Origin of the sequence: Roseovarius sp. THAF9, assembly GCF_009363715.1 — a bacterium.
Taxonomy (GTDB): Bacteria; Pseudomonadota; Alphaproteobacteria; order Rhodobacterales; family Rhodobacteraceae; genus Roseovarius.
In genome coordinates, this window is record NZ_CP045404.1 from 505,206 (window position 1) to 617,285 (window position 112,080).

Sequence of the window (112,080 nt, forward strand, 5' to 3'; positions counted from 1 at the left end):
CGAAGGTGGGGTAATGGGAAAGGGACGCCTCGGCCTGCGTGGCCAGCGCGGTGACGCCACCACCGTTGCCGCCGCCGCCGGTGGTTTGCGTTGGGGCATATCCGCCGGACTGGGACGCGGGGGCGCCGTGGGTTTCGCCGCCGTTGCCGCCGCTTGGCGGTGTGGGCGCGGGGCCGTTTGGTGGGCCGGAGGGAGGATTGTCGCGCAGGCGGCGCACGAGGTCCTCGGGCGCGGGCAGGTCGGCCACATGGGTCAGGCGGATGATCGCCATCTCAGCGGCCATCATGGAGTTTGGGGCGGCGGCGACCTCTTCGAGCGCCTTAAGCAGCATCTGCCACATGCGGGTCAGCACGCGCATCGGCAGGGCCTCGGCCATCTGGCCGCCCCGGGTGCGCTCGTCGGGGCCGATGGTGGGGTCCTCGGCGGCCTCGGGCGTGATCTTGACCACGCTGACCCAGTGAGTGACTTCGGCAAGATCGCGCAGCACCGCCATGGGGTCGGCGCCTTCGGCATATTGCGACGACAGCTCGGTCAGAGCGCCGGCCGCGTCGCCCTTCATGACGAGATCGAAGAGGTCCATGACGCGGCCCCGGTCGGCGAGGCCCAGCATGGCGCGGACCTGTTCGGCGGTGGTCTCGCCCGCGCCGTGGGAGATGGCCTGATCCAGAAGGGATGTGGCGTCGCGCGCCGAGCCTTCGGCGGCGCGGGTGATAAGCGCCAGCGCGTCCTCGGCGATCTGGGCGTTCTCGTTGCCAGCGATGCGGCGCAGGAGGTCAAGCATCACCTCGGGTTCGATCCGGCGCAAGTCGAAGCGCTGGCAGCGCGAGAGGACCGTCACGGGAACCTTGCGGATCTCGGTGGTGGCGAAGATGAACTTCACATGCGCGGGGGGTTCTTCGAGCGTCTTCAGAAGCGCGTTGAACGCGCCCGTGGAGAGCATGTGAACCTCGTCGATGATGTAGACCTTGTAGCGGGCCGATGCGGCGCGGTAGTGCACGCTTTCGATGATTTCGCGGATGTTGCCGACGCCGGTGTTCGAGGCCGCGTCCATTTCCAGCACGTCGACATGTCGGCCTTCCATGATGGCCTTGCAATGCTCGCACTCGCCGCACGGGTCGGTGGTGGGTCCGCCCTCGCCATCCGGGCCGATGCAGTTCATGCCCTTGGCGATGATCCGGGCGGTGGTCGTCTTCCCCGTGCCGCGGATGCCGGTCATGATGAAGGCCTGCGCGATGCGGTCGGCCTCGAACGCGTTCTTGAGCGTCCGCACCATCGCGTCTTGCCCGACGAGATCGGCAAAGGTCTCGGGGCGGTATTTCCGGGCCAGAACCTGGTAGCCGGTGTCTTGGGTCTCGCTCATGCCACGCCTTTTGGGATTCGGATTTCGGGGCAGAGTAGAGGCGTGGCGCGTCGGGGTCCAGCAGGGGGTGCGGCGATCAGAGGCTCCAGAGGATGGCGCCGGTGGCGAGGGTCGCGATCGTCATCAGGCTGGCCAGCAGGGTGAAGTTTCGGGTGGGCATGGGCGCGGCATCGTAGGTTTCCATGCTGCTGATGGTCTTGCGGGCCTGGTGGCGGGCGGCCCAGAACACGACGATGGCGATGACGAGGAAGACCGATGCCACGGCCTTGGCGGCCCATGTGGGCTCGAACGCGCCGAAGACGGCCTTGAGGCCGATGGCGACGCCGACCGCGCCCAGGCCCGTGCCCATCCAGCTGTTGAAGGTGCGTTCGTTGGCCAGGATCGTGCGGTCCGACGCCCAGTCGGTGCGGTTCTCGGCCCACCTGGTTTTCTTGTCCTGCTCGCCGTGGTCGGCGTCGTCCTGTGGCATTCCCGGCTCCTTGCGAAATTTTCGTTCATATTCAGTATATCCGAAAGAACGAAAACCGGGCTATGTTGGTTGCGGTTCATCGTCCTTGGGGGGACATCATGCGGTTGAGAGGGTTTCGGCGTAGCCGGAATATCGAGGATCGGCGCCGGTCCGGTGGGGGTGGCTTCAAGCTGGGCGGTGTGGGGCTGCTGATCGTACTGGCGATCGGGTATTTCGCGGGCATCGACGTGACGCCTCTGTTGCAGGGCGGGGGCGGTGTGCAGACGGCCCCGCGCGAGATCAGCGCCGAAGACGAGCAGGCGGCGGAATTCACCTCGCGCGTGCTGGCCACGACAGAAGAGGTTTGGGAGCAGGTGTTCGCACGGCAGCTGGGCGAGGACTACGCCCCGCCAGTGCTGGTGCTGTATTCCGGGGTCACGCAAAGCCCGTGCGGCGGAGCGTCCGGCGCAACGGGGCCATTTTATTGTCCGGCGGATCGCAAGGCGTATCTGGATACCGAATTCTTCGGCACGCTGTCGCGGAAGTTGGGGGCGAAGGGGGATTTTGCGGCGGCCTACGTGATCGCCCACGAGGTGGCGCATCACGTGCAAAACCAGCTGGGGATCCTGCCGCAGGTCAATCGCGCCCGGCAGCAAGCAAGCCAGGCGGAGGCCAACCGGCTGACCGTGCGGCTGGAATTGCAGGCCGATTGCCTGTCGGGGGTGTGGGCGCGGTCAGTCGAAGGTCTGCTGGAGCCCGGGGACCTGGAAGAAGCGCTGAATGCGGCGCGGCGGATCGGTGATGACCATTTGCAGAAACGCGCAGGTCGGGTGCCGCAGCCGCATACCTTCACGCATGGCACCTCGGAGCAGCGGTCGCGATGGTTCGCCACAGGCTACGAGAGTGGTGATGTACGATCCTGCGACACGTTTGCGGCGGATCGTCTCTGAGGCGCGAACGTCATGTCGCAGTTTGTCATATACGCGCTGCCGGTGGCCGAGGGGATCCTCGGCATAGCGCCGATGCCCGGACGTGGGGGACACTGGGAGGAGGATCTGCAGCATCTGGCGGACTGGAAGCCGGCGCTCGTGCTATCGACGACCACGGCGTCGGAACAGGTCAGCCACGGCCTGACGGATATGGGGGCCGAGATCCAGGACAAGGGCACCAGGTGGATCCACCTGCCGGTGGAGGACATGGGCGTGCCCGCGCCGGAGCGGATCGAGGAGTGGCACATCGCCAGCAAGACCGCACTGGCGGCGTTGCAGGGCGGAGGGCGTGTGTTGATCCACTGTTTCGGAGGCTGCGGGCGATCCGGCATGGCGGCGCTGCGCTTGATGGTCGAGGCGGGCGAGGACGCAGATGCCGCGCTGGAGCGTTTGCGCGCGGTGCGGCCCTGTGCGGTGGAGACCGATGCGCAGTTGAAGTGGGCGCGCGCGGGTTGAGGCGAGGGCAAATTTTTTGCGGAAAAATTTGGGGCGGAAAATATGGAATTTTCCGGGACAGAATTTTTGAAAAATTCTGTTGCTAGTTAATGTATGTGCGTATCTTGGAATTTTCTGGTGAGGCCTTACGGGGATGCGCTGCACTCCCTTTCGGCCGGTGCAAACCGGACTGCGTCCGGTTTACTTGGGTGAGAGGCTGGACAACGACCCAAGCGGGGCTCGTTACGGCTGCTTCCTTCCGGACCTGACCGGGTTGGCGAGGCGCCTGCCCGCGCCAACCTCTCGGTCCCTTATCTAAGGTCTTTGACGGGGATTCGCAAGGTCTGCCAGCCGTGCAAGGGGGATCGCCAGGCGCAGGAATCCTGTCGCGTCCACACCGAGATCGTGTGCGCTCAGGGTCGCGAGGTCATCCGGGTGATTGCGCACGCCGGGGCCGGTTTCCAGCAGAACGGTCGCATCTTTCGGGCCGTCGAGGTGCCAGCCGCCGGCGGCGGACAAGTTGCCGTCGGTGCCGGTGTCGGTATCACGCAGGAATGCGGTGAGGTGATCGCGGACGGTTCGCGCGCTTTGATGCACCACGGCCTCGGGTGCGGCGCCGGGATAGGGGCCGCCACCGAAGGCGCGGAAATTGTTGGTGGCGACGCAAAAGAGCGCATCGTCCGACAGTGGTTCCCCGTCGTGCGAAAGGTCGCGGATGCGCTGCGCGCCGGAATTGAGCAACTGTCCCTGCGGGTCATAGCGCGGCGGTTGCGACAGGTCGATGCGATAGCTCAGACCCGAGATCGTGTCGAACGCATGGCTCGCGAAGGCGGGGTTCCAGAGCGGTTGCGGCGTGGTCCCAAGGCCCGGCAGGATCTGGTGAAAGCAGGACGCGGCGCGTTCCAGCCAGTCGACCACCTGCGCGCCGGTCAGCCGCAGCCCGATCAGGGTGTTGGGAAACGGGTAGAGCTCGTCCATGTGCCCCTGCGTCAGCGGACCGGCGGGAATGTCGATGAAATCGCCGGATCCGCCGTGGCCGCCGGACTTGAAGCAAGGTGTCGCGGCCAGAACCGGCAGACCCGCGTCCTCGGTGCCCTCGAGCGCGGCGGAAAGCGCGGCTGTCTTGGCGTCGAGCACTGGGCGGAGCGCGTTGCAGGGCCGGACCCGCGCGAAATAGCTGTGGATGGGATGCGCCGTGTGACCGACCGGTTGGGAGGTGACGTGCAGTGTCGCCATGTGGGCCGGGCGCATGACCATGGACAGATCCGGGTCGGCGGCGGCCGGGGCGGTGCCGTCGGGCGGCGCCACGGGGCGTGCGCGACAGTGGAAATCCTGCACGAACCATGTCGCGGTCGCCGCATCCTGTGCAAGGCAGAGGTCCAGCACGCCCAGATGCGAGCCGCGAAAGCCCGCCATGACCGCCGGAACACCGGCGAGGGTGCCGGCGTGGTGATCGACGCCCGGCACGGGAGGACCGGGCGCGGTGGCTTCGGGAAAGACCTGGTGACTGTGTCCGGTCAGAAGCGCGTCGATCCCCGGCACCGTCGCCAATGCGAGGGCCGCGTGCTCGAGGGCCGGGTCGGCGCTGTCGGGCATGGACGCGGCGGGGCCGATCCCTGTATGGGCCAGCACGATGACGATGTCGGCGCCAGCCTCGCGCAGGCGGGGCACCTCGGTCGCCGCGGTCTCGACGATCCCGCGTGTGGTGACGCGGCCCGCTAGGTGCTGATGGTCCCATGTGGTGATCTGCGGCGGCAGCAGGCCAAGCACGCCGATGTGCAGCCTGTGCGCTTTGCCGCGGTTGTCGCGCAGGACCGTCGGCAGGATTACGGAGGGCGGATGCAGGGGCGTTTCTGTGGTTCCGGCGTGCAGGGCGTTGGCGCAGAGCACGGGGAAGGTGGCCTCGGACAGGGCGCGGTTCAGCCAGTCGAGGCCGAAGTTGAATTCGTGATTGCCAAGGGCGGCGGCGTCGTAGCGCAGTCGGTTCATCGCCGCGATCACCGGATGCGGGCCGGACCAGCCGCTGCCCGGACCGGTGCCGATATCGCTGAGCGCGGAGCCCTGCAGGAAATCACCATTGTCGAAGAGCAGGCTGTTGGCGGCCTCGGCGCGGGCGCGGGCGATCAGCGTCGCCGTGCGGGCCAGACCATAGCCCGGTACTTCGGCATCGCGGTGATAGTCATAGGGCGCGAGATGAGCGTGGACATCGGTGGTTTCCAGCACCCGCAGCCAGATGTGCCTGTTCGGCACGGGACGATCCGCGGATGCGGGCACGTGCGGCCAAGTGTGGTCAGGCGCGTGGTGACTCATGTTTGTTGTCGAACGTCCCCAATCCAGGAAGTTACCCGGTTAGATCCGAGACTGGCACAGGAGGCGGGGTGGCAGCAATCGCCTTTTGGTTGAAGTCATTTATTTAGGATCGCGCTAAGATTGGGGTGCTGGCGTGCGTGGGATTGCGGCTTCGGGCGCGGCTTGCTGTCGGCGGGGGGCTGTGGCAGGTCTGCGGCAAAAGGAGATGCAGATGCGCCATGCCGAGACTGTGACATTCGGCGGTTCGGGACTTGACCGTGCCGCCGAGCTGCGGCGGCGGCCGGAGGAGATCGCGCAGTCGCCGCGCGAGGTGGTGCTGTTGTGGCAGGGCAAGCCGTTGATCGAGGCGCCGGGGCTGGACCGTTTAGCACGGCTGCCCGCCGACCATCCGGTGCTGGCGCAGACGGCGCCCGAGGCCGTGCTGCTGGGCCGGGAGGACGATGGGCGCCTGATCGAGGCGCGCGAACTGGTGGGCTGGATGCCCGAGGACGTGGACCCCGCCCAGATGAACAGCTTTGTCGACACGTCCGAGCAGCGGCATCCGCTGCTGGCGGATGATCAGGTCTTTGCCGAGCTGCGCCGTGTGATGACCCGTTTGAGCCCACGCGATGCCGAGCTTGCCGCCACCGCCAAGGCGGTGCTGCACTGGCATGTCAGCCACCGTTTCTGTGCGCGCTGCGGCGCGCAGAGCGAGATGACCCAAGCCGGATGGCAACGCGCCTGCCCGTCCTGCGGCGCACAGCATTTTCCGCGCACCGATCCGGTCGTGATCATGCTGATCACCCACGGCAACAGCGTGCTGATGGGCCGCTCGCCGCATTGGCCGGAGGGCATGTTCTCGCTTCTGGCGGGGTTCGTGGAGCCGGGCGAGACGATCGAGGCGGCGGTGCGCCGGGAGGTCTGGGAAGAAGCGGGGGTGAAGGTGGGCGCGGTCGATTACCTGGCAAGCCAGCCCTGGGCCTTTCCGGCGTCGCTGATGTTCGGTTGCCGCGGCGTGGCGCTGAGCCGAGAGATCACCATCGACCCGGTCGAGATCGAGCACGCGAGTTGGGTCAGCCGGGAGGAGATGATGCAGGCCTTTTCCGGGGCGCATCCCGTCCTCAGTCCGGCGCGAAAAGGTGCAATCGCGCAATTTTTGCTGCGCAACTGGCTGGCGGATACGCTATAACCCCGTTATTTGACAGTTATCCATAGCCCAGCCCGGCGCGAAAGACCGGACGGGACAAGACAAGAAGAGGCGCAGACATGAAATTCGTGGCCCATGAAGACGTAGAAGCCCCGATCGAGTTCGTGTTCGAGCAGGTGACGGATTTCGCGGCGATCGAGCGGTCGGTGCTGCGGCGCGGGGCGGAGGTGCAGCGCGTCGACGACCTGAATGAGACCCGGCCGGGGATGAAATGGGATGCGGCCTTCGACCTTCGGGGCAAGCGGCGCGAGATGCAGCTGGAGCTGACCGAGCTGGACCGGCCCAATGGCCTGGTCATTGCGTCGCGCTCGCCCAATATGGGCGGCAAGATGGTGCTGGACCTGGTGGCGCTGTCGCGGTCGCGCACGCGGATCAGCGTGGTGATCGACATGACGCCCAAGACGCTGGCGGCGAAGCTTCTGGTGCAGTCGATGAAGCTGGCGAAGAATAACCTGAACAAGCGGTTCAGCCTGCGTGTGGCGGGCTATGCCAATGAACTGGAAGACCGCTACAAGAGCGTCGCGTGAGCGAGTCGGGCCGAACGAAAAACGGGCCGCCGAGGGTAGCGACCCGTTTTCCGGTGTCAGTCAGGGCGGGTCTTAGCCCAGCTGGTTGTCTTTCTCTTCATCCTGGAAGGGTGCGCCGAAGCCGTAGCCCAGCTGATTGTCCTTCTCGTCGTTCATGAAGGGGGCGCCGTAGTTGCTGGCGACCTCGAAGGTGGTGGCGTCTGCGCTGTAGCCGCGCTGATCGTCCTTGTCTTGGTTCACGAAGGGTGCGCCGTACTTGCTGGCGATCAATTGGCCATCGGTTGCCGTATCGTCGCCATAGCCACGCTGGTCGTCTTTCTCCGGATTGACGAAGGGCGCACCGTACTTGCTGCTGGCTACAAGTTGCCCGGCGGATGACGCATCGGCGCCGTAGCCGCGTTGGTCATCTTTCTCTTGATTGACGAACGGTGCGCCGAAGTTCGCGGCGAGGCCAAGCTGATTGTCTTTCTCTTCATCCTGGAAAGGTGCGCCGAAACCGTAGCCCAGTTGGTTGTCCTTTTCTTCGTCGAAATAGGGGGCGCCGTTGGTCAGGACGCTGTTGTTGAGCGGCGCGCTGTGTTGGCCGAGGACGTTGACGACCTGCAGGGCGGCGGCGGGGGTGGCGAGTGCGGCGAGAACCGCGACTGTGGTGATGGTACGCATGATGTGTTCCTTCCGTATGGTGCGCGTCAAATCTCTTGACGGTGTGTTTTCGTTTCGATGTTGGCGGCGCGGGCTGTCCGCGTCGTCTGGCAAACAAGATGGCGGCATTCGGGGCGTCGGCACAGGGGGGCTCCGCGCCTCGTTACTGGCCATACACGTGGATGCACAGATCCGTGAGAATTGGCGTGACCTTGCTCCGTGCGCTGTGTTTTTAGGTGGTGGAATTCCTCCAAAACTCTGTTTTTATGTAATAAATATAGTTACATTTGTTTTGTGCAGAAACGCACCAATTCGGTGCAGTTTTTGACGTACCGGTGCATTTGTAATAATTGACCTTGCGGCAGACAGTGCCGCCGGTCGTGGATGCCGGGAAATGGCCTTAAGCGTGCCGCCTTTTACCTGAGACATCAGTCACGAGCGCGGCGCGCGCAGCGGCCAAGCCTTGCACTGCGCTGCGTCACAAGCTGCGGATCAGGGTCTTGCTGAAGCGCTTTAGTGGCGGCGCGGGTCGGCGGGGTAGACGCCCAGAAGCGTGATGTCGGAGGTGAAGTAATCCAGTTCCTCGAGCGCGCGCTTGACGCCGGGGTCGTCGGGGTGGCCCTCGATGTCGGCGTAGAACTGGGTCGCGGTGAAGGAGCCGCCGACCATGTAGCTTTCCAGCTTGGTCATGTTGACGCCGTTGGTGGCGAAGCCGCCCATTGCCTTGTAGAGCGCGGCGGGGATGTTGCGCACCTGAAAGACGAAGGTGGTCATCATGCCGTCATCGCCGCGGCGGGAGTGATCCGGTTCGCGCGACATGACGAGAAAGCGGGTCGAATTGTTGCCCTCGTCCTCGATCTCGCGGGCGAGCACGTCGAGGCCGTAGATCTCTCCGGCGAGTTCGGAGGCCAGCGCGGCCATCTCGGGGTCGCCGGCCTGGGCGACCTCGCGGGCAGAACCGGCGGTGTCGGCGCCGGTGACGCGGTGGATGTCGTGTTGGGCCAGGAACTGACGGCACTGGCCCAAAAGCATCGTATGGCTTTTGGCGCGCTTGACCTGTTCCAGCGGCACGCCGGGCAGGGCCAGCAGGTTGATATGCACGCGCACGAAGGCCTCGGCAATGATGTGCAGGCCGGAGTCGGGCAGAAGGTGGTGAATGTCGGCCACGCGCCCGAAGGTGGAGTTTTCGACCGGCAGCATGGCCAGGTCCGCCTCGCCCGTGCGGACCGCCTCGATCGCGTCCTCGAACGTGCGGCAGGGCAGGCTATCCATGTCGGGATAGGTGTCGCGGCAGGCCTGGTGGGAATAGGCGCCGGGCTCTCCCTGAAAGGCGATGCGTTTGGTCATGTCGTTGGTTCTTCGCCTGATTTTTACCATTTCCCGCTTAATTTTGCCGAAGGCGGGCGTTTGGTCGCGGAAACTACACCTTGCACCGCCCGAGGGGAAGCGGATAGATACCGCGCGAGAGATTCAGATGGAAGCGGGCTATGTTTGACACAATGACCTTCACAAAGATCATGGGCGGCCTTTGCGGCACGTTCCTGGTCTTTCTTCTTGGCAAGTGGGCTGCGGAAGAAATCTATCACGTCGGTGGCGGCGGTCATGGCGAGGAACACCAGGCGGCCTATGTCATCGAGACCGATGAGGGCGAAGGCGGCGGCGAGGCCGAAGAAGAGGAGGTGGTGACGCTGGCCTCTCTTTATCCCGATGCGGACGTGGGCGCGGGCGAGCGCGTCTTCGGCAAGTGCAAGGCTTGTCACCAAGCCGAGGATGGCGCGAATGGCGTCGGTCCGCATCTTTACGGTGTGGTCGGGCGCGACATCGGCTCGGTCGGCGGCTACAGCAGCTATTCCGGTGCGCTGAGCGAAGCCGGGGACGTCTGGACGCCCGAAAATCTTTACGCATTTCTTGAAAACCCGTCGGGCTGGGCGCCGGGTACGTCAATGGGTTATGCCGGTCTGAAGAAGCCTGAGGACCGTGCCAACCTGATCGCTTATCTTGACCAGACCGATGGCGACATGACGGAAGTGGCCGCCGGGGAAGGCGCGGAAGAGACCGCGTCGGCTGAAGAAGGCACCGAGGAAGAGACCACCGAAGAGGCATCTGCCGAAGGTGGTGAAGAGCAAGCTTCCGAAGAAGCCGCGGCTGAAGAAGGAACCGAAGAAGAGGCCACCGAGGAGGCGTCCGCTGAGGAAGGCTCTGAACAAGAAGCCACCGAAGAAGCGTCTGCGGAAGAAGGTTCGGAAGAGCAAACCACCGAGGAAGCTGCGGCCGAGGAAAGTTCTGACGAGGCCGGCTCGGAAGAGCAGGCATCCGAGGAAAGTTCGGGCGGTGAAGGTGGCGGCTCGGAGTTCGAGCAATTGGTCGCCGCGGCTGACGTGGCTGATGGCGAGAAGGCGTTCCGCAAATGCGCCGCCTGCCACAAGGCCGAGGAAGAAGCCAACGGCGTGGGTCCGCACCTTGTGGGCGTAATCGGTCGCGACATTGCGTCGGTCGAGGGGTTCAACTATTCCGACGCGTTGGCAGGCCTCGATGGTGCATGGACGGCCGACGAGATGAACGCGTGGCTGGAAGATCCCAAGGGGTACGCGCCGGGCAACAAGATGGCCTATCGCGGTGTGCGCAAGGAAGAAGAGCGCGCGGCGCTGGTCAAGTACCTCGAGTCCACCGGCAACTGAGCCGGGACGCAAAAAAACTCTGAAAGCCGCCGTTCCGATCCGGAGCGGCGGCTTTTTCATGGGCGATGCGGCGCGGAGAGGCGGCAAGACGTCGCCGCGCGGGATGTTTGAACGGAAATCCCGCTTTCGGCGCTTGAAACCCGTTTCGTTCCTACTTTAGCTTGCCTTGCAAGAACAAAGACCCCACATCAGGCAGGTCAAGAGGAGAGAAGAATGACCCGACGCCACAGCCGGGCCACGACCCGGGCGATCGCCGTTTCCCGCACCCGTTTCCTGACCGCCGCCCTGACCGGGCTTTGCATCGCGGCGCTGGCTGCGGCGACCGCGCTGGCGCAGGACGAGGGTGCGGACGAGACCATCATCAAGAGCCATGGCTATTCCTATTTCGGAGAGTTGAAGTATTCCGATGATTACGAACATTTCAGCTATGTGAACCCCGACGCACCCAAGGGCGGCGAGATTTCCATCGCGTTGGCGGGCAGCTTTGACTCGATGAACCCCTACACCCGTAATGGCCGCGCCTCGGCCCTGTCGACAATCATGTACGAAAGCCTTTTGGGCCAGGTTCTGGCCGGGTCGGGCAGCCTGCCGGGCGACGACATGAACGGCATGTACGGGCTGGTGGCGCACACGGTCGAATACCCCGAGGACAAGTCGTGGGTGATCTTCCACATGCGGCCCGAAGCGACGTTTTCCAACGGCACGCCTGTTACGGCAGAGGACGTGGCGTTTTCGCATAACCTGCTGCTGGACCAGGGGTTGAAAAGCTATGCCGACGCCGTGCGCAAGCGTATTCCGAAGGTCGAGGTGCTGGATGAGCACCGGGTCAAGTTCTACTTCGCGGACGGCATTTCGCGCCGCAGCCTGATCGACCAGGTGGGCACGGTGCCGATCTGGTCCAAGGCGTGGTACGAGGAAACCGGCGCGCGGCTGGACGAGCCGCGGCTGGAGATCTCGCCGGGGTCTGGGCCTTATGTGATCGAAGAGGTGGTGCCGAACCGCCGCGTGGTGATCAAGCGCAACCCCGATTACTGGGGCTGGGACCTGCCGATCAACAAGGGCCGGCACAATTTCGATACGATCCGGCTGGAATACTTCGCGGATTCCACCGCTGCCTTCGAGGCGTTCAAGGCGGGCGAGGTGACGTACCGCACCGAGGCCGACCCCAAGCAATGGGCCAGCGCCTATGATTTCCCGGCGGCCAACAAGGGCTGGGTGAAGCTGGAGGCGATCCCGGACGGGTCGCCGCCGCAAATGACGGGCATCGTGTTCAACACCCGGCGCGACGTGCTGCAGGACAAGCGTGTGCGGGAAGCCGTGGCGCTGATGTTCAATTTCGAGTGGACCAACGAGTCGCTGTTTGCCGGGTTTTACGAGCAGCAGCGGTCCTATTCCACCGGCACCCCGCTGGAAGCGACCGGCGTGCCGGAAGGCGGCGAGCTGGAGTTCCTGAATTCGCTGGGCGACGTGGTGCCCGAGGAAGTCAAGACGACCGAGCCGTGGGTGCCGCACACGAGCGATCCCGCGCGCCTGACCTCGCGCAAGAACAAGCGGCAGGCGCTGCGCCTGATGCAGGAGGCGGGTTACACGGTCGGCGACGACGGCAAGATGCGGGGCGAGGACGGCAAGGTGCTGCGGCTCGATTTCCTGCTGAACGCGTCGGGACAGCCCACGGAAAAGGCCGTGGCCGAGAACTTCGTCTCCAACCTTCAGGACCTGGGCATCAATGCGCGGCTGGAGGCTGTCGACAGCGCGCAGTTCACCAAGCGCGAGCGCGACCACGACTATGACCTGGTGTTCGACGGCTATCCGGCGCTGATGGGCACGGGTACGGGCCTTGCCCAGCGGTTCGGGACCGAGGCGGCCGATGGCCTGTTCAATCCCGCCGGGCTGCGCAGCGAGATGGTGGACCGGATCATCGAGGAATCCCTGATGACCGAAAGCCAAGAGGAAGAGGACATGACGATCCGTGCGCTCGACCGGGCGTTGCGGCATGAATTCGTGGTGATCCCCGATGGCTACGCCCCCGATCACTGGGTCGCCTATTGGGACCAGTACGCGCATCCCGAGGAAATTCCGCCCTACCTGCTGGGAACGCTGGACTTCTGGTGGTACGACGCCGAGAAGGCCGAAAAGCTGAGAGAGGCGGGCGCGCTTTGACGATCTGGCAGGTTCTGGAAGACGGGGCGCTGACGCGCATCCCGCGGGCATAGGGGGCCACGGGTGGGCGCCTATATCGTAAGACGGCTGTTGCTGATCGTCCCGACGCTGATCGGGATCATGATCATCAACTTCGCGCTGGTGCAGTTCCTGCCCGGCGGCCCTGTGGAGCAGGCGATTGCCGACATCCAGGGGCAGGGCGACGTGTTCGGCGGCTTTGCGGGGGGCGAGCAGGATGGAGCCGTCACCGGCAACGAGGATGACAGCGGCTATATCGGCTCGCAGGGCCTGCCGCCGGAGTTCATCGCCGAGCTGGAAGCGCAATTCGGGTTGGACAAGCCGCCGCTGGAGCGGTTTCTGAACATGTTGTGGAACTACGCGACCTTCGATTTCGGAGAGAGCTATTTCCGCAAGATCGACGTGATGGACCTGGTGCTGGAAAAGATGCCGGTCAGTATCACGCTGGGCATCTGGACGATGCTGTTGTCCTATCTCGTGTCGATCCCGCTGGGCATCCGCAAGGCAGTTAAGGACGGCAGCAGTTTCGATACATGGACCAGCGGGATCATCATCGCAGCCTATGCGATTCCGGCGTTTCTCTTCGGGATCATGCTGCTGGTGCTGTTCGCGGGGGGCAGCTACTGGCAGATCTTCCCGCTGCGGGGGCTGACCTCGGACGGGTGGGAGGACATGACCGTGATCGGCAAGGTGCTGGATTACCTGTGGCACATCGTCCTCCCGGTCACCGCGCTGAGCATCGGCGGGTTCGCCACCCTGACAATCCTGACGAAGAATTCGTTCCTCGACGAGATCAAGAAGCAATACGTGATGACCGCGCGGGCCAAGGGCCTGACCGAGCGCAAGGTTTTGTATGGGCACGTCTTCCGCAACGGGATGCTGATCGTGATCGCGGGGTTCCCGGGCGTGTTCGTGAGCGTCTTTTTCACGGGCAGCCTGCTGATCGAGACGATCTTTTCGCTGGATGGTCTGGGGCGGCTCTTTTTCGAGGCCGCCATCGGGCGCGATTACCCGGTGATGTTTGCCACGCTCTACCTGACGACGCTGATCGGGCTGATCGTGGCGCTGATCGGGGATCTGACCTATGTGCTGATCGATCCGCGCATCGACTTCGAGAAGAGGTCGGGCTGAGATGATCAAGCTCAACCCCCTGAATCAGCGTCGCTGGCGCAACTTCAAGCGCAACAAGCGGGCCTTCTGGTCGCTGATCATCTTTGCGCTGCTGTGTGTGATCACCCTGCCCGCCGAGTTCGTGGCGAATGACAAGCCGCTATTGGTGAAGTACCGCGATGCGTATTACATGCCGATCTTCAAGTTCTATCCCGAGACCGAGTTCGGCGGGGATTTCCGGACCGAGGCGGTATATGCCGACCCGGAGGTGGAGTGCCTGATCGTGTCGGGCGGGCTGGTGGATTGCTTCGACGATCCTGAGGGGATCATCGAGGATGCCCAAGACGGCGAGGTGATGGGCGAGGCGATCGAGAAGGGCTGGACGCTTTGGCCGCTTATCCCCTACAGCCACGACACGCCGGTGGACCGGCCCGGAGCGGCGCCCCTGCCGCCCAACGAGCAGAACCTGCTGGGCACGGACGGGACCAAGCGGGACGTGCTGGCGATCGTGATCTACGGCTTCCGGCTGGCGGTGATGTTCACGCTGGTGGTGACGTTCTTTTCGTCAGTCATCGGGGTCGTCGCGGGGGCCGTGCAAGGGTATTTCGGCGGGCGGATCGACCTGTTCTTTCAGAGGTTCATCGAGATCTGGGCGTCTACGCCACAGCTTTACGTGATCATCATCCTGTTCTCCATCCTGCCGAGGGGGTTCTGGCTGCTGGTCGGGATCATGGTGGCGTTCGGGTGGATGGCGCTGGTGGGCGTGGTGCGCGCGGAATTCCTGCGCGCGCGCAATTTCGAATACGTGCGCGCGGCCAAGGCGCTGGGCGTGGGCAACATGAAGATCATGTTCCGCCACATGCTGCCGAACGCGATGGTGGCGACGCTGACATTCCTGCCGTTTATCATCACCGGCACGATCAGCTTGCTGGCGACGTTGGATTTCCTAGGCTACGGCCTGCCTTCGGGGGCGCCGTCATTGGGGGAACTGACGCTTCAGGCCAAGCAGAACCTTCAGGCGCCGTGGCTGGCCTTTACCGCGTTCTTCACCTTCGCGATCATGCTGTCGCTGCTGGTCTTCATCTTTGAAGGCGTGCGCGATGCGTTCGACCCACGGAAGACCTTTCAATGAGCCTGCTTGAAGTGAAAGACCTGAAGGTGGGCTTCCGCCAGGATGGCGCGGTGACGCAGGCCGTGCGTGGCGTGTCGTTCAGCGTGGACCGAGGCGAGACCGTTGCTTTGGTAGGCGAGAGCGGGTCGGGCAAGTCGGTGACGGCGCTTTCGACAGTGTCGCTCCTGGGTGAAGGTGCGATTGTCGAGGGCAGCGTCACCTATGACGGGCAGCAGATGATCGGCGCGAATGACAAGCTGCTGCGCAAGGTGCGGGGCAACGACATCAGCTTTATCTTCCAGGAGCCGATGACGAGTTTGAACCCGCTGCACACGCTGGAAAAGCAGCTGACCGAGTCGATCGAGCTGCACCAGGGGCTGCGCGGTGCGGCGGTGCGGGAGCGTATCCTGGAGTTGCTGAACCGCGTGGGCATCCGCGACCCCGAAAGCCGGCTGGGCGCCTATCCGCATCAGCTGTCGGGGGGCCAAAGGCAGCGGGTGATGATCGCCATGGCGCTGTCGAACAAGCCCGATGTGCTGATCGCGGACGAGCCGACGACGGCGCTGGACGTGACGATCCAGGCGCAGATTCTGGAACTGTTGGCGGAACTGAAGCGCGAGGAGGATATGGGGCTCTTGTTCATCACTCATGACCTTGGCGTGGTGGAGCGCATTGCCGACCGGGTCTGCGTGATGAAGGATGGCGAGATCGTCGAGAGCGGACCCACCGAGGAGATATTTGGTAACCCGCAGCATGAGTACACGAAAAAGCTGCTGGGGGCTGCGCCCTCGGGCGTGCCCGAGCCGGTGCCGGAAGGGGCCGAGACGCTGGTCGAGACGCATGGGCTGCGCATTTGGTTTCCGATCCAGAAGGGCCTGTTGAAGCGCACGGTGGGCCATGTGAAGGCGGTGAACGAGGCCGACATCGAGGTGCGCCGGGGCGAGACGCTGGGCATCGTGGGCGAAAGCGGGTCGGGCAAGACCACGCTGGCGCTGGCGCTTATGCGGCTGATCGAATCCGAGGGCCAGATGCGGTTCGAGGGCGAGGACATGCGCGAATGGTCCACTCGCAAGCTGCGGCGCAAACGCTCGGACATTCAGATCGTGTTCCAGGACCCGGTGGGCAGCCTGAGCCCGCGCATGACCTGTGAACAGATCATTGCCGAGGGGCTGGGAGTGCATGGCAACCCCGACGGGCGGCCGGTGCGCGAGTTGGTGGCCGAGGTGATGCGCGAGGTCGAACTGAACCCCGAAACGATGGACCGCTATCCGCACGAGTTTTCCGGTGGGCAGAGGCAGCGGATCGCCATCGCCCGCGCGATGATCCTGCGGCCCAAGCTGGTGGTGCTGGACGAGCCGACGAGTGCGCTGGACATGACGGTGCAGGTACAGATCGTGGATCTCTTGCGCCGGTTACAGGTGAAATACGGGCTGACCTATCTTTTCATAAGCCACGACCTGGCCGTGGTGCGGGCGATGAGCCACAAGGTGGTGGTGATGAAACAGGGCGATATCGTGGAATACGGAGCCTCTGAGGAAATCTTCGAGAGCCCCAAGACCGAGTACACGAAGACCTTGTTGCAGGCGGCGTTGGATCTGACCGTTTAGGCGGCGCGTGGGTTTTCACCCACCCTACGCGGTTAGGGCGCGCGGGGCGAACTTGTGACATCTTGTTTACCCTGCGGCAAGCCGCAGGGTACCTTGACCCAAAGGGCCAGTTGCGGCCTACTTGCCTAAATCAAAATGGGGGCGGACGTGATTCAACCCTCCGGTCAGCCGCGCACCGTCCCCATTACCTCAGGGAGATATGCATGACACTGATGAAAACCCTCATGGGCGCGGCGGCGACGCTAGCGTTGAGCGCGGCGGGCGCATTGGCCGATCCGGCGCTGATCTTTGATCTTGGCGGCAAGTTCGACAAGTCGTTCAATGAAAGCGCCCATAACGGCGCGTCGCGCTGGGCCGAGGAAACCGGCGGCAGCTATAACGAGGTCGAGCTGCAATCCGAGGCGCAGCGCGAGCAGGCCCTGCGCCGCTTTGCCGAGAACGGCAACAACCCGATCGTGATGGTGGGCTTTGCCTTTGGCGATATCCTTGGCGAGGTGGCGCCGGATTATCCCGACACCAAGTTCGCGATCATCGACATGGTGGTCGAAGAGCCCAACGTGCGCTCGGTCGTGTTCAACGAGCACGAGGGCAGCTACCTTGTGGGGATGATGGCGGCGATGGCGAGCGAGTCCGGCACGGTGGGCTTTATCGGCGGCATGGACATCCCGCTGATCCGCAAGTTCGCCTGCGGCTATGTGCAGGGCGTGAAGGCGGCCAATCCGGACGCGACCGTGATCCAGAACATGACCGGCACGACGCCGGCTGCGTGGAACGACCCGGTGAAGGGATCCGAGCTGACCAAGGCGCAGATCAGCCAAGGGGCTGACGTGATCTATCACGCGGCGGGCGGCACCGGGACGGGCGTATTGCAGACCGCCGCCGATGAGGACGTGCTGGGCATCGGCGTGGACAGCAACCAGAATTACCTGCATCCGGGCAGCATTCTGACCTCGATGGTCAAGCGGGTGGACAATGCCGTTTACGACGCGATGTCGGCGGGTGAGGACCTTGAGACCGGGGTGAATGTCATGGGCCTTGCGAATGACGGCGTGGCCTATGCGCTGGATGAGCATAACGAGGGCCTAGTGACGGCTGACATGAAAGAAGCCGTGGACGCCGCCGCCGAGAAGATCGCGAATGGTGAGCTGGAGGTGCACGACTACATGTCCGACAACACTTGTCCGGCGTCGTAGGAATCTATTGCCGGGCCGCTAGGGTGGTCCGGCGCTAGCCGGAGGCTGCCATGAGCGACAGCGTCAGACGGTTTTTCAACGCCTGGGGCGACGGCGACGCGGAGGCGCGGATGGCCGTGCTGAATGACGTCTTGGCGGCCGGTGTGCGCTATGCCGACCCGCGGCTGGAGGAGGCGTTGGTCGGGACGGCGGCGGTGATCGGCTATGTGGGACAGTTCTCGCAGATGGCGCCGGGGGCGATTGCTCAGATCGCCGGTATTGACGCCCGCGACGGCGTCATACGGGCGACGGTGGAGTTCATCATGGCGGACGGACAGGCGCAACTTGGGCAATACATGATCGAGATGGACGCGGACGAACGTCTGACCCGGTTGGTGGGCTTCAAGGGCACTGGCGCATGAGCGTGGCCCCAGCCATCGAATTGCAGGGAATATCCAAGGCCTTCGGCCCGGTGCAAGCCAACAAGGATATCTCGATCAAGGTGGCCCCGGGCACCATTCACGGGATCATCGGCGAGAACGGGGCGGGAAAGTCGACCCTGATGTCGATCCTCTACGGGTTCTACAAGGCCGATAGCGGCCGGATCTTCATCAAGGGTCAGGAGACACGTATCCCCGACAGCCAGGCAGCGATTGCGGCGGGCATCGGCATGGTGTTCCAGCACTTCAAGCTGGTTGAGAATTTCACTGTGCTGGAGAACGTGATCCTTGGCGCCGAGGATGGGGCGCTGTTGCGCCCGTCGCTTGCGAAGGCGCGGCGGGAACTGGCGGCATTGGCGAAGGAATACGAGCTGAACGTGACGCCCGATGCGCTGATCGAAGATATCGGCGTGGGGATGCAGCAGCGGGTCGAGATCCTGAAGGCGCTTTATCGTCAGGCAGATATCCTGATCCTGGACGAACCCACGGGCGTGCTGACCCCTGCCGAGGCGGATCAGCTGTTTCGTATCCTTGCCCGGCTGCGGGACGAGGGGAAGACGATCATCCTGATCACCCACAAGCTGCGCGAGATCATGGAAATTACCGACGATGTCAGCGTGATGCGGCGCGGCGAGATGGTGGCGACGGTCAGGACCGCCGAGACGGGCCCGGAAGAGTTGGCGGAGCTGATGGTGGGGCGCAAGGTGCTGTTGCGTGTCGAGAAGGAGGCGGCTCGGCCCGGCGACGTGGTGCTGGAGGTCGAGAACCTGCACGTGGTCGATGGGCAGGGGGTGGAGCGGCTGCGCGGCATCGACTTGCTGGTGCGCCGCGGCGAGATCGTGGGGCTGGCTGGGGTCGCCGGCAACGGGCAGTCGGAACTGCTGGAGGTGCTGGGCGGAATGCGACCCGCGACGGGGCGCGTGGCGGTGCACGGTGTGGATCTGCCCTTGTCCGGGAGTGGCGCGGATGGCAAGGCGCGGCGCGAGGCCGGGGTAGGCCACGTGCCCGAGGACCGGCAGCGCGAAGGGCTGATCATGGCGTTTTCTGCGTGGGAAAACAGTGTGTTCGGATATCATAGGGATTCGGCCTTTGGGGGCGGCCTGTTGATGGACAACGCGGGCATCCTGACCGAGGCGTCGGCGAAGATGGAGCGGTTCGACGTGCGGCCGCGCGATGCGAAGCTTTCGGCCAAGCATTTCAGCGGCGGCAACCAGCAGAAGATCGTTCTGGCGCGTGAGATCGAGCGAAACCCGGACCTGCTGTTGGTGGGTCAACCGACGCGGGGTGTGGATATCGGGGCGATCGAGTTCATTCACAGCCAGATCATCGCGCTGCGCGATGCCGGCAAGGCGATCTTGCTGGTCAGCGTGGAACTGGACGAGGTAATGGCGCTGAGCGATCGGATTGCGGTGATGTTCGACGGACGGATCATGGGCGAGCGCCTGCCCGGTGTGACCGACGAGACCGAGCTTGGCCTGCTGATGGCCGGGATCGAGGGGCGGCCCGAGGATGCCGCTGCCGCCGTGCAGGAGGCACAGGCGGCGCAGGCGCAGGAGCACGCGGAAGAACACGGCACGGCGCACAGGGCCGGTCAGGGAGGCGGGCATGGATAGGCTGCCGGGATGGGCCGATGCGGTGCTGGTGCCGCTGGTGTCGCTTTTGCTGGCGGCACTCCTGTCGGCGCTGGTGATCCTTGGCATCGGGGAAAGCCCGGTGGAGGCGCTCAGGATCATGGTGGTCGGCGCGTTCGGATCGACCTATGGCTGGGGCTATACGCTCTATTACGCGACCACGTTCATGTTCACCGGGCTTGCCTTTGCCGTGGCGAGCCATGCGGGCATGTTCAACATCGGGGCCGAGGGGCAGGCGATGCTGGGCGGGCTTGGCGTGGCGCTGGTGTGCCTCGCGCTGTCCTGGCCGCACTGGGCGCTGGCCTTGCCCGCCGCGATGGTGGGCGGCGCGGTGTTCGGGGCGCTTTGGGCGCTGATCCCGGCGTGGCTGCAGGCGACGCGGGGCAGTCACATCGTTATCACGACGATCATGTTCAACCTCATTGCGGCGGCACTGCTTAACTATCTGCTGGGCGGGGTGTTGCGCCCGGCGGGATCGGTCGAGTCGGCCACGGCGCGGTTCCCCGAGGGGGCCACATTGCCCACGCTGCACGACATGCTGGCGCCGTTGGGCATTTCGTTTTCCAAGGCTGCACCGGTGAATATTAGCCTGTTCGTGGCGGTGCTGGCCTGCCTGTTCGTGTGGCTGCTGATCTGGCGGACACGGCTGGGCTACGAGATCCGGGCGCTTGGCTATTCGCAGACCGCGTCCCGCTATGCCGGGATCGGGCCGGTGAAGATCGTCGTGGTCGCCATGCTGATCTCGGGCGGGCTGGCCGGGCTGATGGCCGTCAACGTGGTGATGGGCGAGGCGGAACGCTTGCTGCTGAATCCGACCGAGGGCGCGGGATTTATCGGGATCGCGGTGGCGTTGATGGGGCGGAACCACCCGCTGGGCGTGTTCCTGGCGGCGATACTCTTTGGATTTCTGTATCAGGGCGGCGGAGAGCTGGGCCTCTGGACTTCGATCCCGCGCGAGTTGATCGTGGTGATCCAGGCGCTGGTGATCCTGTTCACCGGGGCGTTGGACAATATGGTGCGGATGCCGATGGAACGCGCCTATGGCGCGCTGCGGCGGAGGCGTAAGGCATGAGCGTGCATGGTTCGGTCCGGGGCGAAGTGTTTTGTGTCGTGATGCGCCGCGGTGTGTGGCACGCTGCGAGGGTCACAACTTTTCGGAGCCTCAGACCATGAACGAGTTCGCGCCTTACCTTCCCGGCTTTATCGCTGCCTATGCCATCCTGCTGGTGGGGGCGTCCTCGCCCGGGCCCGCAGTCGCGATGCTGTTGGGTATCTCGACTAACCAAGGGCGGGGGCCGGCATTGGTGACCTGCGCGGGGATCGCCACGGGCAGCATGACGATCAACATCCTGACCATGCTGGGTGTGGGGCTGATCCTGTCGCAGGCGGCGTGGGCGATGAGTCTTTTGAAGCTGGTGGGCGCGGCCTACCTGGTGTGGCTGGCCTACGGCGCGTTCAAGAAGGCGCTGAACCCGCCGAAACTGGCGGTGATGCAAACACCCAAGCAGGCGCATGCGAAGCTGTTCGCGCAAGGCTACGCGTTGCAGGTGACGAACCCCAAGGCGATCGTCTTCTGGCTGGCCATCGCGGCGGTCGGTGCGGTCGAAGGCGCGCCGGCGCCGGTGATTGCTGCCTTCGTCGCCGGAGCCTTCGTGATCAGTTTCACCATGCACGCGGCCTGGGCGGTGTTCCTGTCCTCAAGCCCCATCCGGGCGGTTTATGCCGGGGGGCGGCGGTGGATCGAGGCGGCGTTGGGCAGCTTTTTCACCTTTGCCGCGTACAAGATGGCGACATCGGAGAGTTGACCGCATGGAATTCCTGACCCTTCTGCAGGTTCTCGACAGCACGGTGCGGTTGGCCATACCGCTGCTGCTGGCCTGTCTTGCGGGGCTCTTCAGCGAAAGGGCGGGAATTTTCGACATCGGGCTGGAAGGCAAAATGCTGATGGCGGCGTTCTTTTCGGCCGCCTTCGCCTATGTGTCGGGGTCGGCCTGGGTGGGGCTGCTGGCGGGGATCGGGTCGTCGATGCTGCTCTCGGGTCTGCACGGGCTGGCCAGCATCACATTTCGGGGCAATCAGTTGATTTCGGGCGTGGCGATTAATTTTCTGGCGGCGGGGCTTACGGTGCTGATCGCGGCGGACTGGTTTCAGGAAGCGGGGCGGACGCCGTCGCTGGGCACGGGCGCGCGGTTCGAGCCGATCGACCTGCCCTTTGCGAGCAGTCTCGGGCCGGTCTATGGCGAGCTTGTGTCCGGGCATACGATACTGGTTTACTTGGCATTTCTCTGCGTGCCGGCGAGTTGGTGGGTGCTGTACCGCACCCGGTTCGGGCTGCGGCTGCGCGCTGTGGGGGAGAACCCCGAGGCGGTCGACACGGCGGGCATCAGCGTTCCGGGCATGCGGTTCGCGGCACTGGCCATTTGCGGTGTGCTTTGCGGGGTCGCGGGGGCCTACCTGTCGACCGCGCTGCAGGCCGGGTTCGTCAAGGACATGACGGCGGGGCGCGGATATATTGCGCTGGCGGCGCTGATCTTTGCCAAGTGGCGACCCTGGTACGCGCTGTGGGCGACGCTGCTGTTCGGGTTGTTGCAGGCGGTGGCGCTGCGGTATCAGAACCTCGAAGTGGGCGGCATCACGATCCCGACGCAGTTGATGGATGCGGCGCCGTATATTCTGACCGTGGTGATCCTGGCGGGGTTCGTCGGCAAGGCGATTCCCCCGAAATCGGGCGGCGTGCCTTATGTGAAAGAGCGCTAACTGCCCGAAGTGTCTCAAAAGTTTCGGAAACGGAAGCACATGGACCGATGCGTTCACGCTTCGTAAGGCCAGTTCACATAAATTGATCAGACCTGAGGCGGCAAAACATATGCCGCACTTGCAAAAAGCCCTGTGGCGGGGCTAACACGGGTTATGCAGATCTACCTTCCCATCGCCGAGGTTTCGGTCAACGCCTTCCTGCTTTTGGGGCTGGGCGGATTGGTGGGCGTTCTGTCGGGCATGTTCGGCGTGGGTGGCGGGTTCCTGATGACGCCGCTTTTGTTCTTCATCGGTATTCCGCCGGCGGTGGCCGTGGCGACCGAGGCGAACCAGATCGTCGCGTCGTCCTTTTCGGGCGTGCTGGCGCATCTGAGGCGAAAGACCGTCGATCTCCGAATGGGCACGGTGCTGCTGATCGGCGGGCTTATAGGCGCCGCGCTGGGTGTTGTGGTGTTCAACTATTTGCGCTCCTTGGGGCAGGTCGATCTGCTGGTGCGGCTTTGCTACGTCGTGTTCCTCGGTATTATCGGCGGGATGATGTTCTTTGAGAGCCTGCGGGCGATCCGGCGCAGTAAGTCGGGCAAGCCTGCGGCGCGGAAGAAACACACCTGGATCCAGAAGCTGCCGTTCAAGATGCGGTTCCGCACGAGCGGGCTTTATATCAGCGTCATTCCTCCGGTCCTGGTGGGCATCGCGGTGGGCGTGCTGGCCGCGATCATGGGCGTGGGCGGCGGGTTCATCATGGTGCCTGCGATGATCTACCTGCTGGGCATGCCCACAAAGGTCGTTGTCGGCACGTCGCTGTTCCAGATCATTTTCGTGACCGCCTTCACCACGCTCTTGCACGCAACGACGAACTTTACCGTGGATGTGGCGCTGGCCGTGCTGCTGTTGATCGGGGGCGTGATCGGGGCGCAGATCGGGACGACAATTGGCACGCGGATGAAGGCAGAACAGCTGCGCATCCTGCTGGCGCTGATGGTGCTGGCGGTCTGTTTCAAGCTGGCGCTGGACCTGCTGATCATGCCGTCGGAGCTGTATTCGATCGGCGCGGCGGAGGGGCATTGATGCGCTGGCTGATCGCCCTTCTGTTCATGGCCGGGCCGCTGATGGCGGAGGAGGTCGTGCTGGGTTTGAGCCGGGACAAGGTGGCGATCACGGCGACCTTCGACGGCTCGGAGATTTTGGTGTTCGGTGCGGTCAAGCGTGAGGCGCCGGTGCCCGAGGAGCCGTTGGATGTGATCGTGGCCATTGCGGGGCCGAGCAAGCCCGTGGTGGTGCGCCGCAAGGAGCGGCGGTTCGGCATCTGGGTCAATGTCGACTCGGTCGAGGTGGACCGGGCGCCGTCTTTTTATGCTATTGCCACGACTGGGCCGCTGGACAAGGTGCTGTCGAATGTCGAGGATCTGCGCCACAGCATCTCGATCCCGAGGGCGATCCGGTCGGTGGGCGCGGCAAGTGCGACGGTCGATCCGCAGGCGTTTACCGAGGCGGTGATCCGTATCCGCAAAGCCAATGGGGCCTACAGTTTGCAGGAGGGCGCGGTTTCGCTGGACGAGCAGACGCTGTTTCGCACCTCGATCGAGATGCCGGCGAACCTGACGGAAGGGGCCTATGCGACGCGGATCTTTCTGACCCGGGGTGGCGAGGTCGTATCGACCTACGAGACGGCCATCGGGGTGCAGAAGGTCGGGCTGGAACGGTGGATCTTCAACCTGTCGCGGGAACAGCCGCTGATCTATGGCCTGATGTCGCTGGCCATCGCCATCGCGGCGGGCTGGGGCGCGTCCGCGGCGTTCCGGGCGATACGGGACCGCTGAGCCCGATCCAGGGTAAATGCCCCCGGCTCATCCATTTTCGCACGTCGGTATAGCGTCGGTATCCGGGTGGTGCTGCAACGGTGCCATTTCAGCCGAACGGCGGATTAACGAACCGTGCGGATTTTGCGGGCGCAGCATCAAAACTTAAGAAGTCGCAAAAACCGATAGGTCCAGCTCTTCCGAATTCACCGGGCAAGGACGACATCGCTGCGGATGTCCAGACCGCCCTCAATCGCGTCGATCAGGTAGCAGGCGGTGTCGGCGCGCGAGATCAGGCCGTTTCGCCAAGACTTGGGCTCTCGCAACACCTTGCAAGTGCCGGTGCGGGCGCCGTTGGTCAGGATCACCGGGCGGGCGATGGTCCAGTCGAGCGGGCTGTCCATGATCAGCGCCTCCTGCCGGTCCTTGTCGGCGTAGGGTCGGCCCAGAATGGCCTTGTGGCCGAGGCTTTCGACGCTGCTCATGGCGGACCGGCTGCGCCCCGCGCCAAAGCCGGTGACGGCGACGAGGCGGGAAACGCCCGCCGTCTGCATGGCGTCCAGAAGGATGCGAGTGGTTTCCGAAAAGAGTGTGACCTCTTTCCAGAGCATCGAAACGCTTTCCTTGATCCCTAGCACGTAGACCACCGCGTCGGTGTCCTTGAGCGCATCGGCAACGTTGGCGGGGTCGAGCGCGTCGCCGGGGAAAGGCTCCAGCCCCGGGCGGGCTGTCATGTCGCCGGCGGAGCGGGCGAAGGCGCGAACGGTGTGATCGCGGCGTAGCGCCTCGTCAACGGCGCATTGGCCGATGCCGGAGGTGGCGCCGAGGATGGTGATGTGCTGGCTCAATTCAACAGGTCTTCATAAAACGAGTGGAACTTGCGGTGTGCCGAGCCGTCCTTCTCGAGATTCAGCGCGCCGCGCGTGTCGCTGGTCTTCCACGGAGGATCGTCGCGCAGCGTGGTGACACGGAAACTTTCGCAAAGCCTGTCGAAACGCGGATCGGCCTTCGGGTCGGGTTTGGTCATGTGTCTGACGTCCTGTGAGTTAATCCGAGTTGGAGGACCACTTAGAAGGATCGCGGCACAGGTAAACCGTCCTGCGGCAAAACCGATCAGTCGGAGAAGATCAGGTTCCAGGCCGCGGCGACCCAATCGGTGCGAAAGCTGTGGCGACCGGGATGCAGGCATTTGAGTAGACGGGTGTCGTTGGCGGCGGTCCATGCTTCGCAGGTCAGGCCGTCGTGCAAGGCGGGGGCCTTGGAGTCCTCATACTCGCCGACCTGGCGGTACATGGCGAGCACGGTTTCGACATCGCCCTGCCGTGCCTCGCCGATGGCGCGGCCCGCGAGTGGGACGATCCGGTCGGCTGTGCCGTGGATATGGATGATATCGGCGGGCGGTGTCGTGCAGTTGCCGGGCGTGGGCGCCCAGAAGGTGCCGGCCACAGGAATGAACCCGGCGTAGTCGGCGGGCCGGTGGCAGGCCAGGGTCCAGGTCATCATGCCGCCGGCGGAAAAGCCGGCCATGACGATGCGGTCGGGGTCGACACCATGGTTGGCGACGATATCGCTGCGCAGGGCGTCGAAATAGGCCAGCTCGGTTTCGGGCGAGGTGACGCCGCCCGAGGGCGTGCCGGGCAGGCGCCAGTCATCGCCCGCCGCATTGGCCGCAATCAGCGCGATGCCCAGACGGTCGGCCATGCCGCGCAGCGAGCCGTTGCGCATCGTGCCCACCGCCGAGCCCTTGTAGCCGTGCGCAAAGATCAGCGCACCCATGGGCGTGTCGCCGTCCTGCCCCTGTGGCAGGTAGATGCGGTAGCTGCGGTCGCCAATCCGGCAGTCGGTGTCGGGCCCGCAGGCGAAGGCTGGGAGACCGGGCAGGGACAGGGTCAGGGCAAGGACGAGGAGGGCAGCCGAGCGTTTCATGCCGAAAGGCGTAGCACCGACGGCGCCGGGGAACAGCGTCAATACGTGCCTTCACGGCCATTTGACCCGGTGCGCAGACGCAAAACGCCCCGCGGCAGGACCGCGGGGCGCATGAAAGCAAGCGGGATATGCTTACTTGTGCTTTTTGTACTTGCTGGCTTCGACGCCGTTGCCAAAGAGCAGGGCGGCGATGCAGATGCCGATGGCGATCAGGCTGTAGACCAGCGTGTGGCCGCCAGCACCGCCGACGAAGATCACGCCGCTGACACCGTCCCAGGATGCGTTTTCAAAGGGAAATCCCATGGTTTCTTCCTTTCGTTACTGCGACGCCGGGGGCGACGCCATGATGCCTTCGGGATAGGCCTGTGCCGGCACCTTGACCGTGTCCAGACCTGCGATTTCGGCCGCTTCGGGAACGCGCAGCATGCCCACCATTTTCAGGATGAGGGAGCTGACGTAACCAGTGATGAGGCCGATCGCCACGAAGACGACGATGCCGACAAGCTGGCCGATGAAGCTGACCGTCGGGACGTCGCTACCTTCGGGCACCGAAAAGTCGAGAACGGCCGGATAACCACTGGCGAAGATGCCCAGCATCAACATGCCGTAGATGCCCATCGTGCCGTGCACGGTCACGGCGCCCACTGCGTCGTCGATCCCCATATTCTCGAGGATCGTGGCGGCGGGTTTCAGCATGATGCCCGCGACGATGGCGATGATGAAGGTCAGCGACGGGAAGTAGATGTCGAGACCCGAGGCCACCGAGATGAGGCCCGCCAGCGCGCCGGACATCATCCAGAACGGATCGCGGGTGAAGAGCCACGCGCCGATGATGCCGCCCGCGACACCCATCAGGATGTTGAAGCTAAGCGCGCCGAGGTTGGTGGGCGTGCCGTAGATGGTGGTGAAGTTCGACCCCCATGACCACGCTTCGCCACCGACGACGAGGCAGGCCATCAGGAAGCCCCAGAAACCCACGACGATGAGCATCAGCCCGGTCGCCGTGAAGGGCATGTTGTGACCTGCAAGGTGATTGGCGGTGCCGTCGGCGTTGAACTTGCCGATGCGCGGGCCGAGGTTGATCAGCACGCCGAGCGCGAAGAACGCCGCGACCGCGTGGACAAGGCCAGCGGCGCCGAAGTCATGCACGCCCCAGTCCTGTACCAGCCAGCCATCCGCGTGCCAGCCCCAGGCCGCGGCGAGCGTCCAACTGAAGCCGCCGAGGATCATGGCGAGGATGACGAAGCCGACCGTCTGGATGCGTTCGATCACGGCACCCGACATGATCGAGGCGGTGGTGGCGGCAAAGAGCGTGAACGCGCCCCAGAAGACGCCGTCGATCTGGTCTTCGGTGTTGGGGCCCATGTAGGCGGCCGATTCCCCCCACGGGAAGGCGATGGCATTGGCGTAACCCGCGCCAGAAATCCCGTTCGGCCCCTCGGAGAGCGAGAAGCCCGTGGGGAAGCCCCAGTAGACCCACCAGCCGAAGAAGTAGAAGGCGGGGATGACGAAGGCGATGGCGAGGATGTTCTTGACCCCCGACGACAACGCGTTCTTGGCGCGCGAGGCGCCCATTTCATAGGCCAGGAAGCCTGCGTGGATGATGATCATGAGCGGGATGGAGAGGTAATAATACGTCTCCGCGAACATGGTGTTGGTCATGTTCCCCTTCGCCTCAATCGCGGCCACCTGGGCCGCAAGTTCCGCGAGTTGTTCTTCCATTTTTCTTATAACCTCCGTGTTGGCCGGAGTGCGCAGTCCCGTACGCTTCGATTCCGGCGACGCCTTTACTGAAACGGGTCCAGGGCGTTCCGCCAAACGTTTTTTTGGCGCGTTCTCGAGGTGGAAAGGCCCGATTTCGAGGGCGTCGTGAGGAAGTCTGCAACAGCATGGAGACGGCGTCGGCGGGCGTGATACTGCTTAAGGCTATGAAATTTTTACGTAATCACGGGAATCTTGGAAAACTGTCAGCACGCGCCATTGGAAAGCACCTGCATTTGTATCGCTGAAAGGTTGTACGGGAAAATCTTCAACCTGATTTTGCAGTGAGCCAATTGCGTACCAAAACATGCACATAAAATAGGCATGGAGCAGCAAAGGTGCGAGAGGCAAGACCGGAAGTGTACCGGTTCATACCGCATGTTCCAATCGCTCAGCCGTGCGGCGGGGGCAGAACCTTGCCGGGATTGAGGATGTTTTGCGGGTCCAGTGCGGCCTTGATGCTGCGCATGATATCGAGCGCCACGGCGTCTTTGTGCAGGGCCATGGCGGGTCGTTTCGAGAGGCCCACGCCGTGCTCTGCCGAAAACGAGCCGCCAAGGGAAATCGCGACCTCCTCGACCGCGCGGTTGATGGCGCTGTGCACCTCTTCGTCGTTGGTCGAGGGCCATGCGGAAAAGTGCAGGTTGCCGTCGCCAAGATGCGCCACATGCAAGAAGCGGATGCCGGGATCGATGGCACGGGTCTCGGCCTCGATCCCCTCGATCAGATCGGCCATACGGTCGAGCGGGACGGCGATGTCGTTGTCGACGACCGGGGAGTGCAGGCGGGTCAGCTCGGCCGCGGCCTCCCGCCTTGTCCACATCTCGGACCGCTGGGCGGCGTTCTGGGCGACGGTGGCGTCAAGGATGTCGCCGGCCTCGAGCATGTCCGAAAGGACGGTTTCGAGATGCGTCGCCATGGGCACGGCGCCCGTGGCGTCCGGCGTGGCGTCGCGGGCCGACAGGGCGCCGAGTTCGAGAAAGATGTTTACCTCGTGGCGGTCCTCAAAGGGCGCACGGGCGTCGGGATAGCGCGTAAGATGCGCGTCGATATAGTTGCCGGGCATCAGCTCGAACGCCTCGACCGAGTTGGCGGTTTCGGCTTGGATCCGATGCAGGAGCTTGAGGGCGGCGTCGATCGAGGGGCAGGCGGCCATGGCGCTGACATAGGCACGGGGCCTGGGCGCGAGCTTCAGGACGGCGGCGGTGATGATGCCGAGCGTCCCCTCGGCGCCGATCAGAAGGTCGCGCAGGTCGTAGCCGGAATTGTCCTTGTGCACCGCGCTCATCAGGTCGAGCACGCGGCCATCGGCCATGACCGCCTCTATCCCGAGGCAGAGGCCGCGGGTGGAGCCATAGCGCACCACGTTGGAGCCCCCCGCGTTTGTCGAGAGCGCGCCGCCGATCATGGCCGAGCCACGCGCGCCGAAGGTCAGCGGAAAGATCAGGTCGTGGGCGTCGGCGGCCTCGTGCAGGTGGGCGAGGATGACGCCGGCCTCGACCACCGCGACGCGGGCGTCGGGCCGGATCTCGCGTATGGTGTTGAGACGGTCGAGCGACAGGAGCAATGCGCCGTCGGCGTCGGTGCCGTGGGTAAGGCCGGTATTGCCCGAGATCGGTACAACGGGGGTGCCGTGACGCGAGGCGGCTTGCAGGATGGCGGAGACCTGGCCGGTGTCGGCGGGGCGCAGAACGGCCAGTGGCTCGGGACGTGTGTCGCCCATCCAGTCGATCCGGTAGGGCACGGTGGCGTCGCCGGTCAGCACATGGCGCGCGCCGAGGGCGTTGCGAAGGTCGGAAAGCAGGGCGTCTGCATCTGTTGTCATGGGGTTCAGAGTGAGCGCGGTGCGCGGGCGCCGCAAGGTGAAAAAGGGCGAATTCCGGACTTGACGGCTTGGTACGCCTGTCTTAACTAGCGCCACGGTTTGGCGGAGTAGCTCAGGTGGTTAGAGCAGCGGAATCATAATCCGCGTGTCGGGGGTTCAAGTCCCTCCTCCGCTACCAATTTTCCCATTTGTAGCAGTCCGTTGCCGCTCAACTCCCATTGTTTTTATGGGAATTTAGTCCGCGCGAACACTGCATGTACCATTTCTCTACCGCCTTTCGTTAATGACATGTTCCAGTCTGCCGAGTGGAGGCGCGATTCTTAATTAGCAAGGTTTTAGCCTGAGCGTATCAGTGAGCCATTGCTCCTGCTCGCTTTTCAATAGCCTCGATCTCCTGACCATCAATTTCTCTGACCTGGATCAGTCGCTCCGCCAATCGAATGCGAAACTCTTTGTTGGGACATACCGCTTCCAGAGCCCTCTGCTGCGCATCCTGTAAATGACTTTCGACTCTTTCACGAACATCTGCCGGCGCGGGCCTCGCATCCGCAGTTGCAATGCCGTCCCAGAGCAGTCCGCTTTCGCCGAAGCCCCAGTGGCGTTCGATTGCCAATGCCAGGCTCGTGGCCTTGGTCAAGTCGCTTTGCTCTCCCGAGCCAGCGCCGAAACTCGCATCTCCGAAGGTGCAGATCTCCGCGGCACGACCGGCGAGCAGGACTTGAAGCCGCATTTGGGTTGTCGTTGGTGTCAGGGAATTGACGGGCACGTGCTCTACCTGGTCCCCTTGAGAGGAGGGCGAAACGCGCTTCGGAAGCGGCAATTCAAGCTGCAACGTGACTACCACATGTCCGGCTTCATGCACCGCCGCACGCCGGAAGGTGTCGTCGTCGAGCTGTGGCGCAACCTGATCCGCGGCAATCTCCAGATGCCGCTGGGTCACACGGACGGCATCGACCCGCGCGCGACCAAGCGCATCTCGCGCAACAGCCTTGACGTCTGCGCCGGACAGCCCAAACAGGCGGTCTGCGATTGGCGCGATATCAACATCTTCGGCGATTGCGGACCCGATTTTGGCTCTCAAGATCGCTTCGAGCCCGGATTTGTCGGGATACAGGATCGAGAAGGTCATCGAGTTCCTGCTGTCTCGCGAGGGCCAGCGGATGAGTGCGGATAAGACTCCGCTATTGGTATTCGGCCTGAGTGACGTCGCTGAGACGCTGGCTGCGGTTCAGTGCCCGACACCGCAACGTCTGTGCCGGCGGGTTCCGGTCAGATGCGGCGCAACAGGTAGCTGTCCATGATCCACCCGTTTTCGGCGCGAGCTTGGGCGCGAGTCTTTACGATTTCAGCCGCGACATCGGCCAGGGGCCCCTGGATCAGGATCTGTTTGTCGGACCCCAAGTACGCGCCCCACCAGATGTGGAGCCCATCCGGTTCCAGCTGCTGAAATGAGCACAAACCATCCAGCATCACGACAGCGGTGGTTTCATATTGTGGAAGGCCGCAGTCGCGGAGTTGGCGGCCGGTCGTGATGCGCACGGGTCCGTCCACGGTGTTGAGCGGGATGGCATGGGCCGCGGTCAGGGCCTGAATGGCCGTGATGCCGGGCACGACGCGGATCGCCGGTTTCGGAGAAAGACGTTCGGCAATCCGGATGGTGCTGTCGTAGAGCGACGGATCGCCCCAGACGAGCAGGGCGACCGGGCCGTCGACGGATTGCCCGCTCAGGGCCGAGATCCAGCGTCGGGCGATCTCGTCGTGCCACGCGGCCACGCGTTCGATGTAGGGCAGGTCGGGGTCGCGCACCGGGTATTCGAACGGCACGATGCGAGCCATGCTGCCGGACGCCGCGATGATATCGTGTCTGAGGTGGGCGAGATCCTCTTTGTCGTCGCCTTTCGTTGGCAGCAGTATGACGGCGGCGTTCCGCAGCGCGTCTGCTCCTTCGAGGGTGACATGCGCGGGGTTGCCCGTTCCGATTCCGATGAGCCAGAGATTGTCGATCATGGGCAGAGTCCGGTCTGGGCCCGTCGCGTCGCGCGAAGAGAGCGGGATTTTGGGGCGCGTCGCTGCATCATGTTTCCGCCAGAGATCCGTAAAGGATGAGGGCGGGATGGTCGCTGCTCTCCTGCGCCAGCAGATCCGACAAGGTTGCGACGGTATGGCGGCTGATCTTCTGTTCGGGGCGGCTGACGGCTTCGGCCAAGATCGCGGGGGTCGCGGGCGGAAGGCCCGCATCGATCAGGCGCACGGCCAGTTGCGGAAAGGTGCGCTTTCCCATGAAAACCACGGTTGTCGCGGCGGGATCGGCCAGAGCGGCCATGTTGACGTCCTCGGGAAGGGCGCCGGTGACGTCGTGGCCGGTGATGTATTGCACGCGTCGGGCGGTCAGGCGACGCGTGAGGGGAATCCCGGCGGCGGCCGCAGCGGCATTGGCCGACGGAACGCCGGGGATGATTTCGTATGGGATGCCCTCTGCCTTGAGAGCGACGATTTCTTCTTCGAGCCGGCCGAACACGCCGCTGTCGCCAGATTTCAGGCGCACGACACGCTGATCCAGACGGGCGTAATCCACGAGCAGGCGGCTGACGTGGTCCTGCTTGGGCGAGTTGCGTCCGGCCCGCTTGCCCACGCCTACAAGGTCGGCCCCGCGCCTTGCGTGGGCCAGGATCGGACCCGAGGACAGGTCGTCGAAGAGCACGGCGTCGGCGCGCTTGAGCCGGTCGACGGCCTTCAGCGTCAGCAGGTCGGGGTCGCCCGGACCCGAGGACACGAAGGACACGAAGCCGGTCATGGCGTTTCGTCCCCGGTGATGAGGTGAAAGAAGGTGCCGGACACGTGACCCCGGGTCGAGCCGGTTTCCGGCACCGGGTTGCCATCGGCGTCTGCCACCTGCGCCAGCGGCGCGTCGGGCTGGTCGAGGATGGTGGAATAGTGGAATTCATGCCCGCGCAGGGTTGCGCTTGCATCGAATCCCGGCATCGGGGCCGAAAGTGTCGCACGGCGGTATCCAAGGTGGAATTTGCGCTTTTCATAGGAGGTGACAAGACCGAGAAGCCCGGCCATGTCGTGGCGCGTACCGTCCTTGTCGATCAGCGCCTGGCCAAGCGCCATGTAGCCGCCGCATTCGCCGTGGACCGGTTTTGACTCGGCGTGTTTGCGCAGGGCGGTGCGGAACCGCGTGGCGGCGGCCAGTTTGCCCGCGTGCAGTTCGGGATAGCCGCCGGGCAGCCAGACGAGATCTGCATCGGTATCGGGCGCTTCGTCCGCCAAGGGGGAGAAGGGCAGGATCTGGGCGCCGGCGGCGTGCCAACCTTCCAGCAGGTGCGGGTAGGTAAAGCTGAAGGCGGCGTCGCGGGCGATGGCGATGCGTTGCGCCGGGGGGCGGGGCAACGCGGCAGGCGCGGGCAGGGGAGCGCCGCGGGCGGCGGATTTGATCGCGTCGAGATCGACATTCTCGCGCAGGAAGGCGGCATAGCCGGCGATGGCGGCGTCGAGATCGGGATGTTCGACCGCTTGGATCAGCCCCAGGTGCCGTTCCGGCAGGGTGAGGTCGCCGCGCCGGGGCAGGACGCCCAGCACGGGCAACCCCGCACGGTCCATTCCCAGCCGGGTCAGCCGTTCGTGTCGTGGCGAGGCGCAGCGGTTCAGGATGACCCCGGCGAAGGGCAGGTCTGGCATGTATTGCCGGAACCCCAGTGCGGTGGCGGCGGCGGACTGCGCCTGGCCGCCAACGTCGAGCACCAGCACCACGGGCCAGCCCATGGCCAGCGCGGTTTCCGCACTTGATCCGAAGCCTTGCTGGCCGCGCGTGGCGACGCCATCATATAGCCCCATCGACCCTTCGGCCACGCAGATATCCGCGCCCTCCGCCTGCCCGGCGATGGCCTGCCAAAGCCCCTTGCCCATGGCCCAACCGTCAAGGTTGAAGCTGTCGCGCCCGCAGGCGGCTTTGTGAAAGGCGGGGTCGATGTAATCGGGGCCGGACTTGAACGGTTGCACGTTCAGCCCGTCATCGGCCAGCGCCCGCAGGAGGCCCAGCATCACGGTCGTCTTGCCGGTGCCCGACGACGGCGCGGAAATCAGCAGGCCGGCGCTCATGACGTGCCTTCGCTTTCCGGGGTCCAGTCAGACCATGGGCTGTCGGCGCTTTGGGGCCGGTAGCGGCGGTCGTAGTCCACGGCATAGAGGCAGGACTCTTCAAACCCTTCGCCTGACAGCGCGGGACCGACCAGGATCAGTGTTGTGCGCGTTATGTTCTCGCCAAGGCGGGAGGCGATATCGTCGAGCGTGCCGCGGATGATCTGCTGATCCGGCCAGGAGGCGCGGTAGACCACGGCGACCGGACAGTCGGCGCCGTAGGCCGGTGTGAGGTCGGCGGTAACGGTGTCGAGGTTCTGGATCGACAGGTGAATGGCGAGGGTCGCGCCGGTGGCTGCGAAGTTGGACAGCGTCTCGCCCGCGGGCATCGAGGAGGCGCGACCCGGCGTCCGGGTCAGCACCACGGATTGCGCGATACCGGGCAGGGTCAGTTCCGCGCCCAGTGCCGCGGCGGCAGCGGAGAAGGCTGGCACGCCCGGTGTAACCGATACAGGAACGTCGAGCGCCCGAAGCCGGCGCATCTGTTCGCCCATGGCCGACCAGACAGAAAGATCGCCGGAATGCAGGCGGGCGACATCTTGGCCGGCCTGATGCGCGGTTTGGATCTCCGCGATGATCCGGTCGAGATCGAGCGGTGCGGTATTGATGATACGGGCGCCTTCAGGGCAATGCGACAGCACCGCTTCGGGCACCAGAGATCCTGCGTAAAGGCAGACCGGGCAGGACGCGATGATGTCGCGGCCGCGCAGGGTCAGAAGATCGGGCGCGCCGGGACCGGCGCCGATGAAGTGAACGGTCATGGGGTCTTTCCTTGGGCCAAGGCACAGGTGGCCATGCGGTCGTTAGAAATGGAGCGGGGGGCCAGCAGTGTCGCGCCGGGGCCTGCGGCGGCAAGCGCCGCGGCTTCGGCGACCGAGCCGGTACCGCGTGCGCGCAGGGACGCCGCGGAGGTGCTCTGCGTGGCTTGTAGCGTCAGTTCTTCGGGCGGTATTGCGTGCAGAGGCAGGCCAAGTTCCCGGGCAAAGGGTTCCAGCTGATCGGCTTTGTCCTGCGCCGTGGCCAGCGCATCCGGCGCGCCGCCGGTCCGGGCCAGCGCATCGCGGAACGACTCTGGCGTGGCCCGCGTGGTGAAGCCCATCCCAGCGACGATCATGGAAAGCTCCATTGCGTGATCGGGTAAGCTTGCGCCCAGCCGCGTTTGCGTCCCACGGGTTGCGCTTGTGCCACCTCGATGCGGGTCAGTTCTCCACCGAGGCGGGCATGGGCATCGGCCAGCAGCGCCTCTGATTCCAGGGTGACCGCGTTGGCGACGATGCGCGCGCCGTCCAGGGCCTCGATCCAGGCCAGAAGCGGGGCCGACAGACCGCCGCCGATGAAGACGGCATCGGGTTTTGGCAGGTCGTTCAGCGCGGCGGGGGCTGTGCCCTCGACCACGTTCAGGCGGTCGACGCCAAGCGCGCGGGCATTGGCATTGATCAGCGCGATGCGGTCGGCGCGGGGTTCGATGACGCTGGCCGTGAGGGATGGATCGCAGAGCAGCCATTCGATCCCGATGCTGCCCGAGCCGCCGCCGATATCCCACAGATGCTCACCCGGACGGGGGGCGAGCGCAGATAGGGTCAGCGCCCGGACAGGCCGCTTGGTCATGACGCCGTCGGTTTCAAAGAGCGTGTCGGGCAGGCCGCTGGCGCGGGGCAGGACGGGGCCGTTGCCTGAAACCTCGATCGCGGCGCAGACCGGGTGGGCGAAGTCGCCGGACAAGGCGTCGGCGGTGGCGTGCGTAATCCTTTCCCGAGGTCCGCCCAGTGACTCCATTACCGTGACCTCCGAGGTGCCGAACCCGGTATCGCGCAGGTAGGTCGCAAGTTCTGTCACCGCGTTGCCGTCGCGCAGCAGGACGACCAGGCGCACGCCCGGCGACAGGTGCGGGCGCAGGCGGGTCAATGGCGCCGCGTGCAGGCCGACGCAGATCGTGCGGTCGAGCGGCCAGCCGAGCCGGTTCGCGCACAGCGAAAACGTCGACCGTCCCGGAAAGGCGCGCCATTCGGACGGGTCCAGATTGGCGGTGATCGGCGTGCCCGCGCCGAACCAGAACGGGTCGCCGGACGCCAGAACGACGCAGGGCGTACCGCGCAGGGCCATCAGGTCTTTGACCCCCTTGGAAAATGGCACGGGCCAGAGGATCGTGCGGGCGGATGTTTCGATCAGCGACAGGTGCCGCTGGGGCCCCATGACAATTTCCGCCGTGTCCAGCGCGGATCGGCTTGCAGCGCAGAGGCCGTCCGGTCCATCTTCGCCCAGACCGATGATAGTCAGCCACGGAGCCTCAGACATGACACCGACTGTTCTGCTGCTTGGCGGCACGACCGAAGCCATGCAAATGGGGCAGGCGCTGGCCGCGCAGGGCGTGCGGGCCACGATCAGCCTTGCGGGCCGGGTCAAGACCCCCGCGGAGCAGCCGCTGCCGGTGCGCATCGGCGGCTTTGGCGGTGTGAATGGGCTGGTCGACCACCTCAAGGCGCAGGAGGTGAGCCATGTCATCGACGCGACCCACCCCTTTGCCGCTCAGATGAGCGCAAACGCGGTGGCTGCCTGTGACACGTTGGACATGCCCCTGCTGGCACTGACCCGGGCGCCTTGGGAGGCCGAGGCGGCGGATCGTTGGACCCATGTGCCGGATATTGCCGGCGCGGTGACTGCGCTGGCCGGTCCGACGCGGCGCGTCTTCCTTGCGCTGGGACGCATGAACCTGCCTGCCTTTGTCGCGCAGCCGCAGCATGACTACCTGTTGCGGCTGGTCGATGCACCGGATCGGTTGCCGCTGCCAAAGGCGCAGGTCGTCGTTGACCGCGGGCCGTTTGACCTCGAGGGCGATCTCGCGTTGATGCGGGCGCATGGCACCGAACTGGTGGTGTCCAAGAACGCGGGCGGCACGGGGGCGCAGGCCAAGATCATCGCGGCGCGGCAGCTTGGCCTTCCGGTGGTCATGATCGACCGGCCCGCCATACCGTCCCGTGCCGAGGCGCACAGCGTCGAAGAGGCGCTGGACTGGCTTCATGGCGCCACCGCGCGCGGCGTATAGACGATGGGTGCGCCGCGCCGTTCGATGAGCCGGGTGGTTGAGTTTCCGACGAGGACGACCGTGCGCATGTCAGCCATCTCGGGTGCGCATCGTGACAAGGGCACGACCTGCAGTGACTCTTCGGGCGTGCTGACGGCGCGTGCGAATATCACCGGGCGGTCGTCGCCACAGGCGTCGTTCAGGATGTTCAGTGCCCGGGCAAAGCCTTCGGGCCGGGATTTCGATCGCGGATTGTAGAAGGCCATGGCAAAATCCGCCTCTGCCGCGAGGCGCAGGCGTTTTTCGATCAAAGCCCAGGGCTTGAGATTGTCGCTGAGGTTGATGGCGCAGAAATCGTGTCCGAGGGGTGCCCCGGCGCGCGCGGCGGCGGCCAGCATGGCAGTGATGCCGGGAAGGACGCGGATGTCGAGCTCGCGCCAGTCGGGCGGCCCCGCCTCGACCGCCTCGAACACTGCCGAGGCCATTGCGAAGACGCCCGGATCGCCCGAGGACACCACCACCACGCGCTTGCCCGCGCCGGCCATGTCCAGCGCGTGGCGGGCGCGGTCCAGCTCGACACGGTTGTCGGATGGGTGCAGCGTCAGCCCCGGACGCTCGGCCACGCGGGCGACGTAGGGAATGTAGCCGACCACATCGGTGGCCTGCGCAAGTGCTGCGGTGACCTCGGGCGTCACAAGGTCGTCCGCGCCGGGGCCGAGGCCTGCTATGACGACGCTGCCCGTCATGGACGCCGACCCTGCCCGTGTACGATGATGATCGAGAAATAGGGCGTGATCTTGTCCTCGGCCTCGGACAGGCGTTGCACCGTCTGGTTGGGCATTGAGGCGTATTCCACGAGCCAGGCCGCGTCGTACCGGCCCGCCTGGCGCAGCGCACGGCGGATTTTTTCGATGTTGCGGCCGATCTTCATGATCACCAGAGCGTCGGCCCGCTTCATGTGTTCGACCAGCGTGTCCTCGGGCAGGGTGCCCATCAGGGTCGAAAGCACGTCGTCGCCCCAGGTGATGGGGGCGTCCGTGGCTGTCCACGCGGCAGACATGCCGGTTATGGCGGGTACAACCTGCACCGGGCAGTCGTCGCTCAGGCGTGAATGCAGGTGCATGAAGGAGCCGTAGAAGAAGGGGTCGCCCTCGCAGACGATCACCACATCCTCGCCCGTGTCGGACAGGGCGCGCAGCCGGTCGGTGCAAGTCTGGTAGAATGCCGACAGCATTTCGTTGTATCGCGGATCGGTCAGCGGAATTTCGGTGGTGACCGGGTATTCCATCGCGATTTCGGCCACGTCGTCGCGCAACAACCCTTCGACGATGCGCCGGGCCTGGCCTTGCCGGCCCGCCTTGCGGAAAAACGCGACATGCCGCGCCCCGCGCAGCAGGCGATCGGCCTTGACCGACAGAAGCTCGGGGTCGCCGGGGCCGAGCCCCACGCCCCAGATCGTGCCCGGCGTACTCATTCCGCGCGGCTCGCGATGGCGTTGATGGCGGCCACGGTGATGGCGCTGCCGCCCAGACGGCCCTCGACGATGCAGCAGGGCACAGGCTGATCGGCCCAGAGCGCATCCTTTGATTCGCGCGCGCCGACGAAGCCGACGGGGCAGCCGATGATCGCCGCCGGGCGCGGGCAGTCCGGATCTTCGAGCATGTTGAGAAGATGAAAGAGAGCGGTGGGCGCGTTGCCGATGGCGACCAGCGCCCCGGCCAGTTTCGGGCGCCACAGTTCCAGCGCGGCGGCGGAGCGCGTGTTGCCCATCTCGCGCGCACGCTCGACGATACCCTCGGAGTGCAGCGTGCAGAGCACCTCGTTGTCGGCGGGCAGGCGGCTGCGCGTGACCCCTTCGGACACCATGCGCGCATCGCAGAAGATCGGCGCGCCATTTTCAAGCGCGGCGCGGGCGGTGCGGGCAAATCCGGGGGAGAAGCGCACATGCTTTTCCAGCCCGACCATTCCGGCGGCGTGGATCATGCGGACGGCGATGGGCTCTTCATCCGGGTCGAACCGCGACAGCGCGGCTTCGGCCCGGATGGTGGCGAAGCTTTCGCGGTAGATGGCCGCGCCGTCCTTTTCGTATTCATATGGCATCAAAGGGTCTCGTTCAGGTCTTCAGGGCCGAGGCCCCGTGCGCAGGGTATGTCCCACGGTGTTCCGCTGCGGACAAGGTCGAAACGTCCGTCGCGTCCTATCAGGGTTGTGTCTGCGGCGCGGGGAAGGGCGCAGCCTTTGGCGCAACCGGAGACGTGCAAGGTGCCGGAAACCCGGGGGGCGAGATCGCGGGCGATATCCATCGTGGCCACACTCGCCTGTGGGCAGAAGGGCGCGCCCGGGCAGGCGTGGGCGGACATGAGCGGATTGCCGGGATCGGTGACGAATGACGTGTCACCGGGGATGCCGTCCACCAGCAGAAACAGGCGGTTCAGCATCAGGCGGATATGTGACGCACCGCTGGTTTTTAGAAGGGTCTGTAGGTCAGTGGCGGCCAACTTGCCGAACGGTGCGCCGAGGATGAACCCATCGGGCACGGGGCCGGGGACTCTTGGGGCGGATTGCGTGCGCGGTTCTGCGACAGTCCAATCTTGTGGAAGCGGGTGCTTGGCGAGGTGCCGCGCCATGCGGCCCGCCGCATGGCCGCCGGTCTCGGCGAACCATTGAGCCAGGTCCAGAAGGGCGGATGTGGCCGATGCCTCTGTCACGGGGCGGGCCTTCGGGGCGCCGTCGGCGCGCAGGAGCAGCGCGCCGGAGGCGTCCAGTTCGAACCGGAAATCCGCGGAACCGTCGCCGAGGCAGGCGTCGGGACCGGTGTCGACGGCAAAGCCCATCTTCTCGGGCAGGTCGGGCAGGTCCGGAAGGGTGGCGAGAACCCGGTCGTAGAGCCGCTGGGTCAACCCGCCCGCGTCGCGCCGGCCCGGCACGAGGATATTGCGATGTCCCTCGATGGCGGGGTCGGCATCTATCAGTCCAAGCGCGTCGAGCGCGGCAAGAAGGGCGGGGTGGTCGGTCTCGGCCACGCCGCGCAATTGCAGGTTGGCCCGCGAGGTCAGGTCGATCACGCCGTTGCCGTAACGCTGCGACAGATCGCACAAGGCCAGCGCTTGTATCGCGGTCAGTTCGGCCCGGAAGGGTCGCACGCGGACCACGAGCCCGTCGCCCGACTTCATCGGGCGGTGCGCCCCGGGGCACCAGCCCTTGACGACAGGGGGCGCGGCGCTGTTCATGCGCTGTCCTCCAGCCCGGCCAGGATCGCGTTGCGGCGGGTTCGCCAGAGGCCGGCATCGAGCAAGGCGCGGAACCGGTCCTGCATGGCGGCATACGCTTCGGGGTTGGCCTCTCGCAGAAAAGCGTCGGTGTCGGGGTCGCCCAGTGTCGCATCGTGGTACGCGTCAAATAGATGCGGGCCGACGACCTGCGCGAGATGGGCGAAGGCGGCCATGTGATCGAGCGTGGCGGCGATTTCGGCGGCGCCTCGGAAGCCGTGGCGTTTCATACCCGCGATCCAGCCGGGGTTGGTGGCGCGGGCATGGACGACGCGGGCGATTTCCTCGGGCAGGGTGCGGGTGCGGGGACGCGCGGGATCGGTGGTGTCGAGATGATAGAGCGCGGCCCGCCCGCCGGTCACCGATTGCGCGGCGGCGAACCCGGCCTCGTGCGTGGCATAGTCGGCGGCGAGCAGAAGGTCGGTTTCGGGCAGGTCCTGAAGGTGGACGAAGCTGTCGGCATTCTCGACCCTGGCGCGGATGCCGGCGTCGTCGCGCGTGGCCTCGTCGCCGTCGAGCGCCCAGGCGGAGGCGGAGAGCCAAGCCTCGCCCGCCTGGGTTCGGGCCTCTGCGGTGTAGATTTCGGGGGCGGCGCCCATGCCGAGGCCGAAACTGCCGGGGGCGGGGCCGTAGACGCGCGCGCCCGAGGCGTGACCGGCATAGGGGTTCCAGTCGGGGGCTTCGTCGCGCTGTTCCAGCGCACGCACTGCTTGCGAGAAAAGGCCCGAGAGGGTCGGAAACACGTCTCGGAAAAGTCCCGAGACGCGCAGGGTGACGTCGATGCGGGGGCGGTCCAGTTCGGCGATGGGCAATACTTCCAGCCCCGACACCCGTTCCGAGCCCTTGTCCCAGACCGGCCTGACGCCCAGCAGATGCAGGGCCATGACAAATTCTTCACCCGCCGTACGCATTGTGGCCGAGCCCCAAAGATCGACGATCAGGCCGCGGGGCCAGTCGCCTTCTTCCTGCAGATGACGCCGGATCAGTTCCTCGGCCAGCTTGACGCCCTGGGCGTATGCGGCCCGCGTGGGAACAGAGCGGGGATCGGTGGTGAAGAGGTTGCGCCCGGTGGGCAGCACGTCATCGCGGCCGCGATAGGGCGAGCCGGAGGGGCCTGCCGCGATGCGCCGACCGTCGAGCGCGTCGAGGAGAGACTGCCGCTCGGCCGTCGCGCTGTGTTGCATCGGTTTGGCGTCGGTGTCCGGTCGGCCCCAAATGTGCAGGCCGTCGCCGAACATGCTTTCCTTGATGTCGCAGACAAAGCGGTCGATGCGGGTGATCGCTTCGGCCGTCGAGGTGGCGCGGTCGAGACCCAGGTCGTCTTCGACACCGAGGGCCTGCGCCTCGGCACGGATATCGGCCTGCAGGCGGTCGCGGCGCCGGGGGTCGAGCCCGTCGGCGGTTGAAAATTCGTCGAGCAGCGATTCCAGCGTCGACAGGCGGTCGGGGGCTGCGCTGGCCAGCATCGGCGGGGGCACGTGGCCCAGCGTCACGGCGCCGATGCGGCGCTTGGCCTGAGCGGCCTCGCCGGGGTCGTTGACGATGAAAGGATAGATGACGGGAAGCGCGCCGGTCAGCGCCTCGGGCCAGCAGGCGGGCGACAGTGCGACGGCCTTGCCCGGCAGCCATTCAAGCGTGCCATGCGCGCCGATGTGAAGGAGCGCGTCGGTTTGGGTCTGGAGCCAGAGGTAGAAGGCGACATAGGCGTGGCGGGGCACGCGGGAAAGGTCGTGGTAGTCGTCGTCGCGGGTCTTGAGCGTCCCACGTTCTGGTTGCAGCGCGACGGTGGCGTTGCCGAGGCGCAGGGCGGCAAACCGGAATTCCCCGTCCTCGGCATCGGCATCATCTTGGGGTCGTCCCCACGCCAGGTAGAGGTCCTCGCGCAGAGTGGAAGGGAGCCGCGCCAACAGCGTCTTGTAGTCCGCAAGCGACAGGCGCATGTCGCGCGCCAGCAGGCGGTCCTCAAGTTCTGCCGGTGTCGCGTCCAGCGTGTAGCCCGCGTCGCGCAGGTCCGACAGGATGGCACGGGCCGAGGCGGGGGCGTCGAGACCCACGGCGTGCCCCATCTGCCAGTCCTTGCCCGGATAGGTCGAGAGGATGATCGCCGGGCGACGCGACGCGACTGGCTTGGCGGCGAGGTCGAGCCAGCCTTGAACCCGTGCCGCCAGTGCTGCGGTCAGCTCCGGCTCTGCCCGATGCGCGAAGCGGGAAAACTCCAGATCGGGATCGCGCACGCCGGGCTCCTTGAAAGAGACCGTTCCGCCGGTCAGGCGACCGTCGACCTCGGGCAGAACGACATGCATTGCAAGGTCGGCGGGCGAAAGGCCGCGCTCGGAGCCGTCCCAGGCGTCGCGGGTGGAGGTGGCCAGCGCGGCCTGAAAGACCGGGACGTTGCCGGCGTCGAGTGGTGACGTGCCGTCGTCGCCCTTGCCGGAAAAGGCGGTGGCGTTGACGATGGCGTGGGGGCCGTAGGCCTGCACCTGCCGGCGCAACCAGCCCGCCGCCTCAGGGGCCTTGAGCGATGGGGTGAAGAGTGCGCGAACATGGTGGCCCCGCGCCTGAAAGGCGCGCATCAGCGCCTCGATCGGGGCAAGGTCTGCGGCCACCACGTAGGAGCGGTAGAAGACGATCAGGATGCGTGTCTGCGTGACGGGCAGGTCGGAGAGCGGGCAGCAGGCACCGTGCTCGGGCGTCCAGGCGCCGACCATGGGCAGCACCTTGGCCCCGCGCACCGGCGCGGCATAGAGGCCGGCGGCGAGCGCCAGCTGCTGAAGCGCGGCCTGGGCCGCGATGCTGCCGCCGTTGTCGCAAAGCTCAGCAAGGCGCCGCAGGGTCGATACGGGCAGGGTGGAATAGGCGTCAAGCCGGGGGTCGGGCCGGCCGTCGGCGGGCAGGACAGCAAGCGCGATGCCTTTTTCCTGCGCCAACGCCAGGACCTGTTGAAGCCCGTATTCCCAGTAGGGCACCCCGCCGATCAGCCGGATCAGGATACCCTTGGCGCCGGTCAGCGTCTGTTCGACATAGGTGTCGACCGACAGCGGGTGGCGCAGGGCGGTGAGATTGGCCAAGCGCAGGCCGGGCAGGCCGTCGCGCCGCCGATGCCAGCCTTCCGCGAAGGCGCCAAGGTCACTGTCGGAAAAAGACAGCACCACCAGGTCCGCCGGGCTTTGGCCCAGGTCGGTCGGGGTGTCGGTTTCTTCCAGACCGTGGCTTTCGCGGAAGACGACGTGCATCGGTTACTCGGCGGCCTCGGCCGGAGCCAGCACGGCGCGGATTGCGTCGACATTCACGTCGTCATGCTCGGCGATGACGACGAGACGCCCGCGGCGGGCCTCGTCCGGTTTCCACGGGCGGTCGTATTGATGGCGCACGCGCGCGCCCACGGCTTGCGCCAAAAGGCGCATCGGCTTGCCGGCGACGCTGGCATAGCCCTTGACGCGCAGGATGTTCTGGTTGTTGGCCATATCTTCGATGCGGCTGACCAGATCGGAAGGATCAGCCAGTTCGGGGATTTCGACAACGATGGATTCGAAATCGTCATGCTCGTGGTCGTCGTGATCGTCGTGGTGGCTGGGGCGGGCGTCCATGTCATTCTCGGCGGCGGCTTCCAGCCCAAGGATCACGCGGGGATCGACGACGCCCTCGGCGACCTCGACCACGGGCAGGGGGCGGGGGGCTTCGGCGGCGATCACCTCTTTCGCCCGCGCCACGCCGTCGGGGCCGGCAAGATCGGGCTTGGTCAGCAGGATGATGTCGGCGCAGGAGATCTGGTCCTCGAACACTTCCGAGAGCGGGGTTTCATGGTCGATGCTGTCATCCGCCAGGCGCTGGGCGTCAACCCTGGCCACATCGGGGGCAAACCGGCCCGCCGCGACGGCCTCGGCATCGGCGAGCGCGATGACGCCGTCGACGGTGATCTTCGAGCGGATATCGGGCCAGTCGAACGCCTTGAGCAGAGGTTTGGGCAGGGCGAGGCCACTGGTTTCGATCAGGATGTGATCGGGGCGCGGGTCGAGCGCCATCAATGCCTCGATCGTCGGGATGAAATCGTCGGCCACGGTACAGCAGATGCAACCATTGGCCAGTTCCATGATGTTTTCCGCCGGGCAATCGGGGATGGCGCAGCTTTTCAGGATGTCGCCATCGACGCCGACATCGCCGAATTCGTTGACCACCACAGCCAGACGGCGGCCGCCGGGGTTCTGCATCAGGTGGCGCACCAGCGTCGTCTTGCCGGAGCCCAGAAAGCCCGTGATGACAGTGACGGGAAGTTTTGCAAGATCGGTCATTGGTCAGCCTTTGCAGTCAGGGGTGGGATGCGCGCAACGCAGTTGCGCTTGAAGTGTTCGGGGCGCTGGCGCCATGGGATCAGCCCGTCCTCGGTCTGTTGATAGAGGACCGCGCCTTCAAGCAGCATGTCGGGATGCGACGTTTCGTCGAGATTTCCGTACAAATAGGTCCAGCGTTCGCCGCCGCGCATGGCGGCGGTGCAGCCGGAGTCGCAATTTTGCAGGCATTCGACGGGAGTCACGGTGACGCCATCGGGCAGCGCACGCGCCGTGACCTCCTCATAGAGGCGCTGGCCGGGACGGCGCTCGTCCTCGGGGATTTCCTGCCCCTTGCGGCACTTGATGCAGATCAGCAGCTCGATGGGCGTGCTCATGTGTCCTCCACTATCGGGGGTGCGCACGGGGGTGGCGGGTGGCCACCCATCCGAGCCCGGCACACCCCGTCCGGTCCGTCTTTTCCTTCTTGTTGGCAGGTCTCCCGGCTTGCGGTTTCGGGCCCATCGGCCCACGGTTTCCGGCCTTCCCGGCATTGCGCCAGTGGCGGTGGAAACCTTCCCGGTTCACGGTCGCGGGGGCGGCTGTGCCTGGCGCGATGCGCTGCACATTCCCTTTTCACCTGTTTACACAGGCACCAACACGGTGCGACATGCTGTGAAAACCCACCTTGTGTCAAGGAGACGTCCCATGTCCGACCCGTCCGAAGCGGAAAAGACTGCCCGCCACAACGAGAAGATGAAGAAGATAAAGGCCGCGCGCGACCGCATGATGGAGGACAAGACCGAGGAGAAAGGCCTGATCATGGTCCATACCGGACCGGGCAAAGGCAAATCGTCCTCGGGGTTCGGGATGATTCTGCGCTGTATCGCGCACGGGATGCCCTGCGCAGTGGTGCAGTTTATCAAGGGCAACTGGGTGACCGGCGAGGCCGAGATGCTGCGCAACCGGTTCGCGGAAGAATGCCGGTTCTTCATTTCGGGTGAAGGGTTTACCTGGGAGACGCAGGACCGGGAGCGCGACATCGCCGCCGCGCAGAACGGCTGGAACATCGCGAAAGAGCAGATTCGCGACCCTGAGATGAAGTTCGTGCTGCTGGACGAGATCAACATCGCGCTGCGCTATGACTATATCGACATCGACGAGGTCGTGGATTTCCTGTTGCACGAAAAACCTGCGATGACGCATGTGTGCCTGACGGGGCGCAACGCGAAACCCGAACTGATCGAGGCCGCCGACCTTGTAACCGAGATGAGCCTGGTGAAGCATCCGTTCCGGGACGGGATCAAGGCCCAGAAGGGTGTCGAGTTCTGATGTGCCGTGTCCTTGTCGTCGGGACGAAGCGCCCGGCGATGATACCGGGTGAAAGGAGCCGTCCATGCCCGCGATAATGATCCAGGGCACGGGATCGAACGTTGGCAAGTCGATGCTGGTGGCGGGCCTGTGCCGGGCAGCGCGGCAGCGGGGCTTGAGCGTGGCCCCGTTCAAGCCGCAGAACATGTCGAACAATGCCGCGGTGACGGCGAACGGTGGCGAAATTGGCCGTGCGCAGGCGTTGCAGGCGATGGCCTGCGGGGTGGCGCTGCACACCGATATGAACCCGGTTCTGCTGAAGCCGGAAACGGATGTTGGCGCCCAGGTGATCGTGCAGGGCAAGCGTCTGACCACGGCCAAGGCGTCGGAGTATTCCGGGCTGAAGCCGACGCTTCTGGCAGCGGTGCAGGACAGTTTTGCCCGTTTGCGGGCCCGGCATGACCTTGTGATCGTCGAGGGCGCAGGCTCGCCGGCCGAGATCAACCTGCGCAAGGGCGACATTGCGAACATGGGCTTTGCCGCGGCAGCGGATGTGCCAGTGGTTCTGTGTGGCGATATCGACCGCGGCGGCGTCATCGCGCAGATCATAGGCACGCAGGCGGTCCTGCCAGAGGCGGATGCGGCGCGTATCGGTGGCTTTCTCATCAACAAGTTCCGCGGTGATCCGGCGCTGTTCGAAGATGGATACCGGGAGATCGAGGCGCGCACCGGCTGGCGCGGCTATGGCGTGGCGCCGTGGTTTCCCGAGGCGTGGCGGTTGCCGGCGGAGGACGCGCTGGACATCGCCGACAGCCCGGTTCAGGGCGCGTTTCACATCGTCTGCCTGCAATTGTCGCGGATCGCGAATTTCGATGATCTCGACCCGTTGACGCAGGAGTCGGGCGTGCGGGTCACGATGCTGCAACAGGGGCAGGTGCTGCCAGTGGATGCGGATCTGGTTATCATTCCCGGTTCGAAATCGACGCGCGGCGACCTCGACTTCCTGCGCCGGCAGGGATGGGACATCGACCTTTTGGCGCATCACCGTCGCGGCGGCAGGGTGCTGGGCATTTGCGGCGGCTACCAGATGCTGGGGCGAACTGTCTCGGACCCGGCGGGGATCGAGGGGCCGCCGGGGGATACGCCGGGGCTTGGACTGCTGGACATCGAAACGGTCATGGGGGGCGACAAGAGCCTGGCCCAGGTCGAAGCGCACCACGTGGGACTGGACCTGCCGTTTGCCGGGTACGAGATCCATATCGGTCGCAGCGACGGCCCGGACCGCGCGCGGCCCTTCGCCCGGGTGGCTGGCGTGGCCGAGGGGGCGGTGTCTGCCGATGGTCGCGTGGCGGGCAGCTATCTGCACGGGATGTTCGGGGATGACAGGTTCCGTGCGGCCTGGCTTGCATCGAACGGGGCCGACGCCTCGGATCTGGGATACCGGGCGACGGTGGAGCGCACGCTGGATGCCCTGGCTGCACATCTTGAGGCGCATCTGGATGTCGGGGGCCTTTTGGCGCTCGCCAGATGAAATCAGGCGGCGCCGATCGCTTCTTCCAGTTGCTGCCAGCGGGTCTGTGGTGGCAAGCCGAGGCGTAGCCAGCGGTCCGAATAGGGGAAGATGCGGGACCACACCCTGTTGATCGCAAGGGATTCTTGTGCCCTGTGGGCCTCGGCCACGTCGTAGGTGCGGAAGAGCGGGGTGCCCCCGACCAGTGTCCAGCCGGCGTCGGAAGCCAGGGAATCGAGCCGCGCGGCGTCTTGGGTCAGCCTTTCGACCGCGCGCGCCTGCCACTCGTTGTCTGCCAGCGCCGCGCATGCAATCTCGATGGCGGGGCCGGAGACGGGCCAGGGGCCCGCCAGATCGGCAAGATGGTCGGCGACGGCCCCCGAGGCGAGGGCGAAACCGAGTCGCAGGCCCGCCAGACCGTAGAACTTGCCGAAGGACCGCAGGACGACGCAATTGGCGGGACAGTCTCTGGAGCCGATGGACAGGTGGGGCTCGGGATCGACAAAGCTTTCGTCGACGATCAGCAGCCCAACACCGGCGGCGAGGTCGATTAATGCCTCGGGCGCGGCGCGGCGGCCGTCCGGGTTGTTGGGGTTGACTACCACCGCAAGGTCCGCACCCCACAGGCCGTCTGCCGATGCGACCTCTTCGACCTGCCAGCCGCAGGTTCGAAGGGCGGCGCCGTGTTCGTTGTAGGTGGGGGCCATGATGGCGGCGCGGCCCGGTTGGGCCAGCCTCGGCACCAGCTGGATCGCACCTTGTGCACCATTCATCGGGATGACGCGCAGGGACGTTGCGTAGGCGCTGGCCGCTGCATCGCGCAACCGCGCCAGGTCTGACTTGCGCGGCAGAACCGCCCAGGCGTCGCCAGAGATCGGCGGCACAGGGTAGGGTTCGGGATTGATGCCCGTCGACAGGTCGAGCCAGTCGGCGGGGTCGCCGCCCAGCCTGGCAATGGCGGCGTCCAAATTGCCGCCGTGATCTCGGACTTCCGTCATGATGCCCTTAGAGCAGCGCAAGACCGGCCAGCGCAAGGGCGCATAGCGCCATCGCGCGACGGTAGAGCGACAAGGCGCGCACCAGATCTTCGGGGGCCGGATCGGGGGCGGCGCCATTCAACCAGGGCTCGTCGTTGGCACGACCGTCATAAATGCGAGGCCCGGAAAGTCGGACGTTCAGGGCACCGGCCATCGCGGCCTCGGGCCAGCCCGCATTCGGGGACCGGTGCCCGGGCGCGTCCTGCTGCATCACGTGAAGTGTGTGAAAGAACGCTTCCGAGGCCAGTGCGAAGAAGATGCCGGTCAGGCGGGCGGGAAGCCAGTTGACGAGATCGTCCAGCCGGGCGGCGGCTTTGCCGAACGCCTCGAACCGGTCGTTGCGGTGGCCGATCATGGAGTCCATCGTGTTGATGGCCTTGTAGGCGGCGATGCCGGGCAGGCCCAGAACCACACCCCAGAAGACCGGGGCGATGATGCCATCGGAGGTGTTCTCGGCAAGGCTTTCCGTAGCTGCCCTCGCGATGGCTGGCGGGTCGAGTTGGGACGGGTCGCGCCCGACGATCATGCTGACGGCGTGACGGGCAGCTGGTGTATCCCCCGCGGCCAGCGGCTGTGCGACGGCAGCCACATGCGCGTGCATGGAACGCATGGCGACCAGCGGCCAGGCCAGCACTGCACCGACCAGCGCGCCGGCCCACCCATCTGGCAGAAACGCCTGGACGAGCAGGGCGGGAAGGGCGGCGAGCAGGGTAAGCCCCACGACCAACACGGCACCGGCCATCAGGCGTCGGCGGCGGGAGCCGGTGTTCAGCCGGCGCTCGACCGCTGTAATCGCCCGGCCAAGCCACGTGACCGGGTGGTCGACACGGGCATAGAGCCGATCGGGCCAGCCGAAGGCGAGGTCGAGGGCGAGGGCACCCAGCATCATCAGGGCGAAGCTCATGCGATGCCTGTCTCGAAGCTGAGGATGGTCTCGAGCCCTGCTTCCTGCAGGGCGGATGGTCCGTGCGGCGGGATGGTTCCCGGCGCAAAGATCAGCCCCCGGGCAGATCCGGTATGGGCGCGCACCGTGCCCAATGCACCGAGATCGCGGGCGAGATCGGCCATCGGATCGCGCGGGCCGCGGCGCGCGGTGCAGCGCCGCGCGGACTCCGAGGCGAGGGCGGCGACGCGGGGCAGATCCCGTGCCTCGGTGGCGGCGGCCCATGCGCCGGTCAGGTCGGAGACGTCATCGAACGCGTTATCCCCTGCGTCCGTGCAGACGGGTGCGCCCCACAGACCGCCAAGAATCGCGGCACGAGGCGGGACGGGCATCGTTCTAAGAACCTCGCCCGACCGCGATGCCCAGAGGTGCTGATCGGCGGTGTCGAACATCAGTGGGTCGGTGGCGCCCTCTATGGCGATGCAGGCCTTGGCAAGCCGTTCGGGTGTGCCGTCATACCCGGCTGCCCTGGCGGCGGCGACCAGCGTTGCGGTTGATCCGCCCGCCCCGATGCCAAGCGCGAAATTGCGGCGCGCGCCCGGAACGGCATCCATCCCCAGGTCACGGGCGAAGCGGACCAATTGATCAGCGGTGAAGGGCAAGGCCTCCTCGGACGGGGCCGTGACACGCATCGCGGAACAGGTCAGGGTCACCAGGGCGACCGGCCCCGACGGGCCCAGCCGTCCTTGGATCCATTCCCCGAAATGGCCGCAGACCGTGACATGCGTCATGTGCGGTTGACCTCGATCACCGAAAGCGGGCCGTCGGGGCCGCACCGCAGACGCGTTATCGACAGGTGCGCCACCTCGAATGCGAGTCCGCCTGGGCCATGCCCGGTCACGAAGCCGAGCGCGGCGCGGATCACGCCTGCATGGACGATCAGCGCCACCGGACCATGCGCCGCGGCATAGCGCCCATGCTCGATCAGGGCGGGAACCACGCGTGCGCAGAGGTCGTCGAAACTCTCGCCGCCCGGTGATCGATGCGCGGCCAAGGTGACGCTGTCCAGAACGCCGATGTCAGGCAACTGATCAAGGGGGATGCCGTCATGCGCGCCAAAATCCTGCTCCCAAAGGCGTGCGTCCTGCTCGCAGGGTCCGAAAAGCGCTTCGGCGGTCTGGCGGCAACGTCGTGCCGGACTGCTGATGACCCGCGAGAAGGAGGCAAGACGACTTTCAAGTTGGGTGACGGCCTTGGTGTCGAGAGCGGCCGCGACGTCGGTGCGGCCATAAAGACGCCCCGGAAAGGCCACGGGGGCGTGACGGATCAGGACAAGCTCTGGCCGGGTGGGCGCAACGGGTTTCAAGACGTCGCCTTTCAGCTTTCTTTTTTTCTCGAAAAGTGCTTTCCCACGCTGCAATGAAAAAGTCGATACTCATCACCGGAGGCGCGCGGTCCGGCAAGTCGGCACTGGCCGAACGGGTGGCTTTGAAGCCTGCCGGCCGGGCGATCTATATCGCGACGGCGCGTCTGCACGCTGGCGACGACGAGATGGCCGAGCGCGTGGCGAAACACAAGGCGCGGCGCGGTGCGGCGTGGCAGGATGTTCATGCGCCGACCGATCTGGCTGGCGCGCTTAGGGACACCGATGGCAGTGTGCCGCGGCTGGTTGATTGCCTGACACTTTGGCTGACGAATCTCATCCTCGATAACAGCGACTGGCAGAGCGAGACCGACAGGTTGGTCGAGACTCTGGCGCGCCAGGCCGCGCCGGTCGTCTTTGTCACTAACGAAGTGGGGCAGGGGATCGTGCCGGAAAACAAGCTGGCCCGGCTTTTCCGCGATGCCGCGGGGCACGTAAACCAATCCGTGGCGCAGGCCTGTGACGAGGTGTGGCTGACCGTGGCGGGCTACCCGATTAAGGTAAAGCCGAATGACCATTCTTTCTGACGTCTTGTCGCTGGACCAAGTTGCGTGCCTCGCTGGTTCTTTGCCCATGGCCGATGTGAAGTCGGCCGAGGCGGCGCTGGCGCGCCAGAACAGCCTGACCAAGCCGCCGGGCGCCTTGGGGAGGCTGGAGGAACTGGCGATTTTCATGGCAGGCTGGCAAGGCACGGACCGGCCCGCCATTGCGGGTTCACAGGCCTTGGTCTTTGCGGGCAATCACGGCGTCTGCGCGCAGGGGGTCAACCCGTTTCCGCAGGACGTGACGGCGCAGATGGTGGCGAATTTCGAGCACGGTGGCGCGGCGATCAACCAGTTGTGCCGCGCGAACGGGGCCGAATTGTCGGTGATTGCGCTGGAGTTGGACCGGCAGACCGCCGACATCACCGCAGGACCCGCCATGTCGGAGGCGGAGACGCTGGACGCCTTGCGTTGCGGGGCGGCGGCTGTCGATCCCCGTGTCAGCGTGCTGATCCTCGGTGAGATGGGCATCGGCAATTCGACCATCGCCGCCGCGATGGCCAAGGGCGCCTTTGGCGGAGACGCCGCGCTTTGGGTCGGCAAGGGGACGGGGTCGGACGACGAGGGGATCACGCGCAAGATCGACGTGGTGACACGCGCCTGCGCTTGTCATTCGGATGCCGGCGGGCTGGACATCCTTGCCAGGCTCGGAGGGCGGGAGCAAGCGGCGATCTGCGGCGCCGTGCTGGAGGCGCGAGCGCGGGGCATTCCGGTCATCCTCGATGGATTCATCTGCACGGCGGCAACGGTGCCGCTCTTTGCCGCCGACCGGCGGTTCCTGGACCATTGCCTCGTCGGGCATGTCAGTCGCGAGCCGGGCCATGCGCGGCTTCTGGCGGAACTGGGGATACGGCCGATCCTGTCGCTGGACATGGCGCTGGGCGAAGGTTCGGGCGCGGCGATTGCGCTGAGCGTTTTGCGCGCAGCGCTGGCCTGCCACAACGGGATGGCGACCTTTGCGGAGGCCGGGGTGTCGGGTCCATGAGCTTGCGTGTGCGCATTTCCGAGGTTCAACTGGCGGTGATGCTGCTGACCCGGATTCCGGCGGGTCGGATCGGTGACGACCCACCGACAATGCTGGCCGCGCGGTGGGCATTCGTCCCGGTGGGGACGCTTGTCGGCGCGCTGACGTGGTTGGTCTTCTGCCTCACGGATGCGGTCGGCGCGTCTGAGCAGATTTCGGCCCTCCTGGCGTTGGGCGCCATGGCGCTGGTTACCGGCGCGCTGCATTTTGACGGGCTGGCGGATTTCGCCGACGGGCATGGTGGCGGGCGCGACAAGGCCCACGCCCTGGAGATCATGCGCGACAGCCGCATCGGCAGCTACGGCGTGGTTGCGGTGGGGTTGGTTTCGGCTTTGTGGGCGGTGTCGGTGGCCGAAGCCAACGCTGGCTTTTGCGCGTTCGTTGGCGCGGCCATGCTGAGCCGCGCAGCCATGGTGGCGGTGCAGGAGAGCCTGGCCCCGGCCCGCGCCGATGGCTTGGGGCATGAGGCGGCGGGCCGGAGCAAGGCCGCGCGCGGGGTTCTTGCGGTCGTGACGGTCGTGGCGCTGGCGGTTTCACCCTGGGCGCTGGTGGTTTGCGCGCTGGCGACCGGTGCCATCTGGTGGCTGGCGTGGCGCAAGATCGGCGGGCAGACCGGCGACGTCCTGGGGGCTGTGCAACTGGTCGCGGAAACCGCCATCTGGGTCGCTTTTGCGTGTCTTTGAGGCCCTTGGGCCGCACCGTCAGTCCTGCCAGCCCTCGTGCATGATGAGGTCATCGAGCGATATCCGCTGCCGCCACCCCTTGGCCGCCAGTTCAGGTTGGTCGTAAAGCTGATCGACATATCCCACGCAGAGGTAGGCCACCAGCTCGACATGCTCTGGGATGCCGAGCAGGGCGGCGATTTCGCGGTGATCGAAAATGCTGACCCATCCCACGCCGATCCCCTCGGCGCGGGCCGCAAGCCAAAGGTTTTGCACGGCGCAGACGGTCGAATAAAGATCCATGTCACGGTTATGCGTGCGGCCGAGGACCACCTTGCCGCCGCGGGTGCGGTCGCAGGTGACCACGATATTGAGCGGCGCCTTGGTGATTCCCTCAAGCTTCAGCGACCGGTAGGTCGACTGCCGGTCTTCGGGGAACATGGCGGCGGCTTCCTCGTTTGCGAGACTGAAGATGCGCTGCACCTGGGCTCGGCGCTTGGGATCGCGCAGCAGCAGGAAGTTCCACGGCTGCATGAAGCCGACTGACGGCGCGGCATGTGCCGCCTCGAGCACCCGACGCAGCGCATCCTCGTCGATCGGGTCAGGCAGAAACTCGTTCCGCACGTCGCGGCGCGCGTCGATGATGTCATAGAGGCTCTGCCTTTCGTGCGAGGAAAAGACGCGTGCCGGGGTTGGCCTGGGTTGATCCGCCATAAGGGGCCTCTGCGATAGATGCGGCGAGTTTCGAGCGACCCTTTCGGAGGGCGATATCCTGTGAAAAGCGTCGGCAAGCGGCCTGGTTTTTGCTTCCGGCGCGGCAGTTGTTATTTCTATGTCAGAGTGAGACGGGATTTTGCAAGCACGACGCAGATTGCGTGCCCGGGCCGGGCAGGAACTCTCGCGGTTACATTCGGTCGCTGGTTTCGAGATTCGCCTGTCGTTATGGGTTATATTGTTGACAGGTCGCAATGCTTGCTAGACTAACGGGGATGATCGGTTCCATTTCCGCACGGGATGGAGAACAGGGAACGCGGTGCGCCTGAAAACATTTGGCAATTCCGTGGCTGTCCCCGCAACTGTAGGCGGCGAATCAGGCTGAATACGTCACTGGAGCAATCCGGGAAGGCCAGCCAGACGATGAAGACCCGCAAGCCAGGAGACCTGCTGATCGCGACTGAAACCACAGGGCCTTCGGGTGTGAAGGCAAAGAGGTAGTACTATGACTGCAAAGACTGCAACCGCTGCACAGACAACATCGGCTTCTGGGCTGGTTTCGGTGATCGCCATCGCCGCTCTGGGTCTTGGTGTGATCTTCGTGGCAGGCCACGTTCAGGCCGCGGCGCTGCACGACGCGGCGCATGACGTGCGTCACGCCACCGGCTTCCCCTGCCACTGACCGATGTTCACGCGTCTGCTGACCAGCGCCTTGTTCGCTGGCGCTGCCGCAGGGTTGATTGTCGCCCTGTTGCAGCTCTTTTTCGTGCAGCCGGTCCTTCTTCATGCCGAGCTTTATGAAAGCGGGGAGCTGGTGCATTTCGGGACCGACTCGACGGTTTCGGCGACGCCGGAGCTGCCTGGCTTCGATGCCGTGCGCGACGGTCTGAGTATCATCTTCACGATGCTGATCTATTCCGGCTACGCCATGATTCTGGTGGCGCTGATGTCGCTGGCCGAGACCCGTGGTGCGGCAATCAACGCGCGCACGGGCTTGATCTGGGGTGTTGCGGGGTTTGTCGCGGTGCACCTCGCGCCCGGCTTGACCCTCGCGCCGGAAGTTCCGGGCGTGGCTGCGGCCGATGTCTACGAGCGCCAGGTGTGGTGGTTCGCAACCGTACTGGCGGCCGCGATTGCCATGTGGCTGATCGCCTTCGCCCGGAACTGGGCCGGCTGGGGGGCCGCCGTAGTGCTCTTGCTTGCGCCGCATGTTATCGGTGCACCGGAACCCGAGGTCTTTACCGGACCTGTGCCGACCGAGATCGGTGCCTTGTTCGCGTCGCGCGCGCTTGGGATAGGATTGGCGGCATGGGTCATGCTGGGGTCCTTCGCGGGCTTTTTCTGGTCGCGCGAGAGCGAAACGACTGGGCAGCCTCAGACCGCCTGAGACTGCTACACCCTTGTCGGGCGCGTGTGGTGCGCGCCCGCCTTCTTTTCAAACCTGACGCCGGGCCCGCCCATGGACCGTTCCATTCCTATGCTTTTGATCGGCCTCGTTTTCGGCGGGGGCATCGGGTTTGCCGTCGCAGCGGCCAACGGTGTCTCCCTCGACGGGCATGAGCATAGCGACCCGGCTCATCATGGCGGTCACGAGCAGCATGCCGGGGACGGTATGCACGATCATGGTGACATGTTGTCGGTTCCGGCAGGCACCGATGCGCCAGAGCTGGAGATAGAGGTGACGCCCGATCCTTCAGCCGGCTGGAACCTGCACATCATGACCAAGAACTTCCGGTTCTCGCCGGAAAACGCGAGCCGCGACCATGTTCCGGGCGAAGGACATGCCCATGTCTACGTTAACGGCGTCAAGTTGGCCCGTGTGTATGGTCCCTGGGTGCACCTGGACACCCTGCCCGAAGGCGAGGTGGAGCTAAAGGTGGCATTGAACAGCAACGATCACCGTCCATTGGCCGTGGGCGACGCTCCGGTCGCGCAGACCGTCACGTTTGGCAACTGAGCGCTGGAACACGCCCCACCAGACAGAACCGAAGCCGACCGCAGGGTTGCGCATCCTCGATCCAGCCGTTTCGCGAGGCGAGGTAGGCGCGCAAGGTTGCAACGATATCTTCTGCATCCGCGATTGGGTCCACTCCGTTGAAGAAGTAAGTGGCCCGACCTGGGCCCTGGATGGCCATCGAAACCGGGCGGGCGCATCCGTTCATGCACCCGCGTTCGACGATATGCACCGTGTCTTCCAGTTCTGCTGTGTCCAAAGCCTGGTAAAGTGTCCCAAGGTTCAAAGGGCCGCAGTTCTGACAGAAATGAATTGTGGCGGAAGGGTTCATGCGGTGTCTCGCGATGCGTCGGCAGTGTGAGTGCATACAGATCAAGGCGGTCGCGTCAATTCAGGCGAAAATCGGAAATTCGCCCATCAACACCTCAAGAACTTGTTCATATGAGAATAAACGAGACATCGAAGGACACAAGCGCGCGACCTATCACTGGCTAAAGTGCCAAAACTCGTATGTTTCTGTCACCGGCAATAATCACCGGCTTCGCCAAAGGTTGTCACTGTGTCATTGCGACGTCGCGGCTCAGAACATTGCGACAAAGTCGTTCGTAAGGTGCAAACAACTCGTGCCAATGCCCGAAGTTGTCCGAATCGATGACGCGTGCAATACTTATAGTTGTATAAAAGTTCATTTTAGGAGATTTCGCGATGGCTGATTCACTTAAAGGCCTGTCTGCCAAAGACATTGTAAAAGTAAGCAAGTTGGCCGCAGCGCCGACTTCGTCTGACGAGTTCTCTGAGGTTTTCGCCGAAGACCCGACCTTGGCATTGGCGACGAAAGGCATCGAACTTAGCCCTGGCGAAGCTGACAAGATCAAAGCAAGCCTTGGAAAGCTTGGTGGAAGCCCCGGAACAGTCGCATCCACCTAGATTGGCGTAACGGTGAAGAAAAAGTTCTAGCGTGCTAGATCAGACTGCGCCCGGCTCGACACGGCACTATACACCGAGTGAATGCGCCAAGCTGGCAGTGTCCGAAAGTGGGTGCGAGAACAAAGACATTGTTTTGGTAGTACCGCCTTTTGCCAGCCCTGACTGGCCTTCTTTGGGCGTGCATCTCTTGGCGGCAATAGCGGAGCAGAAAGGCTTCACTACGAGCATTCTCTATGGCAACCTCTCCTTCGCACGTCTAGTGGGGCCCCAACTTTATCGATCGCTTTGTGTCACCAAGACTGGCGATCTGGTTGGAGAACGTATCTTCCGCCGTGCATATTCTCGCACCCGAGACATCCCAGGCGAACTCCCCTTTACATGGGAGGACTTGAATGACGGTAACCCACCAGCGTTTGATTCCGTTCAACTGTTGGCATCAGAATGGGCTGTGGAATTAGCGGCAGCGCTAGCAAGAACTAAACCCTGTCCGTCTTCAGAGTTTTTCGGACAAGTCGTTTGTTTTGGTAACGGAGGCTCTGGTTCGGTTTCTGTTTGAGTTTAGGCGACCGCGGCTTTGTGCTGCAACCGGCGCTTTCGGATTGTCTGTTTCTTGATCTCCTCTCTCATTTTCAGGATCGTCCGACCCCGACCGTGGTAGACGTCAGCCGGCGTCAGGTTATCCAGTGTCCGTCTTCAGAGTTTTTCGGACAAGTCGTTTGTTTTGGTAACGGAGGCTCTGGTTCGGTTTCTGTTTGAGTTTAGGCGACCGCGGCTTTGTGCTGCAACCGGCGCTTTCGGATTGTCTGTTTCTTGATCTCCTCTCTCATTTTCAGGATCGTCCGACCCCGACCGTGGTAGACGTCAGCCGGCGTCAGGTTATCCAGGCTCTCGTGGTATCGCCGAGTGTTGTAGTATCCGACGAAGTCGCCGATCTGGCGTTCAAGATCCCCCGGCAGATAGTAGTTCTCCAGCAGAACCCGGTTCTTCATGGTCTGGTGCCAGCGTTCGATCTTGCCCTGGGTCTGTGGGTGGTGCGGCGCTCCGCGGACGTGATCCATACCTTTGGTATCGAGGTAGTCGGCCAGGTCGGCCGCAACGTAGGACGAGCCGTTGTCGCTGAGCAGCCGGGGCTTGTGAACGACTGTCGCATGAGCACAGCCCGAGGCCTCCAGCGCCAGATCCAGCGTGTCCGTCACATCCACGGCCTTCATTGTCGTGCAGAGCTTCCACGCGATGATGTAGCGGCTGTAATCGTCGAGGATCGTGCTGAGATAGAACCAGCCCCAACCGATGACCTTGAGATAGGTGAAGTCGGTTTGCCAGAGTTCGTTGGGCCGAGTTGTCTTGTCCCGGAACTCATCGGCGGCACGGATCACCACATGGGCCGGAGCCGTGATCAGGTCCTGGGCCTTGAGAATGCGGTATGCCGAGGACTCAGATACAAAATACCGTTTCTCATCGGTGTATTTGACCGCCAATTCCCGTGGCGTCAGATCCTCATGATCCAGCGCGAACTCAACGAAGGCGTCGCGGATCTCGTCCGGGATGCGGTTCCACACCGCCCGAGGCCGCGGGGACGTGTCACGCAAAGCGTCAACGCCGCCATCGGCCCACCGCGCATACCACTGGTAATAGGTGCTGCTGGGAATGCCGAGCATGGTCAGGGTCCGCCTGACCGGCAAATGCGAGGCTTCGACTGTCCGAATGATCTCGAGCTTCTCCGAGGCTGGGTATCTCATGCGTCGTCCTCCCCATCCCCGAACGTGCTTTTTTTGAGCAGCCTGTTCTCCAGTGTCAGCTCCGCGACCACTTCTTTCAGCGCGGCTGCCTCAGAGCGCAGTTCCTTGACCTCGGGAGCTGTCGCCTGACGGGCTGTGTCACCCGCCAGCCGGTTCTTCCCAGCCTCAAGAAACTCCTTCGACCAGCTGTAATAAAGGCTCTCAGCGATCCCTTCACGACGGCACAGGGCCGCTATGCTTTCTTCGCCCCGCATCCCGGCAAGCACGATGCGGATCTTCTCCTCCGCCGAGTAGTGCTTGCGGGTCTTACGCTTGATACCCCTAACAAGCTTGTCAGCAGCATCCTTGGATGTTCCGGATCTCTTGTTCATCTTCGCTCCATTATGGCTTCGATGAACCAGAAATCCTCCGTTCCTCAAACACCTAAATCTGTCCGGTAGGTGCTGACGTTAGACAGGCCCTATGACGATACTTCGTTTCGAAATGGCGAAATGGCCACGAGCAACGCTTCTAAAAAATTTATCTAATTTTAACTGTTATCAAGTTATTAGACTAAAGGTTCTGCTATCGGAGGATGTAAAGTTGAAGAACGTTTGGATCGTAGAAGTGCTCAAAGACGTGCAAATGTTTGCAGATATGAATAACCTCCAGATAACTTCGTCATCCGTTCGTGACATCCTTCCGAAAATCCTGAACGAGTTGGCGCAACCCAAGGCTACCGGTAAAGACTTGATCCGATAGTGGTAAAATTCCGCAATTGAACAAATCATTACCATTGCAAATTCATAGCAGGTTGAGGTCTGCGGCCTTGGACCTGGGCCCCCGGATCACGCTAACCTGTGTAGATCCGGTCAGGGTTTGTTCATCTTTTGCCCGCTGGTGATCCGTCCACGCGTCGAGGCTGGTAGGCGGGCTGTGGTCATCGTATTCGTTGTGCCATGCCTCAATTATGCCACACGCGAGGGCAGCAGAGGAGAATAGATGATGTAGATGTACTCCTTGCGTATCTACCCATTCAAGCTTTCGAGCAGGCTTTTTTTCAACGGCTTGCATGCAGCGATTTACTGGTGATTGGCATTACTACCTTTCTGCTATTCGAGCATAGCGTTTGAAGTTAGTTGGCTGTCAATGTTTGAAACCATCAGACAAGGTTACTCACCAGACTCGGAGATCCGATCGAGATCGCGGGTGACACCCGCACTGCAGATGTGAGTACCAATTACTTTGGCTTAGATCTGTCCGCAGCATCAGGTCAATACGAATTGAGCATCCCAAGAGCCAAACAATTACGAGTATGGTGTTAGTTATGCATCGAGAGATATTTGCTTTCGGCTAGCAAGCTACGTCTCGTGTGTAGGGAAGATGTTCTAATATCTCCTCCGGTGGAAATGGTCTGTTAAAAAAGTAGCCTTGCAAGGCGCTTGCTCCCAGTTTTCTTAGCAGATTTGCTTGTTCGTGTGTTTCGACGCCTTCCGCCGTTGTTTCGACGCCAAGACCGTTAGCCATTTCGATAATTGCACGAAGTACCAGCTGCTGGTCTGGATCCTTTATGGTGGGGGCCACGAGTTCTCGATCTATTTTTATAGCGTCCGGGCGAAGACGTGTTAACGCAACAAGCGAAGCACGACCTGTTCCGAAGTCGTCTATCTCAATTCTGATGTTGCGCCCCCGCAACCAGTCAATCATCCACTGATCGTGGTCGGTTAATTTGTCGATTAGAATGGTCTCAACAAACTCAAGCGCGAGTTGGGCTCGCATCTCTGGCAGCTGCAAGATCGTATCTGCAAGCTTTGGATCGCGAAGCCGCGAACAGCTTACATTGACGGCGAGTTTTGAGGCGTGAATCCCCGCATTTTCCCACTCGACGACATGTTGAACTGCCTTTTGCAATATCACCGCGTCAATGTCTGCTACCTTAGATATCTCCGTTGCTATTTCGATAAAACACTCGGGCCCGATAAGCCCACGTGTGGGGTGATTCCAACGCGCAAGGGCTTCAAGTCCTATCACCGTTCCTTGAAGTGGATCGTGTTGAGTTTGAAAAAATGGAATGAACTCATCGCGTTCGAGGCCGCGCACAATCTCGTCAGCGATAGTCTTACGCTGACGGGCTTGCTCCCGAAGTTCTTCGCTGAACACTTGAGCTTTATTGCTCCCAGGTTTTTTCGCTCGATACAGTGCCATGTCTGCCTCTGCGAACAACTGATCGGGGCTTCGTACCCTAAGAGCCGAACTTGCAATCCCGATCGAGAGGCCAAATCGCAGTTCACGACCATCATAAAGAAAAGGCAGGCGCGACCATTCGAGCACTGAATCGACGAAGCTATCGATCTCGTGCCATTGCGCGTCACGCAGTATTACGACAAATTCGTCGCCGCCGGAGCGGCCGATAGCAGCATTCTGTGGCGCAAGCCGGGACAACTCTTTAGCGGTTTGGCGCAGAACTGTATCACCGGCCGCATGGCCGGCAGTGTCATTGATGGATTTGAATTCGTCGAGGTCCATAACTAGGACGTGTAGGACGGCGTTTTCGTCCAGCAAAGCTTGGCGGAGTGCGACATGTATACCTCTCCGATTTAATAAGCTTGTTAATTCATCACGGCTGGCTTGGTGTTCCATGTGCTCGAGATGGCGCGAAATTACTGCGGCAATTGTGACGCCGAGTGCGCAATTCAGGCTTCCAAGGCCAGCGTGGTTCCAAAAATGAATCCAAGAGTATGTCTCAGCTGGCCATACCAGAGACGGCACGGTAAAGCTCAGTAATCCGTGGTGAACAAGAGCAATTACTAAGGTGGTGACGACCGAGCGCCAGCACGCGTAGGCAACTACCAAACCACTATTTATGAAATAGAACATATGCACCTCAAGCATGTATTGCCCTTGGTGCAGATCGGCGATCACGTAGAGTGCCATCATCCAAGTTGTGTTTATCGCGACAGTGAGCGTGATCCTGGTTTTTAACGCGTGACGATTGGTACGCCATTGCAAAATCGCCCAAAGTCCGATTGCTAGCATCGGGACGGAAACACTCAAGACGGAGACATCAAGCAGTGCAGCGAGAGTTATGACGCTCAATGTCATGTCTAACGTCAGCACCTACCGGACAGATTTAGGTGTTTGAGGAACGGAGGATTTCTGGTTCATCGAAGCCATAATGGAGCGAAGATGAACAAGAGATCCGGAACATCCAAGGATGCTGCTGACAAGCTTGTTAGGGGTATCAAGCGTAAGACCCGCAAGCACTACTCGGCGGAGGAGAAGATCCGCATCGTGCTTGCCGGGATGCGGGGCGAAGAAAGCATAGCGGCCCTGTGCCGTCGTGAAGGGATCGCTGAGAGCCTTTATTGTCTAACGTCAGCACCTACCGGACAGATTTAGGTGTTTGAGGAACGGAGGATTTCTGGTTCATCGAAGCCATAATGGAGCGAAGATGAACAAGAGATCCGGAACATCCAAGGATGCTGCTGACAAGCTTGTTAGGGGTATCAAGCGTAAGACCCGCAAGCACTACTCGGCGGAGGAGAAGATCCGCATCGTGCTTGCCGGGATGCGGGGCGAAGAAAGCATAGCGGCCCTGTGCCGTCGTGAAGGGATCGCTGAGAGCCTTTATTACAGCTGGTCGAAGGAGTTTCTTGAGGCTGGGAAGAACCGGCTGGCGGGTGACACAGCCCGTCAGGCGACAGCTCCCGAGGTCAAGGAACTGCGCTCTGAGGCAGCCGCGCTGAAAGAAGTGGTCGCGGAGCTGACACTGGAGAACAGGCTGCTCAAAAAAAGCACGTTCGGGGATGGGGAGGACGACGCATGAGATACCCAGCCTCGGAGAAGCTCGAGATCATTCGGACAGTCGAAGCCTCGCATTTGCCGGTCAGGCGGACCCTGACCATGCTCGGCATTCCCAGCAGCACCTATTACCAGTGGTATGCGCGGTGGGCCGATGGCGGCGTTGACGCTTTGCGTGACACGTCCCCGCGGCCTCGGGCGGTGTGGAACCGCATCCCGGACGAGATCCGCGACGCCTTCGTTGAGTTCGCGCTGGATCATGAGGATCTGACGCCACGGGAATTGGCGGTCAAATACACCGATGAGAAACGGTATTTTGTATCTGAGTCCTCGGCATACCGCATTCTCAAGGCCCAGGACCTGATCACGGCTCCGGCCCATGTGGTGATCCGTGCCGCCGATGAGTTCCGGGACAAGACAACTCGGCCCAACGAACTCTGGCAAACCGACTTCACCTATCTCAAGGTCATCGGTTGGGGCTGGTTCTATCTCAGCACGATCCTCGACGATTACAGCCGCTACATCATCGCGTGGAAGCTCTGCACGACAATGAAGGCCGTGGATGTGACGGACACGCTGGATCTGGCGCTGGAGGCCTCGGGCTGTGCTCATGCGACAGTCGTTCACAAGCCCCGGCTGCTCAGCGACAACGGCTCGTCCTACGTTGCGGCCGACCTGGCCGACTACCTCGATACCAAAGGTATGGATCACGTCCGCGGAGCGCCGCACCACCCACAGACCCAGGGCAAGATCGAACGCTGGCACCAGACCATGAAGAACCGGGTTCTGCTGGAGAACTACTATCTGCCGGGGGATCTTGAACGCCAGATCGGCGACTTCGTCGGATACTACAACACTCGGCGATACCACGAGAGCCTGGATAACCTGACGCCGGCTGACGTCTACCACGGTCGGGGTCGGACGATCCTGAAAATGAGAGAGGAGATCAAGAAACAGACAATCCGAAAGCGCCGGTTGCAGCACAAAGCCGCGGTCGCCTAAACTCAAACAGAAACCGAACCAGAGCCTCCGTTACCAAAACAAACGACTTGTCCGAAAAACTCTGAAGACGGACAGGGCACAGGCTATGCAAGTCTAGTGTAGCGTGTGGTCCGAAAGTGCAAACTCGGTACTACTGTTGTCGTATGAGGCAAAGCAAGGTTGCCGCGTTATCTCACACGCTCAACGAAGCCGTCAAAGCTACATGCTGCACCATAGTGTTGCGTGCATTCTCGATCTTGGCGCAGCGTCATGCTGAACTTGTTCCCATTAGAAATAGCGATCGTACATTGCGATGTTTCGTAACCGGAGGTGACCAGAAACAGGTCACCTGCATTGTGCTTGGCCAACCTACCTTCTACGAGGCCAATGCAACCCTGTGCCAGTATTCATACGAAAGCGTCCCGACCATTCACGATCAGACGTATTTTTCCGATATCGCTTGCGCCGCCTTCGTAAACGACGTCCATGAGATAGTCCGTCTCGGTTGGCAACGGCGACGCATAATTGGCGAAGATCATCGCGGCTATGATCGCTGTCCAAATGTCTTCCTATCGGCAATCGTCCTCGCAGCGACCGTCATCTATTGGTTATGAACCCTAGCCCTAGGGTAGCGCCAAGTATCCGGCGTGCTCGGGCAAATGAGACGCCGCCAATGCGCCTGCGGCCGTCGCCGGCCTTTCTGCGCGGGAATGACGGAGTTGAAAAACATTCATGTTTATGGCTAGACTTCTGATATTGATTGATACGACGTTCTTTTATGCGACGACAAAGCGATTTTTGGTATGGCTCAACCGAACGGTGTCTATATAACGCGTCCCGCTCTGCCCCCTTTGGACGAGGTCATTGTTCATCTCGAGCGCATTTGGGAAACGCACAAGCTAACGAACAATGGTCCAATGGCGCAAGCCCTCGAGGAGCAGCTGTGCGACAGTCTCGGGCTGACACATCTCACCCTGACCTCGAATTGCACACTTGGTCTGATCGCCGCACTGAGGGCGCTCGACGTCCGCGGCGAGGTCATTACGACGCCGTTTTCCTTTGTCGCGACCGCAAACGCCATCGTCATGGCTGGTGCAACGCCGGTCTTCGCGGATATCGACCCGGACTCTCTCAACCTTTCGCCGCGCACCGTGGCGGAGAGCATCACCGAGCGTACCTCGGCAATCGTGGCTGTGCACAGCTACGGACATCCCTGCGACATCGAAGGCCTGCAAGCGATTGCGGATGAGCATGGAATTCCGCTGATCTTCGACGCCGCGCATTGCTTCGGGGCGCGCCTGCACGACCGCAGCCTGCTGGATTTCGGCACCTGCTCGGTGGTGAGTTTCCACGCCACGAAGGTCTTCAACACCTTCGAGGGCGGCGCGGTGATCACCCGTGACCCTGCGATCAAGAAAAAGGTCGACCGGCTCATCAACCATGGCATTGACGATGAAATCAACGCCCCCGAGATTGGGCTCAATGCGAAAATGAGCGAGTTCCATGCGGCGATCGGCCTCGCGCAGCTGCCCTATGTCTCTAACGATATCGCCCGGCGTGGTGCCCTGGTCGCGCGGTATCTCGACGCGCTGAAGGAGATTGAAGGGCTTTGCCCGGTGCGACCGATCCCCGAGCATCTGGTACCCAATAACTATATGTTTCCAATCTTGGTCGACGCCGCGTATCCGCTTTCGCGCGATGAACTCTTCGAGCGATTGAAGCGCGACGGTATTTTCGCCCGCATGTATTTCTTTCCGCTTATCTCGGATCTGCCTTCGTTTCGGGACATGGCATCGGCCGCTCGGGACACGCTTCCGGTGGCAGGCGACACGGCAGACCGCATCCTTTGCCTGCCGCTGTTTCCGGATCTCGAGCTCAAAGCGCAGGATCGGATCATCGATCTTCTCCGCGCGCCATGAGGCTCAACACTGATTTGCTCGTGTGGGGCATGCACCGGACGCGAACCGGACGCCGACTTTCTGTGGAAGAGGTCGCCAGCGACAGCTGGGAGATATCACCCGAGCACAAAGCCGCGTCTCCTCCCGCGATCTTTCTCGAGGGCGCGCTGGACAAAATCACCGCCTTTTCTCCCTGGACGTCGTGGGAGTACGAGAAGCCTCGCGTGCATGGCGAGACGATCCTTCATTCCGCGACGGTCGCCTATCTGCTACGTGACGCGCGGCTCAACGGTGCCTGGCTTTACTGCGGCGCACACAAGGGCGAGCGCGGGTTCGGCGAAGAACGGCTGATCAACACGCGCCGATCCAAACGCAGGCGGCTCAACCGGGCGCATCTGGTCTCGAACAGCCCCGGCAGCAATTTCTTCGGTAATTTTGTGCTCGACGATTTCCCACTGGCCTTGCTGCCGGGTCGCGAAGAAACGCCGATTGTCCTTGAAACGAAAGTCTACGAGCACGAAGCTGGCTATCGGCAGTTGCTCGACCTGCCGCGACCGCAGTTGGTGCACCGGGCGCGCGTGGACGAACTCGTCGTTTATACCGATTTCGCTCAGAATGCCTCCAAACGCAGCCGCTATGATACGCTTCGAAAGCGTATGCGCGCCGCGCTGGACACCGCCGATGAAAAGCGAACTGGTCTCGTTTATCTCAAACGCGGGGCGACCGGAGAGTCTCGGCTTGTAACAAACGAACCGGCGCTTGAGGCGCATCTGGAAAAGCGCGGTTTCGAGATCGTCGAGCCGGCCAGGCTCAGCGCGGAAGAGACCTCACGACGCCTGCTTGACGCGCGTCTGATCGTCAGTGTCGAGGGTAGCCACTTGTCACATGCGATCTACAGCATGGCTGGCGACGGCACGTTCCTCGTGCTTGAGCCTCCAGACCGTTTCGCCACCCCCTACAAGGAATTCGCAGACTGCATGGACATGCGCTTCGCCTTTCTTGTCGGAGATCCGGCCGAGCGCGGCTTCAGCGTCGATCTCGATGATCTCGACCGGCTTCTGGACAAGCTCGCATGACAACCGGATCAAAACCCACCGACCTCGTCCTGATGCCGATCCTCAAGGCGCACCGGACAGCGCAGGGGCGTTTGGTGGTGACACAGAAATACCTAGACGGGGCGACCGAGTACGCGAAATCCTGGCCGGGATCGGTTGTCAGCCTTTTCAAGCTTTCGGACAAGCCTTCGTCGGACATGGACCATGTCGAGGTTGACGGGCCGGACGGCTCACACCGGATCGAGCTTTTGCCGCGATCGCCAGCAGAGCTTGCGGAACGACTTAAATCCGCTGCTCTGGCTGTCGGTTCGCTTGCGCCAGAAGAAAAGTCGACCACGGTCTTGTGCAACCGGATCGGCGTGCCGATTGTCCAGGTGTCGGAATACACGCTCAAGACCGAATGGCAGATCATCGACGCCCAAGGCGCCAACCCGATCGTGACCATGAGACGCAAGCAGTGGGCGTGGAAAACGGAACGCGTTAGGCGACGCCTCATCAGGCTTTCCGCCGGTCTTCAGTGCAATGGAACGCCCACATTCGACGCCTACCGCCCAATCTGTCCGGATGCGTTCCTTTATTTCGATAACCGTGTACGCGAGGCGGATGTGATTACGCCTCAGGAGCTGCGGCGCAAAGCCGATCGACTGCGCCAGGGCGCTCCGTTGCGGCTTGTTTTCGGGGGGCGGTTCGTGCCGATGAAGGGCGCGCTGCACCTGCCCGAGGTCGCCCGAGAGCTGCGCGACCGCGGCGTGCCCTTCCAGCTTGAGATCTATGGAACGGGTCCGGACGAGCCCGCCCTCCGAAGTGCAATCGCGCGTTATGCGCTACAGGATCTCGTGACCATCCATGCACCGATCGATTTTCGCAGCGGCTGGGTGCCTTTCCTCAAGGAGGACCCGGATCTTTTCGTGTGCTGCCATCCTCAGGGAGACCCGTCGAGCACATATTCAGAGGTCAGTTCGTGCGGCGTGCCCATAGCCGGGTTTGACAACGAGGCATTCAGCGGTTTTCAGCGATTGTCTGGGGCCGGGTTTCTCGCGCCGATGAAAGATGCGGGCAAGCTGGCGCAGGTCATCGCAGAGCTGCACGCCGACCGTGAGCGCCTAGTCATCGCGGCTCAGAAGGCACGCGCTTTCGCGATCCAGCACAGCTTTGAGGCGACGTTCAAGCGGCGCACCGAGAATTACATATGCAAGAGTCTATTGACCAAAACCTGATCCAGTCGGGAGAGGCACGATGAGCCTCTTCGATCTGTTGCGATTTGTCCTCGTGCCCTCGAATCTCTTTTTTCTTCTCGGGATCTTGGGGCTTGCGCTGTTGGTGCTTCGCAAGCTCGCATCCGGGCGTTTCTGCATCGCGCTTTCGATGGCTGGGTTCCTGATTTTCGGCTACACGTCGGCCGGCGAAGGTCTTGTCGCCCCGCTGGAACAGCGGTTCGTCGCAGCCGATCCGGACGCCGCCGCGCCGCCCGTCGGGATTGTGGTGATCGGCAGCGGCGTGTCCGAAGTCTATGCCGCAACGACCGGATCGCCGGTGGAGTTCCGCGACGGGGCGGAAACGGTGTTTGCAGCAACCCTGCTGGCACGCCGATTTCCCGAGGCACGTGTCATCGTCAGCGCGGGTCATGGCGGAAACTTTCCGTTCGAACCCTTGCGCGAGGCGGATGGCATGAAGCGGCTGATGGTTCTCTTCGGCGTCTCCGAAGACCGCATCGAGGTGGACGGCATCTCAGCCTCGACCCAAGATCGCGTACAGAACTCGATCGCGCTCATGCAGCAGGACAAAGACAAAACTTGGTGGGTCGTGACCTCCGCGGCGCGCATGCCGCGCACGATAGGCGTATTTCGGGCCGGCGGAGTCGAGCCGGTGCCCTACCCTGTCGATTACCGCTGGATCCCGCCCTTTGACCCACTTTATTTCTATGAGTTTACCGACGGGCTCGCCATGACAGACCGAGCGGCCAAGGAATGGCTGGGGCTCGCTTTTTACAAACTTTCGGGAAAAACAGAGGAGTTCTTCCCAGGACCTTGATGCAGATCTTGTGCGAGAAACCGGGAATAAGCTCCGGGTCAGACCTCAAGCTCGATTGCCGGTGAAATCCCTTGGAATCAGAAGGATATCTCGGTCGACCCTGGTGACGTTCTGATGACCGCAGAGCGCCATGGAGACGTCGAGCTCTTTGTGGACAATCTCGAGTGTCCTGGTCACACTTTCTTGCCCCATCGCGTCGAGCCCGTAGGTGAAGGCGCGACCGATATAGCACGATACTGATCTTCTCTTCCGCTGAATATTGTCTGCGGGTCGCGCGACGGATGTCTTTGGCTACCGTCTCGCCGTGGCTCTGCTTGGTTACGGGTTTCTGGTTCATCTCCACTGCTTGGTGGTTACGCTGTGTCAGAAATCCTCTCTTATCAAATCGCCCTAAACCGACCCGTTGGTGCTGAAGCAAGACACTGGCATCTGTCTTCCACGCTGAGGATACGGGGTCGATTCCCGCCGCTCGATCCAGTTTTGCGCCCTCGCCGCCCCATGGACCGACGTGCCCCGATGGCCGAGCGGATGTTACGCCCTTGACCCCGGCGACGCGCCCGGCCATGACAAGGGCCGGATGAAAAACACGTACGGGGATCCATGGTAAGACGGGCCGAGAACGGCGCAGACATGATCGAGCGGGAGGGATCGAAGCGCATGGGCGCGCTGTCGGAACTCTGGCCGTTTCTGCAACCTTACCGACGCTTGCTGGCGTTGGCGGTTCTGGCACTTGTGCTGACGGCCTGTGTTTCGCTGGTGCTGCCGTTGGCGGTGCGGCGCGTGGTCGATAATTTCTCGGTCGAGGACGGGACCATCCTGGACAAGTATTTCCTGGCCGCGGTCGGTATCGCGGGGCTGCTCGCGATCGGGACGGGGCTGCGCTATGCGTTGGTGACGCGGCTGGGCGAACGGGTCGTGGCGGACATGCGCAAGGCGGTGTTCGATAAGGTGATCGGGCTGAGTCCTGCCTTTTACGAGCGCACCATGACGGGTGAGATCCTGAGCCGCGTGACCACGGATACGACGCTTATCCTTTCGGTGATCGGGTCGTCGATTTCGATCGCGCTTCGCAACTTGCTGATCTTCGCGGGCGGGCTGGTGTTGATGCTGTTCACCTCGGCCAAGCTGACCGGGATGGTGCTGCTCTTGGTGCCGTTGATCATCGTGCCGATCCTGACGCTGGGGCGGAGGTTGCGCAAATTGAGCCGTGAGAACCAGGACTGGATCGCGGCCAGCTCCGGCAACGCCTCCGAGGCGCTCTTGAACGTGCAGACGGTGCAGGCCTTCACCCATGAAGGGGCCAGCCGGGTGGCATTCTCGGACGTGACCGAGCGGAGCTTTGACGTGGCCCGGCGGCGTATCTGGGTGCGGGCGCTGATGACGGTTATCGTTATTTTCCTTGTGTTTACGGGCATCGTCTGCGTGCTCTGGATCGGGGCGCGGGACGTGCGCGCCGGCGAGATGACGGCGGGCACCCTGGTGCAGTTCGTCATCTACTCGGTCATGGTGGCCGGTGGCGTTGCGGCCCTGTCGGAGATCTGGGGCGAGCTGCAGCGGGCCGCCGGAGCGACGGAACGGCTGGTCGAGCTGTTGCAGGCCGAGGACGAGGTACAAGACCCGGTCCGGCCCGGAACGCTGCCGCGTCCGGTAAAGGGGCGCGTCGCCTTCGAAAATGTCAGCTTCACCTATCCCACGCGGCCGGATGCCCCGGCGCTGCATGAATTGAACCTGGTGATCGAGCCCGGGGAGACGGTGGCGCTTGTGGGGCCGTCCGGGGCGGGCAAGACCACGATCATCCAGATGATCCAGCGTTTTTATGACCCGCAATCGGGGCAGGTGACGCTGGATGGTGTTCCGCTCGATCAGATGGCGCGGCCGGACTTCCGGGCGGAACTGTCGCTGGTGCCGCAGGAGCCGGTGATCTTTGCCGCCTCGGCGCGGGACAATATCCGGTTCGGTCGGATCGACGCAGAGGATTCCGAAGTCGAAGCGGCGGCGCGGGCGGCGGCGGCACATGAGTTCATCATGGCGCTGCCGGATGGGTATGACACGTACCTGGGCGAGCGCGGTGTGATGCTGTCGGGCGGGCAGAAGCAAAGGGTGGCGATCGCCCGCGCGATCCTGCGGGATGCACCCGTACTGCTGTTGGACGAGGCGACCTCGGCGCTGGATGCCGAAAGCGAACGGGCTGTGCAGCGGGCGGTTGATGGGCTGGCCAAGGATCGCACGACGGTGATCGTGGCGCACCGGCTGGCCACGGTGAAGAAGGCCGACCGGATCATCGTGATGGAGCAGGGGCGCATCGTGGCGGAAGGCACGCATGACAGCCTGGTGGCCGAGGACGGGCTGTATGCGCGGCTGGCGCGGCTGCAGTTCACGGACGGGGCGGCGGCGTAAGGCGGGACCAAAAGCTTTTTGAAAGCTTTTGGAAAATCCTTTTTGAAAGGATTTGCAGCGATGCGCCGACCTTGCGTGCTCTGAGTTGGTTTGCAACCGTGGCTTGGTGTAGTCTTGACAAGCCATGACCGGGTTTTGTTGATGCAAGACGATCCAGCCTATCTGTCGCAGCCCGCCGGCGCGTCGATGCGTGTTGTGCTTTTGGGCGCGAGCGGCACGATCGGGCGGGCGGTTCTTGAGGCGTTGCTGGCGGATGGGCATGATGTGATCTGCCCGCTGCGCCGCGCGGACCCGGCAGTGTCCGAACGCCTTCGGTGTGTCGTCGGGGACGTGTCAGCGCCGGATCTTCTGGCCGAGGCGATGCACGGGACCGATGCGGTGATCAGTTGCCTGGCGTCGCGGTCGGGCACGCCCGGCGATGCGTGGGCTGTGGATCACCGGCTGAACGCGGCGGCCTTGCGGGCGGCGGAGGCGCAGGAGGTGCGCCGTTTCGTGCTGTTGTCGGCGATCTGCGTGCAGAAGCCGGTGCTGGCGTTCCAGAAAGCCAAGCTGGCCTTCGAGGCGGAATTGCGGGCCTCGGAGCTGTGCCACGTGATCGTGCGTCCGACGGCGTTTTTCAAATCGCTGTCCGGGCAGATGGACAGGATGCGCGCCTGCAAGCCGTACCTTGCATTCGGTGACGGTCGGTTGACCGCCTGTAAGCCGATCAGCGACGCCGATCTGGCGCGGTTCATCGCGAACACGCTGACAAATCCGGCCTGTGACAACCGTATCCTGCCGTTGGGCGGGCCCGGTCCGGCACTGACGCCCGAGGAGCAGGGTCGCTTGCTGGCCGAATCGCTGGGCGTGCCGTTTCGGATGAAGCGGGTTCCCGTGGCTTTGCTTGACGCCATCATTGCCACATTGAGTGTTACCGGGAGGTTAAGCAGGCGCGCCCGGGCCAAGGCGGAGCTGGCGCGGATCGGGCGCTATTACGCGACCGAGTCGATGCTGGTGTGGGATGGCACCCGGCAATGCTATGATGCCGACGCAACGCCGGAATTCGGGCAAGACCGCCTGGAAGAGTTCTATGCAAGGCTTGCAGCGGGGGAGGTCGTGCTGGAGCGGGGCGACCATGCGGTGTTCTGAACTGGTCAAGTGCGCAGGGATCGGGTAGGGGACGCCCTTATGACAAAAGGCTTTGCATCATGACCCAACGCGCCGGTTTCATCGCCCTGATCGGGGAGCCCAACGCGGGCAAGTCCACGCTGCTCAACCGCATGGTGGGCGCGAAGGTCAGTATCGTGACCCACAAGGTGCAGACCACGCGTGCGCGCATCCGCGGCGTCGCCATTGAGGGCGACGTGCAGCTTGTCTTCGTGGACACGCCGGGGCTGTTCGCGCCGCGCCGCAGGCTGGACCGGGCGATGGTGGCCGCGGCCTGGAGCGGGGCGGCGGATGCGGACGTGGTGGTGCTGCTGGTCGAGGCCCATCGCGGCGTCACGGAAGGCGTCGAGAAGATCCTGGACGGGCTGGACGAATTGCCCAAGGGGCGGCGCGTGGCGCTGGCGATCAACAAGATCGACCGGGTGCAGTCCGAGGTTTTGCTGGGGCTGACCAAGGAGCTTAACGAACGGCATGAATTCATTGAGACTTTCATGATTTCCGCCGAGAAGGGGCATGGGGTCGAGGACCTGCGCAAATGGCTGGCGGACGAGATGCCCGAGGGGCCGTGGCTGTATCCCGAGGACCAGATTGCGGACCTGCCGATGCGGATGATCGCCGCCGAAATGACGCGGGAAAAGCTGACCCTGCGGCTGCACCAGGAACTGCCCTATCAGCTGACGGTCGAGACCGAGAACTGGGAAGAGCGCGAGGACGGATCGGCGCGGATCGACCAGGTGATCTATGTCATGCGGGACGGTCACAAGGGGATCGTTCTGGGCAAAAAAGGCGAAACGATCAAGGCGGTCAGCCAGGCAGCCCGGACAGAATTGGAAGAGTTCCTGGGGCGGCGGGTGCACCTGTTCACGCAAGTCAAAGTGCGGCCCAACTGGCTGGACGAGGCCGAGCGGTATTCCGAGATGGGCCTTGATTTCAAGGACGGGAACGGGTGATCGGCCTTGGCGCAGAGGCCCCGGATCGGGGTCCGGGGCAGGCCCTGGATCGAAGTCCGGGGCGGGATGTGCCATGAGCCGACTGACGGCGGAGTTCTGGGTGCATGCCTACCTGGCGCGGCTGAGGGTGATGGACATTCCGGCCTTCGTCGTGGCGCATGGCGATGACACGGGCGGTGCGGTGCTGGTAAAGCTGAACACGCTGGATGGACAAGCGGCTGTTTTTCAACGCTCTTTCGACCTGATGAGCGGCGCGCGGACTTGGGTCACGCTGGCCGAGGGGGACGAGCGGGACGTCGATCAGACAGTGGCGAAACAGCGGTCGTTCGATCCTGATTTGTGGGTGATCGAGGTGGAGGACCGGCAGGGGCGGCACTTGCTTGATGAGCCGGGGTTGAAGGATTAGCGCCGGGTTCGGGGCGCGTGGGTTTCCACCCACCCTACGCGGATTAATCGAGCCGATTTGAACAGAAACGGGACGTCGGTATCGCGTCGGTATTTGGGTGGTGTCGCGACGGTGCCATTTTCACGGTTTTGGCGGGTTAACGGGGCGTGCGCAGTGAATGCGCGGTTAATGCGACGTGCGCCGACGATCCGCCATCCGGCAATGAGGTCCCGGGTCAAGCCCGGGACGGGTGGCGGTATTGGCAAGGGACCGCCAGACCGTTCGGACGGTCTGGCGATCGCGCGGCGTGATTACTCTACGGTGATGACCTTGCGCGCCAGTACCTCTTGCCCCGAGACGTCGAGGAAACGTAGTTCGTAGACGCCGGCCTCGGATGGCAGGGTGATCTGCGCAGTGGTGGCGCCGTCGGTGATCTTGACCGCCTGGAGCCACGTAAAGATCGCCTGGTTGCCGCGCGCCAGCGTGATGCGCTGGTCGGCGCTGGTGCTGTCCACCTGCCAGCCGACGTCGATGGTGCTGCCGGGGGCCGCCGTATCGGGGGCGGTGAGGGCGGCGCCGGTGTTGAGGGCGGCGTCCTCGGCCAGCACCTCGACCGTGTGGCGGGCCAGTACACGGGTGCCTTCGCGCAGGACGTAACGCACTTCGTAGAGGCCGGTTTCCGCAGGAGCCTTGAGTGTGCCTGAGGTGGACTCGCGCACCGGGATGTACGTGCCGAATGTGTCATCCGCCGCGCCCATCGGGACGAGGTTGATGTAGTCGTTGGTGGCGACCGTGCCGGTCCAGTCCACGGCGATCTCATCGCCTGCGCGGATCTGTTCGGGGCCGGTGACCGTGACCTCGGGCGGGGTCAGTTCGATCATCGCGGTGGCCAGCACCTTGGGGCCTTCGCGCATCAGGTAGCGCAGTTCGTACATGCCCGGATCGGCGGGCATGGTGAGCGCCACCTGGGACGCGTCGCGCACCACCTGGTAGTTGCCGAACTCGTTTTCCGGCGCACCGGCGGGGACGACGACGACGTAATCCTGCGGGTTCACGGTGCCGGTCCATTCGACTGTCACGGACGCGCCCGTCGCGGCGCTGTCGGGGCCGGACACTGTGACCTGAGGCTCGGTGACCTCGATCATCGCGGTGGCCATGACCTTTGTGCCTTCGCGCAACAGGTAACGCAGTTCGTACATGCCGGGATCGGCAGGGGCGGTGAGCGTCGTTTCCGAGTTGTCGCGGACGGGCTGGTAGCTGCCGAACGTGTCGGGTTCGGCCCCGGCGGGGACGATCGTGACATAGTCCTTTGCGTTGACCGTGCCTGTCCAGCCGACGGTGAACTGCGCGCCCGTGCTGACGGATTCGGGGCCGGAGACGGTGACCTGCGGCTCGGTGACTTCGATCATGGCGGTGGCCATGACCTTGGGGCCTTCGCGCAGAAGGTAGCGCAACTCGTACATGCCGGGATCCGACGGCGCGATCAGGCGCGTCTCGGTGTCGTCGCGCACGGGCTGATAGCTGCCGTAGGTATTGGGCTCGGCCCCGACGGGCACGATGGTGACGTAGTCCTTGGGGTTGACCGTACCGGTCCAGGAGACGGTGAATTGTGCGCCGGTGGCGACGGTGTCCGGGCCGGAGACGGTGACCTCGGGGGCGGCGACCTCGATGGGGGCGGTCGCCAGCACGCGCGGGCCTTCGCGCAGGACGTAGCGCAGTTCGTACATGCCGGTATCGGAGGGCATGGTGAGCGTTACGGTGTCGTCGTCGCGCACCGGCTGGTAGCTGCCATAGGTTCCGGCATCGGCGCCCACGGGCGCGATGGTGATGTAATCCTTGGCGTTCACGGTGCCGGTCCAGCTGACGGGGACCTGCGCGCCGGTGACGGCGGTGGCCGGGCCGCTGATCGTGACCTCGGGCGTCAGCAGTTCGATCGTGGCGCGGGCCAGCGTCTTGTTGCCCTCGCGCTGGATGTAGCGGATTTCATGCATCCCCGGGTCGGCAGTGGCCAGAAGACGGCCGGAGCTGTCGTCGCGGACAGGGAAATAGTTGGTGTAGGTGCCTTCCTCGGCGCCCATGGGGACGATGGTGATGTAGTCCTTGGCGTTGACCGTGCCGGACCAGCTGACCGGGATTTCGGCGCCGGTGAGGGCTGTTTCAGGGGTCTGGAGCGTGACCTGCGGGTCGGCCACCTCGAGCGGGCGGCTGGCGACGGTGCGGCTGTCGACGTTGAGGATATAGCGGATTTCGTACAGACCTGGATCGGCGGGGGCGGTGAGGTCGAAGTTCTCGTGCTTGTTGATCGCGCGGTAGTTGGTAAGCGTGCCGGGCTCGGCACCGACGGGGACGATGGCGATATAGTCGCGTGGGTTGATCGTGGGCGACCAGCTGATTGTCACGGGCGCGCCGGTCTGGACGGTGTCGGCGGCTTGCAGGGTGACCTGGGCTGGCGTGATCTCGATAGGGTCGGTGCCCAGCACGGTCTTGGTCTCGGTGCTGTAGTAGCGGGCCTCGTAGGCGCCGGGTTCGCCGGGCATGGCAAAGGTCACATCGGTGTTCTTGCCGATGCGGGTGTATTGGCCCAGTTCGGATTCGGGCGCGCCTGCGGGGGTGACGGCGATGTAGTCGGCCTCGGATTGGGTCGGGTCCCAGGTGATGGTGGTCGGGCTGCCGGCGACGGCGGTGTCCGGCGCGTCGACGGTGACCCGGGGCACCTGCGGTTCGGGCTCTGGCTCCGGTTCGGCGACGGCGGTGGCGACGGCGGAGAGGGCCGCGCCAAGCTCGTCGGCGTTGGAGGCCTGGATGTATTGCCCGCCGGTTTCCTCGGCGATGCAGGACAGGGACGCGGTGTCCTCATCCGCGCCGAGGCCGAAGCCCACCACGTGGGCGGTAAAGCCGACGCCGCCTTTTTCCAGCGCGCGGGCCAGCTCGCACGGGTCCCGCTCGCAGCTTTCCAGACCGTCGGAGATGAGGACCACGGTGGCGGGGCGGTCGGTGTACGAAAGCTGCGTCGCGGCCTGTTCCACGGCGTCGGTCAGGGGGGTCTTGCCGGTGGGGGTAATGGATTTGATCCGGTCGAGGATTTCGGAGCGTTGAGCCGCGCCGGGCTCGACGATCACCTCGATATCGGTGCAGTCGCCCCGGGCGCGGTGGCCGTAGGCCATGAGGCCGACGCTGCGGTCGTCGGTCCAGTCGCCCAGCAGGTTGTCGATGACGTCGCGGGCGATCTCGATCTTGGCGGTGCCGTCGATCTGGCCCCACATGGAGTTGGAGCCGTCGAAGACGACCATCACATTGTCATTGGCCAGCGCCGCCGGGGCGGCAAGGAGCGTGGTGGTGAGCGCAAGGGCGCGGGTGGTGGAAAATGGCATCGAGTCCCCCTATGCAAAAAACAATTCGGGGGCAGGTAAACACATCCTCGGCCCCCGGTCATGTCCGGATTTCCAGACCGTGGGTCGGGGCGGGCCTTGGCAGGGTTCATCTTTTGATGTCCTATGGCCGTTCGGAAGGCGGAGCAGTGTCATGGAATGGCGTGACCAAGGTATTGTATTGGCGAGCCGCCCGCATGGCGAGGCTGCGGCGATCCTGGAGGTGTTCACGCCCCTGAAGGGTCGGCATGCGGGTGTGGTGCGCGGCGGGGCGTCGCGCAAGATGGCGCCGGTGTTGCAGCCGGGCGGTCAGGTGGAGGTGACGTGGAAAGCGCGGCTGGAGGATCATCTTGGCGCGTTCACGGTGGAGCCTGTGCGCTCGCGCGCCGCCGCGTCGCTGGGGGACCGCGTGGCGCTGGCTGGGCTGAACGCGGTGACGGCCTTGTTGATCTTTTGCCTGCCGGAGCGTGAGGCGCATGGGCGGCTCTACGGGCAGACCGAGGCGCTGCTGGACCTGCTGGGGCAGGGCGATGTTTGGCCGCTGGCCTACTTGAAATGGGAGATGGCGCTGCTGGACGAGATGGGGTTCGGGCTGGACCTGTCGGAATGCGCGGTATTGGGGCGGCAGGCAAATGACCTGAGTTTCATCTCGCCGCGCACGGGCCGGGCGGTGTCGCGGGCTGGCGCGGGCGAGTGGGCCGACAAGCTGTTGCCGCTGCCTGCGCCGCTGTTGGGCGAGGGGGTGTGCGGCGACGGCGAGATATTGGAGGGGCTGGGGGTGACGGGGTATTTCCTGATGAACCATCTTGCGCCGGAGATGGGGCACAAGCCGCTGCCCGAGGCGCGGGCGCGGCTGATCCGGCGGCTGGAGCAGGTGGCGGAGAGTTGAGGGAGGGGTTCGATTGTTCCGAGAGGTGGCTGATCGCGACCGGGTCGCTTGTGAACGACAGGAGCGCGTTGGTCCGTTTTGAGCCCTTTGCGGAGAAAGATGATCAATATCCCCGAGCGCCATCGACGGGCCGCGGCGCGGCGATCCGACGGTGGTTCGGCAGCGCTTTATCCAAGCCAAATCCGAAACAGAATTGAGCGATGCACCTAACTTCACCCAATCGCCGGGCCGTGGGGGCGGCCCGTCGATGGCGCGGGGCCTGCGGCCTGATTCCGCGCTGGGGCTGTAGCTCAAACGTCTTTCACGTCCCGCAAAGCCGACATTCGTGCCGCCCGCAACGAATGTCGGGATCGAGCCCTTGTGAGACACTGGTGCCTGCCATGCCATACGTGGCAAGCACCGGCACGATCTTCGCAGATCAGCACTGAAAGTCATAAGACAAGCCGCGCAGCGGCCCGGCCATCGTCAGCCCTTCCCTTGGGCTGACGATGGCCTCCGTTGTGACTGGCAGTTGGGATCAGGCGGCGTCTACCCTGGTCATGTCCTGCAGGATATCGGCGGCGATGCGGAAGGAGTTGACCCGTGCGGCGTGGTCGTGGATCTGGCCCGTGAGGATGATCTCGTCGGGCTGATAGCGGTCCTTTAGGGCGCCAAGCTGGGCGCGGACCGTCGCAGGCGACCCGGTGGCGGAGACGCTCAAGGCGTGGTTCACGTTGTCGGTCATCTGGGGGCCGATCGCGGCCTCGATATCCTGAACCGGAGCGGGCAGCTTGCCGGGCTGGCCGGTGCGCAGGCGGGCGAAGGCCTGTTGCATGGAGGTGCGCAGGTACGCGCCCTCGGCGTCGCTGTCGGCAGCGAAGACGTTGGCGGCGAGCATGAAGTAGGGCCGGTCGAGTTGGGCCGAGGGCTGGAACCGGGTGCGATAGATCTCGAGCGCCTGGTCGAGCGCGTCGGGCGCGAAATGCGAGGCGAAGGCGTACGGCAGGCCCAGATGCGCGGCCAGTTGCGCGCCGTAGAGGCTGGAGCCGAGGATCCAGACTGGCACATGCGTGCCCTGGCCGGGATGGGCGGAGACGGGCGCGGCGGGATCGGCATCGGCGAAGTAGCCTATGAGTTCGATCACGTCATCGGGGAAGCGGTCGGCCTCGAGCCCGCGGCGCAGGGCGCGGGCCACGGCCATGTCGCCGCCGGGCGCGCGCCCGAGGCCAAGGTCGATTCGGCCGGGATGGATGGTGGCGAGCGTGCCGAACTGCTCGGCGATGGTGAGCGGCGCGTGGTTGGGCAGCATGACACCGCCCGCGCCGACGCGCATGGTGGTCGTTGCTTCGGCGATATGGCCGATCAGGACAGACGTTGCGGCGCTGGCGATGCCGGGCATGTTGTGATGCTCGGCCAGCCAGTAGCGGTGATAGCCCATCTTTTCGGCCGCGATGGCCAGATCGCGGCTGTTGGAAATCGCGGTCGCGGTGTCGTGGCCTTCGGGCACGGGGGCGAGATCGAGGACGGAATAGCGCATGGCGGGGCCTTTCATCTGTTAGCTGTCATTTGGGATCTCGCAGGCAGCAGAACAACCGTGCTGTCCTGAGGTGCAGGTCGGGGACGCGTTCAATGTCACCTTTCCGGCATGAACGCGATTTTTCTTGACGCATAAGTTGTCTTCGTTCGAGCATCGTACACTCAAAACTAGAAAATAGACGACTGGGAGGACTATCATGGAACAACGGCTTTTATCAGCCGTCGCGGCACTTGGTGTGATGACCGCGGCACCCGCTGCATTTGCGCAGGAAAACGACGGAGCGATGGACGTACCGAAAATTACGCCCTCGGCTGTGCTGGAGGATCTGGACGCCCCTTGGGACATGGCTTTTCTGCCGGACGGCACGATGTTCTTTACCGAAAAATGCGATGGTCTTTCGGTCAGAACGCCGGATGGAACCGTGAATGCGCTCTACGGCATGAAGGATACCGAAGGCTACGCGGATACCGGCAATGACCTTTTCTGCGAGGGGCAGGCGGGTATGCTTGGCGTAGCGCCGGATAGCGACTTCGAGGAAAATCGCACGCTCTACCTTTATTCGAGCTCGGACAAGTATCACGGCGATGGGTGCAAGACCAACTTCGAGCGGTGCGACGGCAACATCGTGATGAAGTTCACGGTCAGCGATGACCTGACAAGCGTGTCCGACAGGACCGACATTGTGACGGACATTCAGTACAAGCCGTTCGATTCCGACCAGCCCTTTGGCGGGCCGGGCGCGCATAACGGCGGCAGGCTTCGCATTGGGCCGGATGGCTTTCTTTGGGTCACGGGTGGGGATCGTCACAGGGGGATCTGTCCGCAGGATGGCGAACTGCTTTGCGGTAAGGTCCTGAGGATCGACGGGGACGGGAATGCCCATCCAGACAACAATCCTCCCGAAGGATTTGACCCGCGCATCTACACCTATGGGCACAGGAACGTGCAAGGCATCGATTTCCGCCCAAGCGACGGCAGGGCCTTCACCGCAGAGCACGGGCCCTGGCATAACGACGAGATCACGGCGCTTGTGAACGGTGGCAATGCCGGATGGGATCCTGCCCAGAACACGGGTGGCCGGGGCGAGTGCCCGGATGAATACTGTGGCTACGAGCCGAACCAGACGGAAGGCATGGACCCGGCGATCCGCGCGGCCTACACCCCGATGAGCGACACGCGGTTTGATGACCTGATGCCGCCGTCGTGGAACAACAACGGGTTTTCCCAGGGCACCGGGTCAGCCGCGTTTCTTACGGGCGAAAACTGGGGCATCTACGAAGGTCGCCTGGCCGTCGGCATCATGGGGATCGGGTTCGGTGACACGCCGATCGGGTCGCGGATCGACATGATCAGCCTTACGGATGATGGCATGGGCATCAACACCATCACGCGGATGCCGCTGGGCTTTTCGGAGAGATTCCGTGGTCTTGCCATGGGGCCCGATAACGCGCTCTATGTCGCCACGGATGAGGGCACGATCTATAAGGTGACCGCAGAAAGCATGCAGTAATCGTTCAGAATATGCGCCCGCGCTCCTTTGTGGGCGCGGGCGATTTGTTTGCTGTTTTGACGACCTGACGCTGTGAAGATCAGCTGAGCTCAATCGCGCGGTATCAAGATGTCGGGCACTTCATAGCGTTGACCATCGACCTCGATCATGTGCTTGCCGTCCTCGAGGCGCCATTCCGTATCCGTGCCGACGCCCGACATTGTCACGCTTGCCTTCACGAACTGACCGTTCTCGAAGATGAGCCCCCGCCCGAAGCCATTTGCGAAGATGACCGTGACCGTGGTCTTGCCCGTCTCGTCCCGTTTGACGCGATAGCTGCATTGACGTAGTGCCTCGCCACGTTCCTGAGCGCAGGCAATGGTTTCCGGCAGGTTTCGATCCACCATTTCGCCCGGCGATGCGCTGTGTTGCTCGGCGCTTGCCTTGGCCGCGCCAAGCACAAGGGCAGCCCATATTCCAATCAGGATCGGCGTTTTCATTTCAACCCGCTTCCCATTGCACACGTCTGAATTTCGGCGTGATGACAGACTAGGTGCAAGGTCCCGTCGGGTCAAAGGTCGGCGTGCCTTCGTTGCACGGCGGCGAACGCTTTTGGCAAGCGTCATTCGCCGGCGCGGAAGATCATCTCTCGGCCCTCGGGAGTGCTGAGGATCAGGGTGGTCTGCGTGACCTCGGCCAGGGACATCGCACCAAGCGCGTCCAGAAACGCGGTCTCGTGGTCAAGTTCGGGGCAGGCGCGGCGGGTGGTGCCGATTTCGGCGGCCTCGAACCACGGGTAGGGTTGCAGTTGCGCGGCGAAGTAGCGGTTGCAGGGCGCTTGCCCGACGATCTTGCCTTCCTCGGGGAAGGTGATGGTGGCGGTCGCGTCGAAGGCGGTGCCGTCGATTTCCGTGAGCTGCCACGTCTTGTCCGCCGCGCCGTGGCCCGAGAGGGTCTCATCGCCGCTGCAACTCAGCAGGGACACCACCAGCGGCACCGTCAGCAAGCCGCGCATCACCGCAAGGCCAGCACCAGGTCGACGAGCGAGCCTATGGCGCTGATATGGTCGGCAGGGCTGGCATTGCCGAGCGACGTCATGCCGATGGCCGAGGCATAGAGGATGCGGGCCATTTCGGGGTTGTCGATGCCGATCTCGGACAGAAGAGATTGCAGCGCCGCGAGGCGGGCGTCGTCGACGTCGTTGACGGCCGCGCGGGCGAGATCGTCGGAATTGGCCCAGGCCCGTAGGGCGGGTTCGGTGGCGTCGGGGGCCGCAAACGCCTGGGCGAGATTGCGCAGGCGGGCCACCTCGGTGCTGCCGTCATTCATCAGGTCGGGCAGGCGGGCGATGCTGTCGTCGCGCCATGCGGCCAGCAGGGCGTCGTGATAGGCCGGAACGTCGCGAAAATGCCAGTAGAACGAGCCCTTTGAGACGCCTAGCCGTACCGCCAGCGGTTCGGCCTTGAGCGCGGTTGGCCCCAGTTCGGACAGCGCATCGAGCCCGGCGGTGAGCCAGTCGCTGGATTTCAGACGTGTGGATGCGCGTGCCATGCGTTGGGGATACGCCCGCGCAGGGCGCAATGCAAGCGTTCCGCCGCGATGCAGCATGGGCGCGCGAAGTGTCGCGGACCGGCCTGCGTTACAAAAGTTTTACCGCAGCGTCACAGAAGCTTCTGAAACCCTGCGTAGGTGTGCGCCGAACGACCGGGGGACATGAGCGTGCTTGAGATTACCAAGCTGACGAAGGTTTTCGGCCAGCACAAGGCCGTGGACAACATCACGTTCAGCGTGGAGAGACCCGCCATGATCGGCATTATCGGCCGGTCGGGGGCAGGCAAGTCGACCTTGCTGCGGATGCTGAACCGGCTGACCGATGCCAGCAATGGCAGCATCGTGTTCGAAGGGCGCGACGTGACCGCTCTGCGCGGGGCCGACAAGCGCGCGTGGCAGTCGGATTGCGCGATGATCTTTCAGCAGTTCAACCTGGTGCCGCGCATGGATGTGGTTTCGAACGTGCTGCACGGCACGCTCAATCGCCGGTCCACCTTTGCGACGATGTTCAACCTTTATCCGCAGGCCGACATTTATCGCGCCATCGCCATTCTCGACCGGCTGGGCATCGCCGAGCACGCGCCGAAGCGGGCGGAGGCCCTTTCCGGCGGGCAACAGCAGCGCGTGGCCATCGCGCGGGCGCTGATGCAGGAGCCCAAGATCGTGCTGGCCGACGAGCCCATTGCCAGCCTCGACCCGATGAACGCGCAGCTGGTCATGGACGACCTGCGCCGCATCCACGAGGAAGACGGCCGCACCGTGGTGGCCAACCTGCACACGCTGGATACGGCCCGCAAATACTGTGACCGGGTTATCGGCATGCGGGACGGGCGGATGGTGTTCGACGGCACGCCCGAACAGCTGACCACCGGCGTGGCGCGCGACATTTATGGCGCCGACGCAGGCTTTTCCGAGGCGTCGACCTCGACCGCGATCGACACGCCGGAGCGCGAGATTGCCTGACCCTACGACCTGAAATTCATCTGCACGCCGGTCACGGGGGCCGGTGGCAACAACCCGACTGGAGGATCAAGATGAAGAAACTGATTGCTGCCCTTGCGGCCACCACCGCGATGACCGCGCCTGTCATGGCCCAGGAAATCGAAGAGTTCCGCATCGGTATTCTTGGCGGCGAAAACGCCCAGGACCGTCTGAGCTCTCACGAGTGCCTGAAGAACTACACCGAGGAAGCGCTGGGCGTGGAAACGAAGCTCTTTGCCCCCGCCGACTATGCCGGTGTGATCCAGGGCCTGGTGGGTGGCACGCTGGACATGGCGTGGCTGGGCGCGTCGGGCTATGCCGCGACCTATCTGCAGGACCCCGAGGCGGTCGAGCCGGTGCTGGTGAAGATCAACCTCGACGGCTCTTACGGCTATCACTCGATCGGGTTCGCCCGCAAGGACAGCGGCATCGAGAGCCTGGAAGACATGGAAGGCAAGGTTTTCGGCTTTGGCGACCCGAACTCGACGAGCGGTTACCTGATCCCGTCGATCGAAATTCCGCAAAGCTCGGACGATATCACCATGGAATCCGGTGATTATTTCGGTGAGGTGAAGTTCACCGGCGGTCACGAGCAGACCATCGTTGCGGTCAACAACGGTGATATCGACGCCGGCGTGACCTGGGCCGACGGGCAGGGCAACTGGGAAGACGGCTATAACTCGGGCGCGCTGCGCAAGGCCGTGGATGCGGGCCTTGTCGACATGAACGACCTGGTGGAAATCTGGAAGTCCAACCCGATCCCGGAAGGCCCGATCGTGCTGCGCAAGTCGCTGCCCGCGGATGTGAAAGAGACGATGGTGGCCCTGGTCGACGGCATGTACGACAAGGACAAGGACTGCACCTACTCGATCTCGGCCGGGGAAAGCCTGGGTTTCGATCCGATCACGCATGACGCGTATCTGTCGATCATCGAGGCGCGCAAGTCCAAGTCGCAATAAGCGCGAAATCTCATAGATGGCGGGCCCCGCAAACGGGCCCGCCATTTGCATATTTCCCGAGAGGCTTCATGGCAGATGTGACCCAATCCGGCGGCGCGCGCCCGCTGAGCGACATGCAGGCGACCTATATGGCGCAGGTGTCGAAGCGGCGGCTTTATTCGGGGATCACCTTGCTGGTCTTCATCCTGCTGATGGTGTCGGGGTTCCGGCTGGCCGAGGAACGCAATGGCGGGTCCTTCATTGGCGGGCTGGACAATTTCTTTGACTATCCCGGCGAGGTGGTCGCCGAGGCCGTTGAGAAGGCGGGCCAGTTGCCCGGGCATTTCGTGACATTCTTCCCGGCGCTGCTGGAGACGGTGAACATCGCGGCCGTCAGCACGCTGATCGGGGCGTTGGCGGCGGTTGTCCTGTCGCTGTTGTCGACGCGGGGGATGGCGCGGTTTCCAAGGCTGGTGCCGGTGTTCCGGCGGATCATGGACATCACGCGGGCTGTGCCCGAGATCGTGATTGCCCTCATTCTGATCTTCGTGCTGGGCGGCGGGCCGGTGCCGGCGATGATCGCCATCGCGTTCCACACGTCGGGGGCGCTGGGCAAGCTGTTTTCCGAGGTGAACGAGAACGCGTCGCTGAAGCCGCTGGACGGGCTGGAATCGGTGGGGGCTACATGGAGCCAGCGGATGATGCTGGGGGTCGTGCCGCAGGTCGCGCCGAACTGGCTGAGCTATGCGCTGATGCGGTTCGAGATCAATATCCGTGCCTCGGCGATCCTTGGCTTTGTCGGCGCGGGTGGCCTTGGCTACGAGTTGAAGAACGCGATCAGCTGGGGGCAGGGGCGCTATGACGAGGCGGCGGCGATGTTCCTGATGCTGTTCGCCACGATCATCCTCTTTGACCAGCTGTCCAGCCATTTCCGGGACCGGCTGGTGCACGGACGCAAGGTGGAGATGCACCGATGAGCGCGACGTCGACGAACACCAACATGGCCGATACCGATGCGTTGATGGCGCAGACCGGAAAGCTGTTTCAGCGCAAGCGGATGGTGGCTTTTGGCGTGCCGGCGCTGATCCTGGCGTATTTCGTCTACGTCTTCTTTGCCTTCGACGTGCCGGGGCTGATGCAAAGGGCCAGTGCCGAGAACGCGCGGGCGCTGGTGGCGGATACCTATAGCTACAAGGTGCATGTGACGCGGGACAACCGCGATGCCAGCGTCGAGGTGGCCATCGAGGGCGAGCGGAAGGGTGCGTATCCCGAGGGCGAAAGCCCCGAGTGGGTGGAACTGGGGCGCGACACGGTGATCGATCTTGGGGACGGTCACATGGTGATCTTCGGCCCCGAGACGATCAGCTATGACGTGCCGGGCTATGGCCTGATCCGGGCGACGCCGAGCCGGAGCCAGGGCGTGGTGCAGGAGTTTCCGGCAGGTGATCTGCCGGAGTGGATCAACAGCTCCAAGAACCGGCTGGCGATCACGACCGAGGCGGGGCGGCTCTCGGTGACGCGCAATCGGGCGGAGGTGTTTCGGTACTTCACCGGCTGGGAGCTGTTTTTCTTCACGCTGGACAGCCCTTATCACGGGATGAGCGTGGGGCAGGTTCTGGGCCGTGCGTTCAGCGGCGAGGCAAGCGAGATCTGGGACGACTTCTGGTACAACGAGATGTGGCGGCATTCGGACGTGATGTGGGCCATTTTCGAGACGATCCTGATGGCGTTCGTGGGCACGATGGGGGCGGCCATCGTGGCGCTGCCCGTCGCGTTCATGGCGGCGAAGAATTTCGCGCCGCTGAAGACAGTGCGGTTCGGGTTCCGGCGGCTGTTCGACTTCCTGCGCGGGGTCGATGCGCTGATCTGGACGATCGTGCTGACGCGGGCGTTCGGGTTGGGACCGTTGACGGGCGCGCTGGCGATATTGCTGACCGATACGGGATCGTTCGGGAAGCTCTTTTCCGAGGCGCTGGAGAATGTGGATGAGAAACAGATCGAAGGCGTGCAGTCGACCGGGGCGAAGCCCGTGCAGAGGTACCGCTTTGGCGTGCTGCCGCAGGTGACGCCGGTGCTGCTGAGCCAGGTGCTGTATTACCTGGAGAGCAACACGCGGTCGGCCACCATCATCGGGGCGATCACCGGGGGCGGGATCGGGCTGTTGCTGACGCAGGCGATCATCACGCAGAAAGACTGGGAAGAGGTGACCTATTACATCGTTCTGGTGGTTTTGATGGTAATCTTCATGGACTGGGTGTCGGGGATGCTGCGGCGGCGGCTGATCCAGTCGGATGATGCGGGGCACTAGGGCAGAATGCCGAAGCTGAGTGCCGATGCGCCGCTGTTCCATCCCGAGTGCGAGATTTCCGACAGTTCCTTTGGTGCCTTTTGCGAGGTCGGTCGGGGGAGCCGCGTGGCGCAGTCCGTGTTCGGGGATTATTCCTATTGCGACCGGATGTGCGATATCGCCAACGCGCAGGTGGGCAAGTTTTCCAACATCGCGAGCTTCGTGCGGGTGGGTGCCACCGATCATCCGCTCGACCGGGCGAGCCTGCATCATTTCATGTACCGGTCGGCCAGCTACTGGGATGACGCGGAGGATGACGCGGAATGGTTCGGCCGGCGCAAGGCTCGGCGCGCGGTGATCGGGCATGACACTTGGCTGGGGCACAATGCTCAGGTCAAGCCGGAGGTCACGGTGGGGCACGGGGTCGTGGTGGCGTCGGGTGCCGTGGTGACGCGGGACGTGGCGCCCTATACGATCGTGGCCGGGGTTCCGGCAAAGCCCGTGCGCGCAAGGCTCGCGCCGGAGGTGGCGGAGCGCGTGATGGGCCTGGGTTGGTGGGATTGGGATCATGCGCGGCTGCGGGCGGCGCTGGAAGATTTCCGTAGCCTGTCGGCGGAGGCGTTTCTGGAGAAGTACGAAGGGTGAGGCATGGTGGGTTGGAAACCCACCCTACGGTGCGGTGCGCCCTTCCGAACGAAAAGGACGGCCCGAAGGCCGCCCGGTTTGGTCATGAAAAATGCTTGGTTTGTTCGGGGACAAGTGAACGCCGCCTGTATGGCCGAGTCGTGCAACAGGGATGTGTCGGGCGGGTAAAAGCTGAATGACAGCTATTCCGCAGCCATCGCCAGTTCCGTGCCTGCGCCGAAGAACCGGGTGGCGGCTTCGCCCGCGAGATGCGTGATGCGGCCGGCGCAGATTGTGGCCTCGATCTGGCGGGTCGTCTCGTTGACCACCACGAGGTCGGCGCGGCGGCCATAGTCGATCTCGCCCCGATCGGGCAGGCGCATGATGCGCGCGGGCGTGCTGCTGATGAGCGCCCAAACGGAGGGAAGCGTGCGCAAGCCCTTGTCGACCAGCGCAAAGGCGGCGCGGGTCAGCGAGGGGTAGTGGTAGTCGGACACCAGCGCGTCGCAATGGCCGGATTCGATCAGGTCCTCGGCGGCGGCGTTGCCGGCCTGCGAGCCGCCGCGCACCACGTTGGGGGCGCCCATCAGGACCGGGTCGCCCACTGCCGTGGCCAGTCGGGCGGCGGCGCGGGTGACGGGGAATTCGCAGATCTTGGCGCCGATCATGGAATAGGTCTCTCGCGTTTCGGCATCGGGGTCGTCATGGCTGCCATAAAGGACGCCGCGGCGGTCGAACCCTTCGGCCAGGCGGCACAGGAAGCGGGGCACGAAGGTGGCGTTCTTCTTGGCGGCGCGCAGGGCGGCGAGGTGCTCTTGCGGCGCGCGGCGGGCCTCTTCGGCCCAGCGGGCCAGTGTGGCGGGTCGGGTCTGGGCGGCGTCGAGTGCCTCGTCGAGGTGATTGTTGAAGACGACGTAGTCGATGTCATGCGCGTCGATCAGCGCGAGCAGGCGCTCGGCGCTGTCGGTGAGATGCGTCTCGCACCGGATCTGGAGGCGCAGATCGGTCTGCATCCGGGGGCGGTAGGCGGCGAGCGCCTGGGCCAGCGCTTCGGCCTGGTCGGGGCCGCGGTGGCCGCCTTCCCAGGACCAGCTTTGCGCCAGCCAGGCGGTGGTGATGCCGTTGGCCGCCGCGTCCCGGTCTGTGGCGGCCAGACCGTCCAGAAGCGGAAACGGCGCGGAGGGGCGGGGGGCGATGTGGCGCTCGAACGCGTCGCCATGCAGGTCGATGATCCCGGGCAGGACGAGATAGCCCGAGAGGTCGACCTCGGGCAGGGGGCCCTTGCCGATCATACCGTCCTGCACCACCACCGAGCGGCGTTGCATCTCGCCGTCGCGCAGGACGCGCGCGCCCGTCAGGCGCATGTCACAGGGTTTCGGGACCATCGGACTGCTCTCGCTCGTTTCCCGTTAAGGTAGCGCGGGTTTGTATCGTCGGAGTGACAAAGGGTTAATTCTGCGTGTCTTTTTCTGGTGCATTTTAGGGCAGGGCGTCGCCGAGGGTCAGCGTGACCTGGTCGCCGGAAAACCATGTGCGGCCGTATTCCAGCGGTTGGCCGTGCGGGTCGATGTTGAGCGAGACGGTGCGCAGCACGGGCGCGCCTTCGCGGATGTGCAGGTGGCCGGCTTGGGTGGGGGAGGCCAGCCGCGCGGCCACGCGGGTCCAGGCGCGGGTATAGTCGGGGATGCCTACGGCGCGGAGGCTGTCGGTGATGGAATTGTGACGGTGCAGGGCATCGGGCAGGTCGAGCAGGCGAGCGGCCGGAAAGACGGAGCGAAAGAGGGCCAGCGGCTGGTCGTCGGCCAGCGACAGGCCGTCATAGGAGTGCACGAGGTCGCCGGGGGCGAGGGCCAGCGCCTCGGCCTCGGTGGCGTCGGCGGCGCGGGTTTCGATCAGGTGGGCACGGCGCGAGGGCAGGCGACCGGCGGCGCGCAGGTTGGTCTGGAACCGTACGCGCTCGCCCAGTGGGTAGTCGGTGGGTTTCTGGGCCACATAAACGCCCGCGCCGCGGCGGGGGAAGACGGTGCCGGCCTCGGCCATGTCCGCCAGCGCCCGGCGCACCGTGTGTCGGTTGACGCCGAAGCGGCGGGCCAACTCGGCCTCGGTGGGCAGCTTGTCGCCGGGGGCGTAGCGGCCCGCTGCGATGTCGTCGGTGAGGGTGCCGAAAATTGATTTCCACACAGGGGTTTTGGTGGCGGTGCCGGGCGGCATGTCATGAAACCTTCATGGGCAAGGGGCTTGGCGACTCGGGGGCGATACGCTATATATTTGTCTAGTTGTATAGTAAAGTAGACAACTTCGCAAGGTGTCTAGATGACCGAAACTTCCGAAAGACAAGCGTGGATGAGCACGCTGGCCAAGGCCCCCGCCGCCGACTTGGCGCGGTTGTGGGGCGCGCTGGAACTGGAACCTGAGCACGAGATGCTGCGCGCGCCCGAGGTGGGTGCGGTGATGGTGCGCGGCAGGACCGGGGCGACGGGCGCGCCTTTCAACCTGGGTGAAATGACGGTGACGCGGTGTTCGCTGCGGCTGGGCTGCGGTGCGGTGGGGCATGGCTACGTGCAGGGGCGCGACAAGGCCCATGCGACGACCGCCGCGCTGGTGGATGCGCTGATGCAGACAGGCGAGGCGGCGCGGGTGCGCGAGGGCGTCGTGACGCCTTTGACCGAGGCGTTGGCGGCGGCGAAGGCGAAGCGACGCGCCAAGGCGGCAGCGACCAAGGTGGAGTTCTTTACCATGCAGCGGGGAGAGGACTGATGCACACCGAGGCACTGACAGGCGGGTTCGGCGATGCGCCGGTGGATGCGGCACGGGCCTTTCGCGGGGCGATGAACGCGATGGCGCGGCCCGGGCGGATCGAGGAACTGGCCGGGGCTGTGCCGCCCGCGCCGCTTTCGGTGGCCGCCGGGGTCCTGGTGCTGACGCTGTGCGATGCGGAGACGCCTGTATACCTGGCCGGGGACTTTGATGCGCCCGCCGTGCGGGAATGGATCACGTTTCACACAGGCGCGCCGTTTGCCGGGCCGGAGGGGGCGATGTTCGCGCTTGGCTCGTGGGAGGCGCTGGGGCCGCTGGAAGCGTATCCGGTGGGAACGCCGGAATACCCGGACCGGTCGACGACGTTGATCGTCGAGGTGCCGGAACTGGTGACCGAAGGCGCGGTCCTGCGCGGGCCGGGGATAAAGGAGACGGCGCGGTTGCGCCTGCCGGAGGTGGCGGCGTTTCAGCGCAACGCCATGGCGTTTCCGCTGGGGCTGGATTTCTTTTTCACCTGTGGCGACCGCGTGGCGGCACTGCCGCGGACCACGAAAGTGGAGGGCTGAGCCATGTATGTTGCGGTGAAGGGCGGCGAGCGGGCCATTGAAAACGCCCATGCGTGGCTGGCCGAGGAGCGGCGGGGCGATACCGGCATTGCGGAGCTGTCGGTGGCGCAGATCCGCGAGCAGTTGAGCCTTGCCGTCAATCGCGTGATGGCGGAGGGGTCATTGTATGATCCCGACCTCGCGGCGCTGGCGATCAAGCAGGCGCGGGGAGATCTGATCGAGGCGATTTTCCTGATCCGGGCCTATCGCACGACGCTGCCGCGGTTCGGCGCGTCCGAGCCGGTTGAGACGGGGGAAATGGACTGTGACCGCCGGATCTCGGCCACGTTCAAGGATGCGCCGGGGGGGCAGGTTCTGGGGCCCACGTTTGACTACACGCACCGTTTGCTGGATTTCAAACTGGCGGCCGAAGGGGAGGTCCCGGAGGCGCAGGAGGCGGCGGCCAAGGACGGGCCGGTGCCGCATATCACGAGGTTTTTGAACCGCGAGGGGCTGATCCAGACCGAGGGCGAAAGCGACGCCACGCCGCCCGACCTGACGCGCGAGCCGATGGAGTTGCCAGCGAGCCGGGCGTTGCGGTTGCAGTCGCTGACGCGGGGTGACGAGGGGTTCGTGTTGGGCATGGCGTACTCGACCCAGCGGGGATACGCGCGCAACCACGCCTTCGTGGGCGAGCTGCGCATCGGCACGGTGGAGGTCGAGATGGAGGTGCCGGAGCTGGGGTTTGCCATCGGGATCGGCGAGATCACCCTGACGGAATGCGAGACCGTAAACCAGTTCAAGGGGTCCAAGACCGAGCCGCCGCAGTTCACGCGGGGCTATGGGCTGGTCTTTGGGCAGACCGAGCGCAAGGCGATTTCCATGGCGCTGGTGGACCGGGCATTGCGCTGGAAGGAGCTGGGTGAGGATGATCAGGGCGCGCCGGCGCAGGACGAGGAATTCGTGCTGATGCATGCCGACAACATCCAGGCGACGGGCTTTCTGGAGCATATCAAGCTGCCGCATTACGTGGATTTCCAGAGCGAGCTGGAGCTGGTGCGGAAAATGCGGCGCGTGGTTGAGGGCGACTCCGACACGGCGGGCGGTCTCGCCGGAAACGAGGCCGCGGAATGAGTTGGGGTGCCGGATCAGCCCTTGGGGGGCATGTCGTCGTCGGTTTCCTTGCGCGAGGCGCCGAAGAGCGGCCTTGGGTAAAGGTCCATGAGCATTTTGCCGGCCAGGAGTGCGCCGAAAAGCACGAGCAGGCAGATGATGATGGCAGCCATCATGGTGGGTCCCTTCCGTTTTGGGGTTCTGGCGGAGTCCGCCTAGCGGGTGAAAGCGGCGACAACGTGTTTAAAATGCAGCGTTTTTCGAGACAGAGACGTGTGGTGGCGAGATGAGCACGGGCCTGTCGCATATCACCTTCATCTGCGCCGACCTCGACCGGATGCAGCGGGTGCTCGAAGACGTGCTGGAGGCGCGGTGCGTCTATGCCAGTGGGGCCGAGCAATTCTCGCTGTCAGAGGAGCGATTCTTTCTGGTGGGCGACATGTGGGTCGCGATCATGAAGGGCGCGGCGCTGTCGGAGCGGACCTATAACCACGTGGCGTTCAAGGTGGACGAGGCCGATTTCGAGGCGCGCGTTGCGCGGATCGAAGCGCTTGGATTGGAGATGCGTCCGCCGCGGCCCCGGGTCGAGGGCGAGGGGCGGTCGGTGTATTTTCATTCGCCGGACGGGCATCTGCTGGAGCTGCACACGGGCACGCTGGAGGAACGGCTGGCGCGGTATGCGCGCGGACGGGAGGACGTGGCGTGAATATCGTGTTCGATATCGGCAATGTGTTGATCGCGTGGAATCCCTATGCGGCGTTCCGGCATGCGTTTGAAAGTGACGCGGAGATCGATGCTTTCCTGATGGACGCGGATTTTTATGCCTGGAACCTGGAGCAGGATCGCGGGCGCAGCCGGGAAGAGGCCGTTGCGGCGGTGCCGAATGGTCACGCCGCTTTGCTGGACGGGTATTTCGATCGGTTCCACCTGACGGTTCAGGACAAGATCTGTGAGACATGGTCGCTGATGGAGCGGCTGCGCAGCAAGGGGCATGGAATCTATGGACTGACGAATTTTGCCGCCGATACCTGGCCCGTCGCGCTGGAGGTGCATCCGCAGCTGGGCGAGGCGTTCGAGGACGTCGTGGTGTCGGGGCATGAGGGGCGGGTCAAGCCAGACCGCGAGATCTATGACCTGCTGTGCCGGCGCAACAAGCTGAGCCCGAGTGACTGCCTGTTCATCGACGACAGTGCCGCGAATGCGGACGGTGCGCGCAAGGCGGGTTGGCAGGCGCATCATTTCACCTCTCCCGACGGGCTGCGCCGGGACCTGAACGCGCGGGGATTGCTATGAGTGACTACAATTTCGCCTACCTGGACGAGCAGACCAAGCGGATGATCCGACGGGCGATCCTGAAAGGGCTGGCGATCCCCGGCTACCAGGTGCCGTTCGCCTCGCGTGAAATGCCGATGCCCTATGGCTGGGGCACGGGGGGCGTGCAGGTGAGTGCGGCGACACTGACGCCCGAGGACCGGATGAAGGTGATCGACCAGGGCGCGGATGACACGACGAACGCGGTGTCGATCCGCAAGTTTTTCGAGCGGACGGCGGGTGTGGAGACGACCGAGGAGACGGGGCGTGCGACGGTGATCCAGACCCGGCACCGGATCCCCGAGGAGGCGCTGACCGAGGACCAGATCCTGGTCTACCAGGTGCCGATCCCGGAGCCGCTGCGGTTCCTGGAGCCGCGCGAGACCGAGACGCGGAAAATGCACAGCCTGGAGGAATACGGGCTGATGCACGTGAAGCTATACGAGGATATCAGTCAGCACGGGGCGATCGCCACGTCCTATGCCTACCCGGTGAAGGTTGAGGGGCGCTACGTGATGGACCCGTCGCCCATCCCGAAGTTCGACAATCCGAAGATGGAGATGGCGGCCATTCAGTTGTTCGGTGCGGGGCGGGAGCAGCGGATCTATGCGCTGCCGCCGTGGTGCACTGTGGTAAGTCTCGATTTCGAGGACCATCCGTTCGAGCCGAGCAAGGCCGAGCATGACTGTGATCTGTGCGGGGCGGAGGACAGCTACCTCGACGAGGTGATCGTGGATGATGCGGGCGGGCGGATGTTCGTCTGTTCGGACACGGATTATTGCCGGGGGCGTCGGACCGCCGGGCATGTGGGGGCGCAGGGTGTGCCTTATGAGGAGGGCGCGGCGTGAGACACGGGGCGCGCAAAATTTTTTGGAAGAATTTTGGAGCGGATTTTTCGAAAAATCCGCGTGCGGGAGGGCTGGCGTGATGGCTCCGCTTTTGCAGGTGCGCGATGTTGCGAAGTTTTACGGATCCCGGGTGGGGTGCCGGGATGTGTCCTTCGACCTTTACCCCGGGGAAGTGATGGGGATCGTCGGGGAGAGTGGATCGGGGAAATCCACGCTTCTGGGCTGCCTCGCCGGTCATCTGGCTCCTGACGCCGGCGAGGTGATTTTCGACACACGCGGAGATGGTCCGCGCGATACGCTGAGAATGTCCGAGCCGGAGCGGCGGATGCTGGGGCGGACGGACTGGGCCTTCGTGCATCAGCACGCGCGCGATGGGTTGCGCATGGGTGTGAGTGCGGGCGGCAATGTGGGCGAGCGGCTGATGGCCGTGGGCGCGCGGCATTATGGGGATATCCGCAGCAGCGCGGTGGATTGGCTGGGCCGGGTGGAGATCGCCGAGGACCGGGTGGATGACCGGCCCACGGCGTTTTCCGGGGGCATGCAGCAGCGGTTGCAGATCGCCCGGAACCTGGTGACGGGGCCGAGGCTGGTGTTCATGGACGAGCCCACGGGTGGCTTGGATGTCAGCGTGCAGGCGCGTCTGTTGGACCTTTTGCGCGGGCTGGTGCGGGAGATGGGGCTGAGCGCCATCATCGTGACGCATGATCTGGCCGTGGTGCGGTTGCTGGCGGACCGGTTGATGGTGATGAAGGACGGGCATGTGGTGGAGACTGGGCTGACCGATCAGGTGCTGGACGACCCGCAGCATGGGTATACGCAGTTGCTGGTTTCCAGCGTGTTGCAGGTTTGAGGCGGCGGGATTTGAGTAATTTGGGAACAGTGAAGGCCGGGGCCATGATCGAGATCGAGAACGTGTCGAAGAACTTCGTGCTGCACAACCAGGGTGGCGCGGTCATTCCGGTGATGGCGGGGGCATCGCTGTCGGTGGGGCGCGGCGAATGCGTGGCGCTGACGGGGGCGTCGGGCGCGGGCAAGTCGACGCTGATGCGGATGATCTACGGTAATTACCTGGCCGCCTCGGGCCGGATCGTGGTGGGGGGCGTGGACGTGGCCCGGGCCGAACCGCGCGAGATTTTGGCGCTCCGGCGCGAGACGCTGGGGTACGTAAGCCAGTTCCTGCGGGTGGTGCCACGGGTGCCGACGCGGGAGGTGGTGGCCGAGCCGCTCTTGGCAGTTGGCGTGGATCGCGACGTGGCCTTGGCGCGTGCCGAGGAGTTGTTGCGGCGGTTGAACATTCCCGAAGGACTGTGGGGTTTGAGCCCGACCACGTTTTCGGGGGGTGAGCAGCAGCGGGTGAACATCGCGCGGGGGTTCGCGCATGGTTATCCGGCGATGCTGCTGGACGAGCCGACGGCGAGCCTTGATGCGGCCAACCGCGAGACGGTTTTGCGCCTGATCGAGGAGGCAAAGGCGCGGGGCGCGGCGATTGTCGGGATTTTCCATGACGAGACGGCGCGGGCGCGGGTGTGCGACCGGGAGATCGACGTGTCGGTCTTTACCCCGAAGGCAGCGTGATGTGCGCTCTTGGCCATACCGGGCGGTTGATCGGCGTTGTCGGGCCGTCGGGCGTGGGCAAGGACAGCGTGATGCAGGCGCTGGCGGCGCGACACGCGGGCGTGCGGCTGGTGCGGCGGGTGATCACACGTGATGCGGGTGCGGGCGGCGAGGATTCCGAGGCGGTCAGCGAGGACGTGTTCGAGGCACGGGTGCAGGCGGGGGCGTTCGCGCTGCACTGGCGGGCGCACGGGTTGCGCTATGGCGTGCCGGTGGCGGTGAATGAGGATCTGGCGGCGGGGCATCTGTGCCTTGTGAACCTGTCGCGGGCGGTTCTGGCCGAGGCGCAGGCGATGTTTCCCGGCTTTGCCGTGGTGCATCTGACGGCGCCGGTGGAGGTGCTGGCGGTACGGTTGGCGGCGCGCGGGCGGGAAAGTGCCGAGGTGATCGCGGCGCGGCTGGAACGGGCCGGGTTTGCCTTGCCCGACGGGCTGGCGCATGTGATCCGGGTGGAGAATACCGGGACCGTGGACGCGGCGGCAGAGGCGGTCTGGGCGCAGCTTCAGCCGGAGAGGGTGGCGCGATGAACGACGTGGAAACGCCCCTCGGCATCCTCGGCGCAGAGGCTGAGCGTGTCGATGCGGAAGGGCTGTGGGATCAGCGAGGCGACGTGGTCTTGCAGAACGGCGCGGAGGCGGGTTGCCTGCGCCTTGGGCAGTTTGCCCGACAGAGTGTAGTGGCAGCGGAACTGGTCCATTACATAGGGATAGCCCCATTGCAGCAGCAGCGCGTCCTGTTCGGGCGTGAGACCGGCGGCGCGGCGGCGGGCGAGGTCGGCGTTGGTGAGGGGGGCGCGGAACGGGTCGAGCGTGCGGACGGTGTCGGCGGCAAGGCGGTTGAGCGGGCTGGTGTTTCCGGTGGGCACGAAGGCCAGGAAGCGACCGAGTTGCGCCAGTTCCAGCCCGTCGAGTGTAAGAGGCGCGGCAAGGTCGCAATGTGTGGTGAAGGCGGTCAGGAGGTCGGTTTCCGTCCAGCCCTCGGCCAGATGGAAGGGCGGCTTGATCGTCGCGTGAAAGCCGTATTTGCGGGGTGTGCTGGTGATGTCGTCCCACGGGGCCGGAAGGCCGTCGATTTCGGGCGGGGTGGTTGGGGTTCCACTTTCCACGTCCCAGCCGAGCCAGTCGGCACCGAACCCGCCAAGCACCCCCTGCGGCGTGTGGTAGACAGCGTAGCGTCGGAAAGCCATGTGCGCGGGTCTGCCCATGTTTCAACTTCAAGACAAGTGATGGTTCCATGACAGAGACGTTTCGCCTTGCCAATGCCAGAGTGATCCTGCGGGACCGGGTGATGACCGGCTGCGTGACCGTGGAGGATGGCGTGATCGCCGGGGTCGAGGAGGGCGACGCGGTGGACGCCGGTGCGGTCGATTGTGGCGGCGGTTTCGTGGCGCCGGGGCTGATCGAGCTGCACACCGACAATCTGGAGCGGCATATCCAGCCGCGGCCCAAGGTGGACTGGCCGCATAACGCGGCGATCCTGGCACATGACGCGGAACTGGCGAGTACCGGGATCACCACGGTGTTCGACGCGATGCGGGTGGGGTCGATCCCGACGGGGCGGGGGCGGTACCTGGCCTATGCGCGGGGCCTGGCGAGCGAGCTGTGGGCGCTGCGCGAGGAGGACGCATTGAAGATCAGCCATTTTCTGCATTTGCGGGCGGAGGTGTGTTCGGAAACGCTGGAAGAGGAGATGGCGGAGTTCGGCCCGGAAGACCGTGTCGGGATCGTCAGTCTGATGGACCACACGCCGGGGCAGCGGCAGTTCCGGGATATCACCAAGCTAGCCGATTACATGAAGGGCAAGCACGCCCTGTCGGATGTGGAGTTCGAGGAGCATGTGGCGCAGTTGAAGGCGCTGCGGGACGCCAATGGCGATCGGCACGAGGCGACGGCGGTGCGCGAGGCGGCGCGCTATGGCGCGGTGCTGGCGAGCCATGACGACACGACCGAGACGCAGGTCGAGACCTCGAAGGGCTATGGCGTGGCGATGGCGGAGTTTCCCACGACGGTGGAGGCGGCGGAGGCCAGCCATGCGCGGGAGATCGCGGTGATCATGGGCGCGCCGAACCTCATTCGCGGCGGGTCGCATTCGGGCAACGTGGCGGCGGGGGAGTTGGCCGAGGCCGGGCTGCTCGATATCCTGTCGTCGGATTATGTGCCCTCGGCGCTGCTTCTGGCGGCGGTTAAGCTGGGGCATGACTGGGGCTGCATGGCGCGGGGGCTCGCGACGGTGACGGCAGCGCCCGCGAAGGCCGTGGGATTGCAGGATCGGGGCGAGATTGCGCCCGGCAAGCGGGCCGATCTGATCCGGTTCGACCTGCGCGGCGGGGCGCCGGCCCTGCGCGCCGTGTGGAGCCGGGGAAACCGCGTGGCGTGAGGCGGGATGGTGGGTTTTCACCCACCCTACGAGCGGCTGCGTGCGGGGCGGGCTTGAACCCCGGGGCGGGGACTGCGCATATGGCGGAAAAGTAGGAGTTTGGCGATGTCCACCGAGTATCTTTTCCCGCCCGCCCCGATCCCGGCCCTGCCTATCGAGGGCGAGACGGCCGTCTTTCCCATCCGGCGGATCTTCTGCGTCGGACGGAACTATGCGGCGCATGCGGCCGAGATGGGCAACGAGGTGGACCGCGAGGCGCCGTGGTATTTCAACAAGTCCGCCCATGCCTACTGCCCGGGGGGCGCGACCATCCCGATGCCGCCCGAGACGCAGAACTGCCATTACGAAATGGAGTTCGTAGTGGCGCTGGGCGGCGAGGCCGGGCTGATTTCCAAGGATGAGGCGATGTCGGCGGTGTTCGGCTATGGCTGCGGGATCGACCTGACGCGGCGGGATCTGCAGGCGCAGGCCAAGGAGACGCGGCGGCCCTGGGACCTGGGCAAGGATTTCGAGAATGCCGCCATTCTAGGGCCGCTGACGCGGGCCGATGCCTTTGGCGAGATTGGCGACCAGGCGATCTGGCTGGACCATGACGGCGCGCGGGTGCAGGAGGCGACGCTGGCCGACATGGTGTGGAGCGTGCCGGAGATCATCGCCCACCTGTCGCGATTCTATCGCCTGATGGCTGGTGACCTGATCATGACCGGAACGCCCGCCGGCGTGGGACCGGTGCAGCCGGGCAGCCGCCTGCATGGCGGGGTCGAGGGGCTTCAGCCGGTGCAGGTAAGTTTTGCGGGCTGAGATGAGGAATTGGTCCAGGGCAGTGTCAGAAAATTCGTACGAATTTTCTTCATACGAAGAAAATGGACGTGGGTAACCGACGATTGAATCGGACAAGGAAAACAACTCAGGTGACCTGTTGGAGCATCGGCCTTGCGGTGGTGCTCGGCGCTGCGGTGTTCGTCGCACAGGGCGCCTTTGCGCCGGAGCGGGTCCCGCCTGACGTGCCGGAGCCGGTGGTGGAGCGTCTGGGGACGGTGCCGAACTATGAGAACCCGCAGCAGCGCCATTCCAAGATGCTTGACGAGCTTGACTACAACGCGGCCATGGCGGTGAACGATGAGGGCGGTCATGGCTGGGCCGACAATCACGCGCGGATCGAGGATGCCGAGAAGATCGCTATGGCGCATTGCGCGGTCCAAGGGCCGGGGTGCCGGATCATCCTGAGGATTTTGCCCGAGACCCAGGTGGACATCGACGGTCAACCGCTGTCGCGGACCGCGGCGGAGGCGTTGCGGCGCTACGTGGACGAGCCGCGGTCGAAGGCGATCGCGTTGACCGGGCATGGCGGCTGGGGCGCGGCGTGGAACAGAAGCAGCAGACGCAACGCCGTCACGGGTGCGCTGGAAAGCTGTCGGAAGCACGAGACAACCACGGCGCCGGGAGTGGAAATAACCACGGAGTGCCGGTTGATCTGGACGGATTGAGACAGTCGGTTCTAGCGCCTTCTGGCCTTTCGGTGGAGCCAGGGTGGGGTGAGACCCCACCCTACAGTGCTATCCGAGGAGCCTTCTTGCGATGACCTGCGCCTGGATCTCGCCGGCACCCTCGAAGATGTTGAGGATGCGGGCGTCGCACAGCACGCGGCTGACCGGGTATTCCAGCGCGAAACCGTTGCCGCCGTGGATTTGCAGCGCATTGTCTGCCGCAGCCCAGGCAACGCGCGCGCCCAAGAGCTTGGCCATGCCGGCCTCGACGTCGCAGCGGCGGCCCTCGTCCTTTTCGAACGCCGAGTAGTAGGTCAGCTGGCGGGCGATCATGATTTCAACGGCCATCATCGCCAGCTTGTTGGCGACGCGGGGAAATTCGATCAGTTCCTTGCCGAACTGCTTGCGGTCCTGCGCGTATTGCATGCCGAGATCGAGCGCGTTCTGCGCCACGCCGATGGCGCGCGCGGCGGTCTGGATGCGGGCGGATTCGAAAGTCTCCATCAGCTGCTTGAAGCCCTTGCCCTCTTCGCCGCCCAAAAGGTTCTCGCCCTTCACTTTGAAGTCGTCGAAATTGACCGTGTATTCTTTCATGCCGCGATAGCCGAGCACCTCGATCTCGCCGCCCGAAATGCCGGGGTCCTGCCATGGTTCGGCATCCGTGCCGGGGGTTTTCTCGGCGAGGAACATCGACAGGCCCTTGTAGTCGTCGGTGTCCTGCACACTGCGGGCCAGCACGGTCATCACGTGGGTGCGCGCGGCGTGGGTGATCCAGGTCTTGTTGCCGTTGAGAACCCAGTCGCCGTTTTCGTCTTTCTTCGCGCGAGTTTTTAGCGCGCCAAGGTCGGAGCCGGTGTTGGGTTCGGTGAAGACGGCGGTGGGCAGGATCTCACCCGAGGCGAGGCCGGGGAGCCACTTTTCCTTTTGCGCGTCGGTGCCGCCGGCGATGATGAGTTCGGCGGCGATTTCCGAGCGGGTGCCCAGCGAGCCGACCCCGATATAGCCGCGGCTGAGTTCCTCGGACACAACACACATGGACGCTTTGCTAAGGCCAAGGCCGCCGAAGTCCTCGGGGATGGTGAGGCCGAAGACGCCCATTTCCGCGAGTTCCTCGATGATCTCCATCGGGATCAGTTCGTCCTTGAGGTGCCATTCATGCGCCTCGGGCAGGATCTTGTCGACGGAATAGCGGCGGAACTGCTCGCGGATCATCTCGAGTTCTTCGTCGAGGCCGGTGATGCCGACGGTGATCTCGGCGGCGCGTTCCTGCATCAGCGCCACAAGGCGGATGCGGGCGGCCTGGGTGTTGCCGGATTGGGTGAGTGCCTGAACCTCGGAGGTCATCAGCACGCGCATGTCATCCTGGGAAAGGCCGATATCCTGAAGGCGCAGGACCTCGCCCTGGTTCATCGGGATGCCGCCGTAGATCTGCCAGAGGTATTCGCCGAAGGCGATCTGGTGAATGAGTTGCTCGACCTCGCCAAATTTGCCCTCGTCTTTCAGGCGCGTGGCCCAGCCCTGCATCTGGCGCAGGGATTCGACATAGGTGGCGAGCCAGGCAAGACCGTGGCTGGCGGTCTGGTGTTGTTCCACGGCACGGGAAGACACGCGACCCTCGACGGTGACGAGATCGCGCAGGGCTTCCTTGGCTTTGTCGAGGATCTGTTCGGCCGGGGCCACGGCCTTGCCGGTCAGGTCCAGCAGGTCCTTCAGAATGATTTCGGTCGAAAGGTCAACGTCCTGTCCGTCATGCGCCATGGGGTAGCTCCTTCGGTTTTCGCCGCACCGGCATAGCCATTTCGCAGGTGCAGCGCAACTATTATGCTCGCGCGGCGCGCGAATTGGTCGAATATTGCGCTGTCGTGTCGCGGATGCTGGAGGGGCCGCGTTGATTTCAGGCAGTCATGGCGGTGATTTAGGCCGTGCGCGCCCCGGGAAAAGTGCTACGAGGGGCGCATGGACGCGTTACTTGGCCCGGACTGGTTGATGTTGATGGTGTTCGCCTGGGGCGTGGCCGTGCTGGGCGGGATCGTAAAGGGCGTGGTGGGATTCGCCATGCCGATGGTGGTGATATCGGGGCTGAGCACGGTGATGCCGCCGGAGCTGGCGCTGGCGGGGCTGATCCTGCCGACATTAGCATCCAACGGCTGGCAGGCTTTGCGCCAAGGCGTCCGGGCGGCGTGGGGATCCTTGGCGCGGTTCCGCGTGTTCCTGCTGGCGGGGATGGTGGTGATGCTTGTCTCGGCACAGTTCGTGCGGGTGATCCCCGAGGCGGTGATGCTGCTGCTGATCGGGGTGCCGATCATCATTTACGCGGGCTTTGCACTTGCCGGCCGGCCCTTGCGGCTGCCGCCCAAGCCGGGGCGGCGCGTGGAGGCGGGGATCGGCGCGGTGGCGGGCTTCTTCGGCGGCATCTCGGGCGTCTGGGGGCCGCCGACGGTGGCGATGCTGACGGCGCTGGACACCGAGAAGACCGAGCAGATGCGGGTGCAGGGCGTGATTTACGGGATGGGGGCGGTGCTGCTGACCGCGGCGCATACGGCCTCGGGTGTGCTGAACCGCGCGACGCTGCCGTTGTCGCTGTCGCTGATTGTGCCGGCGCTGATTGGCCTCTGGATCGGCTTCATGCTGCAGGACCGGATCGACCAGCGGTTGTTCCGGCGGCTGACGTTGGCGGTTCTGGTCATCGCGGGGCTGAACCTGGTGCGGCGTGGGATCCTGAGCTTTTAGGACAATCGTGCGGCTGCGCCGCGCAGAATAGCTCGTCGTTGCCCTGCGGGCGCCTCCTCGGTGGGGAAGGGAAACGCGACGCGTCAATCCTGTGATGTGCATTTGGCCGGCGGGGGCCTCCGGCGGGGATATTTGAAGCCAGAAGAAGGGGCGACGCGTTTGGCTTTTCCTCTGGCCAGAAATATCCCAGGGGGCGTCGAAACCATCGGTTTCCACGTGGGGGACTGGTCCCCCGCTGCGGTGCCCTCTTTCAAGCGCGGGACATATCCGGTAAAGCGCCCGGGACGAGTTAGACCCCTGATGGATGAGAGACGATGAAATTCACCCTGTCCTGGCTGAAAGACCATCTTGAAACCACCGCCAGCGTGGCGGAGATCGCGGAGGCGTTGACCGATCTTGGCCTCGAGGTGGAGGAGGTTTCCAACCCGGGCGAGCGGCTGGCGGATTTCACTATCGGCAAGGTGGTGAGCGCCGAGAAGCATCCCGATGCGGACCGGCTGCGGGTGTGCCAGGTGGAGACCGACGAGGGGGTGAAGCAGATTATCTGTGGCGCGCCCAACGCCCGCGAGGGCATCACCGTGGTGGTGGCCAAGCCCGGCGTTTACGTGCCCGGGATCGACACCACGATCGGGGTGGGCAAGATCCGCGGGATCGAGAGTTTCGGCATGATGGCGTCGGAGCGCGAGATGGAACTTTCGGATGAGCATGACGGGATCATCGAGCTGCCCTCGGGTGAGGTCGGCGCGCGCTTCGTGGACTGGCTGGCCGAAAACGACCCGGCCAAAGTCGATCCGGTGATCGAGATCGCGATCACGCCGAACCGGCCCGATGCGCTGGGGGTGCGGGGGATCGCGCTGGACCTTGCGGCGCGGGGGCTTGGCACGATGAAGGAGGCGCCCAAGGCACATGTCGAGGGGCAGTTTCCGTGCCCGATCACCGTCAGCATCGATGAAGATACCAAAACGGACGGGTGTTTCGTCTTTGCCGGGCGGCTGATCCGGGGTGTGACCAACGGGCCGAGCCCGGAGTGGTTGCAGGACCGGCTGCGTGCCATTGGCTTGCGCCCGATTTCGGCGCTGGTGGATATCACCAACTTCTTCACCTACGACCGGAACCGGCCGCTGCACGTCTTTGATGCCGACAAGGTCGCGGGGAACCTGCGGGTGCATCGCGCCAGCGGGGGCGAGACGTTCACCGGGCTGGACGAGAGAGAATACACCTTTTCGAAAGGGCAGGTGGTGATCTCGGACGACAACGGCGTTGAAAGCGTCGGCGGCATCATGGGCGGGCTGGAGACGGGCTGTACCGCCGAGACCACGAATGTGTTCCTGGAAGCCGCCGTGTGGGACCATATCCAGATCGCGCACACGGGCCGGGCGCTGAAGATCAACTCCGACGCGCGGTATCGCAACGAGCGGGGGATCGACCCGGCGTTCAACATGGAGGCACATGACCTGGCCACGCAGATGATCCTGGATCTGTGCGGCGGCGAGCCTTCCAACATCGTGGTGGCGGGCGAGGCGCCGGACGTGGCGCGCTCCTATCGCCTCGATGCCGCGAAGGTGCAGTCGCTGGTGGGCATGGAGATCCCAGAAGCCGAGCAGCGGCAGACGCTGACGCGATTGGGGTTCCGGCTGGAGGGCAACACGGTGCATGTGCCGAGCTGGCGGCCGGATATTCTGGGCGAGGCCGACCTGGTGGAGGAAGTGGCGCGGGTGGCGTCGCTGACCAAGCTGGTGGGCCGCCCGATGCCGCGGATGCAGGCCGGCGTGCCGCAGCCGATCCTGAGTGCCGCGCAAAAGCGCGAGCGGGCGGCGCGGCGGACGGCGGCGGCGTTGGGGTACAACGAATGCGTGACCTACAGTTTCATCGACAAGGCGAGCGCCACGCTGTTCGGTGGCGGCGAGGATGCCACGATGCTGGCCAACCCAATCAGCAGCGAGATGAGCCATATGCGGCCCGATCTGTTGCCGGGCCTGTTGCCGGCCGCCGCGAGAAACCAGGCGCGGGGTGCGATGGACCTCGCCCTTTTCGAGCTGGGCCATGCGTTTCACGGCGGCGAACCGGAGGAGCAGCATGTGCAGGTGAGCGGCATTCTGGTGGGCCGGACCGGGCCCAAGGATGTGCACAAGGCGAGCCGTCCGGTGGACCTGTATGATGCCAAGGCGGATGCCGAGGCGATCCTGGGGGCGCTGGGCGCGCCGGCGAAGGTGCAGATCCTGCGTGGGGCGTCCGAATGGTGGCACCCGGGGCGGCACGGTATGATCTGCCTCGGGCCCAAGAAGGTGCTGGGCGTGTTTGGCGAGCTGCACCCGAAGGTTCTGCGCGAGATGGATGTGAAGGGGCCGGTCGTGGGCTTTACGCTCTATCCGCAGGAAATTCCGCAGCCGCGCAAGGCGGGGGCGAACCGGGGCGCGATGAAGATCAGCGATTTGCAGGCGGTCGAGCGCGATTTCGCCTTCGTTGTGGATGCCGACGTGGAGGCGCTGACGCTGGTCAATGCCGCCGCCGGGGCGGATAAATCCCTCATCGAAGATGTGCGCGTGTTCGACGAGTTCATCGGCGGCAGCCTGGGCGAGGGCAAGAAGAGCCTCGCGCTGACGGTGCGGCTGCAACCCACCGACAAGACGCTGAAGGACGCGGATATCGAGGCCGTGTCGGCCAAGATCGTCGAGAAGGTCACGAAGGCCACGGGTGGCACGCTGCGCGGTTAAGGCGGTGCGGCGTCTGCTGGCCTGCCTGTTGATTTGGCTGGGCGGGGCTGCGTTTGCGGACACCGGGTGTTTGCGGGCTGTTGAGGATGGTCCGACAGATCGCGCGGCCGCTGCGCGACTGGTGTTCGATTTTCACGAGATACCCGGCTATCCATACGCAATCTTCGCCGGGTTTCCATTGCGCACCATTCGGGACGGGAGGCTGGAGCCCTTGGGTGCGGACGGGTACCCGCATGGCCAGCTCTGGGCTTACGAGCGATATGCGGTGGCCACCGATGGCACGGTCTATGGTTTTGGACAAGACGTGCATCATCGTGTTTACCGGATGCGCCCCGGAGAAGACCAGTTCACCGTATTGCCGGTGAAAGGATATCGAGCCGTTCACTATGACGTGCAATCCGACAGGCTGTTCTTGCGTTACGATGGCAGGCCCTTGCAGGAGTGGAGTGAGAGCGGCGGAGAGACACTCTCTTCGCTGGCGGGGGTGGACTATGGGTTGAACGATATCCTGCCGCAGTACTTCGAGGCGCTAGAAGGGTATCTTTCGTTCTCGGACGAGCGGCTCTACTGGCGGTCTGAAACAGGCGGTGACTGGCAGCGCGTGCGGCTGGGCTGGTTCGATCGGCATGTGCCAGACGACATCTGGACGCTTGAGCCGCGGCGATCCTATGTCGATGCGGCGTCGGGCCTGTTCGCGTTGCAGTTTTCCAATGACGTTTTGGTTTTCGACGCGCGCGGCGGTGCGCCGGAGTTCCTCTATGCGGTGCGCGATGTGGACCGCGTTTTCCATGTGGGGGACGGGCCAATCGTGGCGGTCATTGGCGGGCTGCTACTGGATGACAAGCGGACGCGCCACACCGTGCAGGTCATCGGGCGGGACGGGCCGAGACTGGTGCAGCCGGACGATGCGGTGGTCGGCGCGCAGGTCGAGAGACTGAATGTCCCGTGGAATGGCGTTTCGGCCACGGGATATGTTCTGCCGCCGCTTTTTCGTATCGACGATACGTGGATGTTTTTTGACGGCGCGCGTTTCGTCGCGGCGCCCGCGCTTGGGCGCGACGAAACGGGACTTTATCCGCGTTGGACGCAGTGGGGAAAGCGATTGTTCCTGCTGGACCAGCGCGGCTGGTGGGAGGTGCAGCGTGACCTGACGCTGACACCGGGTGCTTTGCCTCTGAGATACCGAGTGCCGCTGGATGTGGAGTTGGAAGTGAGCGAGATATTCGGCGCCGTGTTTGCAGGGCGGCGGGAACAGGGGCTTTGGGTCAGCCGGGATGGTCTGGAATTCGCGCAGGTTGACACCGGCGACGTGCCGGTGCGGGAGTACGCGACAGATCTGCCTGCGGGCGGCGAGGGCGTGGTGCTGGCGGATGACGGACTGTACCTGATCGACGGGGTGTGCGTGGAGGGCGCGGTGCGTTAAACGCACAGGTGCGTGGGTTTTTACCCACCCTACTATTGGGAGCTAATGGCGTGTTGCAGCGCGTTCGGCTTGTAATCCGGGCCGCGGGATGCAGATTGTGCGGCGACACTGAACAAGGAGGATATCAGATGCTGAGCGTATACCTTTCCGGCGAAATCCATACCGACTGGCGCGAGCAGATCATCGAGGGGGCCAAGGGCCTGGACGTGGAATTTTCCGCGCCGGTGACGGATCACGGGGCCAGCGACGATTGTGGCGTGGAAATCCTCGGCGCGGAAGAGAACAAGTACTGGCACGATCACAAGGGCGCCATGGTGAACGCGATCCGCACCCGCAAGGGGATCGAGGAGGCCGACTTGGTGGTCGTGCGGTTCGGCGACAAGTACAAGCAATGGAACGCGGCCTTTGACGCAGGCTATGCCAGCGCGATGGGCAAGTCGCTGATCATCCTGCAACCGCCGGAGCATGACCACGCGCTGAAAGAGGTGGATGCCGCGGCATTGGCCGTGACGCGGGAGCCGGGGCAAGTGGTGGAGATCCTGCGCTACGTTTTGGAAGGCACCTTGCCGAAGTAATTTCATTTGTCGAAGTGAGGTCCCGGGTCAAGCCCGGGACGGGCCTTCGGTGAGACCGGCGTGGTGGTCAGAGTTTCTGGGCGATGTCATGCCTCGGGCTTGCGGTCTTCGGGTTGGAGCCGTCGCACGAGGTTGCCGCAGGTTTCCACGATGCTTTGCAGGCGTTCCTCGAGCCGGGTCATTTCGAGCATGGAGCCCTTGAGCGTTTCGCTTTGGTCGCCGATATCGGCCAGCTTGCGGAAGACATCCTCGGACGAGGCGATCTTGGCCTCGGCATCGGCGACGACGGCGCGGAGGGAGTCGAGCAATTCGGCGGCGGAGGCGTTCTCGGCCTCGGGCAGGGCGGCGTCTAGCTCGGCGATCTGGCCGCGTACGGCGGCAAACCATTCGTTCGACAGGCGCGGTTCGCGCTTGGCCGAGATCATGGCGTCGCGTTCCAGGCGGCGCACGTCGGACACCACGCTATCGATGGAGCCGCGCAGATCGCTTTGCAGCGCGATGATATCGTCGTTGGCGGCGACCACCTTGCCCAGCACGGCGTCCAGTTCAGCGATGATGGTCGAGATGCGGTCGAGAAAGAGGTTGAGGTCGCGCGCCAGCACACCGAATTCGTCGGAGGTTCGGATTTCGGCCCGGTGCCCGAGGGTGCCATAGGCGCGGGCGAGCTTGCTGACGGTCGAGCGCAGTTCCATCAACGGCTCGAGCCGGGCGCGCAGGATCAGGAACAGAAGGAACGAGTGCAGCACGATCTTGCCCGCCGACAGGGCCGCGGTCAGGCGAACGTCCTCGGCCCAGAGGGCGAAGTCGCGGGCGAGGTAGTTGCGGACCGTCACGGTGCCGAGCGTATCGCCCACCTCGGCTTGGCTATGGCAGGCAAGGCAGAACGCCTCGGCCTCGATATCCAAGGTCGAGACACGGAAATTGCCTTCGGGCCAGTCCGCTGCCGGGATACCCACCGGAGTGAAGTCGAAGCCGTCCTCGATCGAGGCCACGGTGACGGGCGCGGGTTCGATGGCGATGACATAGCCCAGGTCGGACCAGTTGGTCTCCAAAATGGGATACATGGTGCGGGCGGCCACCGGCCCGCCTTCGTTGCGCATGATGGAGCGGACATTATCGGCCAGGTCCTCGGCCACGACCTGGGCCTCGTCCTCGCCATTTGTGACGTAGTTGTAGTAGACCAGCGCGGCTTTCAGCGAGAACTCCAGCACCGTGACGATCACGAGGATGATGAAGAAGTCCCGGATCATGTGGATCAGGAACGACTTGTCGAAACGTCCGATAGAGGGGTTGTCGTCGCTCAGCATCCCATTGCCCCTGTAAACCCGTTTCGGTTGAGTTAGCACGGGGTGCGCGAAAGGGTAGATCAACAAAGCGTCAGTATGGCTGCCGGAACCCGCTTTGCGTGGTCTTCAAGGTTCAAACCCGGTGCGGCATGGGATAAGCGGAACCGGCCGGTCCGGCCGTTTGCGGATCGGGTTCAAATGGAAAGTTACCCCAATGGACTGGGCGGCCCTGGCAAGAGAACTGGTGACGCTGATCGTGGTGATCGACCCGGTCGGGTCCATCCCGGTCTTCCTGTTTGCTGTGCAGGGCGTGCCAAGGGCACTGCACCGGCGGTTCGCGTTGCGGGCGGTGGCGTTGCGGCGCTGGTGCTGCTGGCGTTCCTGGTGGGCGGGCAGTTCCTGCTGGAATCGCTGGGGCTGCGGCTGGGGTCGTTCCAGATCGCGGGCGGGATCATCCTGTTTCTGTTCGCGATGACGATGATTTTCGGCGAGTCGAAGCCCGCGCGCGAGATCGAGGAGGCGGAGCGCGACCACCTGGCGGGCGCGGTCTTCCCGCTGGCGATGCCGTCAATCGCTTCGCCCGGGGCGATGCTTGCCATCGTGATCCTGACGGACAACCACACGGAATCGATTGCGGATCAGGCGATCACGGCGGGGCTGCTGACGCTGGTGTTGTTGTTGACGCTCGGGCTTTTGCTGGCGGCGACCTATGTGCACCGGGTGATCGGCAGCACAGGGGCCAGCGTGATCAGCCGGGTGATGGGGATCGTTCTGGCGACGATCGCGGTGGACGCGGTGCTGGGCGGGTTCGATGCGTTGGGTGTAATGGACGTGGCGCCGCCGCCGGTGGAGAGCCCGTTGAACAAGGCGACCCCGCGGTAGCAGGGGATGCGCGCGTGGGGTCTCACCCACCCTACGGTGTCTCGAGCGCGCAAGCTTGAAACGAAAGGCGGGCACGAAAGGCGGTCACGAAAAAGCCCCCGCGCCTGAAGCACGGGGGCGGTGTCTGCCCGGTCGGGGCGTGTAAGGCTTAGCCGATGGCGGCGGCTTTCACGTCCTCGTCGATATAGGGCAAGTACTGCTCGAAATTGTCGGCGAACATCTTGACCAGCTTGTTGGCCTGCGCGTCGTAGGCCGCGCCGTCATCCCAGGTGCGGCGCGGGTCCAGCAGGACCTCGGGCACGCCGGGGACGCTGACCGGAACCTCGAAGCCGAAATTGGCGTCTTTGCGGAACTCGACCTCGTTGAGCGAGCCGTCGAGCGCTGCGGTCAGCAGGGCACGGGTGGCCTTTATGGGCATCCGCTCGCCGGTGCCGTAGGCGCCGCCGGTCCAGCCGGTGTTGACCAGCCAGCAGGTCGCGCCGTGCTTGGCGATCTTTTCGCGCAGAAGGTTACCGTAGACCTCGGGGCGGCGCGGCATGAAGGGCGCGCCGAAGCAGGTGGAAAAGGTCGGCTCGGCCTCGGTCAGGCCGCGCTCGGTTCCGGCGACCTTGGCGGTGAAGCCCGACAGGAAGTGATACATCGCCTGCGCCGGCGAGAGGCGCGCGATCGGGGGCAGCACGCCGAACGCGTCGCAGGTCAGCATGATGATGTTCTTGGGATGCCCGCCAAGCGCGGTTTCCGAGGCGTTTGAGATATAGCTCATCGGATAGGCGCAGCGCATGTTGGCCGTCAGTGAATCATCGGCAAAGTCCAGTTCGAGCGTTTCCTCGTCATAGACCATGTTCTCGATCACGGTGCCGAATTTCTCGGTCGTGGCGTAGATTTCCGGCTCTGCCTCGGGGTCGAGATTGATGGTCTTGGCATAGCAGCCGCCCTCGAAGTTGAAGGTGCCGCGATCAGACCAGCCGTGTTCGTCATCGCCAATAAGCGTGCGATTGGGATCGGCCGAAAGGGTGGTCTTGCCGGTGCCGCTGAGGCCGAAGAAGATGGCGGTGTCGACCGGGTTGCCGTTGGCGTGGTTGGCCGAGCAGTGCATTGGCATGATGCCTTTTTCGGGCAGCAGGTAGTTCAGGACCGAGAAGACCGATTTCTTGTTCTCGCCCGCGTATTCGGAATTGCCGATGAGGATCAGTTTGCGGTCGAAGTTGATGGCGATCACGGTTTCCGAGCGGCACCCGTGCTTTGCGGGGTCGGCCTTGAACGTGGGGCAGTTGATGACGGTGAAATCGGCGGTGAAATGGTCAAGCGCGTCACGTTCGGGGCGGCGCAGCATGTGGCGGATGAAGAGGCCGTGCCAGGCCAGTTCGGTCACCATGCGCATGTTGATAGAATGGGCGGGGTCGGCGCCGCCGACGAGATCCTGCACGAAGTAATCCTTGCCCTGCATGTGGGCGACCATGTCGGTGTAAAGCTGGTCGAATGCCTCGGGCGTCATGGGTGCATTGTTGTCCCACCAGATGTGCTCGGCCACGCTGTCGGTCTTGACGACGTGCTTGTCCTTGGGCGAGCGGCCGGTGAACTGGCCGGTGGAGACAAGGAAGGTGCCGCCTTTGCCGAGGCGGCCTTCGCCCTTGCGCAGGGCCTCTTCGATGAGGGCGGGTTCGATCAGGTTGTAGTGAACTTCGCCCAGTCCGGTGATGCCTTGATCCTCGAGGGTGAAGTTGGGGTTGACCCGTCCTGCTGACATGCTTGCGCTCCTTGAGTTCTGGCCGTCCGCCCTTCGTGGCGGGGCTGACCATGCAGGTCCGCCGAAATTGGCGGTGAGAAACCGGTTCTTGCCGGATGATCCGCGGGCCTCTTAACATGACGGTTTTATGATTGAACAGGACGCAAATGCACAGTTAGCGCAACCAAATCGGGCGTTAGCGCCATCATGGGCGAGCTGCCGCCAAGGTTCTGCAATCGCGGACTGCAAAAGTGAGTCAATTTAGCCATTCCTAAGACATTTTCGCGTCAGATGGTCGGGAAAGCCCGGCTGATTCGCAGTTTGGGATTGATTAAAAAGCCGAAAACGGCCCATAGTATCGGAAAAAAGCAGGCAACCGAGCAGTACAAGGAAATCATAATGTCAAAAATCGCCCTTGTGGACGATGACAGAAATATTCTGACATCGGTCTCCATGACTCTCGAGGCGGAAGGCTTCGAGGTCGAAACCTACAACGATGGACAGCAGGCCTATGAGGCTTTCACCAAGAAACTGCCCGACATGGCGGTGCTGGACATCAAGATGCCCCGGATGGACGGGATGGACCTGTTGCAGAGGCTGCGGCAGAAATCGGCGATGCCGGTGATTTTCCTGACCTCCAAGGACGACGAGATCGACGAGGTCCTGGGCCTGCGCATGGGCGCGGACGACTACGTAAAGAAGCCGTTCAGCCAGCGTTTGCTGGTCGAGCGTATCCGCGCGCTGCTGCGCCGGCAGGATGCGGTCGATGGCAATGTCGTGGCCGAGACCGAAGACACCAAGGTGATCGAGCGCGGCGAGCTGCGCATGGACCCGCTGCGCCACGCGGTGGCGTGGAAGGGTCAGGACGTGTCGCTGACCGTGACCGAATTCCTGCTGCTTCAGGCGCTGGCGCAACGACCTGGTTTCGTGAAAAGCCGCGATCAGCTGATGGACGTGGCCTATGACGACCAGGTTTATGTTGACGACCGGACCATCGACAGCCACATCAAGCGTCTGCGCAAGAAGCTGCGGATGGTGGACCCGGAGTTTTCGGCCATCGAGACGCTGTACGGGATCGGGTATCGGTACAACGAGGAATGATGGCCTGAAACATGGCATTGGCGGAGGGCTTCCAGGTGCGCGATCACACGCTGAATGACGACGACGGCGTTGTTCTTGGCGATGATTTCGTGGCGCCGGAAAATGTCGTCGAGGAAGAGGTCCGCAGGCGCCGTGCGCGGCGGGGCTATTTGTCGGGCGGCGGCGGATCCCTGACGCGCAAGATCATTACCTTCAACCTGATCGCACTGAACGTCCTAGTGGCGGGGATCCTCTACCTGAACTCGTCGCGTGACGGGCTGGCGCAACAGCACGCCGACGGGTTGCAAAGTGACGTGGAACTGATCGCCGACGTGTTTGAGGCGCAACTGCCCGAGGGCGCGCCTGTGAGCCTTGTGGCGATGGACGGGCTGGACGTTGCGGGCACGCTGGACGGGCTGGACGTGCAGCAGGGGGTCGAGGTGCTGGTCTATGACCGCGCTGCCCAACTGGTGGGCCGGACCGAGGGCCACCTGCCGCGTCCGGGCGCGGGGGTGCCGGACAAGCCCACGGTGATCACGGATGCGTTGAACCAAGTCTGGAACGGGGTGTCGGCGCCGTTTTCGGCGATTCTGAGCACCGAGACGGAAATCAGCGTCGAGACACTGGCCCAGGGCCTTGTCGAGGATGCGCTGGAAGAGGGCACGCAGGTCGGCCGCGGCGACGACGACGGCTCGACCATATTCGCGGTGGCGACGCCGATCCTACAGGGTGATCGCCCTGTTGGCGTGGTCGCATTATCGAGCGCGTCGGGTGAGATCGACAAGCTGAGCCGCATGGAGCGCGAGCGCGTCTTGCAGATGTTCCTGGTGGCGACGCTGGTGTCGGTGGGCCTGTCGCTGATCCTGGCCTCGACCATCGCCAACCCGCTGGCGGAACTGGCCGCCGCCGCCGAAGTGGGCGGCGCGCGCAACCGCCAGGGCGGCGAAAACGGCGGCGGGCGCATCCGCATCCCCGATTTGACTGCACGACCGGACGAGATCGGGCGGCTTTCTGGCGCTTTGCGGGGCATGGT

Annotated in this window: 106 protein-coding genes, 1 tRNA gene, 1 other RNA gene, 4 pseudogenes and 2 riboswitches (2 of these 114 running past the window's edge); of the genes and pseudogenes, 65 read left to right on the forward strand and 47 right to left on the reverse strand. The window is 64.1% G+C overall.

What is annotated here, in order from left to right; genetic code table 11:
* Positions 1 to 1,393, reverse strand: the 5' portion of a protein-coding gene (locus FIU86_RS02525; RefSeq protein ID WP_302848765.1) for a DNA polymerase III subunit gamma/tau. It extends 416 nt beyond the left edge of the window; only the first 1,393 of its 1,809 coding nucleotides appear in the window; its start codon is at positions 1,391 to 1,393; its stop codon lies off the left edge, out of view.
* A gap of 43 nt (positions 1,394 to 1,436) precedes the next feature.
* Positions 1,437 to 1,829, reverse strand: coding sequence for a YidH family protein (locus tag FIU86_RS02530; protein WP_152473643.1), 393 nt, complete (start codon positions 1,827 to 1,829; stop codon positions 1,437 to 1,439).
* A gap of 98 nt (positions 1,830 to 1,927) precedes the next feature.
* Between FIU86_RS02530 and FIU86_RS02535 the strand changes: the two genes are divergently transcribed.
* Positions 1,928 to 2,758, forward strand: coding sequence for a neutral zinc metallopeptidase (locus tag FIU86_RS02535; RefSeq protein ID WP_152473644.1), 831 nt, complete (start codon positions 1,928 to 1,930; stop codon positions 2,756 to 2,758).
* A 12-nt stretch (positions 2,759 to 2,770) separates the two neighbouring features.
* Entirely contained in the window at positions 2,771 to 3,253 is a 483-nt protein-coding gene (locus FIU86_RS02540; RefSeq protein ID WP_152473645.1) for a protein-tyrosine phosphatase family protein, read from the forward strand.
* 186 nt (positions 3,254 to 3,439) lie between these two features.
* On the opposite strand, the gene ffs is transcribed toward FIU86_RS02540, so the two are convergent.
* Together ffs and FIU86_RS02550 are read right to left on the reverse strand one after the other, a co-directional pair.
* Positions 3,440 to 3,538, reverse strand: an RNA gene (gene ffs, locus FIU86_RS02545) — signal recognition particle sRNA small type.
* Between the two features lie 9 nt (positions 3,539 to 3,547).
* Positions 3,548 to 5,482 (reverse strand): bifunctional 2',3'-cyclic-nucleotide 2'-phosphodiesterase/3'-nucleotidase, encoded by a 1,935-nt coding sequence (locus tag FIU86_RS02550; RefSeq protein ID WP_172977406.1) that lies wholly within the window; start codon positions 5,480 to 5,482, stop codon positions 3,548 to 3,550.
* A gap of 271 nt (positions 5,483 to 5,753) precedes the next feature.
* Between FIU86_RS02550 and nudC the strand changes: the two genes are divergently transcribed.
* Both nudC and FIU86_RS02560 read left to right on the forward strand, forming a co-directional pair.
* Positions 5,754 to 6,710 carry an NAD(+) diphosphatase gene (nudC, locus tag FIU86_RS02555; RefSeq protein ID WP_152473647.1) on the forward strand — a complete coding sequence of 319 codons (957 nt, stop codon included), beginning with the start codon at positions 5,754 to 5,756 and terminating at the stop codon, positions 6,708 to 6,710.
* Between the two features lie 77 nt (positions 6,711 to 6,787).
* Positions 6,788 to 7,255: an SRPBCC family protein gene (locus FIU86_RS02560; protein WP_152473648.1), complete on the forward strand. Its 468-nt coding sequence runs from the start codon at positions 6,788 to 6,790 to the stop codon at positions 7,253 to 7,255.
* Between the two features lie 72 nt (positions 7,256 to 7,327).
* On the opposite strand, the gene FIU86_RS02565 is transcribed toward FIU86_RS02560, so the two are convergent.
* Positions 7,328 to 7,918: a hypothetical protein gene (locus FIU86_RS02565; RefSeq protein WP_152473649.1), complete on the reverse strand. Its 591-nt coding sequence runs from the start codon at positions 7,916 to 7,918 to the stop codon at positions 7,328 to 7,330.
* 492 nt (positions 7,919 to 8,410) lie between these two features.
* Positions 8,411 to 9,244 (reverse strand): prephenate dehydratase, encoded by an 834-nt coding sequence (locus tag FIU86_RS02570; protein WP_152473650.1) that lies wholly within the window; start codon positions 9,242 to 9,244, stop codon positions 8,411 to 8,413.
* Positions 9,245 to 9,384: 140 nt separating this feature from the next.
* Between FIU86_RS02570 and FIU86_RS02575 the strand changes: the two genes are divergently transcribed.
* The 13 genes from FIU86_RS02575 to FIU86_RS02635 all read left to right on the forward strand — a co-directional run bounded on the left by FIU86_RS02575 (position 9,385) and on the right by FIU86_RS02635 (position 24,401).
* Positions 9,385 to 10,575: a cytochrome c family protein gene (locus FIU86_RS02575; RefSeq protein ID WP_152473651.1), complete on the forward strand. Its 1,191-nt coding sequence runs from the start codon at positions 9,385 to 9,387 to the stop codon at positions 10,573 to 10,575.
* Positions 10,576 to 10,788: 213 nt separating this feature from the next.
* Positions 10,789 to 12,735, forward strand: coding sequence for an extracellular solute-binding protein (locus tag FIU86_RS02580; protein WP_152473652.1), 1,947 nt, complete (start codon positions 10,789 to 10,791; stop codon positions 12,733 to 12,735).
* A 63-nt stretch (positions 12,736 to 12,798) separates the two neighbouring features.
* Positions 12,799 to 13,884, forward strand: coding sequence for a microcin C ABC transporter permease YejB (locus tag FIU86_RS02585; RefSeq protein WP_152473653.1), 1,086 nt, complete (start codon positions 12,799 to 12,801; stop codon positions 13,882 to 13,884).
* 4 nt (positions 13,885 to 13,888) lie between these two features.
* Positions 13,889 to 14,995, forward strand: a complete 1,107-nt coding sequence (locus FIU86_RS02590) for an ABC transporter permease (RefSeq protein ID WP_152476881.1) — start codon at positions 13,889 to 13,891, stop codon at positions 14,993 to 14,995.
* Complete coding sequence (locus FIU86_RS02595) at positions 14,992 to 16,581, forward strand: ABC transporter ATP-binding protein (protein WP_152473654.1); 1,590 nt, start codon at positions 14,992 to 14,994, stop codon at positions 16,579 to 16,581. Before FIU86_RS02590 ends, FIU86_RS02595 begins: the two co-directional genes overlap by 4 nt.
* Before the next feature lie 203 nt (positions 16,582 to 16,784).
* Positions 16,785 to 17,774 (forward strand): BMP family protein, encoded by a 990-nt coding sequence (locus tag FIU86_RS02600; RefSeq protein WP_152473655.1) that lies wholly within the window; start codon positions 16,785 to 16,787, stop codon positions 17,772 to 17,774.
* 50 nt (positions 17,775 to 17,824) lie between these two features.
* A complete protein-coding gene (locus tag FIU86_RS02605) occupies positions 17,825 to 18,175 on the forward strand; it encodes a molecular chaperone GroEL (protein WP_152473656.1) in 351 nt (116 codons plus the stop codon).
* Positions 18,172 to 19,806 (forward strand): ABC transporter ATP-binding protein, encoded by a 1,635-nt coding sequence (locus FIU86_RS02610; protein ID WP_152473657.1) that lies wholly within the window; start codon positions 18,172 to 18,174, stop codon positions 19,804 to 19,806. Before FIU86_RS02605 ends, FIU86_RS02610 begins: the two co-directional genes overlap by 4 nt.
* Positions 19,799 to 20,896 carry an ABC transporter permease gene (locus tag FIU86_RS02615; RefSeq protein WP_152473658.1) on the forward strand — a complete coding sequence of 366 codons (1,098 nt, stop codon included), beginning with the start codon at positions 19,799 to 19,801 and terminating at the stop codon, positions 20,894 to 20,896. The genes FIU86_RS02610 and FIU86_RS02615 overlap by 8 nt, the downstream gene beginning before the upstream one ends.
* A 97-nt stretch (positions 20,897 to 20,993) precedes the next feature.
* Entirely contained in the window at positions 20,994 to 21,629 is a 636-nt protein-coding gene (locus FIU86_RS02620; protein ID WP_152473659.1) for a LysE family translocator, read from the forward strand.
* Between the two features lie 4 nt (positions 21,630 to 21,633).
* Positions 21,634 to 22,581 carry an ABC transporter permease gene (locus FIU86_RS02625; protein ID WP_152473660.1) on the forward strand — a complete coding sequence of 316 codons (948 nt, stop codon included), beginning with the start codon at positions 21,634 to 21,636 and terminating at the stop codon, positions 22,579 to 22,581.
* 153 nt (positions 22,582 to 22,734) lie between these two features.
* Positions 22,735 to 23,649, forward strand: a complete 915-nt coding sequence (locus FIU86_RS02630; RefSeq protein WP_152473661.1) for a sulfite exporter TauE/SafE family protein — start codon at positions 22,735 to 22,737, stop codon at positions 23,647 to 23,649.
* Positions 23,649 to 24,401, forward strand: coding sequence for a TIGR02186 family protein (locus tag FIU86_RS02635; protein WP_152473662.1), 753 nt, complete (start codon positions 23,649 to 23,651; stop codon positions 24,399 to 24,401). Before FIU86_RS02630 ends, FIU86_RS02635 begins: the two co-directional genes overlap by 1 nt.
* 185 nt (positions 24,402 to 24,586) lie before the next feature.
* On the opposite strand, the gene FIU86_RS02640 is transcribed toward FIU86_RS02635, so the two are convergent.
* From FIU86_RS02640 to FIU86_RS02660, 6 genes are all read right to left on the reverse strand, one after another.
* Positions 24,587 to 25,228, reverse strand: a complete 642-nt coding sequence (locus tag FIU86_RS02640) for an NAD(P)-dependent oxidoreductase (RefSeq protein ID WP_152473663.1) — start codon at positions 25,226 to 25,228, stop codon at positions 24,587 to 24,589.
* Positions 25,225 to 25,407, reverse strand: coding sequence for a hypothetical protein (locus FIU86_RS02645; RefSeq protein ID WP_152473664.1), 183 nt, complete (start codon positions 25,405 to 25,407; stop codon positions 25,225 to 25,227). Before FIU86_RS02645 ends, FIU86_RS02640 begins: the two co-directional genes overlap by 4 nt.
* 86 nt (positions 25,408 to 25,493) lie before the next feature.
* Positions 25,494 to 26,348: a PHB depolymerase family esterase gene (locus tag FIU86_RS02650; RefSeq protein ID WP_254703924.1), complete on the reverse strand. Its 855-nt coding sequence runs from the start codon at positions 26,346 to 26,348 to the stop codon at positions 25,494 to 25,496.
* 90 nt (positions 26,349 to 26,438) lie between these two features.
* Positions 26,439 to 26,609 (reverse strand): hypothetical protein, encoded by a 171-nt coding sequence (locus FIU86_RS22495; RefSeq protein WP_172977407.1) that lies wholly within the window; start codon positions 26,607 to 26,609, stop codon positions 26,439 to 26,441.
* A 15-nt stretch (positions 26,610 to 26,624) separates the two neighbouring features.
* The gene (locus tag FIU86_RS02655) at positions 26,625 to 28,028 is read right to left on the reverse strand and encodes an ammonium transporter (protein WP_152473665.1); all 1,404 of its coding nucleotides are present in this window, start codon (positions 28,026 to 28,028) and stop codon (positions 26,625 to 26,627) included.
* A 430-nt stretch (positions 28,029 to 28,458) separates the two neighbouring features.
* Positions 28,459 to 29,892 (reverse strand): FAD-binding oxidoreductase, encoded by a 1,434-nt coding sequence (locus FIU86_RS02660; protein WP_152473666.1) that lies wholly within the window; start codon positions 29,890 to 29,892, stop codon positions 28,459 to 28,461.
* 101 nt (positions 29,893 to 29,993) lie between these two features.
* Between FIU86_RS02660 and FIU86_RS02665 the strand changes: the two genes are divergently transcribed.
* Positions 29,994 to 30,070, forward strand: a tRNA-Met gene (locus FIU86_RS02665).
* Between the two features lie 171 nt (positions 30,071 to 30,241).
* Here the strand turns inward: FIU86_RS02665 and FIU86_RS02670 are convergent.
* The 7 genes from FIU86_RS02670 to cbiE form a co-directional block, all read right to left on the reverse strand.
* The gene (locus FIU86_RS02670) at positions 30,242 to 31,021 is read right to left on the reverse strand and encodes a hypothetical protein (protein WP_152473667.1); all 780 of its coding nucleotides are present in this window, start codon (positions 31,019 to 31,021) and stop codon (positions 30,242 to 30,244) included.
* A gap of 140 nt (positions 31,022 to 31,161) precedes the next feature.
* Positions 31,162 to 31,899 carry a precorrin-6A synthase (deacetylating) gene (gene cobF, locus FIU86_RS02675; RefSeq protein ID WP_152473668.1) on the reverse strand — a complete coding sequence of 246 codons (738 nt, stop codon included), beginning with the start codon at positions 31,897 to 31,899 and terminating at the stop codon, positions 31,162 to 31,164.
* Positions 31,900 to 31,966: 67 nt separating this feature from the next.
* Positions 31,967 to 32,686, reverse strand: coding sequence for a uroporphyrinogen-III C-methyltransferase (gene cobA / locus FIU86_RS02680; protein ID WP_152473669.1), 720 nt, complete (start codon positions 32,684 to 32,686; stop codon positions 31,967 to 31,969).
* Positions 32,683 to 33,993 (reverse strand): cobyrinate a,c-diamide synthase, encoded by a 1,311-nt coding sequence (locus FIU86_RS02685; protein WP_152473670.1) that lies wholly within the window; start codon positions 33,991 to 33,993, stop codon positions 32,683 to 32,685. Before FIU86_RS02685 ends, cobA begins: the two co-directional genes overlap by 4 nt.
* Positions 33,990 to 34,793, reverse strand: coding sequence for a precorrin-4 C(11)-methyltransferase (cobM, locus tag FIU86_RS02690; RefSeq protein ID WP_152473671.1), 804 nt, complete (start codon positions 34,791 to 34,793; stop codon positions 33,990 to 33,992). The genes FIU86_RS02685 and cobM overlap by 4 nt, the downstream gene beginning before the upstream one ends.
* On the reverse strand, positions 34,790 to 35,146 hold the full coding sequence (locus FIU86_RS02695; protein WP_152473672.1) for a cobalamin biosynthesis protein: 357 nt from the start codon (positions 35,144 to 35,146) through the stop codon (positions 34,790 to 34,792). The genes cobM and FIU86_RS02695 overlap by 4 nt, the downstream gene beginning before the upstream one ends.
* Complete coding sequence (cbiE, locus tag FIU86_RS02700; protein ID WP_152473673.1) at positions 35,143 to 36,327, reverse strand: precorrin-6y C5,15-methyltransferase (decarboxylating) subunit CbiE; 1,185 nt, start codon at positions 36,325 to 36,327, stop codon at positions 35,143 to 35,145. Before cbiE ends, FIU86_RS02695 begins: the two co-directional genes overlap by 4 nt.
* Here cbiE and FIU86_RS02705 point away from each other — a divergent pair.
* Entirely contained in the window at positions 36,326 to 37,075 is a 750-nt protein-coding gene (locus tag FIU86_RS02705) for a cobalt-precorrin-6A reductase (protein WP_152473674.1), read from the forward strand. The two genes, cbiE and FIU86_RS02705, sit on opposite strands and share 2 nt — an antisense overlap.
* On the opposite strand, the gene cobJ is transcribed toward FIU86_RS02705, so the two are convergent.
* Genes cobJ through FIU86_RS02740 form a run of 7 tightly spaced genes read right to left on the reverse strand, consistent with a single transcriptional unit; the run spans position 37,048 to position 44,986 of the window.
* Positions 37,048 to 37,800 carry a precorrin-3B C(17)-methyltransferase gene (cobJ, locus tag FIU86_RS02710; RefSeq protein ID WP_152473675.1) on the reverse strand — a complete coding sequence of 251 codons (753 nt, stop codon included), beginning with the start codon at positions 37,798 to 37,800 and terminating at the stop codon, positions 37,048 to 37,050. The two genes, FIU86_RS02705 and cobJ, sit on opposite strands and share 28 nt — an antisense overlap.
* Positions 37,797 to 38,528: a precorrin-2 C(20)-methyltransferase gene (locus tag FIU86_RS02715; RefSeq protein WP_152473676.1), complete on the reverse strand. Its 732-nt coding sequence runs from the start codon at positions 38,526 to 38,528 to the stop codon at positions 37,797 to 37,799. The genes cobJ and FIU86_RS02715 overlap by 4 nt, the downstream gene beginning before the upstream one ends.
* A complete protein-coding gene (locus FIU86_RS02720) occupies positions 38,525 to 39,154 on the reverse strand; it encodes a precorrin-8X methylmutase (RefSeq protein ID WP_152473677.1) in 630 nt (209 codons plus the stop codon). Before FIU86_RS02720 ends, FIU86_RS02715 begins: the two co-directional genes overlap by 4 nt.
* Positions 39,154 to 40,284, reverse strand: a complete 1,131-nt coding sequence (locus tag FIU86_RS02725) for a cobalamin biosynthesis protein CobG (RefSeq protein ID WP_152473678.1) — start codon at positions 40,282 to 40,284, stop codon at positions 39,154 to 39,156. The genes FIU86_RS02720 and FIU86_RS02725 overlap by 1 nt, the downstream gene beginning before the upstream one ends.
* Positions 40,281 to 43,556: a cobaltochelatase subunit CobN gene (gene cobN, locus FIU86_RS02730; protein ID WP_152473679.1), complete on the reverse strand. Its 3,276-nt coding sequence runs from the start codon at positions 43,554 to 43,556 to the stop codon at positions 40,281 to 40,283. Before cobN ends, FIU86_RS02725 begins: the two co-directional genes overlap by 4 nt.
* 3 nt (positions 43,557 to 43,559) lie before the next feature.
* The gene (cobW, locus tag FIU86_RS02735) at positions 43,560 to 44,612 is read right to left on the reverse strand and encodes a cobalamin biosynthesis protein CobW (protein WP_152473680.1); all 1,053 of its coding nucleotides are present in this window, start codon (positions 44,610 to 44,612) and stop codon (positions 43,560 to 43,562) included.
* Complete coding sequence (locus FIU86_RS02740) at positions 44,609 to 44,986, reverse strand: DUF1636 domain-containing protein (RefSeq protein ID WP_152473681.1); 378 nt, start codon at positions 44,984 to 44,986, stop codon at positions 44,609 to 44,611. Before FIU86_RS02740 ends, cobW begins: the two co-directional genes overlap by 4 nt.
* Before the next feature lie 76 nt (positions 44,987 to 45,062).
* Positions 45,063 to 45,263, reverse strand: a riboswitch (cobalamin riboswitch).
* 33 nt (positions 45,264 to 45,296) lie between these two features.
* Between FIU86_RS02740 and cobO the strand changes: the two genes are divergently transcribed.
* Complete coding sequence (cobO, locus tag FIU86_RS02745; protein WP_152473682.1) at positions 45,297 to 45,920, forward strand: cob(I)yrinic acid a,c-diamide adenosyltransferase; 624 nt, start codon at positions 45,297 to 45,299, stop codon at positions 45,918 to 45,920.
* Positions 45,921 to 45,984: 64 nt separating this feature from the next.
* Positions 45,985 to 47,430 carry a cobyric acid synthase gene (locus tag FIU86_RS02750; RefSeq protein WP_152473683.1) on the forward strand — a complete coding sequence of 482 codons (1,446 nt, stop codon included), beginning with the start codon at positions 45,985 to 45,987 and terminating at the stop codon, positions 47,428 to 47,430.
* A gap of 2 nt (positions 47,431 to 47,432) precedes the next feature.
* Here the strand turns inward: FIU86_RS02750 and cobD are convergent, their stop codons facing one another.
* From cobD to FIU86_RS02770, 4 genes are read right to left on the reverse strand one after another with little or no spacing between them, the layout of a single operon-like run.
* The gene (gene cobD / locus FIU86_RS02755; protein WP_152473684.1) at positions 47,433 to 48,407 is read right to left on the reverse strand and encodes a threonine-phosphate decarboxylase CobD; all 975 of its coding nucleotides are present in this window, start codon (positions 48,405 to 48,407) and stop codon (positions 47,433 to 47,435) included.
* 7 nt (positions 48,408 to 48,414) lie between these two features.
* Entirely contained in the window at positions 48,415 to 49,350 is a 936-nt protein-coding gene (gene cbiB, locus FIU86_RS02760; RefSeq protein WP_152473685.1) for an adenosylcobinamide-phosphate synthase CbiB, read from the reverse strand.
* Positions 49,347 to 50,120 carry a propanediol utilization protein gene (locus FIU86_RS02765; protein WP_152473686.1) on the reverse strand — a complete coding sequence of 258 codons (774 nt, stop codon included), beginning with the start codon at positions 50,118 to 50,120 and terminating at the stop codon, positions 49,347 to 49,349. The genes cbiB and FIU86_RS02765 overlap by 4 nt, the downstream gene beginning before the upstream one ends.
* A complete protein-coding gene (locus FIU86_RS02770) occupies positions 50,117 to 50,695 on the reverse strand; it encodes a histidine phosphatase family protein (protein WP_152473687.1) in 579 nt (192 codons plus the stop codon). The genes FIU86_RS02765 and FIU86_RS02770 overlap by 4 nt, the downstream gene beginning before the upstream one ends.
* Positions 50,696 to 50,748: 53 nt before the next feature.
* Here FIU86_RS02770 and cobU point away from each other — a divergent pair, with 53 nt between their 5' ends.
* The 3 genes from cobU to FIU86_RS02785 are packed head-to-tail and all read left to right on the forward strand — an operon-like array spanning position 50,749 to position 53,001.
* Entirely contained in the window at positions 50,749 to 51,279 is a 531-nt protein-coding gene (gene cobU, locus FIU86_RS02775) for a bifunctional adenosylcobinamide kinase/adenosylcobinamide-phosphate guanylyltransferase (protein ID WP_152473688.1), read from the forward strand.
* A complete protein-coding gene (cobT, locus tag FIU86_RS02780; protein ID WP_152473689.1) occupies positions 51,263 to 52,279 on the forward strand; it encodes a nicotinate-nucleotide--dimethylbenzimidazole phosphoribosyltransferase in 1,017 nt (338 codons plus the stop codon). Before cobU ends, cobT begins: the two co-directional genes overlap by 17 nt.
* Entirely contained in the window at positions 52,276 to 53,001 is a 726-nt protein-coding gene (locus FIU86_RS02785) for an adenosylcobinamide-GDP ribazoletransferase (protein WP_152473690.1), read from the forward strand. Before cobT ends, FIU86_RS02785 begins: the two co-directional genes overlap by 4 nt.
* A gap of 18 nt (positions 53,002 to 53,019) precedes the next feature.
* Here the strand turns inward: FIU86_RS02785 and bluB are convergent, their stop codons facing one another.
* Positions 53,020 to 53,694, reverse strand: a complete 675-nt coding sequence (gene bluB, locus FIU86_RS02790; protein ID WP_152473691.1) for a 5,6-dimethylbenzimidazole synthase — start codon at positions 53,692 to 53,694, stop codon at positions 53,020 to 53,022.
* 263 nt (positions 53,695 to 53,957) lie between these two features.
* Positions 53,958 to 54,164: riboswitch (cobalamin riboswitch) on the forward strand.
* Between the two features lie 35 nt (positions 54,165 to 54,199).
* On the opposite strand from bluB, the gene FIU86_RS02795 reads away from it, so the two are divergent.
* The 3 genes from FIU86_RS02795 to FIU86_RS02805 all read left to right on the forward strand — a co-directional run bounded on the left by FIU86_RS02795 (position 54,200) and on the right by FIU86_RS02805 (position 55,651).
* On the forward strand, positions 54,200 to 54,376 hold the full coding sequence (locus FIU86_RS02795) for a CbtB-domain containing protein (protein WP_152473692.1): 177 nt from the start codon (positions 54,200 to 54,202) through the stop codon (positions 54,374 to 54,376).
* Between the two features lie 3 nt (positions 54,377 to 54,379).
* The gene (locus FIU86_RS02800) at positions 54,380 to 55,081 is read left to right on the forward strand and encodes a CbtA family protein (RefSeq protein WP_152473693.1); all 702 of its coding nucleotides are present in this window, start codon (positions 54,380 to 54,382) and stop codon (positions 55,079 to 55,081) included.
* A gap of 72 nt (positions 55,082 to 55,153) precedes the next feature.
* Positions 55,154 to 55,651, forward strand: coding sequence for a hypothetical protein (locus FIU86_RS02805; RefSeq protein WP_152473694.1), 498 nt, complete (start codon positions 55,154 to 55,156; stop codon positions 55,649 to 55,651).
* Here FIU86_RS02805 and FIU86_RS02810 read toward each other — a convergent pair.
* Positions 55,635 to 56,015 (reverse strand): DUF1636 family protein, encoded by a 381-nt coding sequence (locus tag FIU86_RS02810; protein ID WP_368373162.1) that lies wholly within the window; start codon positions 56,013 to 56,015, stop codon positions 55,635 to 55,637. The two genes, FIU86_RS02805 and FIU86_RS02810, sit on opposite strands and share 17 nt — an antisense overlap.
* 338 nt (positions 56,016 to 56,353) lie before the next feature.
* Here FIU86_RS02810 and FIU86_RS02815 point away from each other — a divergent pair, with 338 nt between their 5' ends.
* A complete protein-coding gene (locus FIU86_RS02815) occupies positions 56,354 to 56,575 on the forward strand; it encodes a hypothetical protein (protein WP_152473696.1) in 222 nt (73 codons plus the stop codon).
* 758 nt (positions 56,576 to 57,333) lie between these two features.
* Here FIU86_RS02815 and FIU86_RS02820 read toward each other — a convergent pair.
* A protein-coding gene (locus tag FIU86_RS02820; RefSeq protein WP_152473331.1) for an IS3 family transposase occupies positions 57,334 to 58,685 on the reverse strand; the annotation gives its coding sequence in 2 pieces (ribosomal slippage) (positions 57,334 to 58,349 and positions 58,349 to 58,685; 1,353 coding nt in all).
* Positions 58,686 to 59,646: 961 nt separating this feature from the next.
* Positions 59,647 to 61,395: a bifunctional diguanylate cyclase/phosphodiesterase gene (locus tag FIU86_RS02825; protein ID WP_172977408.1), complete on the reverse strand. Its 1,749-nt coding sequence runs from the start codon at positions 61,393 to 61,395 to the stop codon at positions 59,647 to 59,649.
* A gap of 84 nt (positions 61,396 to 61,479) precedes the next feature.
* Here FIU86_RS02825 and FIU86_RS02830 point away from each other — a divergent pair.
* The 7 genes and pseudogenes from FIU86_RS02830 to FIU86_RS02860 all read left to right on the forward strand — a co-directional run.
* Positions 61,480 to 61,659: pseudogene (locus tag FIU86_RS02830) on the forward strand (IS3 family transposase); the annotation flags it as partial.
* Between the two features lie 85 nt (positions 61,660 to 61,744).
* Positions 61,745 to 63,096, forward strand: a protein-coding gene (locus FIU86_RS02835) for an IS3 family transposase (protein ID WP_152473331.1) whose coding sequence is annotated in 2 segments (ribosomal slippage) — positions 61,745 to 62,081 and positions 62,081 to 63,096 — 1,353 coding nt in all. Because the reading frame shifts where the segments join, the coding sequence is not laid out codon by codon here.
* Between the two features lie 502 nt (positions 63,097 to 63,598).
* Positions 63,599 to 63,689 (forward strand): annotated as a pseudogene (locus tag FIU86_RS02840) (IS5/IS1182 family transposase); the annotation flags it as partial.
* 237 nt (positions 63,690 to 63,926) lie between these two features.
* A complete protein-coding gene (locus FIU86_RS02845) occupies positions 63,927 to 64,994 on the forward strand; it encodes a DegT/DnrJ/EryC1/StrS aminotransferase family protein (protein ID WP_216647198.1) in 1,068 nt (355 codons plus the stop codon).
* Positions 64,995 to 65,056: 62 nt separating this feature from the next.
* Positions 65,057 to 66,049 carry a glycosyltransferase 61 family protein gene (locus FIU86_RS02850; RefSeq protein WP_172977409.1) on the forward strand — a complete coding sequence of 331 codons (993 nt, stop codon included), beginning with the start codon at positions 65,057 to 65,059 and terminating at the stop codon, positions 66,047 to 66,049.
* Complete coding sequence (locus FIU86_RS02855; RefSeq protein ID WP_152473701.1) at positions 66,046 to 67,245, forward strand: glycosyltransferase; 1,200 nt, start codon at positions 66,046 to 66,048, stop codon at positions 67,243 to 67,245. The genes FIU86_RS02850 and FIU86_RS02855 overlap by 4 nt, the downstream gene beginning before the upstream one ends.
* A gap of 19 nt (positions 67,246 to 67,264) precedes the next feature.
* Positions 67,265 to 68,059 carry a YdcF family protein gene (locus FIU86_RS02860; protein ID WP_152473702.1) on the forward strand — a complete coding sequence of 265 codons (795 nt, stop codon included), beginning with the start codon at positions 67,265 to 67,267 and terminating at the stop codon, positions 68,057 to 68,059.
* Positions 68,060 to 68,104: 45 nt separating this feature from the next.
* On the opposite strand, the pseudogene FIU86_RS02865 reads toward FIU86_RS02860, so the two are convergent.
* A pseudogene (locus FIU86_RS02865) lies at positions 68,105 to 68,287 on the reverse strand (alpha-hydroxy-acid oxidizing protein); the annotation flags it as partial.
* 372 nt (positions 68,288 to 68,659) lie between these two features.
* On the opposite strand from FIU86_RS02865, the gene FIU86_RS02870 reads away from it, so the two are divergent.
* The 4 genes from FIU86_RS02870 (at position 68,660) to FIU86_RS02885 (ending at position 72,958) form a co-directional block, all read left to right on the forward strand.
* Positions 68,660 to 70,456, forward strand: coding sequence for an ABC transporter transmembrane domain-containing protein (locus FIU86_RS02870; RefSeq protein WP_152473704.1), 1,797 nt, complete (start codon positions 68,660 to 68,662; stop codon positions 70,454 to 70,456).
* A 141-nt stretch (positions 70,457 to 70,597) separates the two neighbouring features.
* Entirely contained in the window at positions 70,598 to 71,584 is a 987-nt protein-coding gene (locus FIU86_RS02875) for an NAD(P)H-binding protein (protein WP_254703925.1), read from the forward strand.
* Positions 71,585 to 71,643: 59 nt separating this feature from the next.
* Positions 71,644 to 72,552: a GTPase Era gene (gene era, locus FIU86_RS02880; protein ID WP_152473705.1), complete on the forward strand. Its 909-nt coding sequence runs from the start codon at positions 71,644 to 71,646 to the stop codon at positions 72,550 to 72,552.
* A 73-nt stretch (positions 72,553 to 72,625) separates the two neighbouring features.
* The gene (locus FIU86_RS02885; RefSeq protein WP_152473706.1) at positions 72,626 to 72,958 is read left to right on the forward strand and encodes a DUF1491 family protein; all 333 of its coding nucleotides are present in this window, start codon (positions 72,626 to 72,628) and stop codon (positions 72,956 to 72,958) included.
* A gap of 290 nt (positions 72,959 to 73,248) precedes the next feature.
* On the opposite strand, the gene FIU86_RS02890 is transcribed toward FIU86_RS02885, so the two are convergent.
* Complete coding sequence (locus FIU86_RS02890) at positions 73,249 to 76,308, reverse strand: VWA domain-containing protein (protein WP_152473707.1); 3,060 nt, start codon at positions 76,306 to 76,308, stop codon at positions 73,249 to 73,251.
* Between the two features lie 151 nt (positions 76,309 to 76,459).
* Here FIU86_RS02890 and recO point away from each other — a divergent pair, with 151 nt between their 5' ends.
* Positions 76,460 to 77,194, forward strand: a complete 735-nt coding sequence (gene recO / locus FIU86_RS02895) for a DNA repair protein RecO (protein ID WP_152473708.1) — start codon at positions 76,460 to 76,462, stop codon at positions 77,192 to 77,194.
* Between the two features lie 517 nt (positions 77,195 to 77,711).
* Here recO and FIU86_RS02900 read toward each other — a convergent pair.
* The gene (locus tag FIU86_RS02900; protein WP_152476887.1) at positions 77,712 to 78,710 is read right to left on the reverse strand and encodes an LLM class flavin-dependent oxidoreductase; all 999 of its coding nucleotides are present in this window, start codon (positions 78,708 to 78,710) and stop codon (positions 77,712 to 77,714) included.
* 196 nt (positions 78,711 to 78,906) lie between these two features.
* On the opposite strand from FIU86_RS02900, the gene FIU86_RS02905 reads away from it, so the two are divergent.
* Positions 78,907 to 80,220: a sorbosone dehydrogenase family protein gene (locus FIU86_RS02905; RefSeq protein WP_152473709.1), complete on the forward strand. Its 1,314-nt coding sequence runs from the start codon at positions 78,907 to 78,909 to the stop codon at positions 80,218 to 80,220.
* An 89-nt stretch (positions 80,221 to 80,309) separates the two neighbouring features.
* Here the strand turns inward: FIU86_RS02905 and FIU86_RS02910 are convergent, their stop codons facing one another.
* The 3 genes from FIU86_RS02910 to FIU86_RS02920 form a co-directional block, all read right to left on the reverse strand.
* Positions 80,310 to 80,699, reverse strand: coding sequence for a hypothetical protein (locus FIU86_RS02910; protein ID WP_152473710.1), 390 nt, complete (start codon positions 80,697 to 80,699; stop codon positions 80,310 to 80,312).
* 122 nt (positions 80,700 to 80,821) lie between these two features.
* Entirely contained in the window at positions 80,822 to 81,214 is a 393-nt protein-coding gene (locus FIU86_RS02915) for an META domain-containing protein (RefSeq protein ID WP_152473711.1), read from the reverse strand.
* Entirely contained in the window at positions 81,214 to 81,750 is a 537-nt protein-coding gene (locus FIU86_RS02920) for a TetR/AcrR family transcriptional regulator (protein ID WP_152473712.1), read from the reverse strand. Before FIU86_RS02920 ends, FIU86_RS02915 begins: the two co-directional genes overlap by 1 nt.
* Positions 81,751 to 81,918: 168 nt before the next feature.
* Between FIU86_RS02920 and phnC the strand changes: the two genes are divergently transcribed.
* The 5 genes from phnC (at position 81,919) to FIU86_RS02945 (ending at position 86,601) form a co-directional block, all read left to right on the forward strand.
* Positions 81,919 to 82,713: a phosphonate ABC transporter ATP-binding protein gene (phnC, locus tag FIU86_RS02925; RefSeq protein WP_152476889.1), complete on the forward strand. Its 795-nt coding sequence runs from the start codon at positions 81,919 to 81,921 to the stop codon at positions 82,711 to 82,713.
* A gap of 71 nt (positions 82,714 to 82,784) precedes the next feature.
* Positions 82,785 to 83,690: a phosphonate ABC transporter substrate-binding protein gene (gene phnD / locus FIU86_RS02930; protein WP_152473713.1), complete on the forward strand. Its 906-nt coding sequence runs from the start codon at positions 82,785 to 82,787 to the stop codon at positions 83,688 to 83,690.
* 68 nt (positions 83,691 to 83,758) lie between these two features.
* Complete coding sequence (gene phnE, locus FIU86_RS02935) at positions 83,759 to 84,646, forward strand: phosphonate ABC transporter, permease protein PhnE (RefSeq protein WP_152473714.1); 888 nt, start codon at positions 83,759 to 83,761, stop codon at positions 84,644 to 84,646.
* Positions 84,647 to 84,669: 23 nt separating this feature from the next.
* Entirely contained in the window at positions 84,670 to 85,977 is a 1,308-nt protein-coding gene (gene phnE / locus FIU86_RS02940) for a phosphonate ABC transporter, permease protein PhnE (RefSeq protein WP_152476891.1), read from the forward strand.
* Positions 85,978 to 85,983: 6 nt separating this feature from the next.
* Positions 85,984 to 86,601 carry a chloramphenicol acetyltransferase gene (locus FIU86_RS02945; RefSeq protein WP_152473715.1) on the forward strand — a complete coding sequence of 206 codons (618 nt, stop codon included), beginning with the start codon at positions 85,984 to 85,986 and terminating at the stop codon, positions 86,599 to 86,601.
* 182 nt (positions 86,602 to 86,783) lie between these two features.
* Here the strand turns inward: FIU86_RS02945 and FIU86_RS02950 are convergent, their stop codons facing one another.
* The gene (locus tag FIU86_RS02950) at positions 86,784 to 87,965 is read right to left on the reverse strand and encodes an alpha-D-ribose 1-methylphosphonate 5-triphosphate diphosphatase (protein WP_254703926.1); all 1,182 of its coding nucleotides are present in this window, start codon (positions 87,963 to 87,965) and stop codon (positions 86,784 to 86,786) included.
* 94 nt (positions 87,966 to 88,059) lie between these two features.
* Positions 88,060 to 88,791, reverse strand: coding sequence for a phosphonate metabolism transcriptional regulator PhnF (gene phnF / locus FIU86_RS02955; RefSeq protein ID WP_152473717.1), 732 nt, complete (start codon positions 88,789 to 88,791; stop codon positions 88,060 to 88,062).
* A gap of 102 nt (positions 88,792 to 88,893) precedes the next feature.
* Here phnF and phnG point away from each other — a divergent pair, with 102 nt between their 5' ends.
* The 3 genes from phnG to FIU86_RS02970 are packed head-to-tail and all read left to right on the forward strand — an operon-like array spanning position 88,894 to position 91,016.
* A complete protein-coding gene (gene phnG / locus FIU86_RS02960) occupies positions 88,894 to 89,337 on the forward strand; it encodes a phosphonate C-P lyase system protein PhnG (RefSeq protein WP_152473718.1) in 444 nt (147 codons plus the stop codon).
* Complete coding sequence (phnH, locus tag FIU86_RS02965) at positions 89,337 to 89,903, forward strand: phosphonate C-P lyase system protein PhnH (RefSeq protein ID WP_152473719.1); 567 nt, start codon at positions 89,337 to 89,339, stop codon at positions 89,901 to 89,903. Before phnG ends, phnH begins: the two co-directional genes overlap by 1 nt.
* A gap of 3 nt (positions 89,904 to 89,906) precedes the next feature.
* Positions 89,907 to 91,016: a carbon-phosphorus lyase complex subunit PhnI gene (locus FIU86_RS02970; RefSeq protein ID WP_152473720.1), complete on the forward strand. Its 1,110-nt coding sequence runs from the start codon at positions 89,907 to 89,909 to the stop codon at positions 91,014 to 91,016.
* 14 nt (positions 91,017 to 91,030) lie between these two features.
* Here FIU86_RS02970 and FIU86_RS22500 read toward each other — a convergent pair whose 3' ends face one another.
* The gene (locus FIU86_RS22500) at positions 91,031 to 91,171 is read right to left on the reverse strand and encodes a hypothetical protein (RefSeq protein ID WP_172977411.1); all 141 of its coding nucleotides are present in this window, start codon (positions 91,169 to 91,171) and stop codon (positions 91,031 to 91,033) included.
* Between the two features lie 110 nt (positions 91,172 to 91,281).
* Here FIU86_RS22500 and fosX point away from each other — a divergent pair, with 110 nt between their 5' ends.
* The 6 genes from fosX (at position 91,282) to phnN (ending at position 95,295) form a co-directional block, all read left to right on the forward strand.
* Positions 91,282 to 91,701, forward strand: coding sequence for a FosX/FosE/FosI family fosfomycin resistance hydrolase (gene fosX, locus FIU86_RS02975; RefSeq protein ID WP_152473721.1), 420 nt, complete (start codon positions 91,282 to 91,284; stop codon positions 91,699 to 91,701).
* Positions 91,698 to 92,288: an HAD family phosphatase gene (locus tag FIU86_RS02980; RefSeq protein ID WP_152473722.1), complete on the forward strand. Its 591-nt coding sequence runs from the start codon at positions 91,698 to 91,700 to the stop codon at positions 92,286 to 92,288. The genes fosX and FIU86_RS02980 overlap by 4 nt, the downstream gene beginning before the upstream one ends.
* Positions 92,285 to 93,154, forward strand: coding sequence for an alpha-D-ribose 1-methylphosphonate 5-phosphate C-P-lyase PhnJ (locus FIU86_RS02985; protein WP_152473723.1), 870 nt, complete (start codon positions 92,285 to 92,287; stop codon positions 93,152 to 93,154). The genes FIU86_RS02980 and FIU86_RS02985 overlap by 4 nt, the downstream gene beginning before the upstream one ends.
* Positions 93,155 to 93,233: 79 nt before the next feature.
* Complete coding sequence (phnK, locus tag FIU86_RS02990) at positions 93,234 to 94,004, forward strand: phosphonate C-P lyase system protein PhnK (protein WP_152473724.1); 771 nt, start codon at positions 93,234 to 93,236, stop codon at positions 94,002 to 94,004.
* Positions 94,005 to 94,048: 44 nt separating this feature from the next.
* Entirely contained in the window at positions 94,049 to 94,729 is a 681-nt protein-coding gene (gene phnL / locus FIU86_RS02995) for a phosphonate C-P lyase system protein PhnL (RefSeq protein WP_152476893.1), read from the forward strand.
* A complete protein-coding gene (gene phnN, locus FIU86_RS03000) occupies positions 94,729 to 95,295 on the forward strand; it encodes a phosphonate metabolism protein/1,5-bisphosphokinase (PRPP-forming) PhnN (protein WP_152473725.1) in 567 nt (188 codons plus the stop codon). Before phnL ends, phnN begins: the two co-directional genes overlap by 1 nt.
* Here phnN and FIU86_RS03005 read toward each other — a convergent pair.
* A complete protein-coding gene (locus FIU86_RS03005) occupies positions 95,271 to 95,954 on the reverse strand; it encodes a DUF1045 domain-containing protein (RefSeq protein ID WP_152473726.1) in 684 nt (227 codons plus the stop codon). The two genes, phnN and FIU86_RS03005, sit on opposite strands and share 25 nt — an antisense overlap.
* A gap of 47 nt (positions 95,955 to 96,001) precedes the next feature.
* On the opposite strand from FIU86_RS03005, the gene FIU86_RS03010 reads away from it, so the two are divergent.
* The 3 genes from FIU86_RS03010 (at position 96,002) to FIU86_RS03020 (ending at position 98,631) form a co-directional block, all read left to right on the forward strand.
* Positions 96,002 to 97,144, forward strand: a complete 1,143-nt coding sequence (locus FIU86_RS03010) for an alpha-D-ribose 1-methylphosphonate 5-triphosphate diphosphatase (RefSeq protein ID WP_152473727.1) — start codon at positions 96,002 to 96,004, stop codon at positions 97,142 to 97,144.
* 105 nt (positions 97,145 to 97,249) lie between these two features.
* Positions 97,250 to 97,945 (forward strand): fumarylacetoacetate hydrolase family protein, encoded by a 696-nt coding sequence (locus FIU86_RS03015; protein WP_152473728.1) that lies wholly within the window; start codon positions 97,250 to 97,252, stop codon positions 97,943 to 97,945.
* Between the two features lie 110 nt (positions 97,946 to 98,055).
* Positions 98,056 to 98,631 (forward strand): hypothetical protein, encoded by a 576-nt coding sequence (locus FIU86_RS03020; protein WP_152473729.1) that lies wholly within the window; start codon positions 98,056 to 98,058, stop codon positions 98,629 to 98,631.
* A gap of 69 nt (positions 98,632 to 98,700) precedes the next feature.
* Here the strand turns inward: FIU86_RS03020 and FIU86_RS03025 are convergent, their stop codons facing one another.
* Entirely contained in the window at positions 98,701 to 100,389 is a 1,689-nt protein-coding gene (locus FIU86_RS03025) for an acyl-CoA dehydrogenase family protein (protein WP_152473730.1), read from the reverse strand.
* A 198-nt stretch (positions 100,390 to 100,587) separates the two neighbouring features.
* Here FIU86_RS03025 and FIU86_RS03030 point away from each other — a divergent pair, with 198 nt between their 5' ends.
* From FIU86_RS03030 to FIU86_RS03045, 4 genes are all read left to right on the forward strand, one after another.
* Positions 100,588 to 101,361: a sulfite exporter TauE/SafE family protein gene (locus FIU86_RS03030; RefSeq protein ID WP_152473731.1), complete on the forward strand. Its 774-nt coding sequence runs from the start codon at positions 100,588 to 100,590 to the stop codon at positions 101,359 to 101,361.
* Positions 101,362 to 101,675: 314 nt separating this feature from the next.
* Complete coding sequence (pheT, locus tag FIU86_RS03035) at positions 101,676 to 104,075, forward strand: phenylalanine--tRNA ligase subunit beta (protein WP_152473732.1); 2,400 nt, start codon at positions 101,676 to 101,678, stop codon at positions 104,073 to 104,075.
* Positions 104,056 to 105,498, forward strand: a complete 1,443-nt coding sequence (locus tag FIU86_RS03040; RefSeq protein WP_152473733.1) for a hypothetical protein — start codon at positions 104,056 to 104,058, stop codon at positions 105,496 to 105,498. The genes pheT and FIU86_RS03040 overlap by 20 nt, the downstream gene beginning before the upstream one ends.
* A gap of 128 nt (positions 105,499 to 105,626) precedes the next feature.
* Positions 105,627 to 106,073, forward strand: coding sequence for a YtoQ family protein (locus FIU86_RS03045; protein ID WP_152473734.1), 447 nt, complete (start codon positions 105,627 to 105,629; stop codon positions 106,071 to 106,073).
* Between the two features lie 86 nt (positions 106,074 to 106,159).
* Here the strand turns inward: FIU86_RS03045 and FIU86_RS03050 are convergent, their stop codons facing one another.
* Entirely contained in the window at positions 106,160 to 107,380 is a 1,221-nt protein-coding gene (locus FIU86_RS03050; protein WP_152473735.1) for a HAMP domain-containing protein, read from the reverse strand.
* A gap of 193 nt (positions 107,381 to 107,573) precedes the next feature.
* Between FIU86_RS03050 and FIU86_RS03055 the strand changes: the two are divergent.
* Positions 107,574 to 108,241 (forward strand): annotated as a pseudogene (locus tag FIU86_RS03055) (MarC family protein).
* A 148-nt stretch (positions 108,242 to 108,389) separates the two neighbouring features.
* On the opposite strand, the gene FIU86_RS03060 reads toward FIU86_RS03055, so the two are convergent.
* A complete protein-coding gene (locus FIU86_RS03060; protein ID WP_152473736.1) occupies positions 108,390 to 109,988 on the reverse strand; it encodes a phosphoenolpyruvate carboxykinase in 1,599 nt (532 codons plus the stop codon).
* A gap of 378 nt (positions 109,989 to 110,366) precedes the next feature.
* Between FIU86_RS03060 and FIU86_RS03065 the strand changes: the two genes are divergently transcribed.
* Both FIU86_RS03065 and FIU86_RS03070 read left to right on the forward strand, forming a co-directional pair.
* Positions 110,367 to 111,068 (forward strand): response regulator transcription factor, encoded by a 702-nt coding sequence (locus FIU86_RS03065; protein WP_103762079.1) that lies wholly within the window; start codon positions 110,367 to 110,369, stop codon positions 111,066 to 111,068.
* Between the two features lie 11 nt (positions 111,069 to 111,079).
* Positions 111,080 to 112,080, forward strand: the 5' portion of a protein-coding gene (locus FIU86_RS03070) for a sensor histidine kinase (RefSeq protein ID WP_152473737.1). Its footprint extends 718 nt past the window's final position; the window shows 1,001 of its 1,719 coding nt (coding positions 1–1,001); its start codon is at positions 111,080 to 111,082; its stop codon lies beyond the right edge, outside the window.

Coding starts and splice junctions, on each gene's coding strand:
- FIU86_RS02860 (WP_152473702.1), top strand. CDS start 67,265: ATGAGCCTCTTCGATCTGTTGCGATTTGTCCTCGTGCCCTCGAATCTC.
- FIU86_RS02970 (WP_152473720.1), top strand. CDS start 89,907: ATGTATGTTGCGGTGAAGGGCGGCGAGCGGGCCATTGAAAACGCCCAT.
- cobT (WP_152473689.1), top strand. CDS start 51,263: ATGACCATTCTTTCTGACGTCTTGTCGCTGGACCAAGTTGCGTGCCTC.
- FIU86_RS02705 (WP_152473674.1), top strand. CDS start 36,326: ATGACACCGACTGTTCTGCTGCTTGGCGGCACGACCGAAGCCATGCAA.
- FIU86_RS02725 (WP_152473678.1), bottom strand. CDS start 40,284: ATGAACAGCGCCGCGCCCCCTGTCGTCAAGGGCTGGTGCCCCGGGGCG.
- cobN (WP_152473679.1), bottom strand. CDS start 43,556: ATGCACGTCGTCTTCCGCGAAAGCCACGGTCTGGAAGAAACCGACACC.
- cobO (WP_152473682.1), top strand. CDS start 45,297: ATGTCCGACCCGTCCGAAGCGGAAAAGACTGCCCGCCACAACGAGAAG.
- FIU86_RS02825 (WP_172977408.1), bottom strand. CDS start 61,395: ATGACATTGAGCGTCATAACTCTCGCTGCACTGCTTGATGTCTCCGTC.
- cobA (WP_152473669.1), bottom strand. CDS start 32,686: ATGACCGGCTTCGTGTCCTTCGTGTCCTCGGGTCCGGGCGACCCCGAC.
- bluB (WP_152473691.1), bottom strand. CDS start 53,694: ATGGCGGATCAACCCAGGCCAACCCCGGCACGCGTCTTTTCCTCGCAC.
- FIU86_RS22500 (WP_172977411.1), bottom strand. CDS start 91,171: ATGATGGCTGCCATCATCATCTGCCTGCTCGTGCTTTTCGGCGCACTC.
- FIU86_RS02750 (WP_152473683.1), top strand. CDS start 45,985: ATGCCCGCGATAATGATCCAGGGCACGGGATCGAACGTTGGCAAGTCG.
- FIU86_RS02565 (WP_152473649.1), bottom strand. CDS start 7,918: ATGCGTACCATCACCACAGTCGCGGTTCTCGCCGCACTCGCCACCCCC.
- FIU86_RS02765 (WP_152473686.1), bottom strand. CDS start 50,120: ATGACGCATGTCACGGTCTGCGGCCATTTCGGGGAATGGATCCAAGGA.
- FIU86_RS02655 (WP_152473665.1), bottom strand. CDS start 28,028: ATGGAAGAACAACTCGCGGAACTTGCGGCCCAGGTGGCCGCGATTGAG.
- FIU86_RS02870 (WP_152473704.1), top strand. CDS start 68,660: ATGGTAAGACGGGCCGAGAACGGCGCAGACATGATCGAGCGGGAGGGA.
- FIU86_RS02905 (WP_152473709.1), top strand. CDS start 78,907: ATGGAACAACGGCTTTTATCAGCCGTCGCGGCACTTGGTGTGATGACC.
- phnD (WP_152473713.1), top strand. CDS start 82,785: ATGAAGAAACTGATTGCTGCCCTTGCGGCCACCACCGCGATGACCGCG.
- FIU86_RS02695 (WP_152473672.1), bottom strand. CDS start 35,146: ATGATCGTCGCTGGGATGGGCTTCACCACGCGGGCCACGCCAGAGTCG.
- FIU86_RS02910 (WP_152473710.1), bottom strand. CDS start 80,699: ATGAAAACGCCGATCCTGATTGGAATATGGGCTGCCCTTGTGCTTGGC.
- cobF (WP_152473668.1), bottom strand. CDS start 31,899: ATGATCGACAATCTCTGGCTCATCGGAATCGGAACGGGCAACCCCGCG.
- FIU86_RS02575 (WP_152473651.1), top strand. CDS start 9,385: ATGTTTGACACAATGACCTTCACAAAGATCATGGGCGGCCTTTGCGGC.
- FIU86_RS02875 (WP_254703925.1), top strand. CDS start 70,598: ATGCAAGACGATCCAGCCTATCTGTCGCAGCCCGCCGGCGCGTCGATG.
- FIU86_RS03010 (WP_152473727.1), top strand. CDS start 96,002: ATGACAGAGACGTTTCGCCTTGCCAATGCCAGAGTGATCCTGCGGGAC.
- FIU86_RS02855 (WP_152473701.1), top strand. CDS start 66,046: ATGACAACCGGATCAAAACCCACCGACCTCGTCCTGATGCCGATCCTC.
- fosX (WP_152473721.1), top strand. CDS start 91,282: ATGAGCACGGGCCTGTCGCATATCACCTTCATCTGCGCCGACCTCGAC.
- FIU86_RS02890 (WP_152473707.1), bottom strand. CDS start 76,308: ATGCCATTTTCCACCACCCGCGCCCTTGCGCTCACCACCACGCTCCTT.
- FIU86_RS03025 (WP_152473730.1), bottom strand. CDS start 100,389: ATGGCGCATGACGGACAGGACGTTGACCTTTCGACCGAAATCATTCTG.
- FIU86_RS02610 (WP_152473657.1), top strand. CDS start 18,172: ATGAGCGTGGCCCCAGCCATCGAATTGCAGGGAATATCCAAGGCCTTC.
- phnN (WP_152473725.1), top strand. CDS start 94,729: ATGTGCGCTCTTGGCCATACCGGGCGGTTGATCGGCGTTGTCGGGCCG.
- FIU86_RS03045 (WP_152473734.1), top strand. CDS start 105,627: ATGCTGAGCGTATACCTTTCCGGCGAAATCCATACCGACTGGCGCGAG.
- nudC (WP_152473647.1), top strand. CDS start 5,754: ATGCGCCATGCCGAGACTGTGACATTCGGCGGTTCGGGACTTGACCGT.
- cobJ (WP_152473675.1), bottom strand. CDS start 37,800: ATGACGGGCAGCGTCGTCATAGCAGGCCTCGGCCCCGGCGCGGACGAC.
- recO (WP_152473708.1), top strand. CDS start 76,460: ATGGAATGGCGTGACCAAGGTATTGTATTGGCGAGCCGCCCGCATGGC.
- FIU86_RS02645 (WP_152473664.1), bottom strand. CDS start 25,407: ATGACCAAACCCGACCCGAAGGCCGATCCGCGTTTCGACAGGCTTTGC.
- FIU86_RS02600 (WP_152473655.1), top strand. CDS start 16,785: ATGACACTGATGAAAACCCTCATGGGCGCGGCGGCGACGCTAGCGTTG.
- FIU86_RS02720 (WP_152473677.1), bottom strand. CDS start 39,154: ATGCCATATGAATACGAAAAGGACGGCGCGGCCATCTACCGCGAAAGC.
- FIU86_RS02950 (WP_254703926.1), bottom strand. CDS start 87,965: ATGGTCCCGAAACCCTGTGACATGCGCCTGACGGGCGCGCGCGTCCTG.
- phnH (WP_152473719.1), top strand. CDS start 89,337: ATGCACACCGAGGCACTGACAGGCGGGTTCGGCGATGCGCCGGTGGAT.
- FIU86_RS02785 (WP_152473690.1), top strand. CDS start 52,276: ATGAGCTTGCGTGTGCGCATTTCCGAGGTTCAACTGGCGGTGATGCTG.
- FIU86_RS02670 (WP_152473667.1), bottom strand. CDS start 31,021: ATGACCTTCTCGATCCTGTATCCCGACAAATCCGGGCTCGAAGCGATC.
- phnF (WP_152473717.1), bottom strand. CDS start 88,791: ATGCCGCCCGGCACCGCCACCAAAACCCCTGTGTGGAAATCAATTTTC.
- cobW (WP_152473680.1), bottom strand. CDS start 44,612: ATGACCGATCTTGCAAAACTTCCCGTCACTGTCATCACGGGCTTTCTG.
- FIU86_RS02985 (WP_152473723.1), top strand. CDS start 92,285: ATGAGTGACTACAATTTCGCCTACCTGGACGAGCAGACCAAGCGGATG.
- FIU86_RS02795 (WP_152473692.1), top strand. CDS start 54,200: ATGACTGCAAAGACTGCAACCGCTGCACAGACAACATCGGCTTCTGGG.
- FIU86_RS02620 (WP_152473659.1), top strand. CDS start 20,994: ATGAACGAGTTCGCGCCTTACCTTCCCGGCTTTATCGCTGCCTATGCC.
- FIU86_RS02630 (WP_152473661.1), top strand. CDS start 22,735: ATGCAGATCTACCTTCCCATCGCCGAGGTTTCGGTCAACGCCTTCCTG.
- FIU86_RS02885 (WP_152473706.1), top strand. CDS start 72,626: ATGAGCCGACTGACGGCGGAGTTCTGGGTGCATGCCTACCTGGCGCGG.
- phnG (WP_152473718.1), top strand. CDS start 88,894: ATGACCGAAACTTCCGAAAGACAAGCGTGGATGAGCACGCTGGCCAAG.
- FIU86_RS02810 (WP_368373162.1), bottom strand. CDS start 56,015: ATGCACTCACACTGCCGACGCATCGCGAGACACCGCATGAACCCTTCC.
- cobD (WP_152473684.1), bottom strand. CDS start 48,407: ATGACGGAAGTCCGAGATCACGGCGGCAATTTGGACGCCGCCATTGCC.
- FIU86_RS03060 (WP_152473736.1), bottom strand. CDS start 109,988: ATGTCAGCAGGACGGGTCAACCCCAACTTCACCCTCGAGGATCAAGGC.
- cobM (WP_152473671.1), bottom strand. CDS start 34,793: ATGACCGTTCACTTCATCGGCGCCGGTCCCGGCGCGCCCGATCTTCTG.
- FIU86_RS02615 (WP_152473658.1), top strand. CDS start 19,799: ATGGATAGGCTGCCGGGATGGGCCGATGCGGTGCTGGTGCCGCTGGTG.
- FIU86_RS02900 (WP_152476887.1), bottom strand. CDS start 78,710: ATGCGCTATTCCGTCCTCGATCTCGCCCCCGTGCCCGAAGGCCACGAC.
- FIU86_RS02685 (WP_152473670.1), bottom strand. CDS start 33,993: ATGAGCGCCGGCCTGCTGATTTCCGCGCCGTCGTCGGGCACCGGCAAG.
- FIU86_RS02915 (WP_152473711.1), bottom strand. CDS start 81,214: ATGCGCGGCTTGCTGACGGTGCCGCTGGTGGTGTCCCTGCTGAGTTGC.
- FIU86_RS02635 (WP_152473662.1), top strand. CDS start 23,649: ATGCGCTGGCTGATCGCCCTTCTGTTCATGGCCGGGCCGCTGATGGCG.
- FIU86_RS02530 (WP_152473643.1), bottom strand. CDS start 1,829: ATGCCACAGGACGACGCCGACCACGGCGAGCAGGACAAGAAAACCAGG.
- FIU86_RS02605 (WP_152473656.1), top strand. CDS start 17,825: ATGAGCGACAGCGTCAGACGGTTTTTCAACGCCTGGGGCGACGGCGAC.
- FIU86_RS03005 (WP_152473726.1), bottom strand. CDS start 95,954: ATGGCTTTCCGACGCTACGCTGTCTACCACACGCCGCAGGGGGTGCTT.
- FIU86_RS02535 (WP_152473644.1), top strand. CDS start 1,928: ATGCGGTTGAGAGGGTTTCGGCGTAGCCGGAATATCGAGGATCGGCGC.
- FIU86_RS02540 (WP_152473645.1), top strand. CDS start 2,771: ATGTCGCAGTTTGTCATATACGCGCTGCCGGTGGCCGAGGGGATCCTC.
- FIU86_RS03030 (WP_152473731.1), top strand. CDS start 100,588: ATGGACGCGTTACTTGGCCCGGACTGGTTGATGTTGATGGTGTTCGCC.
- FIU86_RS02815 (WP_152473696.1), top strand. CDS start 56,354: ATGGCTGATTCACTTAAAGGCCTGTCTGCCAAAGACATTGTAAAAGTA.
- FIU86_RS02580 (WP_152473652.1), top strand. CDS start 10,789: ATGACCCGACGCCACAGCCGGGCCACGACCCGGGCGATCGCCGTTTCC.
- FIU86_RS02625 (WP_152473660.1), top strand. CDS start 21,634: ATGGAATTCCTGACCCTTCTGCAGGTTCTCGACAGCACGGTGCGGTTG.
- cobU (WP_152473688.1), top strand. CDS start 50,749: ATGAAAAAGTCGATACTCATCACCGGAGGCGCGCGGTCCGGCAAGTCG.
- FIU86_RS02805 (WP_152473694.1), top strand. CDS start 55,154: ATGGACCGTTCCATTCCTATGCTTTTGATCGGCCTCGTTTTCGGCGGG.
- FIU86_RS03050 (WP_152473735.1), bottom strand. CDS start 107,380: ATGCTGAGCGACGACAACCCCTCTATCGGACGTTTCGACAAGTCGTTC.
- phnE (WP_152473714.1), top strand. CDS start 83,759: ATGGCAGATGTGACCCAATCCGGCGGCGCGCGCCCGCTGAGCGACATG.
- phnK (WP_152473724.1), top strand. CDS start 93,234: ATGGCTCCGCTTTTGCAGGTGCGCGATGTTGCGAAGTTTTACGGATCC.
- FIU86_RS02570 (WP_152473650.1), bottom strand. CDS start 9,244: ATGACCAAACGCATCGCCTTTCAGGGAGAGCCCGGCGCCTATTCCCAC.
- FIU86_RS22495 (WP_172977407.1), bottom strand. CDS start 26,609: ATGGGATTTCCCTTTGAAAACGCATCCTGGGACGGTGTCAGCGGCGTG.
- cbiE (WP_152473673.1), bottom strand. CDS start 36,327: ATGTCTGAGGCTCCGTGGCTGACTATCATCGGTCTGGGCGAAGATGGA.
- FIU86_RS02560 (WP_152473648.1), top strand. CDS start 6,788: ATGAAATTCGTGGCCCATGAAGACGTAGAAGCCCCGATCGAGTTCGTG.
- phnL (WP_152476893.1), top strand. CDS start 94,049: ATGATCGAGATCGAGAACGTGTCGAAGAACTTCGTGCTGCACAACCAG.
- FIU86_RS03015 (WP_152473728.1), top strand. CDS start 97,250: ATGTCCACCGAGTATCTTTTCCCGCCCGCCCCGATCCCGGCCCTGCCT.
- FIU86_RS02740 (WP_152473681.1), bottom strand. CDS start 44,986: ATGAGCACGCCCATCGAGCTGCTGATCTGCATCAAGTGCCGCAAGGGG.
- FIU86_RS02920 (WP_152473712.1), bottom strand. CDS start 81,750: ATGGCACGCGCATCCACACGTCTGAAATCCAGCGACTGGCTCACCGCC.
- pheT (WP_152473732.1), top strand. CDS start 101,676: ATGAAATTCACCCTGTCCTGGCTGAAAGACCATCTTGAAACCACCGCC.
- FIU86_RS03065 (WP_103762079.1), top strand. CDS start 110,367: ATGTCAAAAATCGCCCTTGTGGACGATGACAGAAATATTCTGACATCG.
- phnE (WP_152476891.1), top strand. CDS start 84,670: ATGGCCGATACCGATGCGTTGATGGCGCAGACCGGAAAGCTGTTTCAG.
- FIU86_RS02945 (WP_152473715.1), top strand. CDS start 85,984: ATGCCGAAGCTGAGTGCCGATGCGCCGCTGTTCCATCCCGAGTGCGAG.
- FIU86_RS02660 (WP_152473666.1), bottom strand. CDS start 29,892: ATGACAACAGATGCAGACGCCCTGCTTTCCGACCTTCGCAACGCCCTC.
- FIU86_RS02595 (WP_152473654.1), top strand. CDS start 14,992: ATGAGCCTGCTTGAAGTGAAAGACCTGAAGGTGGGCTTCCGCCAGGAT.
- FIU86_RS02800 (WP_152473693.1), top strand. CDS start 54,380: ATGTTCACGCGTCTGCTGACCAGCGCCTTGTTCGCTGGCGCTGCCGCA.
- era (WP_152473705.1), top strand. CDS start 71,644: ATGACCCAACGCGCCGGTTTCATCGCCCTGATCGGGGAGCCCAACGCG.
- FIU86_RS02715 (WP_152473676.1), bottom strand. CDS start 38,528: ATGAGTACGCCGGGCACGATCTGGGGCGTGGGGCTCGGCCCCGGCGAC.
- cbiB (WP_152473685.1), bottom strand. CDS start 49,350: ATGAGCTTCGCCCTGATGATGCTGGGTGCCCTCGCCCTCGACCTCGCC.